This is a genomic window from Pseudomonas sp. DE0157 (assembly GCF_007678615.1).
GTDB classification, from domain to species: domain Bacteria; phylum Pseudomonadota; class Gammaproteobacteria; order Pseudomonadales; family Pseudomonadaceae; genus Aquipseudomonas; species Aquipseudomonas parafulva_B.
In genome coordinates this window covers 1-115,343 of the sequence record NZ_VEJN01000003.1, presented here as the reverse complement: position 1 = coordinate 115,343, position 115,343 = coordinate 1, and the positions used below count along the sequence as shown (strand labels likewise).

The window sequence follows — 115,343 nt, the reverse complement described above, 5'->3', positions numbered from 1 at the left end:
TCGGGGTGATGAACATCATGCTGGTATCGGTGACCGAACGTACCCGGGAAATCGGCATACGCATGGCCGTCGGGGCCCGTCAGGTCGACATCCGCCAGCAGTTCCTGGTCGAAGCGGTCATGGTCTGCCTGTTAGGCGGGTTAGTGGGCGTGGGCCTGTCCTACGCGGTGGGCTACCTGTTCGAACTGTTCGTCAAGCAATGGGAAATGGTGTTTTCTCCGGCCTCGATCGTGATGGCGTTCGCCTGCTCGACCTTGATCGGGGTGGTGTTCGGCTTCGTGCCGGCGCGCAATGCGGCTCGACTGGACCCCATCGAAGCGCTGGCACGGGACTGAGCCACCCGCACTACAGTTGGACCGGAGCTTGGCCTAGGCGTACATCCAGCGCATCAGCGAATGCCGCCCGCCGATGCCCAGCTTGATCACGGCCCGGCGCAGGTAGCTTTCGACGGTATTCACGCGCAGGCCAAGCCGCTCGGCCTGCTCGGGGGCCGTTTGACCGGCCAGCAGCCCAAGGCAGACCTGGCGCTCGCGTTCGGACAGCTTAAGGCCGGTCTGGGCCAGGCGCTCGATGAACCGCTGCTCCAGGCTCTCGTGGCTATTGCGCTGCGCGGTGGGTTGCAGGGCACGCAGGTGTTTCTCCAGCATCGGCAGCACCAAGGGTGTAATGGCCTCGAGCCTGTTGCGCTCCAGGGCGGAGAAGCCGTAGGTGGTGTCGGCGCGCAGTACGCGGATCTCGACCCGCGCGTCGCTGGTGCGGATACGGTGCAGGCGCGATGGGTCGCCCGAGGCGGTGGCAGTGGCTTGATCGCACGAGAACACGGTTTCGTCGAGCACGGTGGTTTCGCTCGGCGAGCGTGGCAGCTGGCGGATCTGCGTGGCGTCAATGCACAGGTGAGCCTGAATCAGGTCATGCAACAGGCGGGAGAACTGGCGGCTGCCGGTGCTGGCAATGATCTTGCCGATCTGCGGATAAATGGAATTGATGCTCATCGAATCGTCCTTGAGGCCAGGGCAGAAGCCCCGCTGTGGTGCAAGCCCTCATCCTGGGCCGGCATCGGTGCGTGACAGGTATGCTAGTACAACGAGCGAGTCCTGGCTAAATCAAGGCTCGATGATGCCATATTGATATTGTTTTGTGGGCGCCATGCCGATCAGCGGGTTTGCTATCATGCCGCCTCCCTGACTAGCACAAGGCCCCATTTCCATGCCCCTGAGCGCCGAACAGATTGCCGAGTTTCGTGAGTTTGCCGAGCAGTTGGCCGATGCTGCGAGCGCGGCCATCACGCCTTACTTTCGTGCAAGCCTGGAGGTCGAGGACAAAGGCGGTCGCTTGTACGACCCGGTCACCGTCGCCGACAAGGCGGCCGAGGACGCGATGCGCGAGCGGATCCAGGCGCGCTATCCAGACCATGGCATTCTCGGTGAAGAGGCGGGCGTGGCCGTGGGCAGCAGCCCGTTGACCTGGGTGCTCGACCCGATCGACGGCACCCGTGCCTTCATCACCGGCCTGCCGTTGTGGGGCACGCTGATCGCGCTCAACGACGGTACCCGGCCAGTCGTGGGGGTGATGAACCAGCCCTTTACCGGCGAACGGTTCATCGGCACGCCCGAAGGTGCCTGGTCGGGCACGCGAGCGCTCAAGACCCGCGCCTGCAAGGAACTGGCAGCGGCCACGCTGATGTGCACCACCCCTGACATGTTCGATACGCCTGCGCGCAAGGCTGCGTTCGAGCACGTGGCCAGCCAGGCGCGGCTGATGCGCTACGGTGGCGATTGCTATGCCTATTGCATGCTGGCGTCGGGCTTTGTGGATGTCATCGTCGAAGCCAGCTTGCAGCCCTATGACGTGCAGGCGCTCATGCCCATCATCAAGGGCGCAGGCGGGGTGATCACCGCCTGGGATGGCAGCAGCGCGCAGCAGGGCGGTTGCGTGGTGGCCTGTGGTGACCCGGCCCTGCATGCCCAGGTCGTGGAGCTGCTGCGCGGCGCGATGTAATTCAGGTCACTGCACGGACTGGCGCTTGCCGCACTTTTTTGGCTTTCGGGGCTCTATGCTAGGCCCAGGCCGCCGCGATCCCCGCGGTGGCCGCCGAAAATGAAGCGGTGCCGATGGTAGTGTGCAGTTGCTCCACGATAGTTCGCCTGCTGTTGGCAGGCTCCCTGGCCAGCCTGTGCGCCTGCACCCAGCAGCAGGGGCGCGACATCGTCAACCAGCTGGGCGAAGGCAAACCCAGCGAGCTGTTCCAGACCAGTGTGGACCGCCTGGCCACCTTGTCGATGCGCGACAACCTGCAAAGCCTCTACCTGCTGATGAACAAGCTGTACCTGCGCAATCCCAACCAGTTGCAACGTTCAGGCTACCTGGACGCGGCCACGGCCGAGCGCCAGATCCGCCTGGCCATCGAGCAGCGCCAACCCCTGGCGCAACTGGGCAATCGACGTGACCTGGCTGCCTTGAGTTATGCCTTGAGCCCGGAGTTTCGCGGTGATCGAGTGGGTGCGTTCATCTACGCCATCGGCAGTATGCTGATCACCGCCCACGGTGGGCGCACCGCGTTCTACATGACCGACACCCTCGACCCGTTGTTCATCAACAACGCCGCGCGCAACATCGAAAAAGCCACCTGGATGCTGAGCCAGCGGCAGGACGCCAACGGTGTGTTGTTGCTGTTCTCCAATGAAATTTCGGAGGAGGGCAGCAACCTGAGTTTTGCCGTGGAGTTCGGCAAGGTGGTTGCCCGCCTCGACCTGCTGGCCGAGCTGCTCGACGAGCGTTACCGCCGTATCGGCCTCAATTATGCGCAAAGCCTGCTGCTGATGAATTTCCTGCCGGTACAGTGACCTGCTGCGCCTGGAGCAGGGCCTGGATGGCCTTGCGGTAACGCTGCCCGGCCAGGCTCATGCTGTTGTTGTGCGTTGCACCCGGCACCAGCAACAGCGTCTTGGGCTCGCGCGCGGCCTCGAACAGCTGCTGGCTGAAACGCGAGGGCACGTAGCGGTCGTCCAGGCCATGGACCAGCAGCACCGGCAGGTCGATGTCGCCGATCTTGCCCAGCGAGTCGAATTTCTGCGACAGCAGCCAGCGCACCGGCAGCGATGTATTGGCGACCACGCCTGCCACATCGCCCAACGAGGTGAACGTGGACTCCAGGATCAGCCCTCGCGCCGGGGCGCTGGTGCGCGTGTCTCGGGCTTCACGGGTAAGCGTGCGCGCCAGGTCGACCGCCACGGCCCCACCCAGGGAGTGCCCATAGATCAGGCGTTTGCTGGCATCAGGTTGCAGTTGGGCGAAACGCTCCCAAGCCACGCGAGCGTCCTCGTACACGGTGGCTTCCGAAGGCAAATCCCCTCGGCTGCGACCAAAGCCGCGATAGTCCACCGCCAGCACCGAATAACCCATGGCGTGCAGCTGCTCGATGCGAAACAGCTGGCCCGTAAGGTTCCAGCGCACACCGTGCAGGTAAAGAATGGCCGGGGCATCGGCGCGTTTTGCGGGCCACCACCAGGCATGCAGGCTCTGGTTCTCGGCGAAGGTACGCGGGCGCAGGTCAAGCTCCTGAACACCGCCGGGCAGGCCATGGAACCAGCTGGCCTGGCCGGGCTCGATGCGAAACACCAGCTCGCGTTCCTTGTACTGTAAGACCGAGCACCCGGCGGGCAGGGCGAGCACCAAGGTGGCAGCGCACAGCCAGCTGAACCAACGGCGGCGTAGGGCGGAGAACAACCGGGTAGACATACGGAGTTTGGGGGTCTCGAAAGTGGTCAAGGCGCGGGAGCGTACAAGAAGCGTGGCGTAGTTCTATCAAATGCTGCAGGTCATATGTAAGAAATATTACCCGCCGGCGGGTCAGCTTCTTTACAAGCTGTTTCCAGCGCGAGCGTGCGCACGGTGCGCCGATTGCGCAAGCGCCCCGCAAGCAGGTAGCGTGGCCCGACACCCTCCTGACGAAGGCTTTGTTTTGGACTCGATAACCCAAGCCGTTCTCGGCGCTGCGTTGCAAGGCACATTGTTGGGGCGCATTCAGGGCCGTCGGGCCCTGGTCTACGGCGCTGCGCTGGCCACACTGCCGGACCTGGACGTGATCATCCGCTATGCCGACCCGGTCTCGCAGATGACCTACCACCGTGGCTTTTCCCACTCAGTGTTCGTGCTGACCGCGCTGGCAGCGCTTCTGGCATGGCTGGTGAACAGGGCCTGGCCGGACAAAGGCTATACGCTGTCCCGCTTATTCCTGACGTTCTGGCTGGTCTTGGTGACCCACCCAGTGCTCGACGCGTTCACCGTGTACGGCACCCAGCTGCTCTGGCCCTTGCACGTGACCCCGCAAAGCTGGGCGGCCGTGTTCATCATCGATCCTGTGTATACCGTACCGTTGCTGGTGGCGGTGGCCTACGCCGCCGTGCGTGGCACCCATGCCCGCGCACTACGGTTCATGGCCGTGGCGCTGGTTTTGAGCACCACGTACCTGGGCTTAGGCCTTGCCAGCCGTACCCTGGCAGAACACCGTTTCCAGGCCGCGCTCGATGCCAAGGGCGTGTCTGTGAGCGAGGTTCGAGCAGTGCCCATGGCGTTCAACAGCCTGGTCTGGCGGGTCTTGGCCAAAGCGCCGGACGGCGTCTATTACGAAGGGGTCAGTAGCCTGTTGGACCGCCAGTCGCCAGAGATGCTGCGCCTGAACCGCAACCTGTCATTGGCCCAGGTGCTGGCAAACGATCCGCTGCACCAGCGGCTGCGCTGGTTCACCGACGACTGGCTGCGCTACGACCAGGTCGGCGACCGGCTGGTGGTGACCGACCTGCGCATGGGTACGCCGGGCAACTACACATTCCGCTTCGACATGGCACGGAAGGGCGAGCAGGGCCGCTGGCAGACGCAGCAGCCGGCCGTGCACACCGTCAGCGGCCCGCGCGATCTGTTCGACGGGCAGGCACTGAGGTTGATCTGGCGCCGCATCGTCTTCCAGCAACCCCCGCTGCCCTTGGCCGCCTGGACCGCACGCATTGCAACGCCAGGGCAAGGCCAGGTGGAGTAGCCCCCCATGCGCTCAGGCGGGCTGGACCTGGTGAAGTGGGTCGCGATGCTGGCGATGGTCGCTGACCACCTGCGCTTTCTCTGGCCGCAGGCCCACGGCCTGTTCGTGGTTGGCCGACTGGCGTTTCCGCTCTTTTGCCTGGCCATGGCCATGAACGTGGTGCGGCGCGGGCCTGACACGTTGCTTGATCGCCACCACGGGCGGTACCTGGGGCTGATGCTGCTGTTCACGGTGCTGTCCGAGCCCGCTTACCGCTGGCTGGACAGCGGCTCGACCACGTTCAGCATCATGCCGACGCTGTTGTTGGGCCTGCTGCTGGCCTGGGGCGTGCAGCATACCCAGTTGGCAACGCGGCTGCTGGGGCTGGTCGCGCTGGGCGCAGGTTGGGCTGGCAGCCCGTACCTGATGTACGGCCTGCCAGGGGTGCTGCTACCCGCCGTTTGCGTGCTTGGCCACCGCTACGGGGGCCGAATGTGGCTTGTGCCGTGCCTGTCGGCGGTTGCCGGCAACTTGACCAACAGCTGGTTGATGACGCACCTGAGCGCCCCCTTCACCTGGGTCACGCTGACGGTTGCCGCCGTGGCCATCCCGGTCGGCAACGGCCTGTTGCACAGCCGATGGCGTCGCGTGCCGGCAGTGGGTCGCTGGGGCTATGGGTTCTACCCGCTGCACCTTTTGCTGATCAAAGCTGCGGGCATTCTTCAGCTGTGACACACCTGTTCCACCTTTGACCCAAGGTTGAAGCAACTGTGTCGAGCATTCGCCCGTATCCGGCCCCTGCTCACTGACGGCCAAAGGCTCTACCGCGGTATCTCCGGCCCTCAGCCGGCGGTTTGGCACAGCCGTTGCTCTTGCCTGGAATGACGCTCGTCGCAGCGTCGCCATAACAAGAACGGAGAACAGCGCATGAATCGATCAGGCCCCCAACGCCTTGCACTCGGCTGCCTGGCCATGGCCCTCAGTTGGACACCCCTGGCCTTTGCCGCCGGTGTCGATGGGCAACGCATCATCGATGCGGACAAAGAGCCCGGCAACTGGATGAGCCATGGCCGCACGTACGACGAGCAACGCTTCAGCCCCCTCAAGACCATCGACCAGAGCAACGTCAGCCAGCTAGGGCTGGCGTGGAGCTACAAGCTCGACCTGGACCGCGGTGTGGAGGCGACTCCCATCGTGGTCGATGGGGTGATGTACACCACGGGGCCGTTCTCGGTGGTGTACGCGCTGGATGCGCGCAACGGCCAGCTGCTGTGGAAGTACGACCCGCAGTCCGACCGCAACCGTGCGGGCGAGGCCTGCTGCGATGCGGTCAACCGGGGCGTGGCCGTGTGGCAGGGCAAGGTCTACGTCGGTGTGCTCGACGGTCGCCTGGAGGCCATCGACGCCAAGACCGGCAAGCGGGTGTGGTCGGTCGACACCCGCGCCGATACCACGCGCAGCTACACCATCACCGGTGCGCCGCGGGTGGTCAACGGCAAGGTGGTGATTGGCAATGGCGGCGCCGAATTCGGCGTGCGTGGCTATGTGACCGCCTACGACGCCGAGACCGGCCGCCAGGCATGGCGGTTCTACACCGTACCGGGCGACCCGAAGCTACCGCCTGAGGATAAGGCCATGCAGATCGCCAGCAAGACCTGGCACGGGGATGCCTACGTCGAGTGGGGGGGCGGCGGGACAGCCTGGGATTCCTTCGCCTATGACCCGCAGTTGAACCTGCTGTACATCGGCGTGGGCAACGGCGCGATGTGGGACCCCAAATGGCGCAGCCAGGCCAAGGGCGACAACCTGTTCCTGTCCTCGATCGTGGCGGTGAATGCCGATACCGGCGAGTACGCCTGGCACTACCAGACCACGCCCGGCGACGCCTGGGACTTCACGGCCACCCAACACATGATCCTGGCCGAGCTGCCCATCGACGGCAAGCCGCGCAAGGTGCTGATGCAGGCGCCCAAGAATGGCTTCTTCTACGTGCTGGACCGGGAAACCGGCGAGTTGCTGTCGGCCAAGAACATCGTGCCGGTGAACTGGGCCAAGGGCATCGACATGAAGACTGGCCGGCCCATCGTCGATGACGAGGCGGCGGCCTACTGGAAGGACGGCAAGCGCAAACTGGTGACCCCGGCGTTCTGGGGGGCGCACGACTGGCACCCGATGTCGTACAACCCGCAGACGGGGCTGGTGTACATCCCGGCCCACATCATGTCCGCCTACTACGAGCACGTGCCCGAAGCGCCCAAGCGCAACCCGTTCAAAAGCGTCTATCAGCTGGGGCTGCGTACCGGCATGATGCCCGAAGGCGCCGAAGGGCTGCTGGACATGGCCAAGACCTGGTCAGGCAAACTGATCGCCTGGGACCCGGTCAAGCAGGCGCCTGCCTGGGAAGTGCCGTACATCACCATCTTCAATGGCGGCACCTTGAGCACGGCCGGCAACCTGGTGTTCGAAGGCAGCGCCGACGGCCGGGTCATTGCCTATGCCGCCGAAACCGGCAAGAAGCTGTGGGAAGCGCCTGCAGCCAGCGGCGTGATGGCCGCACCGATCACCTATGCCGTCGACGGTGAACAATACGTCACCTTCATGGCGGGCTGGGGCGGCGCGTTTTCCACATTCGCTGGGGCACTCTCGTTGCGTGCAGGCGTGCAGCCCTACGCACAGGTGCTGACCTACAAGCTGGGCGGCACGGCCAAGCTGCGCGAGCCGGCCCCGCCTGCCGATGCGCCCAAGCCGCCGCCATTGACGGCCAACGCCGAGACGGTCGCCGCAGGCGCTGCGCTGTACGACGGCAACTGCTCCCAGTGCCACGGCATTCATGCGGTCAGCGGCGGGGTACTGCCGGACCTGCGCAAGCTGAGCGCCGACAAGCACCAGATGTTCCTCGGGATTCTCTACGGCGGCAGGGTGCCCGATGGCATGCCCTCGTTCGCCGACAACCTCAACCCCGAGCAGGTCGAGCAGGTCCATCAGTACCTGATCAAGCGTGCCCACGACTTGCAGGAGGAGGGCGAGGTCTGGAAGCGGTTCAGCGCCCGCCCGGCAAGCCCTTCATCGCTGGCTGACAATGCACCACAGGAGTGAAATGCCCATGAACGATTCGGTCTACCAGAACTTCATCGACAACCGGTTCGAACCCGGTGAAGCCTTGCTTGAGGTCCATAATCCGGCCAACGGCCAGTTGCTCGGTCGCGTGCCTGAGTCCTCGCAGGCTCAGGTCGACCAGGCCGTGAGCGCGGCACGCCGGGCTCAGAAGGCCTGGGCAGCCCGGCCTGCGCAGGAACGCGCGGGCTACCTGCGTGCTATCGCGAGCCGGATACGGGCCAATGCCGACCAGCTGGCCCGGACCATTACCCTGGAAGGCGGCAAGGTCCCGGCTCTGGCCCAGGTGGAAGTCGGCTTCACGGCCGATTATCTGGACTACATGGCCGAGTGGGCGCGGCGCCTGGAAGGTGAGGTGTTGACCAGCGACCGTCAGGCCGAGCATGTGTTTCTCATGCGCAAACCGGTGGGCGTGGTGGCAGGCATTCTGCCGTGGAACTTCCCGTTCTTCCTGATCGCCCGCAAGATGGCGCCGGCGCTCATCACCGGCAACACCATCGTGGTCAAGCCCAGTGAGGAAACCCCGATCAACTGCTACGCGTTCGCCCGGCTGGTGGCCGAAACCGGCCTGCCACCCGGGGTGTTCAACGTGGTCGGCGGCACAGGCGCCGCCGTGGGCCACGGCCTGTCCAGTCACCCCGGCGTGGATATGGTGAGTTTCACCGGCAGTGTGGCGACCGGTGCACGGATCATGGCAGCGGCGGCGCCGAACATCACCAAGCTGAACTTGGAACTGGGCGGCAAGGCGCCTGCCATCGTGTTGGCCGATGCCGACCTGAACCTGGCAGTGAACGCGATCGTCGCCTCGCGGGTGATCAACACCGGACAGGTGTGCAACTGCGCAGAGCGCGTGTACGTGGCGCGCCAGGTGGCTGATCGGTTCATCGATCAGGTGGCCCAGGCGATGGCCGCCACGCGCTATGGGGACCCATCGACGCAGGAGGACCTGCACATGGGGCCGCTGATCAACCAGGCCGGCCTGGACAAGGTGGCGCAGATGGTGCGCACCGCCCAGGCCCAGGGCGCGCAGGTGGTCACGGGCGGGCAGGTGGCCGACCTTGGCAGCGGTTTTCATTATCAGCCCACCGTGCTGGCAGGCTGCGCGGGCGACATGGAGATCATGCGCAAGGAAATCTTCGGGCCGGTATTACCGATCCAGGTGGTGGAGGACCTGGACGAAGCCATTGCCCTGGCCAACGACAGCGAGTACGGGCTGACCTCGTCGCTCTATACCCGCGATCTGAACGCCGCGCTCAAGGCATGCCGGGAAATCGACTTTGGCGAGACCTACATCAACCGCGAAAACTTCGAGGCCATGCAAGGCTTCCACGCCGGGGCCCGCAAGTCGGGCATAGGCGGGGCCGACGGTAAGCATGGGCTCTATGAGTACACGCGCACGCAGGTGGTCTACATCCAGGGTTGAAGCTCGGCAGTTGCCAGTGCCCCGCCGTCACGGCAGGGCACTGGGCTCAGTGGCCCTGGCGATTGGGTTGCACGATGCCGTGGCGCCTGATCTTGCGGTACAACGTGGAGCGCGAGATGCCAGCGGCCTGGGCGGCGGCGCTCATGTTCCACTGGGTACGGCGCAGCAGCGTTAGCAGATGGTCAGCTTCAGCCTCCTCGACCTGCTGCCCAAGCTGCGGCGTTGCGCAGATTGTCCTGCTCGGTTCGACCTGCCCAAGCTGCAACTCGGCGGGCAGGTCGGCCAGTTCGATGCACCCGCCTTCTGCCAGGGCCGCGCCCTGGCGCAGGGCATTGAGCAGTTGGCGAATGTTACCCGGCCAGGAGTAGGCCAGCAGGGCGGCGTGTGCAGGTGCTGACAGGTTCAGCCCTGGTGCCAGACGTGCCAGCAGACCCTCGATCACGTGCGCCCGGTCACTGCGCTCGCGCAGCGCCGGCAGCGTGATGCGCATGCCACAGAGCCGGTAGTAGAGGTCCTCGCGGAACTGGTGGGTGGCGATTCTGGCAGTCAGGTCCTGGTGCGTCGCCGATATCACCTGAATATCCAGCCTCACTGGGGTGGCCGCCCCCAGCGCCACCAGCTCCCGTTCCGCCAGCACCCTTAGCAGACGGGTTTGCAGATCAGCCGGCATGTCGCCTATTTCATCGAGAAACAGCGTGCCGCCGTTGGCCTGTTCCAGCTTGCCTTTCATGCCCTTGCGGTCCGCCCCGGTGAAGCTGCCGGGCCGGTAGCCGAACAATTCGCTTTCGATCAGTGCTTCGGGAATGGCAGCGCAATTGAGCGCCACGAAAGGCCGGGCGCTTCGGGCGCTTGCCTGGTGCAGGGCGCGAGCGAACGCTTCCTTGCCGGTGCCGGTTTCACCGCTGAGCAGCAGCGCGATGTCCTTGTCCAGCACCTTGCGCAGGCGCGCGACGGCGTGCTGCAGCTGCGGGTCGCCGCCGGCCAGCTGGTCGAGTGTCGGATGCGCGTTGGCAGAGGCCGCTGGTGCAGCCAGGGCCGAAGGGCGATAAGCGCGCGGCACGCGCAGCCCAACCTCAAGGCCCGTGACCTGGCTCGCATCGTACAGCTGCGTGCCCCTGGCACCGCCCTGGGTCAGGGCCAGCAACTGGTCGATGTCGGCACTCAACACCTGCTCGATACGCAGGCCGAGCAGGGCATGGGGGTTGCTGTTGAACGCGGCCCGGTTGGCCCCGACAATACGCCCACCCTCGTCGAGGGCCAGCAGTTGCTCGGCTGCCAGGTCCGCATCGCCGTCGCAGGGCTTGACCGCGAGGGTCAGGCAGTCGCGGTAACGCTGGCGAAAGTGCGCGTTTTCGATCAGCCGCGCGTACAGCGTCACCAATTGCAAGGTCAGGTGCTGGGCCTGCTTGGGCCCATCGTTGTACAAGCAGGTCGCGTTCAGGCAACCCAGCAGGTGGTTATGGCTGTCGAAAATCGGCGAGACCGAGCAACTGAGCCGGGCATTGCTGGCCAGGAAATGTTCCTGACGGTGAATGGTCAGCGCCTGTTGTGAGGCCAGCGCGGTGCCGATGCCGTTGGTGCCGGCGATGGACTCGTCCCAGCGCGCCCCCACCACCAGCCCGGACCCGGTGAAGTGCCCGGCGTCGGCAGGCAGGCGGGCATCGAGCGTGACCCCCGCCGCATCGCTGAGCAAAACGGCAAAACCTGCATCGGCCACCCGCCGGGCCAAGCCACTCACGCCCTGGCTGGCGAGGGTCAGGTAGGCCTGGTGCTGGGCTTGCAGCTGGCGGATTTCGGCGGCACTGAGCATATTGTCCGTCGGGTGCACACTTGGGTCCAGGCGGTGCTGGGTGACACTGCGGTACCAGGATTCGGCGATCACCGCTTCCGGGACCAGGCCGCGGTGGCCGAAGTGACTGTCGACGAAGGCCGCCAGTTCCGAGGCAGGGTTATGAGCGGGCATGGGCGCTCCACAGTTATTGTTATCAGGGGTGAAGATAACCCTAGCTGATGGCGCGCTGCCAGCCCAGACGCGCGGCCAGGGCGCTCAGTGGATCAGTTCGAGTGCCTCGGCGGTGGTCAGCGGCCGCTTCATGCGTTGCGACAGCTGCATCATGGCTGAGGCATAACCCTTGGCCACCACGGCCTGCACCTGATCCGCCAGGCATTGCAGCGCAATGAAATCCCCGCTTTCCGGGGCGCCGACGAAGGTGATGGCGTCCCACTGCCGAGCGTGGCCGAGCACTTCGAACCGCTGCCCATGGTGATAGGTCCAGAAAAACGGCACGTCGGCGTAGCGGCGCTGCTGGCCCAGCATGTTTGCCGCGGCGATGACGCCGTGTTGCTGCGCCAGCCGCCAGTGTTCGATGCGCACCGATTGGCCGGCGAGTGGGAAGCTGGCCATGTCACCCGCCGCCCACAGGCCTTCGGCCACCTGCATTTCACCGTTGACCGGCACGCCATGGTCGTCGGCCAGCGACACCCCATTGAGAAAAGCCGTGGCCGGGGCTACCCCCGTTCCCAGCAGCACCGCCTGGCAGTCCACGCGCTCGCCGCTGCCAAGCACGACCGCTTCGACCTGATCTACGCCTTCGATCGCCTTCACCTCGGCCGGGCCATGGAAAGTGACGCCCTTGCGCTCGTGCAAGGCACGAATCGCCCGGCCGATGCGCTCGCCCAGCTGCTTGGCCAGCGGGACATCGTGCCGTCCGATTACATGGACCTGGGCACCGTATTCGCTCAACGCCGAGGCCGCTTCCAGGCCGATGAAACTGTCGCCCACGATCACAACCGGTTTACCCGGTTCCACGGCATCGAGCAGTTGCGCCGCGTCCGCGCGCGCGCGCAGCGTGAAGACGCCAGGCAGGTCACGCCCCGGGATATCCGGGCGCTGGGCCTTGGCGCCCGTGGCGAGCAGACAGGCGTCGTAGTCAATGCGCTGGCCGTCGGCCAGCAGGAGCTGGCGTTTCTGGGCATTGAGCGAGCGGACCTTGGCGTGCCGACGCTCCAGTTGCCCCATCCGCAGGTCATCAGGCTCCAGCAGCATCGGCACCTCATCCGGGGCCATCTGGCCTGCGAGCACGAATTTGCTCAGGGCCGTGCGGTCGTAGGCCGGCTGGCGCTCCTGGTCGATCCACACCAGGCGGCCGTTGAAGCCATGGCGAAGCAACGTGACCACGGCGGCACTGCCTGCCGCACCGGCCCCCAGCACCACGAAACACCGCGCATCGCTGTGCCGGGGCGGGCGCGCCTTGGGCAAAGGGCGGTCGTCCACCCACACTTGGTCATCCTTGACCCAGGCCTTGTAGCGGCGCAGGTCGGTCAGGGCAGGGGGCTCGCACACGGCCCCCTCGTCCACGGCGAACGCGGCCTTGTGCCATGGGCAAATCAGCAAGCCGCCGCAGACGCGGCCCTCATCCAGCGGCGCGCCTGCATGAGGACAGTTGCCCTGAAAAGCACGCACCTGATCGCCCTGACGGACGATGATCAGCTCTTCGCTACCGGCTTCCACGCGCAGGGGGGTGTGTTCATCGAGGTCGGCCAGGCGGGCCACGGCGTGTTCGGTCATGGTGAATTCTCCAAAGGGGGGGCCTCTGGAAGGGTTCGACGCCGATTTGCCCGGTCGGGCTGCGTCGAGCTGACGACTGGAGCGCAGTACGGGCACAAGGGATGGTCAATCTTGCTCGCACGGGACCGTATGACCCGTACGAGCAAGCGCCGTTGGCGCGACCGTCAGTCGGCTGTGGCAGGTGCGGGCGTAAGGGTACGGGTGGCGCGCAGGGCCACCAGGCTACCCACCACGATCAGCGCCGCCAGGGCGTAGAGGGCAGCGTCGGTCGAACCGGTCTGGTCCTTGATGAACCCGACCAGATAAGGGCTGAGAAAGCCCGCCATTTGGCCGACCGAGTTGATCAGGGCCAGGCCCGCTACGGCCGCACCCGCGCTGAGCAAGGCCGTGGGCATCGGCCAGAACATCGGCAGGCCGGTGAGGGCGCCCATGGTGGCGATGGACAGGCCCAGGATGGCGATCGCCGGAGTAGCCGCGAAATTCACCGCCATCAGCAGGCCCACAGCGCCCATCAGCATCGGCACTACCAAGTGCCAGCGGCGCTCGTTGCGAAGGTCCGCCGAGCGCCCGCACAGGATCATGAAAACCCCGGCCAGCAAGTAGGGAATGGCGCTCAACCAGCCAATGAGCAGGGGGTTGTCGAAGCCCATGTTCTTGATGATCGAAGGCAGCCAGAAGTTGATCGCGTACACACCGCTCTGGATGCAGAAGTAGATGAAGCCGAAGGTCCAGATCAGCGGGTTGGCCAGCACGGCCAGAACGCTGTCGCCCGTGGTGGGCGGCTTGCTGTCGGCATCGGCCTGCAGGTCGGCGGCGATCAGCCGGCGTTCATCATCGCTCAGCCAGGCCGCTTTCTGGTAGCCATCGCTGAGCAGGAACACCGCCAGCACGCCGAGCGCAACGGTCGGCAGCCCTTGAATCAGGAACATCCATTGCCAGCCGGCAAGGCCATGTTGCCCGGCTGCAAAATGCTCGAGGATCCAGCCGGAGAACGGGCTGCCCAACAGGCCCGAGACCGGGATCGCGGACATGAACAAGGCCATGATGCGGCCACGGCGCGCACCGGGGAACCAGCGCGAGAGGTACAGCACCACGCCTGGGAAGAAGCCTGCCTCGGCGGCACCTGTGAGCAGGCGCAGGGCATAGAACTCGGTGGGGGTCGTCACGAACAGCAGACAGGTGGACAAGCTGCCCCAGGCAATCATCATCAAGGCGATCCAGCGCCGTGGGCCGAAGCGGTTGAGCGCCAGATTGCTCGGAAGGCCGCACAGGACGTAGCCGATGAAGAAGATACCGGCACCGAGGCCGTAGACGGTTTCGCTGAACTTGAGCGCGTCGAGCATCTGCAGCTTGGCGAAGCCGACGTTGACGCGGTCGAGGTAGTTGAACAGGTAGCAGATGAAAATGAACGGAATCAGCCGCAAGGTGATGCGCCGGTACAGCGCATTGCGGGTGGTGTCCGTGCCTTGGTCAGGGGCGGGGCTGTGTGCCATGATCGGGTTCTCTGTTGTTATGGTTGTCACCGCGTCGCCTGTTCCGGCGCTCGCCTGAACGAGTCTCGGGGACGGCGGCGTGGCTGTCTTTGTGCTTTTGCACAGGCCATGGGCCTTGCTGCTGTGCCCGAGCCCAACCGCACGCCCCCAAGGACCGTTGAATGTTCGAACTCGACCACGACCTGGCACAGGATATCGTAGACCGCGCCATGGCCATTCTGCCCTGCAACGTCAACGTCATGGACAGCCAGGGCCTGATCCTGGGCAGCGGCGAGCCGGAGCGTATCAACACACGGCACGAAGGCGCCCAGCTGGTGCTCGCCAATGGCCGCAACGTGGAGCTCGACCAGGAGGCGGCACGCTGCCTGAAGGGGGTGCAGCCGGGGGTGAACCTGCCGCTGATGCTCGACGACCGCCTGATGGGCGTCTTGGGGCTGACGGGTGATCCGCAGCAGGTTCGGGTGTATGCCGAGCTGGTGCGCATGACCGCCGAAATGCTGCTGGCCCAGCGTCACCTGCAGGCCGATCAGCAGTGGCGCAAGCAGCGCTGCGACGATTTGCTGGCCTTGCTGCTGGGCGGGACCGGCGACGCCTCACGGCTGCTGGACGAGGCACGCCAACTGGGCCTGAAACCGCAGCTACCACGCATTCCCTGCCTGTTCGAGTTGGCCAGCGGGCCCGATGCCGAAGCGCTGGCAGGCTGGCTGATGAGCCGCTACCCCGACAGTTGGTGCGTGAGCCCAGCGCGCCACTCGCTGCTGTGGTGTCGCCCGGCAGGCGTGGCGCTGGAGGTATCACGGCTGGTCGAGCGCATCGAGCGGCACGGTTGGGCGGTGGAGCGCTCGGCCATGGGTACCGCCGCGCAGGGTCTTGAGCAGCTGCGCCGCGGCTACCGGCGTGTGCGCGACCTGCTGGCCTATGGGCGTGAGGTGGTGCCCCAGGAACGGCTGCTGAGCTTGCAGCGCTATCGCCTGCCAGCCTTGCTCTGGCGCCATCGCAACGATGAGGCGCTGGACGAACTGCTCGAGCCGTTGCTGCGCATTCAGGCCCGCGACAGCAGTGGGCAATTGCTGGCTACGCTGCGCGCCTGGTGTGCCCATGATGGTCAGAGCCAGGCGTGTGCCGAGGCGCTGGGTATTCACCGCAACAGCCTACGTTACAGGCTTGAACGCATCGCCGAGCTGGGCGAGGTGGACCCCATGCGCCTGGAGGGCATGCTCAGTTTGTACCTGGGGCTGCAGTTGCTGCCCATCCGATAGCCATAGCCGGCTGGGCACTGTCGCCTGGCGCTGGCATCTGCCCAAACAATCCGTCGGGCGGTTTGTGCATTTGACCGACGCCGCTTCGCGGGCCAGCTGTCAGCATGCCGCTACCCGGACAGGAGAATCATCATGAAGATCGTCATCGCGCCTGACTCGTTCAAGGACAGCCTCGAGGCGGCAGACGTGGCGCGCGCCATCGCTGCTGGCCTGGCCGAAGCACTGCCCGACGCCCAGTTGATCGAGTGCCCCATGGCCGACGGTGGCGAAGGCACGATGCAGGCCATTCTTGCCGCCAGCGACGGCGAGCTGCGCCGGCTTACCGTACGCGGCCCCTTGGGCACAGCTGTGGCGGCGGGCTGGGGCTGGCTGCCCCAGAGCCGCACCGCAATCATCGAAATGGCGCAGGCCAGCGGCCTGCAACAGGTGCCCACCGGTCAGCGCGACGCCTGCCGCAGTTGCACCTGGGGCACCGGTGAGCTGGTCGCCGCGGCGCTCGACGCCGGCGCGCAGCGCGTCGTGCTGGCGATCGGCGGCAGTGCCACCAATGATGCGGGCAGTGGCATGCTGCGCGCCTTGGGCCTGCGACTGCTGGATGCAGACAATCAGCCACTGGCCGAGGGTGGCCTTGCCCTGGCCGGCCTGGCGCGGATCGATGCCAGCGGGCTGGACCCGCGCCTGGCGCACGTAAATTTCGAAGTGGCGGCTGATGTGGACAACCCGCTGTGCGGCCACCAGGGCGCATCGGCCATCTTCGGGCCGCAGAAGGGGGCCAGCCCGCAACAGGTTCAGGCCCTCGACCAGGCGCTCGGTCACTTCGCCGACCACTGCGCCCGCTTGCTGGGCCAGGATGTGCGTGATTACCCAGGCTGCGGCGCCGCCGGGGGCACGGGCTTTGCGGCCAGGGCCTTCATGGGTGCCCAGTTCCGGGCCGGCGTGGAAGTGGTGGCCGAACTGGCCGGCCTGCAAGCCCATGTCAGGGACGCGGACCTGGTGGTGACCGGGGAGGGCCGTTTTGATGCCCAGACCCTGCGCGGCAAGACGCCGATGGGCGTGGCCCGGGTCGCCAAGCGTCATGGCGTGCCGGTGGTCGTGCTGGCGGGCATGCTCGGCGAGGGCTATCAGCAGCTGTACGCCCATGGGGTAGATGCCGCCTTTGCGCTGGTGGACGGCCCCATGACGTTGGAACAGGCCTGCCGCGACACCTCCCGCCTGCTGCAAGCCCGCGCCTGTGACATCGGTCGGCTCTGGGCCTGGGTCAAGCGCGTCTGAGCAGATGAAGCGCGCAGCTCAGGGTGCCAGCACCGGCAGGGGTGTGCTGGGCAACACGGCCAGGTCGCCGAAACGCTGCGTCGAATCGATGTAGCGCAGCGCCGACTTGGCGTCCTTCCAGCCTACGTAGCTCATGAGCGACTTGAGCTCCCAGCCATTGGCGCTGGCCCAGGTGGCGAAGCCGCGACGCAGGGAGTGACCGGTATACAGCGCAGCTGGCACCTGGGCGCGGGCCAACATGCGCCGCAGCAGGCCCACCAGGCTGTTGCTGTTGAGCGGCTGGTCACCGAGATTGCCCCAGCGGTCGAGCTTGCGGAACACCGGACCGTGGGCGATGCCGGTCACCTGCAGCCATTGCAGGTAGGCCGTTACCGGGCATAGGGCCTTCAGGGCCGGGGTGCGGTGCTGCACGCCAAGTGCCTCGCGGTCGCCTTTGCTGCGCGGCACAAACAGCGTGATGCCCACGCCCGCTTCGGCCTGTATGTGCTCGACCCGCAAGCGCGCCAGTTCATCGCCGCGAAAGCCACGCCAGAACCCCAACAGCAGCAGCGCCGTGTCGCGCCGGGCGCGGCGCAGCCCGGCCATGTCGTGGTTCGCCTGGGCTTGGCGGGCTTCCTCCTCGAAGCAGGTCACGGCCGTTTGCACATGTTGCAGCAGCAATGGCGCTGCCTGCCTGGGCGGGGTGGGATGCAGCGTGCGGATGCCGCGCAGGACCTGGCGCACCACTGGTGCTTTGGTGGGGTCGGGGAAGCCTTGGCTGATGTGCCACTGGCTGAGGGCCGCCAGGCGCTGGCGCAGGGTACTGACCGCATGCTGCTGGGCGTGGTCGGCCAGGTACCGGGCGATGCTTTCGGCAGTGGCCGGCAGAAAACCGCCCCATTGCGTCTCGAAATGATCCACCGCCGCCTGGTAGCTGCGGCGGGTGTTGTCACGCGTGGCGGCGCGCAGGTAGCGCTCGATATCGGTCATGGTGCGGGCGTCGGCGGATGGATGCAGTGGTGCCACCTTAAACCTTGAGGCCTGTCGGTACCAAGGGTTTGCCAGGGTTTGCACGCTCTTCTTCGCTTCAGTGCAACGCGGCCAGGGGCTGCGCCTGATGCTTGAACGGCACGTAGTCACGCAGCTGCGCGGCGGACAGGGGCCGGCTGAAATGATAGCCCTGAGCAACGTCGCACCCCGCCAGGCGCAGGCACACGACCTGCTCGCGGGTTTCCACGCCTTCGGCCACCACCACCAGGCCCAGGCGTTTGGCCAGGATGATGGTGGAGGCCACGATGGGGCTGTCGTCCGGACTGTTGGACAGCGAGGCGATCAAGGATCGATCAATCTTCAGTTTGCTCAGAGGCAGTGCATGCAGATGGGCGAAGCCTGCGTAGCCTCGGCCAAAGTCGTCCAGGCTGATCCCGATGCCTGCCTGGCGCAGCCGGTGTAGATGCGCGATCGCCGGGCCCTCAGGGTCGAGGATGGTGGTTTCGGTGATCTCAAGCTCCAGATGCTCGGGGGCAATGCCGTGCTCGCTCAGTTGGTCGAGCAGGCGCACAGTGAAGTCAGGCTGACGCAACTGCAAGGCAGACACGTTGACGGCCAGGCGGACCTGGCGGCTTTCCCTGTGCCAGGCCGACAAGGCCTCGCAGGCCAGGCGAAGGACTTCCCAGCCCAACTCGACAATGAAGCCGCTGCGTTCGGCCAGAGCGATGAAACGGTCGGGGTAGAGCAGGCCGAACTCGGGATGCTGCCAACGTACAAGCGCTTCAAAGCCTGCGACCTTGTGGTCATCGAGGCCGATCTGCGGCTGGTAGTGCAAGACGAATTGCCTGCCTGCCAGTGCAGCGCCAAACGCCTGCTCCAAGGAAAATGCCTGGATGTCGGCCACGTTCAGGGAGGGGTCGAAATAGCGGTACTGCGCGCGGCCGGCCTGCTTGGCCGAATACATGGCCGCATCGGCGCTGCGCACCAGGCTGTCGATGTCCTGGCCATCGCGCGGGCAGATGCTGACCCCGATACTGGGACTGGTGTTGACCTCTTGTCCTTCCAGGGCATACGTGGCAGAAAGCCTGCGGGCCAGTTCGCGTACCCAAGCATCGATCTGCTCCTCGCTGCGCTCGCCTGCGAGCAGTACGACGAACTCATCGCCGCCAAAGCGCGAGGCTTCATCGCCCGGTTCGAGCAAGCGCTGGATACGGCCGGCCACAGCCTGCAGCAACAGGTCACCGACTTTATGGCCCAGCGAATCATTGATGGACTTGAAACGGTCCATGTCGATGAAGAGGATGGCCACCAGTTGCCGCCTGCCACGCTGATGGACGAGCGCGGCACCTGCCACTTCGACGAATTGACGGCGGTTGTGCAGGCCGCTGAGATGATCGGTAGCGGCGGCATGACTGCTGCGCCGGTGTGCATCTTCCAGGCGCCCAATCAGTTGCTGGTTGATCTGCTGGGCGTGTTCCAGCGCCGTGAAGGCTTCCTGGCGCTTGCGCAGCAGGCGCAGGGTCCAGGCCAGGCTGGCCAGGATCATCAGTGTCATGCCCAGTGTCAGCCAGAACTGCCGGGCACAGGCCGCGTCGATGGGCCCGGTGATCTCGTTCTCGCGCTGGCTGATGACAAGGGTAAAACCGTGCTCGGGCCGATGCCTGAAGACGCTCTGGTAAGGATCACCTTCCAAGTACTGGGTCAGCACGCCCGCAGGGGTGCCATCGGTTGGCAGTGCCGGCTGCAAGGCAGGTGTGATCGGCAACAAGCCGCGATTACCGAGGCGCAGGCGTTCCGTCCCGTCGGCCTTCAACACACTCACGCGGGTAGAATCGCCCAGATCCACCTGTTGCAGCAATTGCGCCAAGGGGTGGGCGGCAAGCTGCACTGCAACCAACGTATCGCATGCCTCGGGCTGCTCAGGCACGGGCATGAGGACCGGGGAGGAGGTCGCACACGCTGTGCCCTCGGCAGCGGCGTGCGCACGGTCGAGCCATTGGCTGACGTTTTCGGCGAGCACGTTGGCCAGCCGCTGATGTTCGTTGCCACGGTTGGTCAGAGCATCCTGGCGAGCGGTGGCTTTCTGAGCAACATGCACCCCCCACAGAAAGGTCAGCGTAGCAGCGCACAGCAGCAGGATCAGCAGCCTGAGCAGGGTCGCCGAGGAAAGTGAACGTCGTATCAATTGCAGTGTTTCCCGGCCTTGTGTGAGGCCCGGACATTACGGCAGCAACATGACAGCGCCATGACTGGTGGCAAATAGCCTGTAGTGATGGCTGAACCAAAGATGACAGCGGCGGGTCAAGTCGGGTATATCTTGCCGCTACCAAGGGGAGCCCGATAACGGGCTGAGAAACCGCTGAGCCAGGTGCAGCGCGGTGACCCTTCGAACCTGATCCGGATAATGCCGGCGAAGGGATGGGGTGCTATACCGCCTGCCTTCCCGCCGGTCTCAAGGCGAGACCCGATTCATGACCATTGCCCAGGTCTCGCTGTCACCCTCACCAAGGACAGCGCCATGACCGAAGGTTTCACCCAGACCCTGCGCCGCCAGAGCGAGACGACATGGGCCGCCGCCACCGGCCATCGTTTCGTGATCCAACTGTGTGACGGCAGCCTGCCTGATCCCATCATGGTCGACTACCTGGTCCAGGATCATCGCTTCCTGGACAGCTTCCTGATGTTGCTGGGCGCCGCCATCGCCACGGTCGACACCTTCGAGGCGCGCCTGCGCCTGGGGCGATTCGCGGGCATGATCAGCAGCGAGGAGAACACTTACTTCCTGCGGGCGTTCCAGGCGCTGGGTGTCAGCCCGGCGCAGCGTGATGAGCCGATGGACACGGTGCCCACGGCGGCGTTCAAAGCCATCATGCGCGAAGCGGCTGCCACCCGCTCGTACGCCGCCGCGCTGGCAGTGCTGAGCGTCGCCGAAGGCCTTTACCTGGACTGGGCGCTGCGCGCGCCCAAACCCCTGCCGTCGCGTTTCATCCACGCTGAATGGATCACCTTGCACGACAATCCGGATTTCCAGGCGTTCGTGGCGTTCCTGCACGCCGAACTGGACCGCGTCGGCCCTCTGCATGCCGCGGTGGCGCAGGACTTTCACCAGCGCACCGTCGCGTTGGAGTTGGCCTTCTTCGACGCCATCTACCCGCAGGCGCAATGAACATGGACATCTTTGATCGGCTCAAGCAGGCCGCTGCACCGCAGTGGCGCGGTTACGTCGACCATGCCTTCGTGCAGCAGATGGGCGATGGCACGTTGAGCGAAGCCGCTTTTCGGTCCTATCTGGTGCAGGACTATCTCTTCCTCATTCAGTTTGCCCGCGCCTGGGCGTTGGCGGCGTACAAGAGCAGGCGACCGGCCGATATCCGTGCCGCACAGGCGGGGCTGGCGGCGATCCTCGACGAAACCGACCTGCACGTGCGTCTATGCGCACGCTGGGGGCTGAGCCAGGCTGACATCGAGGCGGCCCCCGAGCACCCGGCCACCGTGGCGTACACCCGGTATGTACTGGACTGCGGTGCCGCTGGCGACTTGCTGGAGTTGCACGTGGCGCTGGCGCCCTGCGTGATCGGCTACGCCGAGATCGGGCAGTCCCTGGCCGCACGCATCGGCAATCTGGACGCGCATCCCTACCGCGAGTGGATCGGCGAATACGCCGGTGCCGGCTACCAGGCCGTCGCAGCAGCTGCACGCACGCACCTGGATTCGTTGGCGGCGCGCAGCCTGACGGATCAGCGATTTGCCGAACTGGCCGCGATCTTTGCCCAGGCCTCGGGGCTGGAGGCCGATTTCTGGCAGATGGGGCTGGACATGGCGTGACTGGGCAGCCGCATGCCTGGATCGCCACTATCCCCGTGTGCCGTTGGCTGGCAAGCTGTAGTGGAAAAGGGGGCACGCGGATGATCGCCGCAACTGGCCCGCAGCGCTCGAAGACGATCCAGGACGAGGAAGGACAGCATGAACATCATCAACGCACGGCTGCGTGGCAAGCCTGGCCTGTACCGCATCGAACTGGCCGGTCAGCGCATTGGCGCGATCACTGCGCAGAACGAGGGTGTGCTGCCCGTGGCCGGCGCCGATCTGGATGCCGCCCAGAACCTGGTGGTCCCCCCTTTCGTCGAGCCGCACATCCACCTCGACGCGACCCTGACGGCCGGGCAGCCTGAGTGGAACATGAGCGGCACGCTGTTCGAGGGGATCGAGCGCTGGGCCCAGCGCAAGCAGAGCACCACCCATGAGGACATCAAGACCCGGGCCAAGACCACCCTCGACATGCTGGTCGATCACGGCATCCAGCATGTGCGCACCCATGTGGATGTAACCGAGCCGGGACTGGTGGCACTCAAGGCCATGGTCGAGGTGCGCGATGAAGTGCGTGATCTGGTCGATCTGCAGATCGTTGCCTTTCCCCAGGAGGGTATCGAATCGTACCCCGATGGCCGCACATTGATGACCGAGGCGGTGGCCATCGGCGCCGATGTGGTGGGCGGTATTCCCCATTTCGAGAACACCCGTGAACAGGGTGTGGCGTCGATCCAGTTCCTGATGGATTTGGCAGAACGCACCGGCTGCCTGGTGGACGTGCACTGCGACGAGACGGACGATCCGCAGTCACGGTTCCTGGAAGTACTGGCCGAACACGCTCGGGTTCGGCAGATGGGGGCGAGGGTGACCGCCAGCCACACGGTGGCCATGGGTTCGTACGACAATGCCTACTGCTCGAAGCTGTTTCGGCTGTTGAAGCTGTCCGGCATCAACTTCGTGTCATGCCCTACCGAGAGCATTCATCTGCAAGGGCGCTTTGATACCTATCCGAAGCGCCGTGGGGTCACCCGTGTCGCCGAACTCGACCGTGCTGGCATGAACGTGTGCTTCGGCCAGGACTCGATCGTCGATCCGTGGTACCCCCTGGGCAACGGCAATATCCTGCGCGTGCTCGAGGCGGGCCTGCACATTTGCCACATGCTGGGCTATCAGGACCTGCAGCGCTGCCTGGACCTGATCACCGACAACAGTGCCCGCGCCTTGAACCTGGGTGAGCGCTATGGCATCGAGACCGGTCGCCCTGCGAACCTGCTGCTGCTCTCGGCCCCGGACGACTACGAGATGGTGCGCAGCCAGGGCCACGCGCTGGTGTCGGTGCGCAACGGAAAAGTACTGATGCGGCGCCGGCCTGCGCAGGTACAACGCGAGTTCTGAATCCGGCGCTTTCAGGCGCCGATGGCCGCCAGCACACAATCGGCGATCTGCGCATCCTGAACGGCAACGCCGGTCAGGTCAGCCAACGTGATCTGGTCGTCGGACTCCCGGCCATGGGCTCGGCTTGCCAGCAGCGCGCCAAGTTCGACCAGTTGGTTTGCGGTCACCAGGCCTTTGCCGATCGCATGGGACACTTCGCCATATTGGGCGCACTGGGTGATCGAGTCGACGACCAAGCGGTCGGCCCTGGCGACCAGCCCAGGGTCCAGCTCTTGCTTGCCAGGGCCATCCGCACCGACAGCGGTGATGTGAGTGCCCGGTTGTATCCAGTGCGCCTGCAACAGCGGCTCGCGCGAAGGTGTGGCGCTGACGATGAGGTTGGCAAGGCCCGCCAGTTCCGCGGCGTCGTGTGTACTGCGCACGGTAAAACCAAGATCCCGCGCCATCGTCACGTAAGCGCCTAGTCCTTCGGCGTGACGCCCCCAGACGATCACCTGGCGGCAGTAGGTGACGCTGCGCAACTGCTCCAATTGCATGCTGGCCTGCATGCCTGTGCCCAGGATGCCGATGGCCTTGACCTGTGAGGGCGCGAGCAGCCGGGCCGCGATCCGTCCCGCCAGTGCCGTGCGCATCGCCGTGAGCCAGCCTTGGTCCTGGAGCAGGGCCAGCGGCTGGCCGGTGTGGGCCGAGAACACCATCATCAGCCCGTCGTTGCTGGGCAAGCCGTTGGACGGGTTGTCATAGAAGCCGGTGGACACCTTGACGGTAAAGGTGGGGCTGCCCACTTTGTAGGCAGACTTGATGCAGCAATCCCCGTTGGTCTCGGCGAAGGTAAACGCCTGCACAGGCGGTACCTGAACGTTGCCCGCGGAATAGGCGATAAAGCCCTCTTCGATGGCGCTGAGCGCCCGCTCGGTGTCCAGGCTCGCGAGGATCTGAGGCTTGGTGATCAGCTTCATTTGACGGCCTCGAGGAAGGTATCCAGGGCGATGTTCCGCCCACACAGCACTACAGCTACGCGTTTGCCTTGGTACCGGTCCGCGCATTTTTTCATGGCGGCCACTGCGACAGCTGCCGCGCCTTCGATGATCCACCGCTCGCTGCTGGCGATGTCGCGCATGGCGGCGCGTATTTGCGCTTCGCTGACCAATACAGTATCGGTGAGCAAGGCCTGGCACAGGGGCAGGGTGATGGCGCCTGGCTCGACGCCGCCTGCCGTGCCGTCGGACAGCGTGGGACTGGCAGGTACGTCGATGATCCTGCCGGCCTTGAGCGACTGCTCAAGGGCCGGGTCGTTCTCGGGCCAGCAGCCGATGATGTCGACACCCGGTGCCAGGGTACGCAGGGCAGCGCCAATGCCGGCGATCATGCCGCCACCACCCACCGCGACGAATACGGCGTCCAGGTCTGGCGCCTGCTCGAACAGTTCCATGCCGATGGTGCCCTGGCCGGCGATCACCTGCAGATCGTTGTAGGGCGATACGAAGGGCACACCCTTGGCCTGGGCTTGCCTGGCCGCTTCCAGCTCCGCGCTCAAGGGATCGGTCGGCAGGCAGATCACTTCAGCGCCGAGGTTACGCATGGCTTCGACCTTATAGGTTGACGCCGTAGTGGTGGTGTAAAGGGTCACCGGAACCCCGGCGGTTTTGCCGGCCAGGGCCAGTGCCTGGCCATGGTTGCCAGACGAGGCGGCGATGACGCCATGCTCACGTGCACTCACAGGCAAAAGCCTGACTTTATTGCTGGCCCCGCGAAACTTGAATGAACCGGTAGGTTGCAGGTGTTCGCACTTGAGCCATACGTCCACGCCGGTGGTTGCTGACAGGTGCTGGCTGCGCGTCAGCGGGGTTGTGCGTACGGCTGGCCGCAAAGCGGCATGAGCGTGCTTGATCGCCTCGAACAGAGCGTTGAGGTCGGGTTCGCAGACGGTTGGCGGTGCAAGGTAGGACATGGCGCATAAGGCTCCGTATGGAATTAATGTCTACGGTAGACGTATTGTCCATGCTCGTGCAAACACTTCTTCAGCCTGGGTCAGTCCTGGCGCTCAAAATCGTCATCCCTTGAGCGCCTTGAGGTATTTGTAAACCGTCGCACGCCCCATGTTCAGCACATTGGCCACATAGTCCACGCCGCTTCGGCCTTCGAACGCACCCTCGGCATGCAACGCTTGCACCAGACTGCGCTTGTCGCCCATCTGCATTGTCTGCAGAGACAAATGGCGCGCCTTGAGCCAAGCATGCATGAAGGTATTGATGCGCTCCTGCCAGTCATCGCGAAACAGCGCCTGAGGCTGCTCGACCAGGCGACCCATTTGAAAGAACGCCTCCAGCGCATGACGGGCGTTTTCGAGCACCGACAGGTCCAGGTTGATGCACATCAGGTGCCGAGCATCACCCTGCTCATCGCGCAAGACCGTACTGATGGAGCGCACCTTCTGACCGTTCCAGTTCAACTTCTCATATGGGCCCAACTTGGCGCCGCCGAGCAGATCGTCCAGGTCCTCGGCAATGGCCGAGTCATCTCCCAGGCTGCGCTTGGAGATGTTGTTGGCGATATGCACCACCGTCTGGGTGCGCAGGTCATGGACGACGACTTCGGCATGGGGATACAGCAACAGGGCAATGCTTTCGGCGATTGCCTGGTAGTTCTCGAGCGACATGCGGGGCCACTGTGCATTCTAAGGAGGCGCTTATGTTGGCTCTCGAATGCCTCCTCGCACAAGGCGCCGTATGCCGATCAACCACCCTGTACACGCTGAGACGGGCTGGTGGCGACCAGAACCGGCTCAAAATCGGCCTAACATTCGATAAGCCGTGATTATTCCATGTGAGATTGCACTTGTTTTAGCAGTTCGGAACTAGCAGAATTGGTACGTAATTACATAGTACGTACAACATTACGAAATCGTAGGAGCATGCATGGCACGTGGCGGCATCAACAAGGTGGTTGTGCAACAGGCCAGGCAGGCCCTGATTGCAAGAGGGGAGAACCCCAGCATCGATGCCATCCGCATCGAGCTGGGCAATACAGGCTCGAAAACCACCATTCACCGCTACCTCAAGGAGCTCAACGGACAGCAGCCAATGCCCTCCGAAGGCGGCGCGCCGATCAGTGAGGTATTGAGTCGCCTGGTAGGTCAGTTGGCGACGCAACTGCAAGACGAAGCGGATTTGGTGATCGAGCGGGCAGAAAGCGTCTTCACCGAGCAGCGCGAGGCGCTCGAAGCGGCCTTGGCGGCAGCTGAGCAGGCGCTTGCAGCGGCTGACCAACAGCACGAAATCGATGCAGCGGCCTTGCGTGAGGAGTCAGAGAAACTCAACAGCACGCTAAGCACGCTACAGGCTGAGCAGCTGCGCAGCGCCAGCCTCAACCAGTCCCTGGGGGAACTGCAAGTACGCCTGGCGGATAAGGATGAGCAGGTCAAATCCCTGGAAGACAAGCACCGACACGCCCGCGATGCGCTTGAGCACTACCGCACGGCCAGTCGCGAGCAGCGCGAACACGAGCAGCGTCGTCACGAAGCTCAGTTGCAGCAGATGCAGGTCGAAGTACGGCAGTTACAGCAGGCCATGATCGTCAAGCAGGACGAGCTCACTCGCCTGCACCGTGATAACGAGCGTCTGCTTGGGGAGAATCGCCAGGCGAGCAGCGAACGGCGGGCTCAGGAACAGCTGCTAGAGCAGCGCGACGCCCAGATCCAGGGCTTGCGCACGATGCTGGCACAGGCCCAGGGGAGCAGCGACGAGCTGCGCCGCCAATTGGCTATGCAGGCCAAAGCGCTGGAGGACAGCAAGGTCTCGTGCCGGGATCAGGCGCTAAAGCTTGAGACGCTGGAGCGGGAGCTGACAGAGAACCAGGCGTCGTTGCGCCTGTGTCAGGATCAGCTAAGGGATGGAGAAGATAAATAAAACTTTCTGGCGCAACGGCTTTCTTCCCTAGACAGCCATTTGGAGAAGACCGCATGAGCGAACGAGGCACAACCCACGGCACGCAGCACGGACCTCACTCGACCGACGAAGCCGATAAACCGGATGATCTTGGCTTTGACCCTGATTCTCCCGACCTCGATGATCCTCAGGTAGACCCCCAAGGCCCCGCCAAACCACCAAGGGATGTAGAGAAAGACACCTGAAGGGCACGCACCAAGCAAAAGGCCCTGATCGATACGATCAGGGCCTTTTTTATCCAGCATCAAGGTCAGGGTGGACTTTGCCCGTGCTGACCAGCGGACGTCAGGCTTGTGCCTGTTTTTCCACTTCAGCCTGCTTGGCCGCCTCGACACCCTTGGCAGAGAGCTTGATCGGGTAGTTGAGCGTCATCTCATGTTCAGCATCCACACTTACGCTACCGTCGTGGATCAGGCCATCGTCCTGCAGCGATTTAAGCATGCCGGCCACAGCTTTTTCACCGCGGTAGTTGTCCAGCAGTTCCTTGCCCAGACCATGGGGGTGAGCATGGTTGAGTCGGGTCAGGATTTCGCTTTTCAGTGCGTCGTTACTCATGCGCGCCTCACTTGCCATGCTGGGTTTGCAGTGCCTTGGCTTCTTGCAGGTGTTTCTCAAGGGTTGGCAGGGTCTTGGCAGCGAATGCCTTGAGCTCAGCCTTGTCAGAAGAAGTGGCTTCTTTCTTGAACAGTTCGACGGTCTTCTCGTGAGCATCGACCTGATTGTTCACGTAAGACTTGTCGAAGGACTCGTCACGCCATTCCAGAATCACTTTTTTCACCTTGTCGGTGATGGCCGCATCATCGGGCACCGAGATGTCCAGCTTCTTGGCAATTTCTGCCAGCTCCTGGTTGGCCTTGGTGTGGTCGGTCACCATGTGCTGGGCAAAGGTCTTGATCTCGGCGTTCTGGCTTTTTTCCAAAGCAAGGTTGCCGGTCACGATCTCTGCGATGCCGGCTTCGGTAGCCGCGTCTACGAAGTCGTCCGAGCTGGCAGCAAAGGCGTGAACCGAGGCCATGCCCAGCACCATGGAAAGGCCGACGCGCTTGACGAAGAGATTGCTCATGTTTCACTCCTTAAACGATGGCGCGACATCAGTGTCGCGTACTGTTGAGGGCGCGCGCAGGCCAAAGGTTTCATCTTTTTTGCATCAACAGGGTGTGGCAGTGGTCAACAGCGTTGACCAAGCACGTGCAGGGGATGTGCATGCGAAGCGCCAGGCAGACCGATGAAGAAAGAGCCCTTGCGCTGGCGGGCCAGGGACGAGCGGTAGCCCTGTTTCGCCTGGTGCTGGCGTTCATGCTGGTGGTCATGACCACGTTCGCAGCCGTTGAGGGCTGGCGAATCTGGCGTGATTACCGGGACGCGTTCCACAATGCCGCGAACATGGTGACCAATCTGGCCCAGGCCACCGCCCAGCATGCCGAGGATGCCATTCGCCAGGTCGATTCCATCAGTGCGGCGCTGGTGGAGCGCGTGCAAGGCGATGGGTTCGAGCACTTGGATCGCAAACGCATGCATGGGTTGCTCAGCCAACAGGTGCGCATCATCCCTCAGCTCCACGGCCTGTTCATCTACGACAGCCATGGTCGCTGGCTCGTCACGGACCGCTCGGCAACGCCGCCGGCCGCTAACAATGGCGACCGTGATTACTTCATCTACCACCGCGACCATCCCGATAGCGCCATTCGCATCGGTGCAGTGGTACGCAGCCGCTCGACGGGCGATCTGATCGTACCTATTTCTCGGCGCCTGAATTATCCGGATGGGCGTTTTGCGGGCGTACTGCTTGGGACCATCAAGGTCGACTGGTTCGTGCGTTACTACGGCGAATTCAAGATCGACGAACGTGGTGCGCTGGTGCTGGCCAAGCGCGACGGTACGATCCTGGTGCGGCGCCCATTCGTGGAACCGCTGCTTGAGCGTAACCTGGCCAACAGCGATATTTTCAAGCACCACCTGCCCTATGCAGCCCAAGGGTTGGTCGAAGCGGTGGCCGTCGTCGATGGTACACCGCGCCTGTACGCTTACCGAGCCTTGGCCAGCTACCCGCTGGTGGTCGAAGCGGGCCTGTCACGCGAGTCAATCATCGCCCCCTGGCGCCAGGATGCAATCAAATCGCTGGTGGTGTTACTGGTGCTGGTCATGGTCCTTGCGTTGTTCGGTTGGGTGGTCCTTCGCCAGGTGCGCGAACGCATCGTGATCGAGCGCGCCTTGCACCAGGCCCACCAGACCCTCAAGACCCTTGCCTTGACCGACAGCCTGACCGGGTTGGGTAATCGTCGCAGGCTGGACGCGGTGTTCGAGCCCGAGCTGCGCAGGGCTCGGCGCCAGGCGTATCCGGTGTGCGTGGTGATGCTCGACCTGGATCATTTCAAGGCCTACAACGACCGTTACGGACATGCGGCAGGCGATCAGTGCTTGCAACGCTTCGGCGAACTGCTGCGCCAAGCCGCGCAGCGTCCGGCAGATCTGGCCGTACGCTACGGGGGCGAGGAGTTTACCTTGCTGTTACCCGACACGGATGTACGCGGAGCGAAGGCGTTTGTCGAGACGCTGCAGCAGGCTCTGCGCAAGGAGATGCTGGTGCATGCGGGCAGTCCACTGGGGATCGTCTCGTTCAGTGCGGGTATTGCGGTGGCAGAACCCACGCGCAGTGAACAGAGTCCACAGCAACTGCTCGAAGCCGCAGATGCGGCACTGTATGAAGCCAAGCGCCAGGGCCGGGACCGCTACGCGGTCGCTGACCCTTGAGAACCGCATGGGGATGCAGGCAGCCCGCCTAGCCCTGGCGGGCATCGACTTCATGCCTGAAGTTGCCAACGTACCGAACTGACGCCCTTCTCCAGGCTGACCCGGCTGACCAGCCGCTCCAACTGGGCGGGCGCCTGTGAGGTACCCAGCAACTGGGCACGCACTTCCAGGCGGGCCGGGTCTGGCAAGTCCTCGCTGTGCAAGGACTGCAGGCGCAGTTCAGGCTCGCCGAGGCTATGCAGCATCAAGCTGCGTACCTGAATCTCATCCTGGGCTCGACAGACAATACGCACCTCGAACTGCTGTTCTACCTCCGTGGCGGGCACCACCTCCTGGCGGTCCAGGCGTTGGGCGATATCCCTTAGCAAGATGTTGGCGCACAGCACGACCACCGCGCCCAGGGCTGCTTCGAGCAGCAGCCCCAGGCTGCACAGCACGCCGATGGCAGCGGTGCACCACAGCGTTGCCGCGGTGTTCAGCCCCCGCACATTGAAGCCGTCACGCATGATGACGCCGCCGCCCAGGAAACCGATACCCGACACCACATACGCCGCCACCCGGGAGGCGTCGGTAGGCGCCATGCCTGGAACCGCCTGGGTCATCAGTACAAACAGACAGGCACCCGTACTGACCAGGCCGTTGGTGCGCAGGCCAGTCAAGCGCTGACGCAATTGGCGTTCGGCGCCGATCAAAGCCCCCAGCAGCAGGGCGGTGCTGACACGCAGCAGAAATACTTTCCAATCCATTACGAACCTCTTCCACGGGCCCAGGCCCGCTCTAACGCCATCACTCAAGAAAGCGCGGTGGTAAAAACCAGAGATGCGAAAGGACCACAGGGGGGAAGGAGGGGGCGATGCTGTGCATCGGCTGCCTCGGCAACTCGGCCAGGCAGCGTGGGAGACTGCCGGGCTAGCGCGCCGCGTGGGCCTGTCGCAAGCGACTGGGGCTAGTGTCCAATGCAGGGCTCCTATTGGTGAATGCAAAAGTGCGGCGCGGACGATAAGCCCGACCCTCGATCAGGTCAAGGGTAAAAACATGACAATGGCGTCATCCGCAAATGCCTGACAAGCCTGCCGGTACGATGGAAAAATTCACGGCCAATGGTTAACCTTTTGCCTTTTCTGAACCGTTGCGGGCTGATCCATGCTGTTCAATATCCTCGTCCTGCTTGGCACACTGGTGGCCATGGAGGGTGTCGGCACCTTGGCGCACAAGTACATCATGCATGGCTGGGGCTGGTGGCTGCATCGCTCGCACCACGAACCCCAGCTGGGCATGCTCGAAACCAACGACGTGTACCTGCTGGCACTGGCGGTGATTTCGCTGGCACTGGTGGCGGTCGGCAAAGCCGGGCATGCGCCACTGCAGTGGGTCGGAGGCGGGGTGGCGGCTTACGGCGCGCTGTACGTGATTGCGCATGATGGCTTTTTTCACCGTCACTGGCCCCGCACGGTGCGCCCGGTGGGGCGCTACCTGACGCGCCTGCACCGCGCGCATCGGCTGCACCACGCCGTCAAAGGGCGCAAGGGTAGCGTGTCGTTCGGTTTTTTCTACGCGCCCCCGTTAAAGCGGCTGGTGCGCGAGCTGCGGCGCAACAGGGGCTCTGGTCTCTGAGGTCTCAAGCGCACAGACGCCTTTGCTGATCGGGTTGCCTCCACCACCCTGCCTGCCCGGCATACATTGCACTGTCTGGACCTGCGCAGTAGCATGCGCGCTTTTCAGCCCAGGACTCGCCCTTCATGCCGTATCAGCAAGGTCTGCTTGCCACGCCCGTGCCGGTGCACGCGCGTCACCTGTTCTTCTCCATCGAGTCAACCGAGGCCGTGCCTGCGGCCCTCGATGCCTTGCTGGGCCATGTCGACGGCCTGCGTGTGACACTGGGTGTGGGCGCCCCTTTGGCAAAAGCCCTGAACGCCCAGATCCAAGGCCTGACCCCGTTCCCGCTGCTGGACGCCGCGGTCGAGAACCCCAGTACCCAGCATGCGCTGTGGCTGTGGTTGCGGGGAGACGAACGCGGGGACCTGTATCTGCAGGCCCAGGCGCTGGAGCGTCTATTGAGCCCAGCCTTTGCGCTGGTTGATCACGTCGATGGCTTCCTCCACCAAGGCGGTCGGGATCTGACGGGCTACGAAGACGGCACGGAAAACCCCAGTGGCGACGACGCCATCGAAGCCGCCATCCTGAGTGAGGGCGCGCCTGGCTTGCAGGGGTCGAGCTTCGCCGCGTTCCAGCTGTGGAAGCACGACATGCACTACTTCAAATCGCTGCCACAGCAGGTGCAGGACAACATCATCGGCCGGCGCCTGAGCGATAACGAGGAACTGGAGGATGCGCCTGAGTCCGCCCATGTGAAGCGTACTGCCCAGGAAAGCTATGCACCGGAGGCTTTCATGGTGCGTCGCTCGGTTTCCTGGGCTGATACCCGCGGTGCAGGGCTGGCGTTCGTGGCGCTGGGTACGTCTTTCACCTCGTTTGAGGTTCAGCTGCGCCGCATGAGCGGGCTGGAGGACGGTGTGATCGATGCCCTGTATCAGTTCACACGCCCGCTGACCGGGGGCTACTACTGGTGCCCGCCGATTGCGCAGGGTTCGCTGGACTTGCGCCTGCTGTTGCAGCCCGAGGCTTAAACATCCAGATACACAAGATGATCGCAAGACAGCTTCCACGAACTAGCATTGGATATTTCCGCTCTGTTACGGAGATTTCCTATGTATGGACGTCGGGATGTCCTACGTGCGGGCGCTGCGATCGGTCTGCTGGCCACCAGCCCCTGGCTGAGCGCAGCTGCAGTGGCGAGCCTGCTCTCGCGGCCGATTCCGTCAACGGGTGAGCTACTGCCGGTGATCGGCGCCGGCACGTCAGGCAGCTTCGAAGTCGAGGCCGGCTCAGCGGACTACCGGCAGCTGTATCAGGTGCTTGAAGCCTTCTTCAAAGGTGGCGGTCGGGTCATCGACACCTCTCCCAACTACGGCGGCGCCGACAGCATCCTGGGTCAACTGCTCGCCGAAGGCGGGTGGCACCGCCAGTGCTTCATTGCCACCAAGATCGCCGCCAACAGCCGCGCAGATGCCCAGGCCCAATGGGACGGCACGCTGCGCAGCCTGCGCACGGACAAGGTGGACCTGCTACAAGTGCACAATTTGCGTGACTGGCAACAGCAGTTGCCCTATGCACGTGAACTCAAGCAACAGGGCAAGACACGCTATGTGGGCATCACCCACTATCTGGACTCGGGACACGACCAGGTGGCCGCGATCGTGCGCAGCCAGGCTCTGGACTTCATCCAGATCAATTACGCAGTCAATGCCCCTGGCGCTGCGCGTGAGCTTCTTCCCTTGTGCCGTGACAAGGGCGTGGCGGTGCTGATCAACCGCGCCTTCGATGACGGTCGTCTGTTCGCGGCGGTCAAGGATCGCGCCCTTCCAGAATGGGCACAGGAACAGGGCGTCGGTAGCTGGGCCCAGTTGTTCCTGAAGTTCGCACTCAGCCACCCGGCAGTCACCGCCGTGATACCGGCCACTGGCCGACTGGATCGTCAGTTGGACCAACTCAAGGCAGGGCAGGGTCCGATGCTTACCCAGGCGCAGCAGCAAGCGCTGATCGAACAGTTCGCCTGACACCATGGTGACGCGGCGGCAGCGCCTGCAGCAGATGCTGGACATGCGGTCTGGGGAAGCGCCAGCGGTTCTGGCAGGCAGCCTACTGTTCTTCATGCTGTTCACGGGGTATTTCATGCTCCGGCCCGTGCGCGAAACCATGGGCGTTGCCGGTGGCGTCGAAAACCTGCAATGGCTGTTCACCGGTACCTTCATCGCCACGTTGGTTTGCCTGCCTGTGTTTGGTTGGATGGCCTCCCGTGTACGGCGCCGGCACATATTGCCTTGGACCTATGGCTTCTTCATCTGCAACCTGCTCGCCTTTGCCGCGCTATTGGCACGCCATCCCGACGGGCCTTGGGTGGCCCGGGCGTTCTATATCTGGTTGTCGGTATTCAATCTACTGAGTATCTCGCTGGCCTGGAGCGTACTCGCCGACCTGTTCAGCACCGAGCAAGGCAAGCGCCTGTTCGGCGTACTGGCAGCAGGGGCGAGTGTGGGCGGATTGTGCGGGCCGCTGCTCGGCACGCTGCTGGTTGCGCCCCTTGGACACCCCGGTTTGTTGACGCTCGCGGCCGTGTTGCTGCTGGGCAGCGTACTGGCCGCCTGGGTGTTGCAGCGTTGGCGCACGAATAATCCACTCCCGACCCGCGATCCCGCTTGCGAGGGCCGCGCACTGGGCGGCAATCCGTTTTCCGGTGCAACGGCGGTAATACGCACGCCCTATCTGCTCGGTATTGCTCTGTTCGTCGTGCTGCTGGCCAGTGTGAGCACATTCCTCTATTTCGAACAGGCTCGCATTGTCAGTGAAACCTTCACCGACCGTACTCGCCAGACGCAGGTGTTCGGCGCAATAGATGCAGTCGTTCAGGCACTGGCCATTCTCACGCAGCTGTTTTTCACCGGTCGGCTCGCTCGACGCCTGGGGGTGCGGGTGTTGCTGGTGGCAGTGCCGCTGGCCATGGCTGCCGGGTTCATGTGCCTGGCCTTGTCGCCTGTCTTCGCCCTGTTCGTCATCGTGATGGTCGTAAGGCGGGCCGGCGAGTATGCCCTGGTTCGGCCTGGCCGCGAGATGCTCTTCACCGTGGTCAGCGCCGAAGACAAGTACAAGGCCAAGAACTTCATCGACACCGTGGTCTACCGAGGCGGGGATGCGGTCAGCGGCTGGATAAAGCGGGCCTTGGACCTGATGGGGGATCATCCACAGGTGGCCATGCTAATCGGAGCGCTACTTGCCGTCTGCTGGGCCGCAACCGGTCATTGGCTCGGTGGCCAGCAAGGTCGACGCGACGAAACCCGTCGCCGCTGACAGGTACACCAACTATTGGGCTGACCCTTCTTTAACGCCGTTTGTCAGAAGCCTTCTCGATAATGCGAATCCTCAAGCACGGGTGTACTCCCAAGTCATGTACGGCATTGGCGCCGTGCATTCCGAAGTCATAAGAGGTTTCAGATCATGGCCACTAAAGACAACAGCCGTAGCGGTAACCAGCAGGGCAGCCAGGGCGGTAGCAAAAATTCGGGCAACTTCGCCAATGACCGTGAGAAGGCTTCCGAAGCCGGCAAGAAGGGAGGGCAGGCAAGCGGCGGCCACTCCAGCGAGTCGGGCCGCAAAGGCGGCAAGTCGTAAGTGAAGCCTTGCAGTGCCAGGCTAGCCTGGCACTGCGATTCTTCGAACAAGGAGCCAGCCATGCGCACATTCCCACTGATCACTCTCATGGGCGCCTTGACTCTGGTCGGCGGTTGTTTTGACCGCGACAACAATCATCCCGGCAAGGACTCCGATGCCAGCAAGCCGTCCTTGCAGATGCAAAAACCTGACGAACAAACCGCACCCCGTTCTGCGCCAGCCCCTGAGCCGATGCCAGGGCAGAAAGCCAACCAATAATACGCGCACGAGGAATACGCCATGACGGTCATGACCCGCCAGACCGCCGCGATGGTCCAAGCCCCATCTGTCGCTCCCAGCCTGAAAGACCGCTATCACGTCCTGCTCGAGGGCCATGACACCAGTAGCCGGGCCTGGCTCGATAGCCAGTTGGCTCAGGCCCGGAGCATGCCTGATGACCTGCCGGATGACCCATCGCAACTCGACGCCTGGAGCTTGCAGCACGCTGCCGGTGTGGCCGAGGGATACAAGGCGTACCTGGAGCAGCGCAAGCAGGGCGCCCCGCGGCGCTATTTCGCCAACCGCGCCCAGGCGTTGTGGTTCCTGCAGCAAGTCGAACCCACCAAGGTTGTGGACGGCGCGTGGCTGTTCAGTGCCCTGCGTCAATGGCGAGATCCACGCTACCACGGCCTGATCCGTACCTACCTCGAGGAGCTGGGCAGCGGTGACCCTCGCTGCAATCACGTGCTGATCTACCAGCGCCTGATGAGCAGGCTCGGCTGCCTGGATCGCCCGGACCTGGACGATTCCCGTTACCTGCAGGCGTCCTTGCAATTGGCCCTTGGCGAGTATGGCCAGGACTATTTACCTGAAGTGATCGGCTACAACCTTGGCTACGAACAACCGCCTTTGCACTTGTTGATCACAACTTACGAATTGGCTGAGCTGGGCATCGACGGATTTTACTTCCAGCTGCACGTCACCATCGACAATGCAGCCAGCGGTCATGCCCATCTGTCGCTCCAGGCCCTGCACCAGTTGTGCCCGACTGATGATGTGGCGGGTTTTTATGAGCGGGTCCGTCGGGGCTACCGTCTCAATGATCTAGGGACCAGCACCCCTGCGCTCATCGCAAGTTTCGACTTGGAAGCTGAGCTGCTTCAGGCCCTGGAGCACAAGCGCAATTTTGGGCAGTTCATGCACTCGGACCACTGCCGTCTGCAAAAACGCACCATCAACCAATGGCTGGCCGAGCCAGGCGCCATGCCGGCCTTTCTTGACGCCATGCAAGCCCAGGGTTGGATTCGCCGCGGCGAAGCTCCTGAGCAAAGCCGCTGGTGGACGCTGATCGAGGGGCCAACCGCGCCCATGTATGGTGTATTTACCGCCTACGAGAAGCAGCTGTGGCACGATTGGATCGCCGCGGGTTCACAATCGCGCATTCGTCGTGTGTTACCCGGCAGCTGGGAGGCGGCACTGCAATTGCAAGACCAGACGCCGGGTACCCAGCGGCAGCGCCCTGCGCACCACGATATTGATACGTTGATTTGTGCCATGTCCGGCAATAAACATGCGACGCCCGAAGGACTGGCCGCGACCCAGGCTTACATACAGGCCACTGGCCTGCTCCAGGAAGGATCTCACTGATGCCCCTCGATTCACCACAGACAGCCGCTGACCAGGCTCTGCTACAGCTAGGAAAGCGCCTTCGCGCTGGTGGTTACCACTTTACCTGCGTGACCCCGGCGACCCATGCATTGGTCAATGCGCGACCAGGCGCTGAGAAGGCTTGCACCGTCCGGGATGTATTCGGTTGGAGCCGGCCATTCGCCGGCTCGATGCTTTCGGCCGATGAGCTGGACTTGATGAAAACCGCTGGCGTGGTGAAGTCTCATCGAGACTTATTGGCCAGCACCGTCCGTTGGTCGAGCCTCGACGGGCTGCTACTGGTGCACTCGGCCTACCCTACGCAGGCCAGCGATGCGGTGTTCTTCGGCCCCGACAGTTACCGGTTCGCTAATGTCATCCAGGATCACCTGCGATCGACGCCCAAGCGCATTGAGCGTGCAGTGGACATTGGCTGTGGCACAGGGGTGGGCGCATTGGTGATCGCTCGTGCTGCGCAGCACGCGCAGGTGACCGCCGTGGATATCAACCCCAAGGCGCTGCGTTTTACTGCGGTCAATACGGCACTTGCCGACATCGGTAATGTGTCTGTGCAGCAAAGCGATATCCTGCAGGACGTGACAGGTCAGTTCGACTTGATCGTGGCCAATCCGCCTTACATGCTTGACGATGGTGAACGCACGTATCGCCATGGCGGAGGATCGCTCGGAGCGGATCTTTCGCGACGCATCATCGAGCAGAGCCTTGAGCGACTGAGCGTGGGGGGATCATTGTTGCTGTATACCGGCGTTGCCATCGTCGAGGGGCAAGACGCTCTGCTAGAAGGCATTCGCGAGCAGCTGGCCGGCCCTGAATTTTCTTGGGTATATCGAGAGATCGACCCTGACGTGTTCGGCGAGCAATTATTGGAGCCTGGCTATGAGCGGGTGGAACGTATTGCTGCGGTAGCACTGACGGTTATGCGCAATCGTTGAGACCGGAGTGTTATCGACACGCCTGGCCCATCGTGGCGTTAAGCGGCTGCTGTAGCAGACCTGCCTGTGCAGACACATTCTTGACCTAACCACCGGTTCAAAGAGAATAGCGAGATCGACAACCGTTTCTCCAAGGACCGTAGCCATGATGCTGACCCCGCTGTTCCCCCGTGTAGCCCTGGAAGACACGCTGTTCGTCTTTGCCCTGGAGGCAGAGGCGGGCGGTCTGTTCGGGCATCTGAATACGGTCTTCACCGGTATTGGCAAGGTGAATGCGGCCATCGCGCTCACCCGCGCTGTGACTACGCGCAGGCCCAGGCTCATCGTCAATCTCGGCTCGGCAGGCAGCCGGCTGCATGGCAAGGGCAGCCTGGTGTGCTGCACACGGTTCGTCCAGCGCGACATGGACGTCACGCCTCTGGGGTTTGCGCGTTACGAAACGCCGCTTTCCGACATCCCTGTCGTACTTGAACATGGGCTGGCCATTGCGGGGCAGCCTATCGAAACCTGTGGCACAGGCGATAATTTCGAGATCAGCCACGGTGATGCGCCCTATGACGTGGTCGACATGGAGGCCTATGCGCTGGCGCTTGTCGCACGGTCCGAGGACATCCCGTTCGTATGCCTGAAATACATCTCCGACGATGCCGGGAGCGATGCGGCCACCGACTGGTCCGTGCAGGTGCACTTGGCGGCAGAAGCCTTCAAGCGGGTGCTCTTCAATCCTGCCTGAATATCTGCCTATGGCTGTGGGAGCCACCGGGCACTGCGGTTAAACCTTTCCTGATGTGGCGCAGTCACTTGAGGTATCAGCAGATCACTCAGGGAGCATGTCAATGGCCAGGGCAATCTGGAAAGGCGCCATCAGTTTCGGTTTGGTACACATCCCCGTGGCGCTCAACTCCGCCGTCAGCAGTGAACGCGTTGATTTTGACTGGCTGGACAAGCGCAGCATGGACCCAGTGGGCTACAAGCGCATCAACAAAGTCACCGGCAAGGACATCGACAAGGAGAACATCGTCAAGGGCGTAGAGTACGAGAAGGGCCGCTATGTGGTGATCAGTGAACAGGAGATCCGCAAGGCCCGCCCGGAGGCCACTCAGACGATCGACATCTTTTCATTCGTGGACGCAGGGGAAATTCCCCTTCAACACTTCGACACCCCTTATTACCTGAGCCCTGACCGGCGCGGCGGCAAGGTCTATGCGCTGTTGCGCGAAACGCTGGCCACCACCGGCAAAGTGGCTTTGGCGACAGTCGTGCTGCACACACGCCAGCACCTTGCGCTTATTCGACCCCTGGATGAAGCCCTGGTAATGATCACGTTGCGCTGGCCCGATGAGGTACGTGGGCTCGATACCCTTGAACTGGACACGACTGTGACCAAGGCTAAAGTGGACAAACGGGAACTGGACATGGCCAAGCGTCTGGTTCAAGACATGACCGGCACCTGGTCACCGGACGAGTATCACGACGCGTTTCGGGACACAATCATGGAGTTGGTCGCGGAAAAAGCCAGCAAAGGCAAGATCGAGACGGTGGAGAAGGGCGAGGACAGCAGCGGCGAGAAGAGCGCAGACATCATCGATCTCACCGAGCTGCTCAAACGCAGCCTCGGCGGCAAAAGCACCGCGTCTCCCAAGAAGAAACCGGCTGCGGCGAAGAAGCCCGCCAAACGTACGCGCAAGGCTTCTTGAGTACACTCACACCTGCTAGGCCTGCAGGTGCTCCTGCAGGCCGGCCAGGTAATCGCCAAACCCTTCGCGTGCTCGACACTCGCGCCGGCTGCTGGTGGCCACACTGTGCGCAGCCGACCAACTGATCGGCACCCCCAGCGCTTCCAGGTCCCGCACCAGTTGAACATCCTCGTGGGCAGCCAGTGGCTGGAAGCCGTCGACGCGCTGATACGCCTGGGCGCTTACGCCTAGATTGGCCCCATGGATATGACGGTGCCCGTCACGTGCCTCGTAGCGGCTCAGGTAGAGCTTGCGTAAGGCGGCTGTTTGCCAGGGCTGCCAGTGGCTCACATGGACCGTACCGCAGACGACTTCAGCGCCGCAGTCGAGCTGTGACGTCAGCCAGTGGGCAGGAACCTGGCTGTCGGCGTCTGTGCAGGCGAGCCATGTGGCACCGCGCGCGAGCATCCATTCTGCGCCCGCGCGCCGAGCCATGCCGACATTACCGGCATCGATGGCGAAGGTGTGTGCACCATGGCGCCGGGCGACGGCGGCGGTGCCGTCGGTACAGCGATCGAGCACCACCAGAATATCGACCTCATGACCGGCTACCGCAGCGTGTTGGGCGGCAGCCGAGGCAGCCTTCAGGCATCGACCCAGACGCCGGGCTTCGTTGTGGGCCGGAATGACGATGCCGATCATATGCACGTCTCGTCCAGGTCTACCACGCTGGGTTGATTCGACCAGTAAGCCATGATGAAGTCGGCTTCGTCGTGGCAGAACACCGGGTACAGCGGCAGGTGTTTGGACAGCATTCGGTGCACCTCGCGCCCGTCCTGGGGGCACCCGGCAATCGGGTGCTTCCAGTGACACGCCAGCAGGCCGCCGTCGTAGGACAAGCTGGCGACAGACTGTTCGATTACCTGCAACCAGTCGGTGGGATCAAGGTAGTAGCCCACTTCGCTGAGCACGATCAGATCGAAACGCCCGCCTGGCCAGTCGGCAGGCAGGCGCGCACGTTCGACCTGTGCGTGGCGGACATCGGCCAGGCGATCGGTGGCCAAGCCCACAGCCTTCGGGTCGAGGTCCTGGCACACCAACTCGGCACAGCGCTCGGCCAGCAGCACACTGAGTTCGCCATTGGCGCAGGCGGGCTCGAACACCCGTTCGTAACACTGCCGGGGCAGGCTTGCCATGACCAGGTCGCGTTTTCGTTTTTCATACCAGCGGGTACGAAAGGCCCAGGGGTCTTCGTTGGCGGCATACAGGTCGGCGAAATATTGGGCATCGATACTCATGGCGAATCCTTTTACAAGAAGACCAGTTCGAAGGGCTGTAGCACGCAGTCCAGCAGGTTAGGGCGTAGCACCGGCGGTGTACAACCGTCAGGCTCGAACTGGCTGGCGTGTGCAGCAATGGCTTTGCGCTTGCGTGCCACCTGGCCCTCATTGAGTTGCAAGCGGTGCGCGCGCTCCCAGGGCAGACGTGGATCGTCAGGTTGTCCCCAGTGCCATGCCCATACTGGGACTTCCACCAGCTGGGCTTTACGCGCTAGCGCTGCCTGTGCCCCGGCCCGGCCTACGGCCTCGTGATCGCAGTGGCCGTCACCTCGCCAGGTCGTCATCAGCACATCCTCAGGGCGCAGTAGCTGAGTCAGATGGCTGACCAGAAAGGCTTCCTCCCTGGCCAGTTGACTGTCCTTCAGGTGCAGGCGGCGCCAATCGATACGCTTGGGGTCCAGCCCGAGTTGCTCGATGGCCTTGCGGCTTTCTTGCGGCCGGTCGCGACGCAAACGATGCTCTGTCCAGCGGGTCGAGCTGGGATGGCTGCCTTCGCCGTCGGTCGCCGAGATCAGCACCAGGTCCTCTTCACGCCCGGCAAAATCGGTCAGCAGACCGCCTGCCATGAGAATCTCGTCATCCGGATGGGGTGCGATCAGCACCAGGCGCCGACCAGGCGGGCAGAGCTGGTGTGCATTGAGCCAGGTGGCCCGGGCCAGATGGGCCGAGTGCTGCCACGCTGACCAGGGCGTACCATCATTGGACTGGATCAGGTCTTCACTCATAGCTGCCATGCTCCGGAAGAAAGCTGTGCGGTCTGTTCGCCGAGGGCTGCAAGGTCTCGCTCGGCGTGACTTTGGCGAATGAACACCGGCAGGTCTGCGCTCAAGCGCGCAAAGTGGGCATTACGGCAAAACGGGGTTGCACCCAATGCTCGGCCTACGTGACGCATGACGTGTTCCACGGCATGTTCAACCTGAGCGCGCACGCGTTGCACGATCAGGCTGGCATCGGCGCCTGGGTTGAGATCGATCCAGGCAGCACATTCACGCAATGCCGCCCGAGCGCCGCACAGGGCGGCATCTACAGCGCCCAAGTGCGCGTCTGCGTGGGGGTCTGGTTTGGGTTTGCGGCAGTGCTCGCGCAGGTATTCGGCCAGCGCCTCGGCCGCCCCATACCAGCAGGCGGCGATGCCCGCGCCGCCGTGCCAGAAGCCCGGCCTGGACAAATATTGGCCCGCTGCACCGACGAGCACACCAGGTGTGTCGTTGAATTCGACCTCGACACTGGCAGTGCTGGCCATGCCCACAGCCTGCCAATGCTCGATATTGAGGCCCAAGGTTGGGTCGGCCAAGCGGATGGCAACCAGCTGTGGCTTACCGGACTCGTCCCAGGCGGTGATCAATGCCTGATCGATTTGCAAGGCGCCCGAACACCACGCTTTCTTTCCGCCGAGGCGGACACGGCCCCCGTCTTGGGAGGTGATGACGGCACGAGCATCCGGGGGCTCTGCGGCCCACACGCCCCAGATCCCCTCAGACGAAAGATGGCCAGCACCACACTCGGCCAGGATCGCCAAAGCGTCCGTATGCCCTTCATAGAGCTTGGCCAATACCAGGTCACAGCCGGCGACCCGCGACAAGGTCTGCCAACGCTCAAGCGTATTGCCGTGGCCCGGCCTGGGCAGAATATCCAGGCAATGGGCCTGCAAAGCTTTCATCAGTTCAAGTAACTGGGTGTCGACATTGAGCGGCTGCAGCCGCTCGTCATAAGTGCGCAACAAGCGGTCCAGCTGGGTGAGGTCATAGTTCTGAGGCATGCTCATGCGCGTAACTCCCTGTCGCGTTGGGCGTCGCCCATCACGTGAGCCCAAGTTGTTTGCGCATCCGCGCCGTGATGGATTGACGGGTCTTGCTCATGTCGGCCCAAGGGTCTTGGGTATCGGCCAGTCGCTCACCTATTGTGGCAATGGTCCACTGATTGGCGCCCTTGAGCTGTGCCAGTTCTTCACGCCAGACCGGCACCGACACCGGCAAGCCCTCGCGAGCGCGCAGCGAGTAAGCACACACCGTGGTAGCACCTTTGCCATTGCGCAAGTAGTCGATGAAGATGCGGCCTACACGGTTCTTGGGGCCGGACACTGCGGTGAGCCGATCAGGGAACAGTTTTGCCAGGTAGGTGACGATGGCGTGGCTGAAATCCTTGACGTCGTCCCAGCTCGCTTTTCTCGTTAGCGGGACAACCAGATGGATACCTTTGCCCCCGCTGGTCTTGATGAACACCTTCAGACCCAGTTCGTCCAGCAGGGTCAGGGTCAGCTGGGTGGCCTCCAGCATTGCCTTCCACGGCAGGGCCGGGTCAGGGTCCAGGTCGAGTACGAAACGGTCTGGCCGGTCGAACTGCGTGTCGGTGGCGTTCCAGGTGTGCAGTTCAAGCATGTTCATCTGTACGGCGCCGAGCAAAGTGTCAGGGCGGTTGATGACCATGGCGGCCTGGCCGGCTTCCTCTTTGCCGTACGTACGCACGTTTGGAATGTGCAGCTGGCCCGCGTTTTTCTGGAAAAACAGTTCCCCGGCGAGGCCGTCTGGCGCACGCACAAGCGCAACCGGCCGATTCTTGAGGTGGGGCAAGATCCATTCGCTGACCTGGGCGTAGTATTCGACGACGTCACGCTTGGTCATGCCAGAGGTAGGGTCGATCACGCGATCAGGGTGGGTCAGGCGCAGGTCACCCAGCGTCTCGGTGCTCTTGGCCGCCTTGCGCTGATGGACGGTCTTGCTCGGCATGGCACGCTCCAGGTCGATATCGGTCGCCGGTTTGTCGTCGCGCAAACCGTGGAATACCGCGTGGCGTACTACGCCGTCACGGGTCATCTGGGCAAAGGCGATCTCGGCCAGCAACGTGGGCTCTAGCCAATGTATCCCTCGGGCTTCGGCGCCAGTGGGGGGGTTGGCTACAGTAGGCTGGGCGGTTTGTAGGGGTTCGAGTTGTGCGTGCAATGTGTCAAGAGTGGTGGCACTGAACCCGGTGCCCACCTTGCCGGCGTAACGCAGCATGCCTGCGTCGTCGTGCAGGGCCAATAGCAAGGCGCCGAACCCACTGCGGCTGCCCTTGGGGTCGGTATAGCCCACCACTACAAACTCCTGCCGCCGCTTGCACTTGAGCTTGATCCAGTCGGCGCTGCGCGTGCCGGAATAGCTGCTGTCGGCACGCTTGCCGATCAAGCCTTCAAGGCCCAGCTTACAGGCACTCTCGAGCAACGCTTCAACCGGCTCGTCGAAGTCCGCAGAGTACTTGAGGTTGTCCGCAGTGTTGTGCTCAAGCAAGCGCTCCAACGCGTCGCGTCGCTGCTGCAAGGGTAGGGCGCGCAGATCTTGACCGCCCAGAAACGGCAGGTCGAAGACGTAATAGGTGATTTGTTCATCATGCGCGGTATCGAATGCGTTCTGTAAGGCCTGGAAGTCTGCAACCCCCTGGTCGTCATTGACGACCATCTCGCCATCGAGCCACGCAGAGTCCACACCCAACGCGCGTAGCGCAGCGATTTGGCCCGGCATCTTGGCGCTCCAGTCATGGCCATTGCGGGTATAGAGCCGCACATCATCGCCCTCGATGCGCGCGAGGATGCGGTAACCGTCGTACTTCACCTCATACCGCCAGTCCCCCGAGGGGGGTGAGTCGACCAACGTGGCCAACTGCGGCTGCATGTGTTCTGGCAGCATAGCGGGCTTGGACTTGGCGGCTTGCTTGGTCGGGGCGGGCTTGCCTTTGCCGGGTTTGGCCGTTTTGGCGGATTGCTTGGCAACCAAAGTGCGGTCGCTGATCACGCTGTCGGGCTGGTCCTCGACAATGCTGTACTGGGCCTCGCTGCGGGCCTGGCTGTCATTCGACTTGACCAGCATCCACTGCTCTTTCTTGCCAGCCAGCCGTGTGCGGAACAGGTTCCACATACCAGCGAGCTTCTCGCCTTGCAGGCGAAAGCGCAGTTTGCCTTTGTTGTAACCCTCACGCGGGTCCCCGTCGGGTTCCCAAACCCCACGGTCCCAGACGATGACATCGCCCCCACCGTAGTGACCTTCCGGAATGTGGCCTTCGAAGGTGGCGTAATCGAGCGGATGGTCTTCGACATGCACGGCCAGGCGTTTGACTTTCGGATCCAGGGAGGGACCCTTTGGAATCGCCCAACTTTTGAGCGTGCCGTCCAGTTCCAGTCGGAAATCGTAGTGCAAATGGCTGGCGTCATGTTTCTGGATGCAGAACTGTAACGCGTGAGCCCCTTTGCTGCGGCCGGATTTGCCGATTGGCTCGGGCGTGGCGTTGAAATCGCGCTTGCGCGCGTATTCCTCGAGTGGCGTGGCCATGAGGGGGGCTCCGGAACCTGGGCTGTCTTGATCTTGGGAGGCGGGGAGCGGCATTGGAGTTCAAAAAACCGCCACTGGCCGCGTAAAACTCTGAATCTTCCTGGGTACAGAGCAGTCGACTTTGGGTAAGCCAACTGATGGAGAGGCGTAATGTCCAGACCCGATGAACCCAAAGCCTATACCCCGACCGAGATCGATGACATCGAGGATCGTATGGGCAGTGTGCATGAGCTGAACTTCAGTGATCGCCTTGATGACCGTCAGGGGCGGGTAGGTGATGAACGACCAGAGCGTGAAGTGGAGCAGGAATTCCCGGAAGAGCGGGTGCGCCAGAGCGGCTTGACCGGCGGCGAGGCGCTGACCGACAGCCTGCATGAGGACGGTGTCACGGATGATGATCTGAGCCCGGACACGCTACTGGACGAAACCGGCGCTCGAGATTCCCATGAGCCTGGGTACGGCGGCCCTGCCGATCAGGCGCTGACCGAAAAAGACGCGATCGAGATCGGCGGCGGTCGAGGCCTTGACGAAGCAGAACTGGCCCGCACCAACCCGCTTGACGGGAAACCGTGGACTGACGATGCAATTGAAGAAGACGAAAGGAGTTGATCATGAGCGAATTACGCTGCGCTTGTACCGAGTGTTCCTGCACGGTGAGCACCTTGCCGCAGAATGGCAAGGCCTACTGCTGCGAAGCGTGTGCGACCGGGCACCGTAACGGCGAGCCATGCCGCATGCCTGACTGCACCTGTGGCAAGGTTGAGCAGAAAAAGGAAACCAGTGTGGACAATGCGCTGGATGAGACTTTCCCAGCGAGCGATCCTATTTCGCCGTGAGGGAGATTGAGCCGGGTCTGCCTAGGCAGACCCGGCCTGTTCAACCTGTCTCAAACCGTTTGAGAGCGTTGGCGAATTCCATAGAAGCGGCCTTACGAGGCGTGCCTACAAGGGGACTGTGCCGAGCTTGGAGCCGCACTAGCTGTGCGACACACACACCAAGCCCACCCCTTTCACGTTGATGCTGCCGTATCTTGCCGGCGCATGGTCTTAGCGCGCTTTTCCAGCACCAAGTAGGTGATGACCGCCAACACCAGCGGTATCAGGTAGTACAAGGTTCGATAGGCCAGTAAGGCTGCAACCAGGCTGCCTTGTGGAATCTGCCCCTGAAGCAGGCCCAGGAATACGGTTTCCAGCACCCCAAGCCCTGCCGGAATGTGAGCCACCACCCCGGCCACGCAACTGATCAGCAGAACCCCCAGGATGGAGGGATAGAACGCCTGCTCTGGCAACAGCCAGAAGATCAGCAGCGCCATCATTGCCCAGTTGCTGGCGCCTAAGGCCACCTGGCACAGCGCAAGCCGCAGCGAGGGCAGCGTCAGTTCATGCTCGCACCAGCGCCAGGTGCGTTTTTTGGCAAAACCGCAGGCCAGCAGATAGCCGATCGAAATGGCCAGCAGCGCGAAGCCAATGAGCTGCAGCCCAGTGGTGCCGACCGCCCAGTTTGCCGGCAATTCGACCAGGCGCATGGCAAACACGCTGCCTGCCAGCAGCATGTAGCCCATCCAGTTGGTCAGTAGCCCCAAGGTGAGAATGCGTGTGATGGTGGGCGTGTCCAACCCAAGCCTGCCGTATAACCGATAGCGCAACGCAACCCCGCCCACCCAGGTGGTGAAGTTGAGGTTGAAGGCGTAGCACACGAAGGCGATCGGCAGCACTTGCCGGACCGGCAACTTGTGACCGGTATAGGTTCGGGCCAATAAGTCGTAACTGGCAAAGATCAAGAAGCTCATCAGTGCCATGACCAACCCGACGGCCAATGTGCCGGGTTTGTAGGCCAACAGCGATTCACGCACCTCGTTCCAATCCAGGTTGCGCGCCAACGTGAACAGTAACGCCGGGATCAGGATAAGGAACAGGACGGTGAACAGACGCTTGGCCCACACTTGCCAACGCTTTCGTTCCATCAGGTGTTGCCCTCGTGCAGGTTGCCTTGGGTCTCTACGGCTTGCCCAGGCGTTTTCAGGCGCTTGCGATGCGCAGGTAGCCAACCGGCAATGCGCGGGAAGTGACGTATGACGTGGAAGCTCAAGAAGATCAGTGGCGCCCGCCACCAGTAGCCGCGAATCATTCGCTCCAGGGTGACCGTCTTGCACTGTTCGCTGGCCAGCGACTGCAGGTGGTCATGTAGCTGCTGATTGAAGGCACGGCTGCGGATGAACAGGTTGCCTTCAAGGTTGAACGACAGGCTCAGCGGGTCGAGGTTGCTCGAACCGACCGTGGACCATTCGTCATCCACCAGTGCGACCTTCCCGTGCAGGGGGCGCCGGCAATACTCATGGATCCGCACCCCGTCGCGAAGCAGGTAGTTATAGAGTAGGCGAGCCAGGGTACGCACCCACCACATATCAGGCTCACCCTGCATGATGAGGGTCACTTCAACCCCGCGACGCGCGGCGTTACGCAACTCGCGCAACAGGCGATAGCCTGGGAAAAAATAGGCATTGGCTACCACGATGCGCTTGCGCGCGCCACGCAGCGCTTCGAGGTAATAGGTTTCGATAGCCGTGCTGCGCTGGCCGTTGTCCCGCTCTACCATCACGGCAGTGATGTCGCCAGTGGGGTCGGTGACAGGGCGCACCTCGCTTGGGGGCTCTAGCACCGGCGACATCAATCGACGGCTGACGGCATGCACCTGCGCGACCACTGGCCCGGTTACCTCCACGGCGTAGTCCTGCTTGGCCATGGGGCCATAGTCGCCGAGATGATCGGCGCTGTAGTTGATGCCGCCAATGAATGCACGCTCCCCGTCGATCACGACGATCTTGCGATGCAGCCGGCGGAACAGGTTGGTGCGCAGGCCCGCCAGACGAGGCTGGGGGTCGAACAGGTGAAACCTTACTCCCGCCTCGGTCATCGCCGCGATGAACTCGGCTGACAGGTCAGCGGTGCCGTACCCGTCGGCAACCACTTCCACACGGACCCCACGTTGCGCTGCCTCGATCAGCGCACGCTGCAACTGGTGGCCTACCTTGTCTTCGTAGATGATGAATGTCTCGAGCAGGATTTCATTGCGCGCCTGGCCCATGGCCTCGAAGACCCGCGGGTAGAACGCCTCACCATTGATCAGCAGCTCGACGCTGTTGCCATCGACCCAAGGTCTTTTCACACGTTGATCTCCGCAGCCAGGGGGGCGTGGTCGGACAGGTGCGACCACGGATAATTGGATAAAACCTTTGCAGCATGGGGCATGGCATTGCGCACGTAGATCCGGTCAAGCCGAAGCAGCGGCAGGCGTGCCGGAAAACTGCGGGCTGGCGAGCCGAAACGCTCCCCGAATGCCTCTATCAAGCGCTGCGACAGCACGGCATCTGCTTTCAGACGCCAGTCGTTAAAGTCGCCGGCGATAATCACCGGCGCCTTGGCAGGCAGGCGGTCGAGCAACTCGAACAGCAGACTCACCTGCTTCTGCCGGTGTGCCTCCCGTAGGCCCAAGTGCACGCAGATTGCATGCACTTCGTCGTGGCCGGGTACTTCCAGTTGACAGTGCAGCAGGCCTCGCTGTTCATTTCCCGCCACTGAGACGTCGAGGTTTTCCGAACGCACGATCGGAAATTTGGAGAGCAAGGCGTTGCCGTGATCGCCATGGGGATAAACGGCGTTGCGACCATAGGCAAATTGCGGCCACATGCTGTCTGCCAGGAATTCGTACTGGGGCGCCTGCGGCCAGGCAGGGTGGCTGATCGCATGCTGTTGGTGGCTGCCATGCACCTCCTGGAGAAACACCAGGTCGGCGCCCGTGGCACGTACCGCATCGCGCAGCTCCGGCAGGATGAAGCGGCGGTTGAAGAAGGTGAAGCCTTTGTGCACGTTGAGCGTCAGTACGTTCAAACGGTGCACGGCGGTGACTTTGTCGATGATGCAGCTGGGCGCGGAGAGTGTAGGGTTCACAGTTCAACCTCCGGCTCGGCGCCCGGCTCTGTCATCAGCTCGTGGTCCAGGTGCATCTTTTCCAGCAATCGGCGCGCGTCGTAAGGGGCGTGGACTTTCTGGTCGTTATCGAAATAGCAGTACACATCCCGGGTTGAGCGCCGGGGGGGAGGGCCCTGTACGATCAGGTGTGCATCGTCGGACTGACTCCCCTCACGCCACTGTTCGATCCGTTTCTTCCAGCGGCGCAGTGCGCTGACGGTATAACCGCTGCTGTAGAGTTCGACGTCGCCATGCAGGCGCATGTACATGAAATCTGCGGTGACGTCCTCCACGTAAGGCCACTTGCCCGCGCTGTCGGCAACCACCAGGGCAACGTTGTGCTGGCGCAGCAGTTCCACGAAGCGCTCGCACAGGAAACTTTCGTGACGAATTTCCACCGCATGGCGTAGCGGCGCATTGCCGCTTATCTGCGTGCCGCCGTTACCTTGCAGGCGTTGCTCGCAGCCACTGGCGCTGCGTCGGGCAGCGGCGCGGTGACGCGGCAGCGATCGCAGAAATGCATCGAATCGCTCAGCGTCGAAACGCATGTTGGCAGGGAACTGCCATAAGAATGGGCCGAGCTTGTTACCGAGAAGGAGCGGCCCGGAGGCGAAGAAATTGGCCAATGGCGTATCGATGTCCTTAAGTCTGCGGATGTGGGTGATGTATCGCGGCGCCTTGACCGCGAACACGAAGTCATCGGGTGTGGCGTCATGCCAGGCTTGATAGCGTTCGGGCGTTTGCAGGCTGTAAAACGAGCCGTTGATCTCGATGGTATTGACTGCCCTCGACGCGAAGGCCAGCTCGTCGTCCTGGCGCAGCCCCTTGGGGTAGAAGTCCTTGCGCCAGGGACCGTATCGCCATCCTGAAATGCCAATGCGTACCTCGCTCACGCTGCCTCCTATCGCATCTCCATTCCATTCATCATTGCGACCAGTGCAGCGGCAGGAGGGTTCAGGCGCAGTTGATCAGTGGTGGCGAGCAGGGCTGGAATTGAACTTTGCGGGCAGGCTTGATGCCACTTTTAGACAGGCAGGGTGGTGACCAACGCTCTGTATCGACACTTCTTGGAGGTGCACATGGCCCGACACATCATCCATTTCACCGGCCCTATCAACTCGTCTACCTGCGGCAATCTGATCAACACCTGCACCAAGGCCGTGAACCAGGGGGCCGAAGTGGTGCAGTTGAATGTCGCCACCATGGGCGGCGAGTGCAGCTACGGGTTTACCCTGTACAACTACCTGCGGACCTTGCCGGTCAGTGTGCATACCCACAACCTGGGCACGGTCGAGTCAATGGGCAACATCCTGTTCCTGGCCGGCGAGCACCGCACCGCGTGCACTCACAGCAAGTTCCTCTTCCACCCCTTTCACTGGACGCTGCACGGCTCCATCGACCACTCACGCATGGCCGAATATGCCATGAGCCTGGATTATGACTTGCGCCTTTACGCGCAGATTGTGGCGCAGCGCACCGAGGGCGCGGCACAGGCACTTGACGTGCCGCGCTACTTGATGGCGGCCCCGCGAATCCTTGGCCCACAAGAAGCCCTGGACAGCGGGATGATTCATGCAATCGACGACTTGCCGATAGAGGCGGGCGACTGCCAATGGAGCGTGCACGCTTAGAGCGGCACGCCCGTTTTTGAATTAGCCGCCAGTAAAAGTGGGGGTTAGCGCACAGACGCTGCGGTAGCTGCGTCGCACTCGAGCAAAGAGCGAATCAATTTTTTGATGTCTTGCTTGAGCGTGCCGACGTGCTCGAAATGGGCGAACTGGTAGTCAGCGATCTCATGCAAGGCGCAGGGCTGCGGTGCTTCGTCGAATTCGGCCTCGAAGACATAATGCATGCGTTGTGGCGTTTCGTGGCGCATCAGCAGCGTGAAATTGTGGGCCTGCAGGCCTGTCTCTTCCAGCAGTTCGCGCTGGGCTGCCTCAAGCGGCGTCTCACCAGGTTCTACCTTGCCTCCTGGCAGCGTCCAAGGGGCATTTGGCTTGCGAACCCACAGCCATTTATGAGCGTGTTTGCCATGCCGACAGATGATGGTTGCGCGGGGCTTGGCGGATTTCATGGGTACTCCGGCGAATCACATTCCTATGAGGAGTTAGTCGCCGAGCACCGTGCAAAAGTCATAAAACTGTAACAATTGACCGACGAACGGTCAGTAGGGTACCGAACCGTGGAGGCTCTCGATGGCCTCTACCAACTCGTCGTAGCCGACAGGCTTGTTCAGATGACGATCAAAGCCAGACTGCTTCGACCGATGCTGATCAGCGCTTGCCCCATAGCCGGTAAGGGCAATGGCCGGGGTATGCTGCAGGTGCTTGATGTCTCGCAAAGCCTTTATCAGGGCATGGCCATCCATGACTGGCATGCCGATGTCCGACAGAATGACGTCATAGTCCGTTTGCCGTGCTGCTTCGAGCGCCTGGCGGGGGTCAGCGAACGCGCTCACCTGCGCACACTCCATTTCCAGGAGCTGTTGCATGACGTCGAGCACCTCGGGTGAGTCATCCACCAGCAGTACATGCAAGCCATCGAGCCGGCCCATGCGTTCAGTTTGCTGGCAGGCCAGTCGCTCGCCTTTACCGCTTTTGGACAAGGGCAGGGTGACGGTGAACGTACAGCCCTGACCAAGACCGGCGGAGTACGCGCATACGCTTCCTCCGTGGGCCTCCACCAACTGACGGACCAGCGATAGCCCAATGCCCAGGCCCTCTCGCGCCGCATGCCCGAGCGGCGAAGCCGCCTGGCTGAACAGGTCGAAAATATGTTCCAGGCTATCTGCCTCAAGGCCAATGCCTCGGTCGATCACGCTGAGCGAAACCTGCGTGTCGTCATGGCTCAGGGACAACCGGATAGTGCCGCCGGGTGGGCTGAACTTCAGGGCGTTGTTGAGCAGGTTCCAGATCACTTGCTCCAGGCGTGTGCTATCCCCGTCGATGAACAGTGGCAAGCCGTCTGCAGGCAGTTCCAGCACAACCGCCGAGTCAGGCTGCTCGCTGATGACCACCGCGTGGATACCCTCGATGATGGCAACCACGTCTACCGCTTCGGTCTTGAGCTTGAGCTTGCCGGTACGGATACGGGCCACGTCCAGCAGGTCATCGATGATGCGCGCCTGGCTGGTCACGGCTTCGCGAATGATGCCCACCGCCTTGCTCGCAGCGGCGACGTGGGCGATCGAGGGCAGACGACGCAGGATCTCGGCGTTGAGCTGGATCAGGTTGAGGGGGTGTTTGAGTTCGTGGGACATGATGGCGAAGAACTCATCCTTCATGTGGCTGCTGCTTTGCGACTCGGCCAGTTGCTTGCTCTGCTCATCGTGCAGGCGCTTGTGCCCGGTCAGGTCCCGAGCAATCTTGACGAAGCCACGCAATGAGTTGCCCTTCAAGCGCGAGATTTCACCACTGGCATAGAAGCGGCTCCCGTCCTTGCGCAGGTGCCAGCGCTCATCCTGGCTACGGCCGTTGGCGCGCGCTGTCTGTAATTCCTGCTCGGGGATGCCGTGCTGGCGGTCGTCCTGGGTGAAGATGAGCTGGTAATGCCGGCCCACGACATCGGCCTTTTCATGGCCGAAGATCAATGCAGCACCTGTATTCCAGTCAGTGATCAGGCCCTGCTCATCCAACAGGATGATGGCGAAGTCGTGGGTACTTTCAGCGACCACTCGCATGCGCTCTTCGCCAAGTCGCACCCGCTCCTCGGCCGCGCGACTCTTGCTGATGTCAATGAAGGTGAGCACGGCCCCGTCGATCTTCTGTTCGCTTGAACGGTAGGGCAGCAACCGGGCCAGGTACCAGTGGTAGGCCTGGCCCCCGATTTCCCGCTCGATGATGTGCTCGCCATTGACCACGGCGCGCGCATCATCGGCCAGGGCGGGGTAGTCCAGGCGATGAGTGATGTCGAGCAGGGAACGCCCTGTATCCACCGGCAGCATGTTGAACAGGTCGGTCGCACGTGGGGTGAACCAGCGAATGTGCAGGTTGCGGTCGACGAACACGGCGGCGATGTCGGTGCTGGCGATCAAGTTGCGCAGGTAGTCATTGACCTTGTCGGTCTCCTCAACCTTGCTCTTGAGCTCGTAATTGACAGTCAACAGTTCTTCGTTGATCGACTGCAGCTCTTCCTTGCTGGTTTCCAGTTCTTCGCTGGCCGAGCGAAGCTCTTCGTTGATTGTCTGCATCTCTTCGTTGGAGGCCGTGAGTTCTTCGCTGGATAGCTCCGACTGCTCAATGGTCTCCTGCAATTGCACGCGCATGCGCTGCAACTCTCGCTCCAGGTTGTTCAGCACCATGCTGTCGGTCTGGCGAATAGCATCGACTAACGGCAATGACAGATCGGGCGCACGCTCTTCGAACACCACCAGCAGGTATTCGCCGGCCGTTTGCTCATCCTTATGCGGTTGCACGGTAATTTCGATCTGGCAGCGCTGACCCTCCTCGCCCATGTCCACAGGGCGAGAGGTGACCGCATGGGTGCCCTGGCGCGCCTGGAACAAGGTGCTGCGAAGCGCCAGTCGCAAGCTGGGCAATACCAGGTTGAGCACGTTGCGGCTCAATTCACCGCTGCCCAATTGCATGTAGCGCCCGACACCTTCGCTCAGATGAAGGAGGGTACCCTCACCGTCGATGATCAGACTCGGCGGGGTTCGGCGGGCCAGTGCACGATGGTGCACCTCAGCGTAAGAGGGCTTGCGCTGGGCTCTGCTTTTGGCGGTGGCCGGTTGCTTCAGAGCGCCCAGATCAGTCCCTTGCAACTGACGCCCCGGACGCGTGTCGGCATGGGCGACCTCGCGTGCCCGGTAGATGCGATTACGCTTGTCCACCACCGCGAACAGATCGCCAGCCAGTTCAGCCGATTCGGAAGAGCCCAGAAACAGGTAGCCACCCGGGCGCAGGGCGAAATGGAACATGCGCAGGATATCCCGCTGGATTTCACGGTCCAGGTAGATCAGCAGATTGCGACAGACGATCAAGCCCAATTGCGAGAAAGGCGGATCGGACAGCAGGTTATGCCGTGCGAACAGCACTTTCTCTCGTATTTCCTTACGCACGCGATAGTGCTGGTCTTCTTTGGCGAAAAACTGGCGCAGACGCGAGGGTGGCACATCGGTGATGATGGACTCTGGATAAAGGCCGGTGCGGGCATGGCCAATGGCACGCTCGTCGAGGTCTGTGGCAAACACCTGCACCTTGTTGGCGCGCTGGTCCAAGGCCAACTGCTCGCACGTCAGCATGGCTAGGCTGTAAGACTCCTCTCCCGTCGAACAGCCCGCGGACCAGATGCGAATTTCGGCTGGGTTATCGCCTTGGTCCGGCTCATTTGCCAGCTGGGGCATGACGATACGCTCAAGCGCCTCGAACGCCTCGCGGTCGCGGAAAAAATTAGTAACCCCGATCAGCATGTCCGCCAGCAACGCTGCCGACTCTTCCTCATGGGTCTCAAGGTAGTGCAGGTAGGCTCGAAGATCGGCCTGTCCCGTGACATGCAGACGTCGCTCGATACGCCGCAGCACAGTGGCGCGCTTGTAATGGTGGAAATCATGACCAGTGGCGCTGCGCAATTGCAGCAAGATGTCTTCCAGCACAGGTTTGCACGCCTGAGGGTCGCCGGCTCGGGTACCCAGCGCCGGCGGTAGGCTATCGTCTTCGATACGTGGCAGATTGACCTGTCGCGCGTTGTGCCACAGCTCCATCAGCTTTTGGGCAAGCTCTGCCGCCGGGAGCACCACGTCGACCAGACCCGTCTCGATGGCCGCCCGAGGCATGCTGTCAAACTGAGCATCATCCGGGCTCTGTACCAGGGTGAGGCCGCCTTGTTCCTTGACACGTGCCAGGCCTACGGCGCCGTCCGCGCCCGTACCGGAAAGGACCACGCAAAAGGCATGATCCTTATGCACGTCGGCCAGGTCGCGGAAGAACAGGTCGATGGCCACATGGTCACCGCGCCGCCTGTTGGCCGGCGCTACCCGCAGGTAACCATCATTGGTCGATAGCCGATTGGCAGGAGAGATGACGTACACATGGTTGCGTTCGATCGGCACCGGTTCCGTTACCTGGCTCACCGGCATGCTGGTTGTCTCCTGAATGATCCGATCAGCGACACTCTGATGGTCTGGAGACAGGTGCAGCACAATGACAAACGCCATGCCTGAGTCGGCGGGCATCTGCCTGAACAGTGTACAGATGGCTTCGATGCCCCCCGCTGAGGCACCAATACCCACCACAGGGAAACTGAGATGGCTAGGGCTCAGGTTCGAGGGATGCGGCGCGGCGGGCTGGTTAACGGTCGACTTCATGGCGGTGCCCTGTACAGACCTTACAGACAGCCCATCGACACGTCGCGGGGCATGAGGAGCGCCATTATAGGCAACGCGCACGGATATTCGCGAGTGCGTTGATGCGACGCTAATGACTGGTCCGCAAGTGTTCGGACAGAGAATCTTTTCGCGCCACCGGTCTGCAACCCATGCCATGGGACTGAGTAGCCTGTTATCGCGCGGGTTCCGATGAAGGGCACGGCTTGATGTCTTGCACATTTCCAGAACCGCAAGGAGAAACGAAATGGCTCGTGATCAGAGATCGACCGGTCAACGTGGCGGCACCAAGGAAACCAATCCAGGCAACTTCGCCAACGACCGCGAAAAGGCTTCCCGCGCTGGGCAGAAAGGGGGCCAAGTTTCAGGTGGTAACTTCGCCAATGACCGTGAGCGCGCCTCGCAGGCTGGACGCAAGGGTGGTCAGAACAGCCACGGCGGCGGGCGCAATGTAACGAGCGAAGCACGCGGCTGACCTTGTCGTAGGTGCCCGCCGAGGCCGTGCTGGGCACCCGTCGGGGGGCAACGACGCATATCCGATTGAATCTTTAGCGCCGCGCTGCACTCCATCGCAGGGTCATCCACGCAAAAGAGGAGGGTGCAGCGATGCCTAGTCCCCAGTTGTACATCATCGATTACCGGCTCCATGGCGAGCCTCGCACCTTCATCATTCGTCTGGAGCGTCTGGATAATGCCGAGGCGTGGCATTGGGCGAGCTGTGATGCCGGCATCGGCATCATCCCCAAATTCGGGCGCGAGAAGATCCGCAAGGTCAGCCGGCCTATGGCTGAGCGCTACGGCGTCACGGATGTGACTTGGCGCCTATCAGGCAGTAAGCCCGGACAGTCTCTAGAAGACCCTGCCACCACCGCCTGATTGCGCAACCTCTTCCATTACCTGATTACACACCCGCCTCAGGGTCGCTGGCAGGTACGCCTGGACGATTTTGATCGTCATCGGTCAGGCCCGGGTCAGTGTCGGGGTCGTCGACTCTGTCATTGCGCTGCTCTTGTTCAAGCTCGGGCCAGTCGTCCTGGACATTGCCGCCACCCATCATAAGTTTCTGGATCACTGCATGCGCCTCCGTTGGTTTGGAAAAAAGGCCCGCCCCGAAGGCGGGCCAACACAGGAGTGAGAGGAACAGCCATTGCCAGACCCCTCACTTTTTCAGAGCGCCACTGCAGGGGTAGAAGTCCCTCTGCGCAGGCGCGGGTCTGACCAACGGTGCTATCCGGCCGAGTACTTGACGGCAGCAGCGGTCCGCGAGCTGACGTTGAGTGCCTTGAGCAGTGACGAGACGTGGATGCGCACCGTGAAGGGCGAGATGTCCAGGGCTTTGGCTATCTCCTTGTTGGTCTTGCCCTGTGCGATCAAACGCAACACATCCTGTTGGCGTTGAGTCAGGTGCTCGGTACCCGCGTCGGCATTGGCGATCGGCAGCAGGCCGGAAGGCAGGTAACGCACCAACACTTCCCCTGCTCGAACGGCAAGGATAGCGGCGCCCATTTGCTCGGCGCTCAGGCTTTTGCCGATGAAACCATCCACGCCGCAGGCCATGACCTGGTCGATGATGACCGGATCGTCCACCATCGAAACGACGATCAAGGTCGTACGCGACAGTTGGCGTTTCAGCTGGGCAAGGCGGCTGACGGAATCCAGGCCCGGAAAACGCAGGTCTAGGATCAGGGTATCGAGAGCCTCGCCAACGCTGGCAATCTGCAATACCTCATCCAGGCTACCGGCCTCGGCCACGCAGGCGCTTGGCAGCACACGGCAGACGGTACGTACCATGGCTTCCCTGAACAGCGGATGGTCGTCCGCCACGATTATTCGACTGGTCACACTTGGCAACTCCCTTTGGCCGCAGGTCGATCAGGCCATGTTAACGTAGCAGCCCTGGCACGTGCGCGCTGCCCCGTGATGGGAGCAAAGGCGCCTGATGATAAGGATTTCGGCCATGGTCATGGATAAAAATAACGAGCTCGATCAAGCGAACTTGCGTCTGATTGTTGGCAGTTGCGCGTTCGCCTATGTGGCGATGCTGGTATTTCTGCTGGACCGCTCTGCCGCGCTCTACGTGCCGGTGGTTGTCTACATCTTTGTCTTTCTCTTGGTATCGGTGCTTCTGCGCCAGGCTATCGCACGCTGGCCCGGGCATTATCCGTGGCGCCGGGTGCTGGGCATGGTGCACGACTACACAGGCACCTGTTTCGGCTTGGTGGTCGGCGGTGAAGCGGCGCTGCCGCTGTATGCCGTGATGGTGTGGGTCAACCTGGGCAACGGCATGCGTTTCGGCTCTCGATACCTGGCCATTGCGACCGGGCTGGCGCTGGTCGCGCTGGTAGTGGTGTACCGGCTGACGCCTTACTGGCAGGCCAACCCTTTTCTGGTGCTGATGTTGCTGACCACCAGTACCGTGATACCCGTCTATGCGCACTTGCTGCTCGAACGCACGCGCCGAGCTTCGGAGCAGGCCGCTGCAGCTAATCGCGAGAAGTCCCGCTTTCTGGCCCAGGCGAGCCACGACCTGCGCCAACCCATTCACTCTATCAGTCTGTTCACGGCGTGTTTGCGCGAGGCGCGGCTGGGCGAGGAGGAACGCAGGCTGGTCGACAGCATTGACCGATCGTTGCTGAACGTGTCCCAGCTGTTTCGGTCGATTCTGGACCTGTACACCCTGGATAACGGGCGCGTGCAGCCGCGCTATGAAACATTTGCTCTGGGCGATTTTCTCGAAGCCCTTGCACGTGAGCATGCCGAGGCTGCTCGCTGGGCGAGGGTGGAGATACGCGTGCGGCCTTGTCCCTACTGGACGCGTGCAGACCGCGGCATATTGACGACCATGGTCCAGAACGTCCTGTCCAATAGCCTTAAATACGCATCGGGACGGCCACTGTTGATAGGTGTACGGCGCTGCCGGGATGGTCTTGCCATCATGATCTGTGACCAGGGACGAGGCATCGAACCTGCACACCAGACGCTGGTGTTCGAAGAGTTCTACCGGGTCAGGCAAGTGCGCGACAAGGACGTCGAAGGCGTCGGGTTGGGCCTGTCGATTGTTCGTCGGCTTGCGCGGCTGATGAACGTGCAGGTGCACCTGCGATCTCGACCCGGTCACGGCACCACCGTGAGCCTGAAGGGGTTGCCGCAGATAACGCCTCACCCTACACGGGCAGCGCCTGAGCAAGAGCTGGCTGCTGCAGGTTTGCTCAACGGCCTGCGGGTTTGCCTGATTGAGGACGACCAGAACGTGCTCAGAGCAACGTCGGCCCTGTTGCAGCGCTGGGGATGCGAGGTAGATGGCCATAGTTCAGCTGCCGCTTCGAATGAGGACTGCGACGTCATCGTTGCCGATTATGACCTTGGCCAGGACGCCACCGGAGTCGATTGCATCGAGCGGCTGCGCAGCGAGCGTGGCTGGGCTGTACCAGCCTTGATCATGACGGGGCATGATCCGGACCGAATACAGGTCGCAGTACAGGGTCGCGGTATCGCGGTGCTTTCCAAGCCCGTGCGCCCTGTCGAATTGCGGGCCATGTTGCGCACGCTCTGTGATAACGCCACCTCGCCCCGTTATTGAAAGCGGCCATAGCGCCGGTCAAAAGCGTCCGGTCTGGCCTTCTTTCACGCAGCTGGGCGTGGGTTGATAGATGCCCATGCCGGCCGCAGCGACAAGCGCGCCACTGGGCATCTGGCATTCGAATCGCCCTTTGCCAGTTGTGGCGGTGTAGTACGTGATGGTGCTGTCGCTGCGCACATCTTCCACCTTGGAGACCTTGGTATTGAGTACAAACTCGGTACGCTTCTTCAGCGTGTCATCGGAAGGCTTGACGGTTTGGCAGCCGGCCACGGCGAACAGCGCACCGGCAATGCCGATTAGCTTGAAAGGACTCATGGGAGGTTTCCTTGGCGATGAAAGCCCTGGAATATAGCGTGCGTTGAAGGGAGGAGCGATTAGGACGGATGTGCTAAATGGCACCTGGCTACTAGAGCCTTGATCAATTTATACGAGATATGGAGTCAACAACTATTGATCTTATACTAGTTAGTGTTGATTATAGTCGCTTCTATGAGTCTGGTTTCTCATTTTAGAGGCAACCGACGTAAGTCTTAAGCCTCGTAAAATTGACGATGGTGAGCATTATGCAAGACTTCTTTCCCGTGGCTTGTGCCGACATGCTCGCGCGTGTAGGCATGCTGGTGAAGGCACAGCGTTTGGCGCTAGGTATTCGGCAGGCGGACATCAAGGCCGCTATTGGCATATCGCCGCACCTGTTGCGCAAGGTCGAACAGGGCTCGCCTCACGTAGACCTGCGCTCCTTCATGCTGGTGCTATGGCGGCTTGGCATCAACGATACGGTCTTCCGAACGCTCGAGGACGTTGAGCACAGCGCCCAGATGGCCCGTTTCGTTCAGCTGGAGGATGACCCTGAGCAACTTTCAGCCCGACGCGTGCGCCTCCCCAAACCCAAGCCTGAGGCGTTCTGATGCAAGGTGCCTACATCTACATGGAGCATCCCGAGAGCGGCCAAGTAGTCACCCTCAGCCGCCTGAGCCTAAGGGCAGACTGGGCGAATCCGTCTACGCACCCGAATACGTGGCGCAGGGCGGATGGGTACCAGACCCGATCCACTACCCGCTGCGTGCCTGCGCTTCGCGATCACTATGCCACCTTCCTCGCGGGTGCGGACCTGGACAGCGCATGCGCAGCGGCGAGCAGTGATCGGATGCTCAGTTGATTTTGCAGCGGGGTCTTTGCGGCAATCAGACCATAAGGGCCAACAGCGCGGCGGCCAAGGCTGGCGGCATGATCAGCAGACCCAGGCGCAGGAATTGCCAGGCGCTGACAGACTCGCCTTCACGTCGAATCGCCACCAGCCAGAGCAGGGTTGCAAGGGACCCGGTAATGGACAGGTTCGGGCCCAGGTCGACGCCGATCAGCAACGCGGCGGTGGTTTGCCGAGGCAGGTGGGCGATATCAACCATTGAGCCGGCAATCAGCCCAGTCGGTAGGTTGTTCATCAAGTTGCTTGCCACGGCCACACCGACCCCAGCGGTCCAGCTCGCAGCGGCCTGAGACCGCTGTTCCAGCGTCATGAGCATGTGCGCCAAGTGTTCGATCACGCCTGTCTGGGCCACAGCTTCGACCAATACGAACAAGCCCGCAACCAATGGCAGTACACTCCAGGCCACATGTCGCATAACGGGCATCGGGCCGCGCCGTTGGCGCAAATGAATCAGCGCGGTGGTCGCGACACCAGCGCTGAAGGTAGGCAGGCCCAAGGGTATGTCCAGTGCCGAAGCACCCAATAACACGCAAGCAGTCAGCGCAATACCCCATGCACACAGACGGGCACCGGCTGAAAGAGGCTGTGTTTGCACAGTCAGGGCAAGCGGTTGGCAGACCTGGCGGCGTTGGGTAATGCGCAACATGAGATAGGTCGCCATGATGGCTGCCAACGAAGGCAAAGTGAACTGCCTGAGCCAGTCCCACAAGGGCGGCATCTGGCTGCCGAAAACCACTAGGTTGGCAGGATTGGAAATGGGCAGGACAAAGCTTGCGGCATTGGCGATGAACGCACAGATGAACAGATAGGGCAGGGGCTCAGCCTTGGCGGCCTTGCAGGCTGCATACACTGCCGGGGTAAGCACCACAGCAGTGGCATCGTTCGAGAGAAAGACGGTCACCAGAGTGCCGACCAAGAAAACCAGATTGAACAGGCGCTGGCCAGAGCCCCGGGCATGTCCTACGGCGTAACGGGCCACCCAATCGAAAAGGCCTTCCTGACGGGCCACTTCGGCCAGAACCATCATGCCGATCAGAAACAGGTAGACGTCGCCGCCCTTGGCCACGGCGGCCAAAGCGTTCACCGGCGGGATCAGCCCAAACAGAACAAGTACGATGGCGCCACCCAGCGCCCAGATAAATTCCGGCACCTTGAAGGGTCGGAGTATGACGCCGGCGGTGGCCAAGGCCGAGACGATCCAGATGATCAATGAGGTTTGGCTCAGGTGCATGAAGGGTTCAGTTTCCGGCGGCTGACGGTATTGAGGAGGAGGGCGCATCGCCCTGACGCGGGTGGGTTTCGGGCAGGGCTACCAACACAAGCACGAAGGCGCAGGCTGCGATGCCGGCCAGCGTCAGGAACGCTGCATTATAGCCCGCCGCTTGGACGACGAACCCCGCCAGACCAGGGCTTAGCGCTGCACCTAGCCCGAACACGGCGGTAAGCGCCCCAAGGCTCACGTTGAACCGCCCGGTGCCCTCGGTGAGGTCCTTGACGATGATCGGGAACAAAGCCCCGAAAATGCCGGCGCCAATGCCGTCGAGTAACTGCACGCCTACAAGCCAGAAGGGATTGTCCGACAAGGTGTAGAGGGCGCCGCGCAGTGGGAGTATCAGGAACCCCACGAGCATGAACGGCTTGCGCCCCCATTGTTCGGCACGCGCCCCGACCAACAGCGCCATGGGTACCATGACCAGCTGCGCTGCCACGATGCAGGCCGAGGTCAGCGGCGTGGCCAGGCGCAGGTCGACCTGGGAGAGCTTCTGGCTTACCAATGGCAGCATGGCCGCATTGGCCAAGTGAAACAAAGCGCAGCAGATCGCGAAGAGCAGCAAGGTGCGGTTATGCAGCAACAGCGCAAAGCCAGCCGGGTTGTCCTGATCGTTCGGGCCATGGGCCAGGCCGCGAGCCACGTGGTGGTCGATGGCGGCGCCCGGCACGCATGCTACTGCGATGACGCTGGCCACGGTCAAGGCAGCCATCAAATAGAACACCACTACTGGGCCATAAAGGTAGGCGAGCCCACCGGCTAGTAGTGCAGAGAATGCATTGCCAGCATGGTTGAAGGTTTCATTGCGCCCTACGCGTCGCGTAAACGCCTTCGGTCCGGTCAGCCCCAGTGAGATGGCAGCGATCGCCGGCGCGAACACGGAGCCGGCCAGTGCGCTTACAGTCTGGGTTATAGCGACCCAGGTAAATGACGTGATAAAAGGCAACAGCACACAGCTCCCGGTTACCAGTACTGCCGCTATGACCACCACGGCACGCTTGGCAGGCGTACGGTCAATCAGGGCGCCGGCGGGCGTCTGGGCGAGCAGGGCAGTAACACCGGCAATCGTCATGACCAGCCCTATGCTTGCGGGCTGCCATTGATGAACGGCAAGTAGGTAGATGGCGAGGTACGGTCCAAGTCCGTCACGTACATCGGCGAGGAAGAAGTTCAACCAGTCAAGCGAGCGATACGGGGCGGATTGCCTAGGGTTTTCCAAGGACGTGCTCTCGAGAGGGCCACGCAGCCATCTCGCTGGCGTGGGCCGGGGGATGGACGGCAGGCGAGTACTGATGCTGGGGTGTCATTGGCAAAGACTGTGCTTTGCGATAATAGGTTCCAGAGGCGGATTTGAGTTGTCTGGGGTGAAGGCCAAGAATCAGTGAGGGATGAAATAACAGGCCTGGTCATCAGGGCATCATCAGATGAGAACTTGGCAAGGTAGGGCTGGATATACAACGATACGGAGTAATAAATTATAACTAAACTAAATGAATATTTAGTGTAGTTATCACCTGTAGTTATATTAGTTTAGGGCAGGAGGCGCCCTAACCATACGGTTAGTCCTCCAGATTCTGGATCTTCAACGACGTGATCGACTACCTCGAACCCGTTGATGCGCAACTGATCGGCGTATTCCTTGGCATTTAGACTCGCGTGATACAGCGTTTCGCCTTCGAATGTACCCAAGGCCTCACCGTAAGAAGGCCCACTCGTGAACATGAGCAACGCCCCTGGAGCCGCGTGACGACGGAAAACCGGGAACATCCCGCGCTGATCAGAGGGTTTGAGATGGAAGAAGCTGTTCCAAGCAATGATCGCGTCAAATTGGCGTCCCAATGCAAGCGCGCGCATGTCTGCGTGAATCCATTGCTGTTCAGGAAACTGTGCACTGCAAAGGGTCAGCATCTGGTTGGAGGAATCTACACCCACAATGCGAGCGCCGATTCCGACCAGATATCGCGCCACAGGTTGGCCAGAGCCGCAGCCCAGATCTAAAACAGTTGCTGACGGCCTCAACAAGGCCCCGAAACGCTCAATCCATTTGCGATCGGTGAAGTGATTGTGACGCTCAAGAGAAAATGACCGTACCCTCAACCCCGTCTAGTTCAAGGTTTTCAGCGTTCTCATCATCTGAAGGTGATCATTAACAGGGCTTCTATAGAGCATATGATCATCTTCAGGCGTGACATTGCTTGAGGCCAAGAAAAATAACACTTGCAGCGATATTGCGCGTGCGCTCAAAGATGATCATTTCGTAAACCCATGAAAATACTGAATGGTTTTCCGCGCTAACGAGGGTTTGCCGGTAGCAAACAATCACTTTCACTTGAGCTTAAATCAGTCTTTTTTAACCCTCATCAATATTCAAGGAGCTCCTCGGGCGTTGCGTGCGACCTAAAACTTCGGCTGGATTACTTGATTTTTTTTCATGCAATATCACCTGCGCATTAGTCGTGCTCGTGTTTATAGGTAATATAGTAAAAATTGTTTTATTTTGCATATATTGACAGATTGATTTTTTTTGTTATGAAAGAGCCACTTAGATAGTGGCCTGAAATTTGCTTGGCTTTTAATGGGGTGACTCGCTGTCAATATTCAATAATTATTTTAAGAAGAGTCGCTTTCCGTCGAGCTTTGACGTTGTTGATTCGGTGGTTTAACTTCAGCGTGCATTGAATTGCTGGAGTTGAAAATGAAAAGACCGGTAAGAGAAGGTTGCCTGGTAACACATGACGAGAAAACTTTCCGAGTGGTAGGGATCTCTCCAGACGGTTCTGTCGCACTTCAAAATCTGGAGCTGAACAATTCTTTTAGTGTTCCTTTCACTGAGGTCGCGTTGTTAGAGGTCGATAACGAACGCAAGAACTACATTGACGAGCGTCGACTGGCTTGGCTTGAGCAATCAAAAAGCAACCCTAAAGAGATGCAAGTTGCAATGAGGCGCGCAGAGGGCATTGAGAGATATCGCTCAGGCAAACTCGCGCGCGCTGCATTGCTGCTTGAAATCGAGGTTTCCGAAGCAACACTAACACGTCTGCTCAGAAGGTATGACCCAGAGTTGGGTGCGGTCTCGCTGATGAGAAATGTGCGAGGTAGGAAAGCGGCTACTCGGATGTTGAGCGATCTTCATGAACAGATCATCGACGACGGGATCGCGCGGTATCTCAAGCAAACAAAAAAACTCAGCACTTTTTCAGAGCTGTATGAGTATATTGAGTCGAAATGTGAGGTGTCCGGGCTTAAACCACCGAGCGCCAATACGCTCAAGAAGAGACTTGATGCATTTGGTGAGCGCGCTGCCTACTCGTTGCGTCATGGTCGAGAGCAGATGCTGCAGAAGTTTGTCATGAAGCCAGGCTCTGTTGATGTCGAAACCATTTTGTCGATGGTACAAATTGATCATACAAGAGTGGACGTAATAATTACAGATGCCAAGGGCCTTCCCCTAATGCGACCTTGGTTGACTGTGGTTATTGACCTTAAAAGCCGCATAGTTCTAGGGTATTACTTGGCGCTGCATGCGCCGAGCGCAGTGAGTGTTGCGATGGCACTGCTTTCTGCTTGTTATCCAAAGACAGAGCAACCATTAATGATGGGTGGTGGGCAAGGCACCATGCATCGCTATTGGGGCACGCCAGCAGCAGTAGGTGCTGATAACGCTGCAGAGTTTACTTCAGACGCTTTCGAAGCAACTTTGAATTACTACAGAATCGATTTGCTTCTTAGACCTATTGGCAAAAAGCATTACGGTGGGCATGTCGAGAGGTTAATCGGTACCTTGATGGGCAAAGCACACATGCTGCCGGGAACGACGTATTCAAATGTGCTGACTAAGGCGGAATATGACTCTGCCAAAGAGTCGGCTCTAACCTACAAGCAGCTATGTAGATGGTTTGCTGATCAAGTGGCTATCTATCATGGTCGAGCTCACGAGGGGCTGCGACGCAAGACTCCATCCGAGGTGTGGGATGAGGAGATGGCCAAGCTTGGCCAAAATTATGTACCTCCGGTGCCGGGTGATTTTCGAACTTTTTTGCTGGATTTTTTCCCGTCTATCTCAAGAACCGTCCAGACCAAGGGCGTAGAATTCAATGGCGAGTTCTATGTTTCATTAGTGGTTCGCAAACTGGTCGGACAGAGACTCGTTTTTAAGTATAACCCGCTTAATCTCGGCAAAATCTGGCTGCGATTGGATGGGAAATACTATGATATCCCATACGCCGATGTAACCAAAGAGCCTATCTCAATGAGCGAGTACGTGGCTCGCACTAAGTCTGGTAGGCGTCGGCGCGGTGAGCTTGCATCTCCTGACCTCCATAAGCTAAGGCTTCAGTCTCTTGACGATGTTGATAACGCCGTCAAGGAAACCAAAAGAATCCGGCAGAGTAATGCGAAGAAATCCCAGATTTCTCAATCAATGCAGTCGATTGAGAAAGATTTGCCCGCTGACACTGATTTGAAGCCGCTTGCCTCTGATCAAACTCGCAAAAAGCTCGACTGGAAAGGGTGATGTATCACCCCTGCCGTTGACTTGATTAACCACTAGGCGACGCCTTCCATGATGATGAATGGAGTCGCCTTGTTTTGTAATAATAAAAACGATTGAAAGGGGTGGGTAATGCCGTACGAGCACTTGGAGGAAAGTCGACGCTTTGCAATGGATCTATCTGACCGAGACCGCATGGACTTCATGCGAAAGGATGTTGTTATTTCTACTGAGCACCTGAGAAATGTTCAGACGATAGCTTATAACATGATTCACATCCCAAGGGGATGCATGGAAGCACCTTGTCTTATAGTGACTGCGAGCAGCAACTATGGAAAGTCCACGATCTGCAATGCAGTGAGAGGGTTGGATCAGGAATGGTGCCGTAAAATCCGCTATGTAAATTTTGTGCGCGACACAAAAAATACAAGGGTACGCCCCCGTCCCGGCGAGAAATTGATGGGCGCATTGGGCCTTGATCCTGGTAAAGCTGGCGTTGACATCAAAATCATCACGGATTATTGCTTGGCAAATGATGTCAGAGCTATTTTTATGGATGAGTTTCAGGATTCCGTACTGCAATTGTCCAACCAAGAACAATTGGCATTTTTGTCAATGCTTCGAGGCATGTGTGGCCCTCCGCTTTACATGAGCTTTTTTGTTTTTGGCGTGTCCGAGGCACTTAATGCTCTCAGCTTTGACCCTCAGTACGAGCGACGCTTTGAAAAGTACGAGGTGACCCGGTGGCAGCAGAGCGACTCGGAATATCTGAATTTTCTCGATACTTGGGAAAGCATCATGCCGTTGGCGTTTCCGTCGCGCTTATCTTCTGCTGAGCTGAGTACCGAGATTTATTTGAAAACGGAAGGTGTTATCGGTCGAATATGCGACCTACTGAAGGCTGCTGGAGCTTATGCTATCTCGTCCGGCACAGAGAAGATCACAATAGAAATTCTCCAGCAGGCGGGAAAATCGAAGTGGCTTCAAGAGCTGCCGGCTGAATGAGTTGAGATGAAAATCCTTCACTGTCAACTTCAGATGCAAGCGAAGAAACAGGTTTTCAGCGCTCTCCACCTGAATGATCTGGTTTTTTTGCAAGGTAAACCACTTTCCGGGAAAAGCACAGTGCTATCGTTCCTATTCTCGCGGATTGATAGCGCTCGAAAAATATGGCCGATAGTCATTCGCTCTTCCCACACGCATCTATGTGGCTCACTGCGGCAATCACTCGTTAGCGCGCTAGGACTACCAGATTGGATTGTCAAAGATTCATCTAGAACACTACTAAGCCTCCTGCGTGAAATTAACAGCAGTGGGATATCTGTGGTTTTAGTGATTGACGATGCTGATACTTTTGTGAGCGGGCCGAGATCAAAGTATCCAGAACTTTGTGAATTTATTCTGTTTTTAAGGCGTGAAATCAACTATCTTAAATTTGTAGTGACTGTAACAAATTTTAACAGTGTAGGGGCAATGGCTAGGGACTTCCAATTCAGTCGGCATTGCGTTTTAGAGTTACAGTGCTGGCCAATCGGAAGTGAATTTCGACAATTTGTGGTCTATGTGGCAAGAGCTTATAACATTGAGAGGCAGCAAGTGATCGAGGAAGATTTCTTGGCGTCTCTCCATTACTCCGCATGCGGCGCTACCGGGTCTGTAATACAGACAATAAAAGTTCTGGCAATGAGTGGCGTCTTGGCCAAAGGTCAAGTTGCTACTCCCAGGCATATTTCACACCTTTGGAGATTTTAAATGTTGAATATTCATAGCAACATTGAACACCCTAAAATAGTTACAGGTGAAACCATTCTATCATGGGTATGCCGGGGGCTTTCTTTAGATCAACTAAAAAATCCGCACCTATTTCGCATGGTCATTCAGAGGTGCTCTGCCCCAGATCCACTTGAAGTTGGTGTGATTTCTGAATGGCAGCAAACCTTTGGCTCTGACGTGGAGTTTGATGAGTCCAGTGAACTGATCTCTGTGTTTCATGCTACCTACTATGAGTGCACTACCTTTATTGATAGCTACTTTCGAAGTAGTGGGTTGCCATTAACAAAGTTGCGCTACAGGAACCTATCCTGCGAGGACTGCCTTGCTCACAGCTTTTTCTCGTTTCGTTTTCCTGTCTGGAAAAAAGACTGGTGTAATCTCACATCTGCATATTGCCCTGAACACCAGAGGTTACTTACATGTCCACCGACGCTCCCGCCAATCGAAAGCCGTATGTGGGATTGCTATCTGCACAATTTGTGGCGAGGGCGTAGTCCGGCGAAGCCTGAGGAAAGACGATTGGCGTTGTTGGCTGGAAAGGTTCAAGCTTGGATACAAAAACGTGTCGCAACTCATCCGTTGGAGTCTGATGTAATCCATAGTCTATATGGACTTCTACTAAGTAGGCGTACGCTCCATGCAGCAGAAGGAGTAGCAGCATCTGGATTTGGTCATCCACCAAGATCTCCATATCGCTGGCATCTGGATGTGCAAGAGCGACTGGATTTTGGAATGCACTCTGCCAACGGGGTTCAACGAGGAGGTGCAATGTTGTTGATGGGTTGGCTCTTAGGCCTCTATCCAGCCAAGGATATAAATAATGCCATTCGTGGGAATCGTATGGTGCGGCGTTCATTGCCCAAAAGCCCACGCATGCTAGGTTCTTTAGCTGCACGAGTTTGTACAAGTAGGGAAGAGGGTGAGGTGATATCCCACAAGCTGCAAGCCCTCAGGAAGTATGAGACCGAGAACATCGCCGACTTTATGGGTGGGCTCAATGCTGTGTTGTTGTCCTTAAGGTGAGCGCTTGGCGAGCATGAGGCTTTTCCGCCGACATCTGAACCACACCACTTACGTATGCTCAGATCGTGAACGCTATAAAGGTTGTACGCTTTTCCAGATCCTACCGACAGTAGACCGATGCACTCCCACTTCATCTGCAGTCTCTTTTTGGCTCAACCCTCGGTCGCGGCAATCCAGAATAGCCTCTACTGTGTCCGGGGGCGTCCTCCGACCGGGCTTGGTCTTTACAAGTGATCCATCCTGAAATTCTCCAGGCCATCTTGCTATCACACCTAATTCCCCCAGTCGCTGAGCGTCCAGTTGGAGGTGCATGAGCAACTCACTGTGAGATTGGTTTCGCTCAAGGCTCGCAGCGACAGTGAGGAGGGTGAGGGCATCAACCTGGAGTACCGAGGCCACTGTTTCGAGCGTGTCGAGGGTCACCCCGCTTCTGGCGGTTTCGAGGTTGTACACATGCTTGGGATCGACCAGCCCTTGGAAATCGTCCTTGCTGAGGCCGCGGGAAATCCTCACGAGCCGGAGGACTGCGGCTAATGACTCTCTCAGTGGCATGGTGGCTCCCAAAGCTGAGGATAGAGCCACATTGATTAAATTCAATCCATGGAATATATTCCCTATTCTGCACGGATCGCCTTGTTGGCCAAGCGCGACGGGGTCGGACGACTGATCCCCAGCTCAGCGCTCAGCCGCCAATTTATGGAAAATCTTTTGACAGGCGTACGGTCATGCATGTGCTGCAGCGCCTTGGGCTATGACCCACAAAGGCCATGTGACCACACCGTCTCTCCTCGTGCCCGCGAGCGTTCAGTGTGATAAGGGCTCGTCGGAGCCACCACGCATTCCCGCAGTAAGGCATTAACCCAAAATTTTCATTGCATCGCCTTGGCGATGGCTTCACCGAGGCGATTGATGTTCAGAACAGACGACAATGATTTGGCAGGCCTACCAGGTATGTTTGGCCATGGCCTCGCTCACTGGCATGCCGTTACCCGGATTCTCAGGAAGCACTGGTTCCACCTCTCGGTGGTGATGGTCGGCGAGGGCAAGGGCCATGAGTTTGAGCTCATGGTTAATGACGAGCTGAAATTGCAGCAAGTCCTCCAAGCTCAGGGCGATGAGGTCTACGTCAAGGACATTCAGGTCGTTACCCCCGCCAACATGAACGGTACTGGGGCATGGCAGATGGAGAAGGTTTCCAAACTGGCGATCGGCGATGACCAAGATCGTGATGCCGTGTGTGTAGTCACGGTCAACGGTGGAGCTGTCTATCACGACTCGTACCGTTCGAATCTAGATGTGGCGTCGCTCACCAACATGCGGGTTCTGTACGACGCTCTCAGTGCTAAGAGGAGCTTGCAATGAATGACGGTAAGCTGGGCAGCTCCTGGTTCCACCTCTCGGTGGTGATGGTTGGGGAGGGGAATGGCCATGAGTTTAAGCTCATGATCAATGACGAGCTGAACCTGCTGCAAGTCCTCCAAGCTCAGGACAATGAAGTCTACGTCAGGGGCATCCAGGTCGTTACCCCTGCGAACATGAACGGTAGCGGGACATGGCAGATGGAGAAGGTTGCCAAATTGGCGATCGGCGATGACCAGGATCGTGATGCCGTGTGTGTTATTTCGCTTGAAGATGGGGCGGTCTACCACGACTCCTACCGTTCGAATCTAGATGTGGCCTCGCTCACCAACATGCGGGTTTTGTACGACGCTCTCAGCGCTGAGAGGAGCTTGCAATGAGTGATGCCAAGGCGGGCAGCTCTGCCGAGAGTGATCTGCTCACAGAGGATCATGTACCAGCCGCGGGCCTAGAGATTTCTGCTGAAGCTGCTCGCGCCTTGGTTGCTGAGCGTTTCCCACGCAGGTCGTACTGTATCGTCGAAGGCTGGACGCTTTTTGAACCTGACTTAACCCAGGATGAGCAGGCCAGGGTGAAAGCCGCGGGCTTGGTGCCGCTGATTGTGTTTGCCCACTGTGTTGTTGATGACAGTGAGGGGCGCTTCCCACAAGGTGGTTGGGTGCGGTCGACGATGTGTACCTCTTTAGTGGATGATGTCTTCGCTTCCACTAGGAATACTGTCTACGTTTTGTTGGGGCCTGGCCGTCGTCAGAAAGCCAGTCTCAGCACCATCTTCTCTTTCTTTTAAGATCCGCGTCGCCGGCTTTCGAAGCTGATGCTCTCAGCGATCACTCTGCCGGCGCTTCATGTTGTAAGGACACTCAATGACCACCTCCATCAATCTCGACTTTCACAGCAAGCGTCATTCTGACTTCGACCTGCGGCGTATCGCCCGGGCGATGGAGCAGGGGTTCGCTGAACCTGTCACTGCCTACCTAACAGATGCCTTCATCATGTCTCGCGTCGGAGGAGGTGTGGTGTTTGGGTTTGAAGGTGACGATCCTGCAGGTCGTAATGCTGATGGTCGTGTCGTCCAGACTGCGAAGGTCGAACGAGTGGAGAAGGAGGGGCGGTTTTGGGTGCTGACCACGGTAGAGCGTAGTCGCTATGTGATGGCTACGTTTCGGCGAGAGGGTGGTAGGAATTCCCTCCGGGATCACCTGCAGCTGACTGAAGCTCAAGGCGTTTTAGTTTGATTGTTCACGCTGATACCAGTCCATGTTGTTACGTCCTGCAACGACATGACGTGCGAGTTGTAGCAAGGCTTGCTCATCATTTGTGGGCGTGCCGCATTCGCGGCCGGCTGTCGTGAACCGAGCCACGTTGTGTCTCGGCCCTGCGGGCTTCCATCCTCACGCTCTTCGGCCGTGCCGGCCTGCGCGCCCCGCTTGCATGGAGCCTTGCTACTCAGTGAATGCTTAGCGAAGGCCCAGGGTTTCTCTTCTGAACGCTCCCAAACTCGCCACCCAGTTGCGTGAGATCGTGTGAAGGCTATTAGCAAGGTCACGGCAACATTCTGGCGTAAAGAAAGTGCCCAAATCATCCTCGGTTCTCACATACTGAAGGATGTTGCCGTGGCAGAGAGTATGTCTGACCTTTACGATCTCAACATGGATTGATCGAGTAGGGAGATTGACTTCAAAATTTTGCTCTCCTGGGAATGCTAAGTCATCGATCACCATGCCACTGGCCCTCGCTTGACGCAGGAGAGAGTTACTAAGCGTCGAGATATCGTCGACATTTTCGACTGGAGCAGGGTTCTGAACCTGGGCCATTGTGTTACGAAGCGACGCCTCGATCCCGGTCAGAAAACCGGTACATGCTGGCAGATAAAGCTCCAGCTTCCAGGCGTCATACGCTTGTACGAAAAGCCAATGATTTTCTGCACCTAAAGCATGCTGCAGCCAGTAGTTTCGCTCCTCAAAGGCCTCGCGCTGTTGGCGCAGAAATTCCTTCATCTCATCATGAGCAGGTTCATGCTGGGCGTCCATGTCGTAATCTCGTTAACAGTCTTGGGAAAGCGGGGCGCAAGACCCCGCGGCGGAATCCGGCTTCTGATTTAGACGTCAGGATGGATAGTCATACTAGAGAGAAGAAGTCGAGGCAAACAAAGGCTGCAGAAGTCTGAGAAAAAGGCCGCCGTGAGGTGTAATGCTGTTCACTTAAGCATTTGAGTCCAAGCCGGGGTTTCTAGAGAATCCGATACCAGCCCTCTGGTATCGGATTTTTTATGCCCATTCAGCAGCAATTGCTCGACCTCGGCGATCTCTTCAACTTCTCCGACCTCAGCACCTTCACTCAGAACATTCCTGTCGAATGGGTCGCCAGTGCGCTCAATCTCTCTGCCCAAGCCACGATACGGCGGCGACGTCTGCCGAGTGAGCAGGTGCTTTGGTTGGTGCTGGGCATGGCCCTGTTTCGTGACGAGCCTGTCCACGAGGTGGCCAGGCGTCTGAACATCTGTGCCCAGGGCCTGGCTTCCGATCAACTGCTGGCACGCAGTGGTGTGACTGCAGCGCGCAAGCGACTGGGTGCTGACCCGGTCGAATCATTGTTTCGCCAGACCGGCAAACAATGGGGTTGCGAACGGTACGAAGGCGACGACTGGAACGGGTTGCAGGTGTTCGCTGTGGATGGTGCGTTGCTGCGAACCCCCGATTCACCTGAGTTGAGAGAACATTTTGGCTCTGGCAATACCGGTACCGAGCGCCAGACGCCTTTCCCAATGCTGCGTCTGGTTGCCTTGATGAATGTGCGCTCTCACGTAATTCTCGACGCCCAGCTCAGCCCTTATCGCGGTAGCGAGATGCGCTTGGCCGAAACCTTCCTCGGTCAGATTCCAGACAACTCAATCACGTTGTTCGACAAAGGTTTTTGGGGGGCTGATCTGCTGTTGAACGTGGCTGATGGAGGAAGCAATCGGCACTGGTTGACGCCAGCTCGCAAGAACCTGGTGATGGAGGAAGTCGAACGCTATGGCAAACATGATCGCCGTGTACGGATGAAGGTTTCGCCTCAGGCACGCAAGCGAAATCCGGATCTGCCCACGCATTGGGAAGTACGTGAGGTCAGCTATGAAAGCCAAGGCCAGATCAGGTCACTGCTTACTTCGCTGCCGGCAGAGAACTACAGTGCAGGGGCTGTCGCCGAGCTGTATCTGGAGCGATGGGAGATTGAGCTAGGTTTTCGAGACATCAAAAGCTCAATGCAGCAGAACGCGGTGACGTTGCGCAGCAAGAAGATTGACCTGATTTATCAAGAAGTCTGGGGGCTTCTGCTGGCTTACAACATCATCCGCCGAGAGGCCAGCCAGGCCGCAGTAGCCTTTGGCCGAACGCCTTCAGACATACGCTTTAAACCCGCCTGCCAGTACATTGCGGTGCAACTGATCGTTATGGCAGCTGCCAATCCGGTATCGGCAACGGGGAGAAGGTTGGCCGAGCTGCGAGGGAGCTTAGGAGGGCTGTTTCTGGATCACCGTCCAAGGCCAGGAAGGCCAAGGACGGTGAAGATTTCCAAAACCCGGTATCCGGTGGATCGTAAAGCTGCTCCGCTTAAGTGAACAGCATTACGCCGTGAGGTGGCCTTTCTCAGTTGTTTTGGAAGGCTAGAAGAGAGGCTTCGCTATCCTACCAGATTCTACAATCAATTCTTGATTGAGCGTATGAGAGCGTATGACCTTGGTCGAGGTTGCACTCAATAACGCTAAATATACCGCTAAGTTACGCAGTGGGGTCACTTTCAGTTTGGTGACCACACCACTCGTGCCTTAATCGAGAATCATGGACGGAGATGAGGCCTTATCTGTCTTTACCTGAGCAGGCTCGTCATCGAGGGCCTGGTCGCGGGTGAAGGTACCATCGTTCTCGCCTTTGAAGAAATTCTTCCCGTAGATCAGCAGGCAAAGCGCGACTCCTACGGCGAACGCGCAGCTGGCACCCTTGATGGCGAGCACGGCACCGATCACGCCTGCGATGCCAAGGTCACGCTGACTCTTCGCTTCCAGAACACCGAGACGAACGCTCACATAACCCTGGATCAGCAGAGTGAGGGCCAAGGCCACACCCAGGATGGGTTGAACAAGCGTAACGACTGGCAGCAACAACAAGCCTGTGTTCGTGCCCCAGCGGAAAGAGCCGACGCCACCGATGATGGACTGCATGGCACGTGGGCCACCTTTGAACCGCTCGATGATGACCACAAGCATTGCCGCCCATTTAGGCCCGCACATTGCCACATCTGGGCCGAAGATACTCATGAATGCATTCCGTCCACCGAAGATCAGGTGAGCGCGATCAGGGTTGTAGTCCACCTTTTCATCGGTACGCACCTGCTCAGCCTCATCCAGCAGAACCTTGGCGCTAAGCACGTCGCCGAAAACGACGATGTACACCGCAAGCACCATTGGAATGGCTGAGATGAACATCGAGAGAGGTGGCATGCCCAGGCCGAAGACTGTGTAGTTGTTCCAGAGCCCCATAAAGTCAGGCGTGCTGATACCCCACTTGATGGTTGGCCAGGATGCTTCGTTCACCAGCGGCGCAATCACGACGGCAAGCAGGATGATGGGCAGAATTCCAAGCTTGGCGAAATTCCACCAGAAACGATTCCGTTTTTTCAGCTGTGCGAAATGCTGGGAGAAAATCAGATAGAACGCCAGGCCTACGGTGATGCTGATAGTGATCGGCAGCACATCGAATTTACCGCCAATCTGGAACACAGAAATCACGGCACTGAAACCCGCGCCGACAATGATGCCCGCCTTGATGGCTGAGGGAACGTAGGTGAAGACCTTCTTGGCCATTCCCGTTGCGCCGAGCGTTATCGAGAACACTCCTAACAATAGCTGGAAGGCAATGAGTGCATGAACGCGCTCTGGCCCCTCAGGGAATGTCGCGCAGTAAGCCATCAGCAGTGGGACTGCTGGCGTGATCCATCCTGGAACGGTTGGATCTCCAAGGAGATGGTGAGTGAGGTAAAGCAGACCATTGAGCATGACGACAGCAAGGGCCACTTCGAATGGCATTCCGAGAAGCTCGGTCATCAGGGGGATCGCCGCGAGATCCACGGCGCACATCAAGAGGCCTTGGAGGAAGTCTGGTAGCTCAAGGCGATAGTGCAGAAATGGCAGTCGAACCTTGAACGGGCCAAGGGGAATGTATGGAGTTTCATGTGCTGAATTTGACATCAGTGCACCTGTATTATTGGTCTTGTAGGCATGGCACCCAGCCAGGGGTGCCAGATTCATCAGGCTGCTACCAGGCTGCTCGGTAGATCTCCTCAATGTCTGCCGGCGAAAGTTTGCGAGGGTTGTTGCGCATCAGGCGGTCGATCTTGCTGGCCTCTTCAGCCATTGATGCCAATGCGTCATGGGGGACACTGAATGCTCGAAGCCCGGTTGGAATACCGACTGCTGAACACAGCTCGGCCATCGCGGTAACTGCAGCATCAGCTGCTTGAAGGTCGCTCAGCCCGTCGACGCTGATACCCATTGCCTGGGCAACATCTTTGAGGCGCTCAGCACATGCGAGCTTGTTCCAGCGCATGACGTAAGGAAGCAAGAGTGCGTTGCTGACACCGTGAGCGATGTTGAAGCGTCCGCCAAGTGGATAGGCCAGGGCATGTACCGCACCGACACCAGCGTTGCCAAACGCCATGCCACCCATGAGGCTCGCCGTGGCCATTTCTTCGCGAGCAACCAGATCATCAGGGTTCGCATAGGCCTTTGGCAAGGCACGTGCGATAAGTCGGATTGCGCCCAGCGCGATGGCATCGGTGATAGGTGAGCGGTTTACAGAAATGTACGATTCGATGGCGTGTACAAGCGCATCTACCCCGCTTGCAGCAGTGACGCTATGTGGGCAGGTAAGGGTCATTACCGGACTTACCAAGGCGACGTCTGGCAAGAGGTAGTCGCTCACAATCCCTTTCTTCAACTGCGCCTTTTTGTCCGAAAAAATAGCCACGTTGGTGACCTCGGAACCGGTGCCGGCAGTGGTTGGGATTGCGATCAGTGGAGGGCCCTTGCGGGCTACCTGATTTACTCCGAAAAGATCGGCCAGAGCTCCCTCATGCCCAGCAAAGGCAGCAACACCTTTGGCGATATCAATCGCGCTGCCACCGCCCAGGCCGATTAGTCCGTCATGACCGCCTTCACGGTAAGCACGAGTGCAATCTTCAACCAAGCCGATTTCCGGCTCTGGTTGAACTCGGTCATAGAGGCCGTAGTTGCGGCCAGCCAGCTCGGCCAAGGCAAGCTCAACGGTGCCGGTTTTCACCAGGATCGCATCGGTCACGATGAGGGGATTATTGACCTTCAAACGTGTTAGTTCGGCATCGAGTTGGTTAATCGCGCCGGCGCCAGTAAGGAGTTTGTTAGCTATCTGAAAGGCAGAAACACTCACGGGCTCATCCTCTTTGTTTTCTTGTGATGAGCTGGTGGGTAACAAAAGCTATGCCAAAGCTTTGAAAAGCCCGCCGTTGCTGGCCTTCACAGCGTTCTGGTGAATGTCGGGAGGCGTTCAGCGAGCAAGAATTAAATCAAAAAGCTGGTCTCCGATTAGGAACCTAATCAGACCTTTCCCAACGTTTCATCTTTTGGACAATGGTGGCTTGGCTGACGCCCAGGGCTTTTGCCGCAAGGCGGGTGGTTTTGTGAATACGCATCGCGGACATGATGGCGCTGCGTTCTGCATTCTCAATGATTCTGCGCAAGGGGAGTCGGCTCAGGTTTTCGCCCTCTGCATGCAGGTTCAGCATCTCCTCCGGTAGGTCTAGCGCTTCAATCGTTTCAGACTCGCAGGTAACGACCAAGCGCTCGACCAGATTTATTAGTTCGCGGATATTTCCTGGCCAAGCATACTCACAGAGCAGATCGACCGCCTCGAGACTCCATTTCATGTTTTGCTCATATCTGCCGTTGAAATGAGCAAGGTAGTGTTCCAGGAGCGTGGGTATCTCATTGCCACGTTCCCTCAGGGCAGGGATTTTGATCGGAACGACATTGAGTCTGTAATACAGATCCGCGCGGAACAAGCCATCAGCAACCCGCTGTCGAAGATCATGGTGGGTCGCGCTGATGATGCGGACGTCGACCTCCTTTAGCTCTAGGCCTCCAACAGGGATGAAGCGATTTTCCTCGATGACCTTGAGAAGCTTGACCTGAAGGGATAGGGGGAGATCACCAATCTCATCGAGGAACAAGGTGCCATGGTTGGCGAGCTCCAATAGCCCTCTCTTCCCTTTTGCAGCGGCCCCTGTGAAAGCTCCTGGCGCATATCCGAACAATTCCGCTTCTATGAGGTTTTCCGGCATTGCTCCGCAATTGAGAGGTATGAAAGGCTCATTTGCCCGAGCGCTTGCATTGTGGATGTACTGGGCGACGAGGCTTTTGCCTACCCCGGTCTCTCCGAGAAGCAGAACCTTCACATCGCTACTGGCCACTCGTCGAGCTTGGGCAAAGAGCTGTCCAGTCTGTGCCTGGTCGTAAACCATTGGAGACTTTGCGAGCTTCATGTATTCGCCAGCGTGCAGTTGCGCGGTGCTGCTACGAAGCTTTTTGAGCCCAGCTAGTTCATCACGCTCGTGCTTCATACGCAGAAGCTCGGTCATGTCCCGAACTGCGCTGACGACGTAGCTGATGCGGCGATCTTCAAAAATCGGCGTAGCGCTTACCAAAAGCTTTTTGCCGTTGCTTAGGCTTTGCATCACTGATACTGGAGCGCCTTGCTGGAGCACGCGCAATGATGCTGACTGTGATAAGACACCATCGCGTACCAGGTCATGCATGCTACGCCCGATGATTTGCTCACCTTCAAGCCCTGTCAGTCGCTCGTATGCAGTGTTCACCTTCACGGTGATACCGGCGCCGTCGGTGATATAGACGCCGTCATGCAACGCATTCAAGAACGTGTCAAAGGTTTGGTCGTTGAAGTCCACGATCAGGATCTGCCACAGAAAAGGATAGTGTAAGTGGTTTGGCCACTAACAGGAGCAAGCCTGTGGAGTCACCAGCCTGGCTGTGCGATCTCAGCCCTGTGGTAGCGCTGACGAACCTCGACATTGATCGTCGAGCGAGGCATACCAGTCTGCGTAGGGCGTATTTACAACCATTTTTCGGTTGTAGTCCGGGCTACCGTCCTTCCACCATGGCGCCCCTCGTTCACCGAGCTTTACCTTGGCGTCATTGACAAGCTCCCTTGCGACACGAAGCTCAGTGGCGTCTCCGGAAGACTTGGATTTCTTAACTGCGCGCCGGGCGTTCATCAACTCCTTAACCAATCGACCTCGCTCATCCTCGGAAAGCGACGGATCGCTGCAGCCCCACAGTCGACAATACGACTAATACTTAGGTCATGCCGGATGAGGGATGATCATGCAGATACGCTTTGTTGTGGTTCCCGCTGTACCCATGGAAAAAGAAATTTTCCCTCGCCGCATCGGAGTTCCCTGCGCCACCGGGGCAGGCTTCGACCTATACGATAACCACAGCAAGACCCGGCTGACCTTAAACTTCCCTACGCGTGCCGAGGCGGATTACGAATGTGCCCGTCTAAACGGCCAGTACGGCGCTAACGGATTAACCGATACGGAAAGTAGCTCAGGGTTTACGGCATACGAGTCGTGCCCTGAAAGGGCAGGATCCAGGTGTGTAGGTCATGGCTGAGGCTGCGCACTAGCATCAAGCACTGCGATCCCTATCCACACACATGTCCACATTCGGACGGATGACCTGAACTCGTTTTTGAACGTGGATGTCGTCAGCGTAAGGAAGCCCGCCCCAGCGTTCAGGATGTCGCCCATTCTCTAGGTGCGATCCTTCATGAGCGTCACCACGCATCACCCGGTCAAAGCCAAGGCCACGGTCATCTGCTCACGTAATGACAGGGTTCTGCTTGTTCGCAGAAAGGGTGCTAGATGGAAGCTTCCAAGCGGCCTGATAGCGCCGGGTGAGGCGCCAATTGTTGCCGCTGCCCGTGAGCTTTGGAAGGCTTTGGCGCTTCATAGCACAGGATTGAAGGCTGTAGGCATCGTCGAGGTAGGCAACGTTCTCCACCACATTTTTACGACTGACCTACCTGACGGCTGTAGCATCGCGCTCGGCAGAGGCATCGTTGCCTGTAAATGGATTTGTTGGGAGGAGTTGAGGCCAACCATGCTGAAGCCCACAGCCGCAGCATTGCTGTCATGAGATCTGCAGGAGCTCATTCACCAAGATGGGCGCTCGGCGTCAGTATCGGCCCTCAACACAAACTGAACGGTGAGATCGGCGTGCGGGTCGGATCGTTAAATCCCATGAAAAGGTTGTTAGCGATGAAAGCGATGACTCGACTGTTCACTGGCCTTGCATTGGTTGGCGCTATGGGGGCTACTGCTGCTTGGGCTGATACACCCGGTGCTGACTGGAAGGTGAACAAGGATCAGGCTGAGGCCACCTTGAAAGGCGCAGGCTACACCCAGATCACCAAGATCGAAGCCGACGACGGTCATTGGGAAGGCGAAGGTATCAAGGCTGACGGCAAGCAGTACGAATTCCAGGTTGACCCGCACGATGGCAAGATCATCAAGGACGAACTGGATAATTGATGCCTGCCGAACATAGGCAAGCCCGCGCCTATGCGTGGGCTTGAATCACCTACTTGGTGATCGTTAAGCCGCTATGGTATTGCACGCTTTGAGACATTCCGCGCATGAGTCAGCACAGGCTTTGCATTCAGCGTGCTGTGCCTCGTACTTCCGGCATTGCTTCTCGCAACTGGCGCATACATCGGCAGTGACCTTGGCCATGGCCGGTGTGAACTTGGACTTTTGCGAGGCAAGCTTCATCAGCGCGTCGCAGCTCGCCAACAGCTCACTGACTGACTGAGCACAGGCCGCCATTTCCTTATCACCTTGGCCCAGCAAGGTTATGCAGTGAGCGAGGCAGGCTACACCCGTCTTGAGGCAGTCGGCGCTACTGTCGATCACTCCCGCGAACTGGTTGCTGCCTGAAACGCCATGTTTGTGGTGAAGCTCATGGTTTTCTGTGGCGGCCATCACAGAGGCGGTCATTGCCACCGCAACAGTACCCGCAACAGCTTTCAGCATTTGACGTCGTTGCATCGCTCGTTCCTTTCGATGGAGTTGGCAGGAGTGCCGACGGGGCTTCCGTATGCTGCCCCGAACGATCCAAACATAGTTTCTAATCGGTTAAACCGAAAGTTCCAAGTGCTGGTCAGGGCACTTCACGAAATCCACAGTGTCTTATTTGCCTGTCTGGGCACGTCTCCTACGACTGTCTCAAACTACCCTCACACATGAAAATGCCAGGGCTCCGTTCGTGTTCGAACCCTCCACCTCCCGGATCGCACGAAGCCGTGATTCGCAAGTACCGAAGAGGGGCGGAAACCTCTGAGCTTTAGACCTCCTGTTCAAAGGACTGACAATGTATCTGCGCACCGCCCTTGCCCTTGGCGCCACCCTCCTGAGCGGCTGCGGTTCTATAGAGCACAAATCAACAGAGGCCAGGCAGCTTATCAAGCAAGACCTCAAGCTGTCTGCGATCACCGACACCTCGGTTACCAGTTTTTGTTGGATGCCTATCGGAGGCCCGGCATCCTGCCGTGCGACACCGGGCATCAGCGTTCTCACCCCGGATAGCTTGCTCTTAGTGGACTACGAAAGTGGTGCCTACGTGCAGAAAGACATGATCAAAACGCAGAATGTGAGGTGCATCCACCACGGTGACGGCAAGATTTTCTACGTTTTCACTGACCGAGTGGCTGTGATGGTTATGCCGTTGACCGACGAGCCAGGCTCCCCGGTCGTGGACAATGCTGCGTATCGGGAAAAGGCGATCAAGATGCTGCTGAGTAACGGCCAGCCCTACGTGAAACGGGAGGTTGCGCCGATGATCGTGAAGTCGAACGACAAGTATTATCAGGTTGCAACCACAAACCTGCCTAGCGGGCCGATTACCACCACGGTGGGCATCAACGTCGACCAGATCGTCAGCCCTTGCCCAGTCAACTGATGCACGGCTGATTGCAGCCACTTTTATGCTGCACGTAGTCACATTAAAGCGAGTCGGTGAAGCACAAGGAAGAGCCCATTGGACACCCGTAACCCTGTCATCAGCGCGTTGATCTTTCCGCTCGCACCTATTGCAGTCATTTTTCTGACTCACATGCTGTGTCGAGAGATCTGGTTGGCGAGCTACTACGTGCCTGGTGAGGACGGCGGGGAGGCAGAACCAGCAATGGCCCTCATCGGTGTTCCGTTCCTGATGCTCGTTGGGTCATTGCTGCTGGGCAGCCTAACCTGGCTAAACAACCGGGGCTCACCACGCTGGCTGACCGCCATGGTGCGTGTGCCGCTTGCAGGTTTCGCACTGCTGCTATGGCTGACAGCGACCATTTTCTTAATGGGGCAGGCGGAAGCCGTGTTCAGCCATTGGCAGGTTGCCTCCGCTTGGCTGGCCTGGCTTGGGAGCGCGGGGATGTTTGCACTGCAGCAGTGGGATCGATTGCGTAGATGATCGTTTTGGGATGTACAGGATCGAGTAGGAGGCGGGTTCACACCCGCCGTCCTCTCACACCACCGTGCATTCGGTTCCGTACACGGCGGTTCAGGTTATGCGGTTAAGCCGGTTTATCGTATCCAGTATCGAGACCAGTCCGAGTTGATCCCATAGCTTCTTTGGCAGCGCCTGATTCATATGGGACGCGCCTGAGTTCCACCATGGGCCTCGGCCGTTGGTGGCTGATCTGCGGGCCCGTTACTCGCTAAGCCCCAGGCGCATCAAGTTGCGCGCCCTCGTGGAGCGCTGCTTCCATTGGCGCCAGATGACGCAGCGGAGTTTGTGCCTGAGCCAGCCATCCAACTCTTCGAGCGGCCGTTTGCTCTGGCGGAGCTTGAAGTAACCCGCCCAGCCTCGCAGCACTGGGTTTATCCGCACGATAGTGTTCGCCATCGTCTGACCACGTGCGCCGCGCAGTAGCTCCGTGAGCCGGTCACGCAGGCGACCTAAGCTCATCGTTTCCACGCGCAGCCTTGGCTGCTGGTACCCACTCATGCCATAGCCCAAGTAGTCACACTTCCAAGCCCTTGCGACTCGGCTCTTCTTCCGATTCACCGTCAGTTTCAGGCGCTGATTCAGGAAACGCTCAATGCTGTTCATCGTTCGTTCGCCAGCGCGAGGACTGCGCACATAGATGTTTGCGTCATCGGCATAACGGACGAAACGGTGACCTCGCCGCTCCAATTCGCGGTCGAGTTCGTCGAGCAGGATGTTCGACAGCAACGGCGAAAGCGGGCCGCCTTGCGGCGTCCCCTCCTGCCTTTGGCTGACGACACCGCCCGACATGACCCCGGCTTCGAGGTAGCGACGGATGAGTCGGAGCACGCTTTTGTCTTCGACCCGCCGCTCGACGCAGGCCATGAGGATGTCGTGGTTGACCCGATCGAAGAACTTCTCCAGATCGAGTTACACGCACCAGCGATGCCCCGAAGCCACATGGGCTCGGGCCATTTCTACATGCTGCGAGCCCCAGCTCATGGTTGAACCGGCCTCAATCGTTCCAATTGGTCACTCGTCAGTGAGATGTAACAAAAATACTGTCAGGCCGTAGATATTTGGTTGCTAGCATGGCATCATGCCATCATTTTTTGAGGTGCGAATGAGGCCATGGAGAAACCGCTCGTCTAGGTCAGAAGGGTAGGGGCTCAAGGGTGCTATTCGCCAATCGATAACATCTTATGGATCTGACAGATGTCGTTTCTCAGAAGGTTTTTAGCCAGCGTCAAGGCCCTTTTTTCGTACCGTCCGGATGAGATCAGTGAGGGTTATTTCCCTGTAATCGACCGTGAGAGAATTAAGGCGGAGCTAAAAATTGTAGAGAACGCACGCAGGGAGGGTGCTCACGGAATACCCGATGCCCGTGATACCCGAATGACAGGGACGGAATACTCAATCCTAGCCTCTGTTGATGGTCTTAGAAAAGCTACTATCAAGAGCGGTATGGGGTGGCTTAAATCTATTCAGCACCGGCTTGATTCACTCGATCTGACGGAAGAGCATAACCGCACCGTTCAGCTTAGCGATGAATTTGAGAGGAAAAGCGACTCTCTGCTCTCCAGGCATGATGGAGAACTGCAAGATTTACTCCGCAATGCGAAGGCGACTAAGGCTGAGTTGGATAAATTTCGAGTCGAGAACCAATTATCTGAAGCTGCTCCCAAGGTCGTAGACTGGGTAGGTTACGCCCTCAAAGTGGCTATCTTGGTGGCGTGTTGTGTGGCTGAAACGGCTATCAACGCCCACTTCTTCGCGAGCGGCATGGCGGGGGGGCTGGTGGCTGGTGCGGTAATGGCATTTGTATTGGCGTTTTTCAACGTTGTAGGTGCTTCCGTATTTGGCTGGGCGTCCACCAATATGAATCACGTCCGCTCCTCAAGGCGCATATTCGGGTATGGAACCCTTGCATTTGGAGCTATATGGACGTGTTCTATAGGCGGGTTGGTGGCGTACTGCCGTTATGTGATGCCAAAAATCGAGGAGAGTGCTGTCAATAACATCTCTTTGATTTGGGACAGCATGGCCAATTTTGTTAATCCATTTGATAGTTTGGAAAGTATCGCGCTTTTCATGTTTACGGTTTTCTTCGGTGTGATTGCTCTAGTCGATGGCTATAAGTGGTCTGATCGGTATCCAGGCTATTCAACGGTCTACAAAAATCATACCGCCAAGTTCAATGACCTATTAGAATTTGTCGAAGAGTTACAGGCAGAGCTTGAGAGTGTCAAGGGGGAGACGCTTGCAGAAATTGAAAGCAACGTTAAGAAGGCTAAAGAATCAATCAAGCGGTTTCGCTCCAATATGGGCGAAAAAAGTGTTGCCAAGAAAAAATTTATTCAGCATTTAGGTGTTGCAGAGAATACTATTCAGGCGCTTTTCCAGTGCTATCGTTATGAAAATCAAATGGCAAGGCCACAAGATAAGCCTCGCCCTGATTATTTTAGTGAAGAGGTTGTGCTCGAGCCTGAGCCACTTCCTGATTTTGGAATCGAAAAAGACGAGCTACGGCTAATCGAGCAGGAAGAGTTGTTAAGGCAAATGCTGTCTATCATAGAGCCAACACGCGCGAAGGTGCAGTCAGCATTCAATCAAAAATTTGATCAGCTCAAACCGTTGCACGGTCAAATCTGAAGGATTGTTATGTCACTTTATAAGCGTCGCAAAAAGTCTTCTCCTATTCTCGGCATTGTCGCGATATTAGTGACGATTATGTTGATCAGCCTGATGTCCTATGTTGTCTACCTTCAGGTCACGAAGGATACAATTGACAAGGTCACATTGTGTCCAGCAAGTGGCCCTAAAGGTGAATATGTAGTCCTTATCGACAATACTTCGCCGTTTCCATTTACCCAAAAAGCAGCATTAGCGCAGCGCTTACAGTCAATGGTATCGAACGAAGTACCTAAGGGAGCGATGCTGACTGTTTTTTTGCTAGGAGAGGATTTTGCTAGCAACAGTGAACCACTTTTCGAAAAGTGTAACCCTGGGCAGTGGTCGGATGCCAATAAATATGACTCAAACAAAAAGTTTATAGAGAAAAACTTTAACGAGAGTTTTGCTAAACCACTTGCTGATGTCGTCCGGAAAATTCCTTTGGATGTCCGTGCAAAAACCTCCCCAATTTTCGAAATGCTACAGCTCGCCAGTATGAGGGGATTCAACCATAGTCATGCTGATGGCGAAAAGCGTTTGATTGTCTTCTCAGATATGGCTGCAAACACACACGAATTCTCGATGTACAAGAATGCCCAATTGAATTACAGAGGATTCTTCAAAACTCTCTATGGTCAGAAAACCACTGCTCCCGGCTTGAGGGGCGCATTGGTTACTCTCAATGTAATGGCCACTGAGCCAGCAGTTACTCCATACTCGACGAGGATGGAGTTCTGGGCTCAGTATTTTTCAGAAAACAATGCATCGTTAGAGCATGTTAACCCCATGGAGGGGTTGTGATGAAGGAGCTGCGCTTAGTTTTCCAGGTCAGAAGCTGGTTCATGGTCGCATTCTTCGCCAAGGTCGTTTGTGCCTATGCAAGCTATAAGCTTGGAGATGCAGTTTGGACAGGTTTTTGGCTGCCTATATTCTTAATGGTTGCCTACGTCGTAATCGGTTACGGAGTTAGGCAGCGGTTTGATTTTCGGCTAACAATTTCTAAATTTGCAGATTCTGTATACTATCTCGGGTTCTTGTTTACAGTTGGTAGTATTATTGTTTGTCTTGCAGATATTCAGAGTGTTGGTGACAATCTTTCGGGTATGGCTGGTCGGTTCTCCGCAGCGATGGTCAGCACTGCGTTGGGGATGGTGGCACGGACATACCTAGTAGGGTTCAAAACTGATCCGAGTGATTCAATAGCCTCTGTCGAGGAGCGTGCAATCGACGCTTCAGAACGGCTCATACTTATGTTCGAGGATACCTATTCCAAACTTGATCAGTTTCGTGATGAAGTTGTTGGGACGACCAAGGAGACTATGTCTGCTGCTAAAGAGCAAATCCAAGAGCTATCTAAGCATAGTGTGAATGCAATGGATGCATATTTTGCTAATGCGACTCTTCGTAGCAATGAGGCATTTGATATCATGCTCAAGGATGCCAGAAATGCTTCTGACGATTTGCTTTCAACGATCAATGGTCTTTCGGAAAAAAGCGAACAAACGCTCGAAAGGATGGAAGCACACGCGCTAGATTTTGGAAATCTTGCTCAAAGACGCCTAGAGCAAACGCTGTTCCCGGATGATCTGTTCTCTACAAAGCTTCAACCTTCGATTGATACTTTAGCCAGAACAAGTGAGGGTGTGAACGATAGCATTTTTGCCCTTGCTGATGACGTAAAGGCGGCAGCGCGCTCCGTGGGTACTGCGATTCGTGCTATTAATACGAAATCGCAAATACTCGAGGATACCCTTAATTCAGTAGGCGCGATCGTAGAAAGCCAACAGCGTTTGATGGATGCTATGAATGGCCAGGGCAACACTATGCTGGAAGCAGTTGATCGTGTTCAGAAAGAGTTCATAAATTCGTTGGCTTCTTATCAGCAGGGTTTTTATAGTGAGGTTTCTGCTAATCGAGAGGTTGTCGAGAAAATTGTCTCTCGCCTTCAATCTCTAAGTGAAAAAATTGCTGAGGATGATACGGCTGAAGTTCTTGGCAAGGAAATAAAAGAAAATTTCCATGCTTTGGGGCGCATCACCGAGCGCGCCAATGAGGCTTTCTCTGATTCAATTAAATCAACGCTTTTGCCTTTGATTCAGGTGGTTGCTGATAGCAATGAAACCCATAAAGGGCTTGCTGCGCAGCTTGTTTCGGGGAATCGTAGTATTGAAATCGCGCATGCGCAGCTTGATGAACTGATCGAGAAAATTGAGCATGTCAACCAAATTGAGAGTCGTCGTATATCTGCTAGTTTAGACAATTCCAATTCGCACGACGATCTGACTGATGCGCTGGACGAACAACACAAAAGCTCAGAAATGAGACCTGCTTGATGAGTGATAAAAATGACCAGGTCTTCAACCTTTCTATCACTGAGATATGGATGGTTCTTGCTTTTCTCTTGCTGTTACTTACCGGCTGGCAGGTTTGGAGGCTTACCGCTGATAAAAAGTCGCTTGAACAGAAAGTTCATAGTTATCAGGCTCTGGACGAAAGAGAGCAGCAGGTTAAGCGTGCGTCCGAAGAGCTAAAGTCCCAGCTGATTAAAATGGGTCTGAAAAACCCAGATGATACCTTGAGTAAGCTGGTCGACGCTTCTAAGGCCCGAGAGGAGTCAGATCGCCTGCAAGTCTTATTGACGCAGAAAACTGATGAAATGGCTACGCTCGCAGCAATTGATAAGGCTCTCGAGCAAGCGGGTAGTAAAGATAAGGGAAATGACGCGAAGCGTATTATTCTTGAAACTCTTATGTCCTATGACCAGCTTAAAAAGTTAATCGCTGACCCTGAGAAGGACGTGCAGCCCTCTGAGGTGGTGAAACGTGTTGCCGAACTCAAAAATACGGAAGTGGTAATCAAAGATGCGCTCAAAGTCGATGGTGACCTAAGTGTAGATCAGATTCAAGGTTTTGCCAAAGATGTAAAAGCTTTTGCGGATGCTGAAAAATTGGGTTTGAATCCGGCATCCTTACAAAAAACTAATACCGATCTCAAAGGGCAAGTTCAATTTCTGCAGCGGAAGCTTAACAAAGGAAAGGGGGGCGACTTCCCTCCATGCTGGGTTGATAGCGCTGGTAAGCCAGAAATGTTCCTCCACGTCTACACCAAGGACGATGTGTTAACTTTCGAGCCAGCTTGGCCACCTTCGCGCTCAACTGATGCGCAAGAGCTTCCTGGCTTTACTGCTCTAATGGCTAATACGACTCGAACCTATGACGACTTCTTACGTGCAACACAGGCCATCAAATTATTGGCTGAAAAAAACGAATGCCGTTATTTCGTGCGCCTTACTGGGCAGATTCTAAATGCGCCGCTTTCGGATAAACGACGTATACAGGTTGAATCAAATTTTTACAAAGTCGAAACAAAACGCTGGTAAATTCATCGCGTCGGACTAAAAATCGAAAATGCCAAGCAGCATCAGAGTTGAGACCAAGCTGAGCAGTTTAGCCTTAGGTTGTCGCGGCGGCGAGGATCGTGGTTGAAGAGGAATCAGGTTCTTCTTCAGATCGGTTTTTTGCTCGGTGCATCCTGTAATGTGCAAAGAGTACTCTGAGTGCTCAGATGTTTTTTCGTATAACCGGTCTGGTGAAGCTGTGGGAATTCAGCAGGTAGCGTAAAGCTCAGATGAAGGAAGTGGTGGCGACCTATTGGCCGCCATCCAGGTGATTCCAATCGCTATACGCCGACTTCAAGACTTGGGGAAGGCGAGGAAGCTCACGCTTGATTTCGCTCAACGCTTCAGGGCTTCGAATCCACTCCGTCAACCACGCGATCAGCATCGGTCGAGTAGTGGGGCAGGGCGCTACTTGCTGTTCAAGCTCGTCGGCTACCTAGGTAAGAGTAAGCGTCCGGCGAACTCACCTTCCGAACTCCAGCTTTAAGGGCGATGGTGTCCGCGTATTTTTAAGCGGACGCGATCGCCCTTATCGCCAGGATTCCCATGCGCCAACGAAGCTCTTATCCGAAAACCGTTCAAAGCCCAGGTCGTTCAGGAATGCCTGCAACCTGGGGCTACCGTGTCGAGTGTTGCCATCAGCCACGGCATCAATGCCAATGTCATCCGCAAATGGATGCCGCTCTATCGAGACCAGCCCGCAGCGACTTCACTACCGGCATTCGTCCCGCTAAAAGCCACACCTAAACGGCCAGTCGAAGCCTCAGTGGTCATCGAGTTGCTCATGGCCGGCCAAGTGATCACAGTGAAATGGCCAACCTCAGATCCCGAGGGCTGCGCGCAATTTATCCGGGCTGTCGCTCAATGATCCGCATCGATGCCATCTGGCTGGCTTCCGAGCCGATGGACATGCGCGCCGGTACCGAAACCGCATTGGCCCAGGTGATCGCGGTGTTCGGTGCGGCGAAGCCGCACTGCGCTTACCTGTTCGCTAATCGCCGGGCCATGCCGATGCAGCAGGCCAGTGAGATCGCTCAACTGCTACCGCTTCAGTGGGTGCCGGCCTGAATTACGCTGAGTTGGTATGCGCTTACGACCCCCCCTTCTTATCGTGTCGGGTCATACGAGTTGAGTACCGCATCCCACTGCATTGCATGGCCTTCGACCGCAACATTCCATTCGCAACCAGATACCGCGATACGAATTTCCGATAAGCACTTACACCAATGTTGTATGCCAACCCATGATGCGTCTTCATGGTTATCAGGGAGCTTAGTGGCGCCCGAAAACACGAGGCCCTTCTTTAAAAAACGGTTCGGCTCCAGGTTGGTTGAGAAATCGAATGACTCCCAATTCAGGCCAGAGCCGAGGGAGAGGAATCGTTCTATTTGATCATCTACACAGTGGCGACGAACAATCTCCTCAATAACGGTTACCTCGTTCGAGCTGAGCGGGGCCTTTCGCCTCGCAGTGTAATAGATGGATATTGCCAAAATGAGCCCTCAGAGTCGGTAACCGTGATTGGGATGAAGGATACCGGGCTTGCGTCCGTTCGACTACGCAAGGTGTGTTAGCCGGACACTTACGGCGCATGTAAATCCTGGCGATAAGGGTGATCGCGTCCGCTTAAAAATACGCGGACACCATCGCCCTAAATGCTGGAGTTCGGAAGGTGACTTGGCCAGACGCTTACGTTGGCTCGTCACGTCCAAACAATGAATCGACTTTTTCTACCTCTTGGCCTAGTTGTATGTCCATGATCACTCTGAAGGGGTGGCAAGCACTGGAAGGGCAGGGATGTTCAGTTTGCACTGCAAGGCCATTTGATATGCAGTGTCCAGGTGCGTGGCAAGCGACCCGCCCATCTCAATGTGTTGTGACAATACTTCCTGGTGGTCAGCATCTGTCAGGGTGTTGCTGAAGATGAGCCAAGAATGCAGGTGCGGGGTAGTCTGTGTGATGGAATCTGCAACGCTTTCGGACAGCGCTCGGGCTTTGCGGTCATCAGTGATAAAGGCTTGTCGGATCTTGCTTGCGAAGGCGATTGAGGACAGTTCGCCTTTACCCAGCTTCCTGCGATTTTCGAGATCAGCGATAGCCTGTAGGTCGTCAATACTGCAGGAATGGGATGCAAATTTGCCTCTTTTCCTCTCGCGTTCCAGACGCTCCCTGAGCTCAAGGTCGGCATCCGTTGGGGATGACCGTGGCTTGACCAAGCATTCATAGAACACAAATCCGGTTATGCAAAATCCGCATTTGGCTTCTTGAGCCCCGGCATAAAGCCTACGTGATGACAAAATGTTCCAAACAGTGCAAGTGTCGGCGACGTTGATTTTGTGAAATTTGGATGGATCAATGGCCATGAATTTTCCTCCCATACAGCGACGCAAGTGCGTTCAACTCTCCATAGCCACAGAGCAGTGCTTCCGCTCACCTGCTGCGGAATACATCAGCTCTGGCAGCGGCAGCGCTCTACCTTTGAGTGACACGGGCGGTCAGGTCAACAGTAATGTCCGTCCTAGCAAGGTCAAATCCTATGACATCGGATTTACCGTTAGGCCTACGGATCGCTTCTCGAATACCACTGAGTTCTACTACATCGAGAATGACAGCGAGACTGTTCAGACCACGCCAGGTATTTATGAGCAGGTAGGTGACACCACCCGCAGGGGCGCAGAAACCAGCTTCAATTATCAGCTGACCTCAACCGTCAGTACCTACATGAGCTATGGACGAATCATTGATGCCGTGATCAACAACACTCCAGCAGGCACGGGGGCTAGACTGGTGGTACCAGAGCATACTTACAAGGCTGGGGCTCAGTATCGAAACGGATTCATGGGTGGTCAGCTCACGCTCAATGCGGACGTCTACCACCTGGATGGGATTCCGTACTACACCGGTACCGAAAAGCATGGAATGGCGCCCTACACGCGCTATGACCTCCGCGCTACCTATGACTACAGCGATTACAGCTTTAGCGTCTATGGCACATTCCAGCCGCACCGCTATGGCACTGAGGTCGCCTACGGTACCAATAGCGGCCTGGTGATCGTTCCACAGCCGTCCACCACATTAGGTGCCTCGGTCAGGTACTACTTCTGATCTTTATCGGGTGCAGAAAGAAGCCGGCATTAACGCCGGCTTCTTGGTTTTTTGACTCACTTAGCCCTTCTTACCTACTTTTGGGTGAACGCTGCGAACCTCTTGTTGAAGCCAGCTACACGGCCTTCGGATTTGGCTTTACGTTCCTGGCCGGTGTAGACCGGGTGAGATGCGCTGGACACATCCAGGGTAACGTATGGGTAGGTCTTGCCATCGCTGTGAGCGAAGGTCTTGTCTGTATCAATCGTCGATCCGATCAGCCAAAAAGCGTTTGCCGAGACGTCATGAAATAGGACGGGACGATATTCTGGATGGATGCCGGGTTTCACATGTAGCTCCAAATGAGATGATATAGAGTAACAAAATAGATGATATCGAATCTCATTTCAAGGCTCTGCAAAGCAGATGCTTGGCGAGCTTGGGACATCGAGCTATCGACTCAGGTGGGCTGTGAACATCGGCCCAATAGCGCCAAGGACAGAAGCGCTGCGGGCTATGGCCGCAGCCCCCCCGGCGTTCAGAGCCGGATACCGGGAGGGCGACTGATACATCAAGGAATGGTTTAGCCTGAGGGAGAGCCACGATGACGGGCGAGCTCATCTTGTAGCGATTGCAATACGCTCGACTGATGTCCGCTACGCCAGATCAGATGAGTTCGCACGCGGGCAAGTTTGGATGGCAGCGGCAACGCTTTCACCAAGCTCTCTACCTGGACGGCTTTGAGCACTGCCTGGGGCATGATCGCTACTCCGGTTCCAGCTGCCGCACACGCTGAGATCGCATGGTACGAGGCCAGTTCAAGCACGCGGCGCGGGACGATTTCACAGGTCTGCAGCCAAGACTCCAGAACTCGTCGGTATGAGCAACCTTTGGCGAAGGCGATCACCGTCTGGCCGGCGAGATCGCGGGCATGGGTCACGTGGCTATTCTTGGCAACGATTAGCGTGAGCTCTTCGATGAAGGCTTCTTGGTTATCAAGGCCAGCCTTCGTGTAAGGGTCAGAAACGAAGGCCGCCTCGATGACACCGCGATGCACCTGGGCAATCAGGGCGTCGGACGAGCCGGATACCAATTCGATCTGCACATCAGGAAAGCGCTCGTGGTAGCTCGACAGCAACGGTGGGAGTCTGGCTGCGGCGGTGCTTTCCAGCGTGCCGATTCGCAGTGTTCCTTGCAGTGAGCCTCGCTTGAGCGCTGTCTCGGCTTCAGTGAACAGACGCAGCAGCCTTTCGGCGTACTGGTGCAGCAGCTTGCCCTCGTCTGAGGGGATGAGCTTGCCACTCTGGCGATGAAACAGCGTTACGCCCAGGCGTTCTTCCAGATTCTTCACGCGGGTGGTGATGTTGGACTGCACGCGGTTGAGCTGGGCAGCGGCATTGGTGATGCCGCCATAGTCGACCACTGCTTTGAAAATCTGCAGGGAGTCTAGATCTAGGTTTCTCAATTCAAGAATCCTGTATGCCAATTATTCATCACTTGAGAATTAGACAACAGCATACACTCAGACGGATCGGGGATCTGCTTTGGGAGCCCCGCACGTCGGTAAGCCTGCTTGAGGCTGGAGAAAAATGCATGCGAAAGATCGGTCTGATAGGCGGCATGAGCTATGAAGGGTCGGCGGTGTACTACCGTGCTCTGAATCAGGGTATTAACAAGCGCCTAGGTGGCCTGCATTCCGCTCAGGTGCTGCTGCACTCAGTCGACTTCCAGACCATTGTCGACAAGCAGAAAGCAGGCGAGTGGGAGCAGGCTGGGCACCAACTGGCAGAGGTGGCAGAGAGCTTGGAGAAAGCCGGTGCGGACTGCGTGATGATCTGCGCTGTCACCATGCACCTGGTTGCAGATGCGGTCATTGCCGCAACTCCGTTGCCCTTCATTCACATTGTCGATGTGGTGGCCGAGCGTCTGAAGTCGGCAGGACATCGCAAGCCCTTGTTGGTAGCGACCCGCTACACCATGGAGAATGGGTTCTATCCGGCCCACATGGAGAAGCACGGCATCGAGGTGATGGTTCCTGACGTTGAAGGCCGAGGCCAAATCCACGACATCATTTTCAATGAGCTCAGCCTGGGTATCGTGCGCGATGAGTCGAGAGCCGTGCTGGTGTCGCTGATCGAGAAGGCGAAAGCAGACGGTGCCGACTCGATCATCTTCGGATGCACGGAGATCTGCCTGATCCTCGAGACTGACAAGCTTCCACTTCCAGGTTTCGACTCGACGGCGATCCATGTGGAAGCCGGCATCGAGTTCGCCCTAGGCAAGTAACCTGACCAGCATCCTGAAGGGCGGGAGATGGGGTGTGAGCTAATCAGCCTTCTTCCAGCGGCTGAGGACGACGAATTGCTCGGCGACTGGCCAGATGAGTTCGCGGCCCACCTCACTCATATGCAGACGATAGTCACCCTACCAGCAGGTGCGGTGCCATTGGCCAAGTCTGCTCATGCCCTCCATCAAATTTCGCCTTGCCAGCGGCGCTGGCAGTTGGCCACATTCTACCAATACGTACTGGGGTGTGTCGCATAGACAAGAATTTGATAGCCTCCTACTATTTTGGAGGATTCACATGACAACCAATGCCCAGTCGAAGCTAGCTGCACGGTATGGCGCACCGGAGGTTTCACCGCTTCAACAGTGGAATGAGACGATCGACCAACTGCTCGAGCACCGCAGCGTACGAGCGTTCACTGATCAACCTTTGCCCGACGGTACGATTGAGGCCCTGATTGCCGCAGCACAGTCAGCCTCTACGTCATCCAACCTCCAAGTCTGGAGTGTTGTCGCCGTTCAAGATTTTGACCGGAAAAGCCGTCTCTCGAAGCTCGCTGGAAACCAAACCTACATTCGTCAAGCGCCTCTATTCCTAGTCTGGCTTGCCGACTTGTCCAGGGTTTCGCGCGTTGCAGAGCAACACGGGGTAGAGCTGGAAGCGTTGCCTTACCTGGAAAGCTTGCTGCTGGGCACCATCGACGCAGCGCTGGCAGCGCAGAACGCTGTTGTAGCTCTGGAGTCGCTTGGCCTGGGGAGTGTTTACATCGGCGGCATCCGTAACGACATAGAAGGCGTTGCCAAAGAGCTGAGACTACCCCCACAGGTCTATCCCGTTTTCGGCCTGTGCGTTGGCTACCCATCCACTGAACGACCTGCCAAGGTGAAGCCGCGACTGCCTCAGGAGGCAGTGCTCTTCCATGAGGTCTACTCAGCGGTGGGCAAGCAGAATGTCATTGCTGAATATGATGAGCGCCTTGGTGCCTTCTATGATCGGGAGGGGATGAAGGCTGGTAGCTGGTCAGAACAGGTAGTCAGCAGACTAAGTAACGTTTCGAGCCTGCATGGGCGCGAGGAGCTTTTGGGTAAGCTGGCGCGAATGGGCTTTGGGCTGCGCTGAGAGTTGTAGCTTTTGAGAGTGACTTGATAGTCGTGGAGCCATCATCAAATCAAAGTGATGCGGCGCGATGAGCACGACAACACAGCCAGCCGCTTGGGATTGCAGACAAAAGAAAGCCCGCTGCTAGGCGGGCAAGGTCTATCACACGTAGGGATAGCTGGAGTTTCGGGCATCGCATGTGAAAAGAGCGTGAAGATAAGGTCAGCAAAGTGCTGGCGTTCGTAGTTGACGTTTTCAACGACCGAGTGCCCAGTTCCTGCCGTCCGTATGCCTGCTTAGCGAGAACCCCTGACAATTCGGGATATGGTTCGCTATCTCGTACTCACGCCAATCCAGCATTGCCTCACCGTCGATTACCTGGGGCCTTTTCTCTAGAAGCCAGCGCACGGTGTTCATGACCTGCCCATGTGAAAACACAACGATGTCAGAGGCCGACTGCTCTGCCAGTCGCTTAAGAAATGCACGAACCCTGGTCACTAGGTCGATGAAGGACTCAGCACCTTCACCATCAGAAAAGGCAGGATCTGATCTCTGCCAATAGGAATCGACCCAGCCCCGCCGCTGTGCGAGCGTCGTATCTACACAGCGTGCTGGCGCCAGGTAGGTGAATTCGTGAACCAGCCAAGTTTCAAAAGCAGCATCGGGATAGAGTGCCGTGGTGGCCAGCGCGGTTGCTTGGGCGCGAAGGAATGGTGAGGCCAGAATAAGGCCAGGGGCGCTGGTGATCGACTGAGCGACGATACGGGCTTGCTCCAGGCCTTTTGCCGGCAAAGGAATGCTTGCGTGATCCCTAGTTGGCTCGCCAGCGTTGGCGGCGCTCTCGCCGTGGCGTATCAGCCTAACGTTCTTCATTGACTATCCTTCCTTGGCTCACATTGCTTGGAATGCGCCATGCTGGCATGGCAACGTGTGGGATAGCCATTGCGAAAGTGAGAGATCGTGAAAAGACAGCTCTCTCTGGCAAAATGCCTAGCAGTCTCTTCGTTGTCTCTGGAGGAAACCTGTGCTGACAGTCTCGGCGTTAATCGTATTGGCCCAGGAAGCACCTCAAGATCTGATGCGCTGGTCGAGCTTCGTGGCGCAGACGGAATTTGTATGGCAAGACACCACCCTAGTATCAGACGCTGAAGGGTGGCAGTCACTCTGGTTTGAGATGGAGACCGTCAATGGCCTCGCATTGGCCGAATGGGAGGAGGACGGATCTCCTCAACACTGGTCGTACCGTTGGCGTGAAGGGTATCAACTAGATGCGAGAGGGCTGATTGCGGAGCTGCTTCAATTGCTTGTCGATGCTCCGAGAGTCTCCTGCCTCACCAGCCAAGCGCGGCCATAGGTAAAAGAAAGCCCGCGGTTAGGCGGGCAAGGTCTATCACACGTAGGGATGGCTTCAGTGCCTCCCATCCTCCGTGAAAACTGAGTGAAGGAAACCGAATCAGGTGACTGGCATTGTCAGGATGATCTTTCCTACATTGAGTGAGGCCTCCATTTTCCGGTGAGCATCCGCGGCTCGCGCCAATGGGAAGGTGCTATCGACCACAGGCTCGAGACTGCCTCCTCCCTCGAAACGATCGAGCCAATGTTCGCGGAAGCGTCTGACCATCGCATGCTTTTCAGACTGTGTACGGGACTTCATCACCGTTCCGATGATCTGCAAGTGGCGGTAAAGGACGTCTTCCAGCTTGAGACTTACCTTACCCCCTCCACCCAGAATGCCTACCTGTACCAGGCGACCACCTTTAGCGAGTGACTGAAGGTTACGGGTGAAATACGGTTCACCGACGAAGTCGATGATGACATCCACGCCTTGACTATCCGTGTGCTGCGCGACCACCTGGGCGAAGTCCTGCGCTTTGTGATCGATGGAGAAATCAGCACCCAGATTCTCCACCCGGGACAGTTTTCCAACCTCGGCGGTGGCGAAGACCTTGGCGCCTGTGGCGTAAGCAAGCTGCACAGCTGCTGAACCAACGCCACCAGCAGCGGCATGGATGAGTACCGACTCACCTGGTTTCAGCTTCGCCAGGTGGATCATTGCTTCGTGAGCCGTCACAAAGACTTCCGGGATCGCTGAAGCATGCACGTAGTCGAGATCGGCAGGAATCGGCATCGCCATGCGGTAGTCGATACGCGCGATTTCAGCATAGGCGCCGCCACCCACAACCCCCATCACTCGATCGCCGACCTGATAGCCTGACACCTCACTTCCGACCTCGATCACCTCACCCGAGATTTCCAGGCCGATGATCAGCGAGTCGCCGAAATTTGGACGCCCATAGCCACCGGTACGATGGGTTAAATCAGCTCGGTTGACGCCGGCGGCGTGCACGCGTACCAGCAGGTCGGCGGGGCGGACTTCCGGCACGGGTACATCACTCACCTGGAGCACTTCAGGGCCACCAAAGGTTTCAAAGGTGATCGCTTTCATGGTTTCAAAGGCTCCGAGTCAACGAGGGTGGATTGGGCGATGGCAGATGCAGTGATCGCTGCAGGAAATCCTGCATAGAAGGAGAGGTGGGTAATGGCTCCTGCAAGCTCCTCACGCGTAATGCCGTTGGCAACAGCGCGCCGCAAATGGGCCGGCAACTCATCTGAGTGACCACCAGCAATCAGTGCCGCGATGGTGATGAGGCTCCGGTCGCGTGGTGACAAAGAGGCGTCGCCCCAGATTTGCGGGTAAAGCGTCGACTCAATGAGTTCCGAGAGTTTCGGCGTGAAAGCCCTGGCCGCCTCACGAGGGCTTGTAAAATTGAGACCTGTCATGAGGGCTGTTCCTCAAACCTGGCTGATGAATTTGTTGGTGAGGTAGTGCTCGATACCTTCGATGCCGCCTTCCGAGCCGTGACCGCTTTCCTTGATGCCGCCAAAGGGCAGCTCTGTGGCGACGATGCGGTATTGATTGATCCCGATCATGCCGGCCTCCAAACCATCGGCAACATCGATGGCCGTCCGTGCATTGGTGGTGAAGGCATAGGCCGACAGGCCATAGGGCAAGCGATTCGCCTCGGCCAATCCATCCACCAGGCCATCGAATGGCATCACGATAGCGATGGGGCCGAACGGCTCTTCATGCATGATTCGAGCGTCCATCGGCACCTCCGCCAACACTGTTGGCGCGAAGAAGAAGCCCGGGCCAGGCAAGGCCTCACCGCCGGCCAACACCTGAGCCCCCTTGGCCACGGCATCAGCCACCAGTTCCTCCATCTTGTTCAGTTGTCGCAGGTTGGCGAGTGGCCCGACCTGCGTATGGGGGTGCATGCCGTTGCCGACCCGCAGTGCTTTAGTAGCAGCCACGAAGTGGTCGACGAATTGCTCGTAGACACCCCGTTGAACCAGGAAACGGGTTGAAGAAATGCAAACCTGGCCGGTACCGCGAAAGCGGTTGGCGACGCCCTCCACCGCAGCGCGTTCCACATCGGCATCGTCGAACACCAGCACTGGGCCATGGCCACCCAACTCGAGCGTGATCGGCTTCACGCCATCGGCTGCGCGACTCGACAAAAGACGGCCAATGGGCACAGAGCCCGTGAAGGTCACTTTGCGAATAATCGGCGAGGCGATCAGCTGGCTGGAGACCTCATCGGGCACACCAAACACGATCTGCAGCACACCTTTCGGCAGCCCGGCATCATCCAAGGCACGAGCAAGGGCGAGGGCAGTGGAGGGGCTTTCCTCACCAGGTTTGAGAATGACACTGCAACCGGCGGCAAGCGCGGCAGACAGTTTGCGCGCCGGCGTAATTGCTGGGAAATTCCAGGGTGTGAAAGCAGCCACGGGGCCTATTGGCTGGCGCTTCACCAGTTGCAGCACCCCGGGGCGGTTGGCTGGTACCACACGGCCATCGATGCATCGAGGTTCTGAAGGACAAAGTCGGAAGCCAGCTGGCGGTGATTGCCGAAGAACTCATTCATTAGCAGAGCGGAAGCAGTGTGAGGTTGAGAACATGGCGCGAAAAAAACGGCAACCAGCCCTCCCTGATTACCCTCTCTATCAGCAGGCCATAGAGGCCATGCGATACGATCTAGCGAAAGCGGATGGGAAGCCTGAGGCTGAGGTGGAGCGTCTTCGTATCGAGGCTCAGCACGCATTTCAGACAGTCACCGATTACCAACTCGAAGCGCTCGGGGGCCTGTCTCCGACTCGGCACTAGGACTGATCGACTAAGTACCGGGGCTCCATCACAGGGCATAGGTCTCGTGCTGCCATCCTTGCGTCAAACAAGCTGGCGCTTCAGGGTAAGTGGATTGCCTTAAGGGACATGACTCCGATGAAAGATGCGTTTCAGGTAGGATGGGAGAGCCTCTGCAGCCCAGCTCGGGACTGCATCTGACCTGCTTGAGATCCACCCATGAACGGACACTCGAACACCTTCATCGACCTTGATCGTACTTTCTCCAAAATCCCCTTCGACTCTGATGCGTCCGACGATGTTGATTTGAGTGGTCGCCATAGCAGCAGCGGAGACCTTCGCTGGCCAGACCTGCTTCAGCACCGCCGAGTCATACTGCTGTCCGAGGCGGGATCAGGCAAAACCGCTGAAATCCGGAATGTCACTCGTCAGCTCCGCAGCGAAGGGAAGGTGGCCTTCTTTCTACGGATCGAGAACGTCTCCACGGATTTGGAAGACGCAATCGAGGAAGGTGGGTTCGATGAGTTCGAAAGCTGGTTAGATTCGGGCACCGAAGGTTGGCTGTTCATGGATTCAGTGGACGAAGCTCGGTTGAAAGATCCGAGGGATTTCGAGCGCGCAATCCGTAAGATTGGCCGTTTGACTCAACGCTTAGGGGCCCTGGCGCACATACTCATCACAGGGCGGAGCACAGCGTGGCGTGCCAGGACGGATCTAGCGATCTGTGAGCAGAACTTTGCCATTGAGCCCATAGCCCAGCAAACACCTACTTCTGAGTCTGATGTGCTTGCCGACTCAGCGCACGCGGTATTAACTAAATCGAAGTCAGGTGTGTCGTTCCTCGTAGTGACTCTCGACGACATTCATGGGAAACAAGTCGAGCAGTTCTTAGCCGCCACTGGCGTCGAAGATGGGAAAGCATTTCACGCTGAACTTGAGCGTAGGGATGCATGGTCACTGACGACGCGCCCCTTGGACTTCTTGGAACTCGTCGATTATTGGCAGACACACCATCGTATAGGCTCGCGCCTGGAGCTGATGAAAAGCAGTATCGATCGTCGCCTGGAAGAGCGAGACCAAAATCGCGCCGAGATCAAGCCTATCGCACCAGAGAAGCTTCGCGAAGGCGTCCGTCTCATAGCTGCCGCGACTACATTTGGACAGATCTCTGCCGTCCGCGTCCCCGATGGCGACGCCAACAAAAAGGGTATTCCAGTTCGATCTGTCCTTAAGGACTGGAATGACGCAGACGCTGGTGCTCTGTTGACCCGCCCGATTTTCGAGCCGGGCATTTATGGAACGGTTCGCTTTCACCATCGCACTGTCCGTGAATACCTAACAGCGGAATGGCTTCACGAGCTAATTCGAGATGCAGCCTCTCGCGTCAAGATCGAGAATCTGTTCTTCCGCACCCAATACGGACTACAGGTAATCAACCCCTCGCTGCGTCCAGTCTTGCCTTGGCTGGCACTATTGGATAATCGCATTTGCGCACGGCTGGAGGAGGTTGCTCCAGAGGTATTCTTCGAGGGTGGTGATCCAGGCCAGCTCCCATTAACTACTCGCCGGAACGTACTGCGTAAAGCCTGCGAGCAATTGGCGCAGCCGGCGCATAGCTGGTCGATGACTGACTACTCAGCGGTGCAGCGATTCGCTCACCACGATCTCACTGAAGACATCAAGGACTTGCTGGCGCTCTACAGTTCCAACGACGATATCACCTGGTTCCTTCTGCGAATGGTTTGGCAAGGGGAGGTCATAGGAGCACTCGCAGAAGCCAAGCAATTTGCCCTCACCGCAATGCACAAACACACGCGCATAGCCGCCATCCGCGCCGTGATCGATTTGGGTACTCCCCAGGACGTCGCAGAAGTGCGCCAAGGGTTGTTGGCTGGTGACAAGGAAGTCAACCGGGAATGGTTGGCAGAGCTCGTAGATAAATTGCCGCCGAACCACGGCTCACTTTGTTGGCTGCTAGAAGCGATCGGACGTGCCGCTAAGAAGGAACGATACGGCGGTAGGGACAGCCTTGCGTTGAACCTGTCATCCTTCGTCGCAGACTTACCACTGGAGCTTCTCCCTACCTTCATCCGTGGGCTAGGAGAGCTCTTAGCCAAGCCGCCTACCAAAGATCACGGGTTCATCACCATCTCGAAAAGATACATCTGGCTTGCCGAAATTGCTGGTCAATGTGTGCTCCGACTGATCCATGAGCGAGATCCCTTTGCCCTCGATGCAGCCGCCCTAGCCATTTTGAGCAAGCTCGCGCTAGCCCATGTCTACGATGAGAGGGATATTCGAGAGCTAGGCGAGAACCTCAGAGCAACCGTGCCCACTTGGCCTGAACTGGATTACAAACTCTTCTGGTATGACGTTGAGGTTGCCCGGAAGGGGCGCGTGCATCGCAACGAAGCCGTAATCAACGTCTGGCAGCTGATCGGCTTCCGGCCATTTTGGACGTTGAACAGGGAGAATTTCTGTTTCACCTGCGACCAGATTGTTAGCCTCGCTGACTTTCAAGATCGCCACATGGCGATGAGTATGGCCGTTGAAATCTTCAAGCAGCATGGTAGGCCGGCTGAGTGGGAGATTCTGCTTCGGAAGGCCACTGAATGTGACGCCGAGTTAAGCAACAAGCTGGAGCTCATGTTGAATCCTCCGGCGCGACAGGTCGAGGCATGGGAGATACAGCAAGCCCAGTGGAAAGAAGAAGCGGCCCAGCGAGAGGATGAGGAAGCGAATCGACGTCGCGAGTGGCGTGAAGGGCTTGCTGCAGATGTAGAGTTGATTAACAGCCCCGAGCCGGGCGTGATGACTCGCCGTCAAGCTTATCTCCTGGAGCAGATGCGTGATGGTACGTCATCCTCAAGTACATGGAGCAACGGCAACTGGCAGTCACTCGCTCCAGAGTTCGGAATGCCGGTCGCTCAAGCGTTTCGCGAGGGTGTAATCAAATTCTGGAGGGGCTATTGCCCGCAGCTCCCATCCGAAGGTGCCCCGGCGAATACCACTCCTTACCAGGTGATTCTGGGGTTGACGGGGCTTGCTATCGAAGCCAGGGAGGAGTCGTCCAGTTTCCTCCAAATGTCTTGTAGGGATGCAGAGTATGCCGTTCGATATGCCCTGCTTGAACTGAATGGCTTCCCAGAGTGGCTACCTAAGCTTTTCGAGCACTGGCCGGAACCGCTTCTAGAAATCGTAGCACGTGAAATCTGTTACGAGCTGGGTCAGCCATACTCGGACTCTGGTGGCAATCATGTCCTACGTAGGCTGCGTTACGGTGGCGAATGGATGTATGAAGCGCTGTCAAATCCGCTCATGGCCCGTCTTTCCCAACCTGTGAAAACCCTGGAATCCCTTCAACTCGGATTAAGCGTCGTAGTGGAATCTTCGGTCAGTGATCAGGCACTCGCTGTGCTTGCCAGCGAGCGTGCTATGGCAGAGAGCGATCTAGATATAGCACCGTCTTGGTATGCTATGTGGATTGGATCAGAACCAGCTAAGGGCATCCCAGCACTGGCCACGCGTATCCAATCCCTGACGTCAGAGGATGCAATGGCGCAATTTGCCATGCTCTGCCTGATCGCTATCGTTGGTAGTCACAATGCGCGCCGCTGCAGGCAGAATTACAAGACGGTGGAGCATGCCAAGACGCTCTATCTACTGGTTAACGAGCACGTTCGTATCGCAGATGATATTCGTCGCGAAGGAACAGGCGTCTATTCGCCTGGCCTCAGGGACGATGCACAGTATGCTGGAGATGGACTTCTAGCCTTCATTCAAGAAACACCCGGGAAAGAAGCGTTCCTGGCCTTGGAAGAAATTGCCCACGCACATCCTACAGAGAGCCTTCGCCCCTGGAGTGCATTTTACGCTCAGCAGAAAGCCACGGCCGACTCGCAGACAGCGCCTTGGCCTCCGGAGAAGGTCATCGATTTCCATGACTCTCTGGAATGCACTCCTTCCACGCACCGAGAGCTTTGGAACCTAGCGATTGATCGCTTACTAGATTTGAAGCACTTGCTGGAAGAGGGTGACTCAAGCTGGGCAGAGCTTCTGCTGCCTTCAAGCCAAGAAACCTCGGTTCGCAAATACATCGGGGACTGGTGTAGGGAGCGCACTGCAGGCCGCTACAGCGTAGTCCAGGAGGAACAGCTTGCGGACGACAAGCGACCTGACTACAGGTTCCTGAACACCCAGTTCGATGCCCCCGTACCGGTCGAACTGAAGCTCTCGCAGAACTGGAAAGGGCCGCAGCATTTCGAGCGACTTGAGAATCAGCTATGTGGGGATTACCTTCGCGATGACAGGTCGAGCTGCGGAATCTTTTTGCTTGTCAGCCGAGATAGTCAAACCAGGTGGGAGACCCCAAAGGGTGATCGAGTCGGTTTTGACGGTTTGGTAGCAGCCTTGCAGGAACACTGGCTGAGTATCGCCTCTAAATATCCTAGCGTTGAGGACATAAAGGTCATCGGCATCGACCTTACCAAGCGGGGAGGACAGGCAGCAGCCAAAGCCATCAAAGCCAACCAGGCGAAAGGCAGCTTGAGCGAGGAGGAGTAAAACCATGGCCGATTCCATAGAGGGCGAGCGTCAACTGCGGCGGCTGCTTTGGGCTCTATCCGCTCTTCAGCCTGGCGATCCCACAGCGAAAGGTCTCCTCCAGGAGCTGCAAGCAGTTGAGCAAGATTTGGATGATGTAGCTCCTCCCTGCAAACATCTCCTCGACCAGGTCAGTACGTCGGCTCACACCTCAGGCCGCAGGATCGTCGATGAGCTGACCATTCCCGCGCCGTGGCGCGAGCGATTTGCCCAAGCGAGCGTCGGCTCAACGCGGTTAGCCGCAGGCCCGTACCTGCATGACCTGGAAAAGTTCGTAGATGAGTGGGAGCTAGAGATGAAGCACCTGAGGGCTCATCGGGAGGCGATGAGCAGTAACCAAAGCGAAGGTAGCTGCAGCCTTCCAGATGACCGATTCTCGATTTAGACATTCCACCATTTCTGAACCGTGCTTCTCGCTATACCTAGCTTTTCAGAAACAGACTTCTTGTCGAAGCCCTGCGCTTTCAGTGCCTGGATCGCATCAGCATTCTGCGGCTGTCTAGGCTTCCCCTGTGGCCGCTTAATGAGCTCGCCATTTGCAAACTGGCTTCTCACCAAATCCCAGCCACCTGCTGCCTCGAACTCCTGGATCTGGGAGGTCGCACGCTGCAGAACTGCAGAAGGCGATGCATCGGATTCTACGGCGACGACAAGACTGACGATTGTCAGCAAATCCAGCTGAAGGGTGGCAGCAATCTCATTGAGCTTCTCGAGCGTGGGATTCGCTCGAGCTTGCTCAAGCATCCCCACATAGGTTCTGTGGGTTGCATCTGCTAAGTCATCGTAGTCCATGCCCTGATGAGCCCTGGCTCCCCGCAACGCTCCAGCTATCGCCTCCTTGAAAAGCATGATCGCACCTGCAAAAGGCAGGATAGAGCCACGGCTTGCCTGTTTCGATAAACAGATCATGGTGATACTATCGTGACATTGCGAGCTCTACGGCCATACATGCCCGCCCACAGATCGAAGCCGCACAAGACAATCGCGGCCTCCTTGGTCACGGGTAACACACTGCATAGAGCGTCCGTGTTGAGCGCTTTGAGCAAGCTTGACCAGTGGGTTGGCCACCAGCTTCCAGAACCCAGTTTGTAACCAAGCACTAAGGCAGCGTTGTGATTAAATTTGACTGTACAAAAGTTTCCGGCAAAGTCGACTACGTCAGGGTGGTCAACCAAATGTCGAAGGGGCTCAAGGCCAACGTGAGCATAGACGGGCACGTGATACCCAATATGCAGATGGAAACTGATTTTTTCGAAGAGTTGGACGCAGGTGACCAGGTTACCCTGTACACGATCTTCAAAAATTCGAAGCAACGAGATAAAAATTTTGGAGTCTTGTATGGCTTCAAGAAAAACGACGGAAAGAAGGCGTTTGCAACGAAGTATCGGTGGCAGGTGCCACTAACCCTAGCGGTCTACGCTGTCATTGCCTTCTGCGCGGTCTTCGTAATCGGATGGCCAGTCACCATTGCTCTGCTGCGCTTCTCAGGCTTGTTCATGCCTTCAATAGCAGAGGTCACGACAATTGCCTTGGTTGAGGCCAGCTTGGCAGGAGGATTTTTCCTTTGGGGAGCGTGGAAAATGATCAACTGCACCGCTGATCCCGAAGCATGGAAGACTATGGATCCAGCATCGTTATCCGGACGCTTCAGCAAGCTTTACAAATAGCTAAATGGAGGAGGGCGGGTTTATCCGACGCGACCCTTCTCACAAGGCATGAACCGCAAGACGCCCCCCTTTGATCCCGCGGCGATCGTAGGTTAGCGTTAAAGCGTTCTAAGCGACCACAGGTGACGAGCATGCAAGCATATCGTGAGGAAGACTGGATCTAGGCAGGAAATGGTGCCCTGACACATCTGTCATGTAAGGGCATCCACAGCGGCAAGCGGAGCGCGCAGGCCAACGGCCGGAGGCGTGAGGATGGAAGCCCAGCGGGCCGCGACGCCGGCGTGCCGGTGGCGCGGTTTACGACAGCCGACCCCAGCGGGGCACGCCAATCAGTTCGTTAAGCAGATGCCCGCTGATCTTCGGTATGTGCCGTTCCACCGAAGGCACGAAGATCGTAGACCTTACGTAGCGCAGCCTCATCACTAGAATGCACCCTGGCTTGAGCGAAGGGCATCGCCAGGAAACGCTTACGTTCCTTGTCACCGACTTCCGCCCAATACCGCACACACCCATCCGCATCGGGCACGCCAAACCTGCCAAGCAGATAGCCTTCCAGGGCTGTGAGCCTCTGCTGGCCGTCTAGCAAAACCTCGCTGTTCAGCGCATAGGCGCCACCATCAGCAAACTCATACCAACCGTTCACCAAGTAAGACCCAAGATCTGAACCCATCCAGATTGAAGTGATAAACCGAACCTGCTGCTCCTCAGTCCAAACTGAAGGCCGTTGCCAGGGAGCCAGGGGATGCCCCATGGCAAACCGAGTCGCCCACGGATACTTGGCACGAGCCCTTGCGGGATCAACTGAGTAGGCCTCCAGGTTGGACGCGAGCATGTCGATCTGAAACATCTGCAGCGATGCATCCAGTTGCTTCTTGGGCATTTGAATACTGCCCGACTCATCGGCGCCGCTGAGTCGCTGAAATACTGCGTTTGATGTGAGCATTGACTGTCGTTAACTAAAAGAGGGATATCCAGACCACCTGGGCATTTCTAGTGAAATTTATCTGGGGTCTTCGACGATGTCGCAAAGATAACACATCAGATGCGATGAGCAATGCCAAGGAAGATCGGATTACCTTTTGAAATCCAGAGTTCACCAAATGCTAAATTCTGTCGATTAACAATTAGCTAAATATTGGTCAGCTCGCCAGATTTCCCACCCACGGTGCGATGGCAAGCGGAGCGCGCAGGCCTCCGGCCGGAGGCGTGAGGATGAAAGCCCAACGGGCAGGGACGCCGGCGCCAGCAGGTGGCGCTGTTTACGACAGCCGTCCCCAGCGGGGCACGCCAAGACCCACACAGTCAGTTTCTGTTTGGCTCCCCGGGAGCCTTTCTATGCGCTGGATCAACCAGGTGCTTTAAGGCTTCGCGACTCTCTAGTATCTGGTCTCGAATCTCCTCTGGATCGATCGACATAGTGCCGCGGTCAGTCACCCTTAGTGTCTTGAGGCTGTTGACCGCCTCGATGAATTGACGTTCACGCGCTATCTCTGCTTCTGACCTTCGATCCGGGAAGCAGAAATCCCAAAGGCGGAATAGAAATTTCATTGCGCACCCATGAAACCTGAATCGGTGAGGGAGCCGAATTCTAAATGATGCTGTTGATACTCGCCAGCTAATTAGCAAGTGGTGAATTTGCGGCATTAGCAACTTGATAAACTATCGCTAGCATGTCACCACCCGTCGAGTTAGTTGCTCCAGTTTCCGCGCCTGAGCTACAGTCATGTGAGGTAGCCTCACCTCAGCTCTGGTCGACTCAAAGAGGTTCTTCACCCATCACTTCCTTCCAGCATCTTGTGACTCAGCTGTCTTACGACAGATAAAGCGACCAGCAGCAAAGACAGCGCCAGAGAATCATGAGATGGCCAACATACTCACCCATGCTGCTCGACATGCTAAAGCGGAACTTGTTGCTGCAGGCATTGAAGTAGGGCACGCGAAAATCCAGGAAGTCATGGCTGCGCTCCTTGGTTACCACACCTACAGGGCACTCAAACTCGAAGAGGATGATCAAGAGCTTGAGCAGCATCTGTCCGATGCAGAGTTCATCGTTCTCAACCAGGAGCTTGGCGAATGCCGTGCTGCTGAACTGTTTGAGCTTCCAGGCGAGGTGCTGCTCAAGTGCATAGCGGCGTTGGAGGAATGCCTGCCAGCTCAGGTTCTCCCAAGCGTGGACGCCTACCTTGAGCGTCATGGAATGAACGCAGTAATCGCAGCTTTGACAAACAACACGCCACAGGGATTGCACCTTGGGCCAGATTGGAGCTCGAGGTGCAAGCTGAGCCCTGACCAACGTTTTTCATTTCATGAGCCAATCTGGGAAGTGCGTCGTTCATGGCAGGTGCATGCCGAAGTCTCATTGGAGGGCATCGCGCCGGACGATAAGGTTCGGAAAATCAATGTGCTGCTCGCTCATGCGAAAGCGGGCCGCTCTGGGTTGGTTTTAAGGGGAGCCAATCTGGTCGAGGATATCACCGCGGTTCTCGCAACCATTCCAATGGATCTGTTGGTTCAAAGGCATGACGGTTCAGTTGTTCGTCCTTGGGTAGCCGTAGTCCTCCATACCCCCCCTGGCGCTGTCCTTGGAAGCGCCTTTACGTTAGTCGATAATCCAGGCCTTCTAGAGGTCAACGCATTAGACGACGCCCTTCGTTCGACTACATTTGTGCGTATTACCGAGAGCAGTAAATGCCTACCTTACCACATAAGCAAGCTCGAGATCGATTATTCCATCAGGTCTAAGAAGTTGATCCAGATGGCTGAGATTGCTGGAATCAATGTCACATACAACCCTCGCCGGCTTATGGGAGGAGGATCGGCTGAGCGGATCCTTCAGATGACCACGAAATTAGGGAGGGGTGAGGGGCCGGTAGCGTATCGCAGGAATCCAAAATCGGACGTTATGACTCTCGCGGATTTCGCAGAGCGCTTTCAAAAATACTGTGAGATCTCTCTCCGGCAGTTGACGAACTATCATCATGTCGGCCACCACACTGGCAATGTCCTAGCGGAACCAAAGTAGACAGATACGAGCACAGGCTCAAAACCGAATGAAAGGCGGGGGGGAGGGTGGATGAACTCCTCACACATAGAAGTGATGGCACCGCGTAAAGGTGCACGAAAAAAATTCTCAATACAACTCAAGTTCTCAAAAAATCATCCGTTTATGGGTAAAGACACACTATCTCAACTGAGGATTTAATGAATTTTAACATCAGCACCGCACCAGGCACTCACAAATTTCAACGTCAAATTCGCCGCTGGCGCGAAAATGATTCTAATAAGCACTGGGACTGTGCGATCAGGGGCGTAGGCGAGGGCGGTGTAAGGCTTGAGTTTGACTCTCATGGCCTTGAATTCGGCTCAGCGGTCGCCTATGAACTGGCTTTCTACCTGGCCGAAGCGATCTCCATCGTGGGGCAGTCCAGCGCGGAGCTGACTACGGCAGTGGCCAGAGAAGATGAGCCGCTACTGAAACGGAAATACAGACTGTTTCTGGACTGGCATTTGAACGCAACCGGTGAGATCCCCTTCGGTAAAGCTAGCACCGCACTCATGCCGTTTCCCGAGGGCTATGCAGGAGTCTCTATCCAGACAGTCAGACCTGGTGGTGTTGAAATGGAGTTCGAATGCTCTAGCTATTCATTTTCGAAAGATGACGCAGCCTGGATTATGGAGAAACTGCTTGAGGCAAACGGGCAAACGCTTGAAAGTTATGAACGCCACTGTCTCTTTGAAACACTGAAGCGCCAGGGTCACAAAATCCGCAGCTGACATCCGAGGTACAATCATGAGCGCTGGACACCTTGTGAAGGCGCTCAGATACTCGATGGCAAGCGGAGCGCGCAGGCCTCCGGCCGGAGGCGTGAGGATGGAAGCCCAACGGGCAGGGACGCCGGCGCTAGTCGGTGACGCTGTTTACGACAGCCGTCCCCATCGGGGCACGCCATCTCTGATCAACGCAGGGCAGGGGATCTTGATCAAAAGTTAGTGACCAAGATCCGCCGAGTCAATCACCGGGCGGTACCTCTTTAACCTTTCTAATGGCTGGATCTACGAGATACTTCAAGGCCTCACGACTCTCTAAAACCTGGTCGCGAATCTCCTCGAGATCAATCGACATTCCGCCGCGGTCAGTCGTTCTGAGGGTCTTGAGGCTGTTAACAGCCTCGATGAATTGACGCTCACGTGTTATCTCGGCTTCTGACCTACGATCAGGAAAAAACAAAGTCCAGAGCTTGGAGAATACACCCATATCTCAGCGAGCTCGGTATTTGGGGTGCCACGCATAATACCGAGCGAATACGTTATCACTCGTGGATCCGCGAACCATCAGGCGAAAGTGATCAAATGGCAAAAATTCTGCCAAACGCATCAACGAAGTCTCACGCAGCCACAGCAGAGAAGCATTTCGAAAAGGAGAGTCATCCGGAACCTCAACGCCCAGATTTTCCAGATTCATCACTACCTGATTGCAAATGGATTTGAAAATGAGGTTCGCATGCCTACTGCTAATACCACCGCGGCCGCTCTGAGTAGAAATTAGTGGTGTCGGATCGAGGCTAAGGGGTGTCATATGCGTTCCCAGATAAGTTCGAAACCGCGCAACCCATCGCTCAACATATTCTGATGGTATCATAACATGCTTCAATGCAGGAAAATGCGGAACATCCAGCCTGTAGGTGCCATCATCTTTCCTGCACAAAGACTTCATAAGAATGACCTTGCCGAACAGTTCAATCTCGCTTGGCTGCAATTGCAGATAATAAACTGTAATAATCATGAATAGCTTTCGCTCAAAACCTGGATCCGCTTCAGCCATTGCCTCAGCCACTGCAACGAACTCCCGCCACTCAGATGCATTAAAGCACCTTTTCCCTTCATGTACGGCGTACAAAGGTGCATATTGTCTTGACCGGTGAAGCTCATGTGCTGGGTTTTTATCAAGAACGTCTTCTCCGGCTAGGTGCAAGTAGAATTGGTTGATCACTGTCATTACTCCAGCAAGTATCGACGAGCTCGTAATTTTTACTTGGTCGCCCTCAATCTGCGACGTGCTCAGGCTCGGCCTAAAGGGTCTCCAAGCCGGATTCACAACCATGGCCCTAGAGCTTCGTTTAGCCGAGGCGCGCATTAGACGCTTTTCGGGGCTTTGTGCAATCCAATGATCTGGTGGGCACAAACAAAAATCCATAAAGCAACGAATATCAATTTCATCAAGCTCCGTTACTGGTTTCTCTAGGACCAGCAAACACCACAACAACAACCTCTCAGCCGCTGCACGATAAACGGTATACCGGGTAGCTACCGCATTGGCCTGTAGGAAACTCTTAACCCAAGCATAGCTTTCTAAAGGCCGTGCTTCGGCTGCGCAGGCCTGAAGCTGAGAGAGAACATATGGAGACTCATATTCTAGGCTCTCGGCATCCAATTGCAGGATTTCTTCAATCCCGAAGAAACAAGGGAATGGAATGTTGTTCATTTTCTCTTCCTTGGAAAGTTATCACAGGAATCAGCCGCGATCCTTCATACCAAGCTTCTTTATGGAGTAAGCGCGCTGATCATCCTGACTGCTGTAATAGACATTCTGAGTAGTCGAAAGGCTGCTGTGTCGGAGATCGGCTTGCAAATCCTTGGGATCACGGAAAGGCGCATCGAATGTTGCTGCGGTATGGCGCAACCAATGCGTAGAAGCCACACGCAGATTTTGGATCTCACCTTCATGACGCCCCTCTGCGACCATACGGCTAATCGCAGTATCAAAGACTGCGCGCATGATGATACGAACCATCCTAGTCGACAGGCCGGCTTTTCCGTCAAGCGTCATCAACAGTGGAGTGGTTTCGTTAGGAAAGGGTAGGGGGTTTAACCCCAAAAACTGCCTGTACCGTTTAAGGTAGCATTCGACATAGTCCGTCCGGACTGCGATTTTTCCGATTTTATTACCCTTGCCAACCGCGTGAAACCACCAATTTCCGTCGTGATCTAAGCGAAAATCCCCCATGGAAGGCTCCCAATTATCTCTCCCGCAGACATCGGAAACCCGGAGGTACATAGAAAACAAGGTGGAAGCGATGAACAGAGTGCGCTCATGCCGCACTGGATCCGAATCCGCCATGACTTCAGCGGCCTCGAGCACGTATTCCCATTGCAAGGGAGTAAGCGCGCGTGTCGTCTTTACTTGAGCAGAGCGACCCTTGAATTTGGATTTCTGCTTGATTGCTCGAAATGGATTTACGACAGCACATATCCCTTCATCGATGGCGTATTCAAAGAAGCTGCTACAGACCGAGAACACTTGGGCGATGCTGCCGGCTGTCAGGTTGTAATAGCCACCCTTGGTGGTTGTAGCGAAGGGACGCCAGGCAGGGTTCGGGATCAAAGATCCGCCGTCGACCGCATGCCCGCGAAGGTAGCGATTTCTTACTACTTGACCAACCCAGACCTCCGGGGGATTCATACAGAACTCTAGGAAAGCCTCGGCGTCCGAACGTCGTAACTCAAGCAGCGGACGCTGACAAATCAGCAGCGACCATAACAAAAGCCGCTCCGCATGAGTACGATACGAGTTGAATGTTGCTTCATTGCTTGTGTAGGACTGCAGAAAGCCTCGTACTGCGCCATAGCCTGCCTGGGCATCTGCTTGGGCAGGGAATTCGCTCAGATACCGATGAACCGTGAGTGCGACCTCATCATCAGTCTCAGTGGAAGATTCGATAAACCACCGGTGGGTACTGAACAATGGCAACAGTGCACATGGAGCTGTCTTCATGTCACTGACCATTTCCGGTTCTGGCACTTATCGGAAATGGACGGCTTACGCTCCTCTTTAACGCTCCAGCCAACTGTCCACAGCGAACCATATAAAGCCTCATGAAAAAACAATACAGATGCTTAAGTAAACATAACTCAACGCAGTTCACAACCCCTTCACTCGAAACACGGGAGAATATTTGCACCGGAGTCGATAAATAATTATTGATATATTGACGGACAGCTCGCGATTTAGCGATGGAATTAGGGCCTCCCATCCCTGGCACCATCCGTCAGATCCGCTGGCAGGGCTCTTGAAATCAAGCCGAGCACATGCTCATATAATGAAGCTTCTTCGAAGCTTCACTCCCAAGCCACTTTCTCAAACATACCCCCCTCCGTCCTAGATCATTAAACGACAATTGAAATGATCACTTTTAAAACATAACCGCCTTCCCGGCTGCGAGCAGGGCCTACACGGATCAGCCGCAGCTTTCCGGAAGTGTTTAAAAATGATCATTTACTCGCCCCCCCTCAGCAACCTAATTTGCAGCACAACACTCGATAGTGTCGCGATCATTTTAATGTTAAAAATGATCAGCAACCGACGACTGAAGCCGCAACCCATCAGGGGATGGCACATGCGCGTGTGATAATTTAAAAATGATGATCACTTAGCGGAGTAGGTCGGAGTGCAACCACAAGCACTTTCATGTTTACTCAACTAAATGAATATTTAGTTGAGTAATTATTGGATTTGGCCTTGAAACCTCCGACAAAGGCGAGGGCTTCACTGCTCAGGAGGCACCTCCGAAACTGGAGAATAGCTGCGAGATTGCCCCGAGATGCACCTCCTGTAAAGCAATCCTGGCGCGCACCAACTCTATACCTTTCGGCTCATTCATCAGTGAGCGATAAACGAGGTCGTATTTGGTCTCCTGTAAGCAGTCTCGGAGACCTAGCAAGCAGGCGTAACACTGTATGCCGCGAATAAGTGTAAAAATGATGATCATTTTTTACTGATACGGACTGACTTCAATTAGACCTCATTCGGCTCCTCCTGCGCGAACGCCTGACCCGAATGGGCGTTGTCGCCCTGTACGCGCTATTTTCTGGACGGTATTGCGCTTAGGGTGGCGCTGGTAGGTGTGTTACCTCAGTGGCAAGCGGTGTGTGCACTTCTGGTCTGGGGCCTTGTTAGGGTGTCGATCATTTTTAAGATCCGATCATTTTCTGATGGAAGACCGGCACGCCCAGTGAAAATCCGCATGCTGTGTCTAGACTTGGCCACTTCTCATCATTTAGGCACACAATGATCAAAATACCTCCCGCAATTCTGAGCGATGGGCTTGCAAAGCATGAACTTAACCAATTGATAAATATGGAAAATCTGCTGGCGCACATCGTCAATCGACATGGTCAAAATTTCCTGAGCGTCACAGTGATTGGCACGTTTTTGGTGCCAGGTGAATGCATGGCGATCGTAGAGGTCGACGATGTGGTCAGCTGATAGATGGTGGGACATGGGAAGAGAGTTTCCGTGAGCGGTCTACAGAAGGACGCTGTATGCGGTTCGTGGGTTCGAATGTACCCCAGGGTGGTATCGAACTGGAAATACCTAGATGCGCATAATGTGTATTATGTTAAATAGTGGGTAAGCTTGTTGGACTGAGCGTGTCACCAGCCCCCGGAAACAGACTTCGCCTGATTAGACCATATACCCCTCGAATCAACCCGTTACGTTCCATACCTCCAGTACCTCCTCAGCTTCACCAGCCCACCATCCCTGATCGCCCGGTTTGAAAACCATAATCCAGCAGCTAGGGATCCCATCCGAAATTTAATCGTCTAGTTGAGCCAGCGCTCTCGGGCTACAGTTGAAACTGAAGTTTCACTGAACTGAACTGAACTGAACTGAACTGAACCGACGACTGCCCCATTTTAGTCTTCTCCTGTCATACCGGTGCTGTGCTCGACGATCGGCGCCATCGCGTAAGCCAGCGCTCAGGACAGCCCAAGCCTATTGACTATTGATCCCCGCGTCTCAAGCGGCCTGAATCTGATTCCGCATCCGTCAACATCCTTCGGCGTCTACAATTTACATCCATGCGCTGGCACTCCACGGCCGAGCTCTGGCATCTCGTCTATGCAGCCTGGGCCAGGCTGCCAGATTAGAACGCCTGCAGGCAGCCGCAGCCGGTGATCCGACCACGTTGCGTGCTTAGTGGCCTTAGCGTGTTTACGGTCACCGCCACGATCAACGACGTCCGCGCACGGCTCGGTACCCTAGAACCCGCACTGGAAGCATTCCAAGCCTGGCGCCTCGGCATCGACTTTCTGGCCAAGCAGTGCCAACGGCCGGAATTCACCCCAAGGCACTATAAAGTCGCATGCCCGATACTCGAGACGATGCGAGAGAAACAGAGACTCGTGAAGCGCTCTCAGGAGCAAGTGTTCTGAGGGAGATAAGGTACTTGTTTAGCCCGACTGATCAATAACCTGGAAAGCACTGTGAAAACAGAACCCTAAAGGCGCGATCTCACTTCAGTTCCAGCCCATAAAGAGCTTGATACCGTCCCATGTACCGCCCGTGAAGACGCCTTTTTTCCACCATCCTGACCTATTCAGCTCAACATGGTGAATGAGGGACACGATGTCAGGGGACAATTGTCGGCTAGCCATCGTGACTGTTCCTTTTCGCGAATACTGCGCGCAGCTGTTGTTCCTTCACACAAGCTCCCTTGAACTAAGCCTTCGATTATTGTTTTCGCATACATCGTTTTCACATTCGAGAGATGGTAAGCGGGGTCATCGGGCCGGGCAGTAACAGAAAATTGCCGCCTGTAAAACGTCAGACACCAGAATAAAGCTGTATATCCATACAGATAAGAGATTCACACCGTAAAAAGGCTCCCCTCCTTCAGCAGAAGCACTCCGTAGTCATAGCTCGAAGCCTTCGATGCCCTGAAGCCCAATGATTCCGGACGCTCCAGGCATTTATAAAGATTTTGTGCTGATACGAGCGCCCTCCTCCAAGGCGTCTTTGGAAGCCGTTCTGTACGCTGGCAAAACTAACGCTGTATGTGCGTACAGGGTATCCGTCATGTATTGCGAAGCCTAGATGACTGCGCCGGGAGCAGATTACTGATGAGGCCACCGCTCACCATACGCTCTCATTCCGGTGATTCAGGCATGATGGTAGATTGCCACTCTTGTAATCGGACTAGGCTCTGTCTGAAATCCCAAGAAACTGAAATGTGGCCGCGGAACAGCCTGGGTTCGGTACAGTCGCCGACCATCAACGGAAAGGAATTCTGTGATGGCAAAGCGTTATGAGCTCTCTGATGAAGCGTGGGAGGTGGTCGCCGACCTCTTTACGGCAGTCCACGTCAGGGGCAGGCCCCGCAGCAGTGATCGCTTGATGCTCGATGGTGTTCTCTGGGTGCTCTGCTCAGGAGCAGCCTGGCGAGATATGCCCGAGCGTTTCGGGTCTTGGGCGACTGTCTATCACCGCTTCCGAGTCTGGCGAAACCGCGGAACGTTCGATCAGATGCTCAGACGATTGCACCTCAGACTCAATGACAAAGGCTTGATCGATCTCCACACCTGGATGATCAATTCGACCGTTGTTAGAGCAACCCGTGCTTCATCTGGAGCGCGGAAAAAAGGGGGCCTGACGAGCCTGCCGATCACGCTCTAGGCCGAAGTCGTGGCGGCCTGACAACCAAAATCCACATGCTCTGCGACGCCAGCGGGATACCGTTGCGCTTTCTCCTCTCTGGCGGTCAAGCCAGTGACATCAGCTACGCCCAACCACTGCTGGACGAGGTCAGCATTCCATCGAGCCGACGTGGCCGTCCGCGCAAGCGCTGTAAGTGGCTACTTGCCGACAAGGGCTACGACGCCGAAGCGCTACGCCGCTACTGCGACCAATA

General features: G+C 58.2%; 103 protein-coding genes, 5 pseudogenes and 1 riboswitch (1 of these 109 running past the window's edge). Of the genes and pseudogenes, 60 read left to right on the top strand and 48 right to left on the bottom strand.

The genetic code is table 11. The features are described 5' to 3' along the window. A protein-coding gene (locus tag FS777_RS06130; protein WP_145254477.1) for a MacB family efflux pump subunit crosses the window boundary here: on the top strand, positions 1–335 show its 3' end. Its footprint begins 1,669 nt before the window's first position; 335 of the gene's 2,004 nt are visible here — the last part of the coding sequence; the start codon falls outside the window, past its left edge; it ends in the stop codon at positions 333–335. A 33-nt stretch (positions 336–368) separates the two neighbouring features. Here the strand turns inward: FS777_RS06130 and FS777_RS06125 are convergent, their stop codons facing one another. After that, positions 369–992 carry a LuxR C-terminal-related transcriptional regulator gene (locus tag FS777_RS06125; protein WP_372239210.1) on the bottom strand — a complete coding sequence of 208 codons (624 nt, stop codon included), beginning with the start codon at positions 990–992 and terminating at the stop codon, positions 369–371. A gap of 214 nt (positions 993–1,206) precedes the next feature. Between FS777_RS06125 and hisN the strand changes: the two genes are divergently transcribed. Next, entirely contained in the window at positions 1,207–1,998 is a 792-nt protein-coding gene (hisN, locus tag FS777_RS06120) for a histidinol-phosphatase (protein WP_058639247.1), read from the top strand. 113 nt (positions 1,999–2,111) lie between these two features. Beyond that, entirely contained in the window at positions 2,112–2,843 is a 732-nt protein-coding gene (locus tag FS777_RS06115) for a hypothetical protein (RefSeq protein ID WP_058639248.1), read from the top strand. Here the strand turns inward: FS777_RS06115 and FS777_RS06110 are convergent. Beyond that, on the bottom strand, positions 2,794–3,738 hold the full coding sequence (locus tag FS777_RS06110) for an alpha/beta hydrolase (protein WP_145254474.1): 945 nt from the start codon (positions 3,736–3,738) through the stop codon (positions 2,794–2,796). The genes FS777_RS06115 and FS777_RS06110 overlap by 50 nt on opposite strands. A gap of 223 nt (positions 3,739–3,961) precedes the next feature. Here FS777_RS06110 and FS777_RS06105 point away from each other — a divergent pair, with 223 nt between their 5' ends. From FS777_RS06105 to aldA, 4 genes are all read left to right on the top strand, one after another. Beyond that, complete coding sequence (locus tag FS777_RS06105) at positions 3,962–5,035, top strand: metal-dependent hydrolase (RefSeq protein ID WP_058639249.1); 1,074 nt, start codon at positions 3,962–3,964, stop codon at positions 5,033–5,035. Between the two features lie 6 nt (positions 5,036–5,041). Further along, positions 5,042–5,746, top strand: a complete 705-nt coding sequence (locus FS777_RS06100; protein ID WP_058639250.1) for a TraX family protein — start codon at positions 5,042–5,044, stop codon at positions 5,744–5,746. A 240-nt stretch (positions 5,747–5,986) separates the two neighbouring features. Continuing rightward, the gene (locus tag FS777_RS06095) at positions 5,987–8,110 is read left to right on the top strand and encodes a PQQ-dependent dehydrogenase, methanol/ethanol family (protein WP_230375255.1); all 2,124 of its coding nucleotides are present in this window, start codon (positions 5,987–5,989) and stop codon (positions 8,108–8,110) included. A gap of 7 nt (positions 8,111–8,117) precedes the next feature. Beyond that, positions 8,118–9,551, top strand: a complete 1,434-nt coding sequence (gene aldA / locus FS777_RS06090; RefSeq protein ID WP_058639297.1) for an aldehyde dehydrogenase — start codon at positions 8,118–8,120, stop codon at positions 9,549–9,551. Positions 9,552–9,597: 46 nt separating this feature from the next. Here the strand turns inward: aldA and FS777_RS06085 are convergent, their stop codons facing one another. The 3 genes from FS777_RS06085 to FS777_RS06075 form a co-directional block, all read right to left on the bottom strand. Beyond that, positions 9,598–11,514, bottom strand: coding sequence for a sigma-54-dependent Fis family transcriptional regulator (locus FS777_RS06085; RefSeq protein WP_058639251.1), 1,917 nt, complete (start codon positions 11,512–11,514; stop codon positions 9,598–9,600). An 84-nt stretch (positions 11,515–11,598) separates the two neighbouring features. Further along, positions 11,599–13,119, bottom strand: coding sequence for an FAD-dependent oxidoreductase (locus tag FS777_RS06080; protein WP_058639252.1), 1,521 nt, complete (start codon positions 13,117–13,119; stop codon positions 11,599–11,601). Positions 13,120–13,283: 164 nt separating this feature from the next. Beyond that, on the bottom strand, positions 13,284–14,612 hold the full coding sequence (locus FS777_RS06075; RefSeq protein ID WP_058604562.1) for an MFS transporter: 1,329 nt from the start codon (positions 14,610–14,612) through the stop codon (positions 13,284–13,286). Positions 14,613–14,773: 161 nt separating this feature from the next. Between FS777_RS06075 and FS777_RS06070 the strand changes: the two genes are divergently transcribed. After that, positions 14,774–15,871, top strand: coding sequence for a sugar diacid recognition domain-containing protein (locus FS777_RS06070; protein WP_078478641.1), 1,098 nt, complete (start codon positions 14,774–14,776; stop codon positions 15,869–15,871). A gap of 132 nt (positions 15,872–16,003) precedes the next feature. Beyond that, the gene (locus FS777_RS06065; RefSeq protein WP_145254471.1) at positions 16,004–17,143 is read left to right on the top strand and encodes a glycerate kinase; all 1,140 of its coding nucleotides are present in this window, start codon (positions 16,004–16,006) and stop codon (positions 17,141–17,143) included. Between the two features lie 18 nt (positions 17,144–17,161). Here FS777_RS06065 and FS777_RS06060 read toward each other — a convergent pair whose 3' ends face one another. Both FS777_RS06060 and FS777_RS06055 read right to left on the bottom strand, forming a co-directional pair. Continuing rightward, positions 17,162–18,148 carry a site-specific integrase gene (locus FS777_RS06060; protein ID WP_145254467.1) on the bottom strand — a complete coding sequence of 329 codons (987 nt, stop codon included), beginning with the start codon at positions 18,146–18,148 and terminating at the stop codon, positions 17,162–17,164. 61 nt (positions 18,149–18,209) lie between these two features. Next, complete coding sequence (locus FS777_RS06055) at positions 18,210–20,297, bottom strand: bifunctional diguanylate cyclase/phosphodiesterase (protein WP_145254465.1); 2,088 nt, start codon at positions 20,295–20,297, stop codon at positions 18,210–18,212. A 134-nt stretch (positions 20,298–20,431) separates the two neighbouring features. Next, a riboswitch (TPP riboswitch) is annotated at positions 20,432–20,548 on the top strand. 82 nt (positions 20,549–20,630) lie between these two features. Here FS777_RS06055 and FS777_RS06050 point away from each other — a divergent pair. The 3 genes from FS777_RS06050 (at position 20,631) to codA (ending at position 23,317) form a co-directional block, all read left to right on the top strand. Further along, positions 20,631–21,278, top strand: a complete 648-nt coding sequence (locus FS777_RS06050) for a TenA family protein (protein ID WP_145254462.1) — start codon at positions 20,631–20,633, stop codon at positions 21,276–21,278. Continuing rightward, a complete protein-coding gene (tenA, locus tag FS777_RS06045) occupies positions 21,275–21,937 on the top strand; it encodes a thiaminase II (protein ID WP_058639256.1) in 663 nt (220 codons plus the stop codon). The genes FS777_RS06050 and tenA overlap by 4 nt, the downstream gene beginning before the upstream one ends. Before the next feature lie 138 nt (positions 21,938–22,075). Then, positions 22,076–23,317 (top strand): cytosine deaminase, encoded by a 1,242-nt coding sequence (gene codA / locus FS777_RS06040; protein WP_145254459.1) that lies wholly within the window; start codon positions 22,076–22,078, stop codon positions 23,315–23,317. An 11-nt stretch (positions 23,318–23,328) separates the two neighbouring features. Here codA and FS777_RS06035 read toward each other — a convergent pair whose 3' ends face one another. The 3 genes from FS777_RS06035 to FS777_RS06025 form a co-directional block, all read right to left on the bottom strand. Next, positions 23,329–24,276 carry an ornithine cyclodeaminase family protein gene (locus tag FS777_RS06035; RefSeq protein WP_145254456.1) on the bottom strand — a complete coding sequence of 316 codons (948 nt, stop codon included), beginning with the start codon at positions 24,274–24,276 and terminating at the stop codon, positions 23,329–23,331. After that, positions 24,273–25,268, bottom strand: a complete 996-nt coding sequence (locus FS777_RS06030) for a threonine/serine dehydratase (protein WP_145254453.1) — start codon at positions 25,266–25,268, stop codon at positions 24,273–24,275. Before FS777_RS06030 ends, FS777_RS06035 begins: the two co-directional genes overlap by 4 nt. Positions 25,269–25,370: 102 nt before the next feature. Further along, complete coding sequence (locus FS777_RS06025; RefSeq protein ID WP_058639260.1) at positions 25,371–25,976, bottom strand: transcriptional regulator; 606 nt, start codon at positions 25,974–25,976, stop codon at positions 25,371–25,373. Between the two features lie 259 nt (positions 25,977–26,235). Between FS777_RS06025 and FS777_RS06020 the strand changes: the two genes are divergently transcribed. Both FS777_RS06020 and FS777_RS21635 read left to right on the top strand, forming a co-directional pair. Next, positions 26,236–27,225: a DNA-binding protein gene (locus FS777_RS06020; protein WP_078478634.1), complete on the top strand. Its 990-nt coding sequence runs from the start codon at positions 26,236–26,238 to the stop codon at positions 27,223–27,225. 53 nt (positions 27,226–27,278) lie between these two features. Next, entirely contained in the window at positions 27,279–27,449 is a 171-nt protein-coding gene (locus FS777_RS21635; RefSeq protein ID WP_196125528.1) for a DUF6021 family protein, read from the top strand. A 100-nt stretch (positions 27,450–27,549) separates the two neighbouring features. Here FS777_RS21635 and FS777_RS06015 read toward each other — a convergent pair whose 3' ends face one another. Both FS777_RS06015 and FS777_RS06010 read right to left on the bottom strand, forming a co-directional pair. Continuing rightward, the gene (locus FS777_RS06015; protein WP_058604664.1) at positions 27,550–27,819 is read right to left on the bottom strand and encodes a hypothetical protein; all 270 of its coding nucleotides are present in this window, start codon (positions 27,817–27,819) and stop codon (positions 27,550–27,552) included. Positions 27,820–27,826: 7 nt separating this feature from the next. Continuing rightward, a complete protein-coding gene (locus FS777_RS06010; RefSeq protein WP_078478633.1) occupies positions 27,827–28,327 on the bottom strand; it encodes a DUF4142 domain-containing protein in 501 nt (166 codons plus the stop codon). Between the two features lie 140 nt (positions 28,328–28,467). Between FS777_RS06010 and FS777_RS06005 the strand changes: the two genes are divergently transcribed. Further along, a complete protein-coding gene (locus tag FS777_RS06005; protein ID WP_078478632.1) occupies positions 28,468–30,015 on the top strand; it encodes a sensor domain-containing diguanylate cyclase in 1,548 nt (515 codons plus the stop codon). A 50-nt stretch (positions 30,016–30,065) separates the two neighbouring features. Here the strand turns inward: FS777_RS06005 and FS777_RS06000 are convergent, their stop codons facing one another. Beyond that, positions 30,066–30,761 (bottom strand): MgtC/SapB family protein, encoded by a 696-nt coding sequence (locus tag FS777_RS06000; protein ID WP_058604574.1) that lies wholly within the window; start codon positions 30,759–30,761, stop codon positions 30,066–30,068. 397 nt (positions 30,762–31,158) lie between these two features. Here FS777_RS06000 and FS777_RS05995 point away from each other — a divergent pair, with 397 nt between their 5' ends. From FS777_RS05995 to FS777_RS05950, 10 genes are all read left to right on the top strand, one after another. Continuing rightward, complete coding sequence (locus FS777_RS05995) at positions 31,159–31,629, top strand: sterol desaturase family protein (RefSeq protein WP_058639263.1); 471 nt, start codon at positions 31,159–31,161, stop codon at positions 31,627–31,629. Between the two features lie 125 nt (positions 31,630–31,754). Beyond that, positions 31,755–32,642 (top strand): Dyp-type peroxidase, encoded by an 888-nt coding sequence (locus tag FS777_RS05990; protein ID WP_145254450.1) that lies wholly within the window; start codon positions 31,755–31,757, stop codon positions 32,640–32,642. Between the two features lie 81 nt (positions 32,643–32,723). After that, entirely contained in the window at positions 32,724–33,632 is a 909-nt protein-coding gene (locus tag FS777_RS05985) for an aldo/keto reductase (RefSeq protein ID WP_078478630.1), read from the top strand. A 4-nt stretch (positions 33,633–33,636) separates the two neighbouring features. Next, positions 33,637–34,920, top strand: coding sequence for an NTP/NDP exchange transporter (locus FS777_RS05980; RefSeq protein WP_058639266.1), 1,284 nt, complete (start codon positions 33,637–33,639; stop codon positions 34,918–34,920). Positions 34,921–35,067: 147 nt separating this feature from the next. After that, positions 35,068–35,241, top strand: a complete 174-nt coding sequence (locus tag FS777_RS05975) for a general stress protein (protein ID WP_023535600.1) — start codon at positions 35,068–35,070, stop codon at positions 35,239–35,241. Positions 35,242–35,301: 60 nt separating this feature from the next. Beyond that, complete coding sequence (locus tag FS777_RS05970; RefSeq protein ID WP_058639267.1) at positions 35,302–35,499, top strand: hypothetical protein; 198 nt, start codon at positions 35,302–35,304, stop codon at positions 35,497–35,499. A 21-nt stretch (positions 35,500–35,520) separates the two neighbouring features. Then, positions 35,521–36,867, top strand: a complete 1,347-nt coding sequence (locus FS777_RS05965) for an iron-containing redox enzyme family protein (protein ID WP_058639268.1) — start codon at positions 35,521–35,523, stop codon at positions 36,865–36,867. Beyond that, positions 36,867–37,820 carry a class I SAM-dependent methyltransferase gene (locus FS777_RS05960; protein WP_145254447.1) on the top strand — a complete coding sequence of 318 codons (954 nt, stop codon included), beginning with the start codon at positions 36,867–36,869 and terminating at the stop codon, positions 37,818–37,820. Before FS777_RS05965 ends, FS777_RS05960 begins: the two co-directional genes overlap by 1 nt. Before the next feature lie 145 nt (positions 37,821–37,965). Further along, positions 37,966–38,553 (top strand): nucleosidase, encoded by a 588-nt coding sequence (locus FS777_RS05955; protein ID WP_145254444.1) that lies wholly within the window; start codon positions 37,966–37,968, stop codon positions 38,551–38,553. A 103-nt stretch (positions 38,554–38,656) separates the two neighbouring features. Next, positions 38,657–39,517 (top strand): Ku protein, encoded by an 861-nt coding sequence (locus FS777_RS05950; RefSeq protein ID WP_078478626.1) that lies wholly within the window; start codon positions 38,657–38,659, stop codon positions 39,515–39,517. Between the two features lie 15 nt (positions 39,518–39,532). On the opposite strand, the gene FS777_RS05945 is transcribed toward FS777_RS05950, so the two are convergent. From FS777_RS05945 to ligD, 5 genes are read right to left on the bottom strand one after another with little or no spacing between them, the layout of a single operon-like run. Continuing rightward, positions 39,533–40,198, bottom strand: a complete 666-nt coding sequence (locus tag FS777_RS05945; protein ID WP_078478625.1) for a glycosyltransferase — start codon at positions 40,196–40,198, stop codon at positions 39,533–39,535. Beyond that, positions 40,195–40,794 (bottom strand): bifunctional 2-polyprenyl-6-hydroxyphenol methylase/3-demethylubiquinol 3-O-methyltransferase UbiG, encoded by a 600-nt coding sequence (locus FS777_RS05940; protein WP_144965838.1) that lies wholly within the window; start codon positions 40,792–40,794, stop codon positions 40,195–40,197. Before FS777_RS05940 ends, FS777_RS05945 begins: the two co-directional genes overlap by 4 nt. Before the next feature lie 11 nt (positions 40,795–40,805). Next, positions 40,806–41,561, bottom strand: a complete 756-nt coding sequence (locus FS777_RS05935) for a PIG-L deacetylase family protein (RefSeq protein WP_145254441.1) — start codon at positions 41,559–41,561, stop codon at positions 40,806–40,808. Further along, positions 41,558–42,601: an acyl-CoA dehydrogenase family protein gene (locus FS777_RS05930; protein WP_058639274.1), complete on the bottom strand. Its 1,044-nt coding sequence runs from the start codon at positions 42,599–42,601 to the stop codon at positions 41,558–41,560. Before FS777_RS05930 ends, FS777_RS05935 begins: the two co-directional genes overlap by 4 nt. Positions 42,602–42,635: 34 nt before the next feature. Then, a complete protein-coding gene (gene ligD, locus FS777_RS05925; protein ID WP_145254438.1) occupies positions 42,636–45,137 on the bottom strand; it encodes a DNA ligase D in 2,502 nt (833 codons plus the stop codon). A gap of 150 nt (positions 45,138–45,287) precedes the next feature. On the opposite strand from ligD, the gene FS777_RS05920 reads away from it, so the two are divergent. Then, positions 45,288–45,746, top strand: a complete 459-nt coding sequence (locus FS777_RS05920) for a hypothetical protein (protein ID WP_058639276.1) — start codon at positions 45,288–45,290, stop codon at positions 45,744–45,746. A gap of 2 nt (positions 45,747–45,748) precedes the next feature. After that, positions 45,749–45,973 carry a metallothionein gene (locus FS777_RS05915; protein ID WP_027915593.1) on the top strand — a complete coding sequence of 75 codons (225 nt, stop codon included), beginning with the start codon at positions 45,749–45,751 and terminating at the stop codon, positions 45,971–45,973. Between the two features lie 173 nt (positions 45,974–46,146). On the opposite strand, the gene FS777_RS05910 is transcribed toward FS777_RS05915, so the two are convergent. The 4 genes from FS777_RS05910 to FS777_RS05895 are packed head-to-tail and all read right to left on the bottom strand — an operon-like array spanning position 46,147 to position 49,998. Then, positions 46,147–47,100, bottom strand: coding sequence for a lysylphosphatidylglycerol synthase domain-containing protein (locus FS777_RS05910; RefSeq protein ID WP_145254435.1), 954 nt, complete (start codon positions 47,098–47,100; stop codon positions 46,147–46,149). Continuing rightward, positions 47,100–48,302 carry a cardiolipin synthase ClsB gene (clsB, locus tag FS777_RS05905; RefSeq protein ID WP_145254432.1) on the bottom strand — a complete coding sequence of 401 codons (1,203 nt, stop codon included), beginning with the start codon at positions 48,300–48,302 and terminating at the stop codon, positions 47,100–47,102. Before clsB ends, FS777_RS05910 begins: the two co-directional genes overlap by 1 nt. Beyond that, entirely contained in the window at positions 48,299–49,084 is a 786-nt protein-coding gene (locus tag FS777_RS05900) for an endonuclease/exonuclease/phosphatase family protein (RefSeq protein ID WP_145254428.1), read from the bottom strand. The genes clsB and FS777_RS05900 overlap by 4 nt, the downstream gene beginning before the upstream one ends. Next, complete coding sequence (locus tag FS777_RS05895; RefSeq protein WP_145254426.1) at positions 49,081–49,998, bottom strand: DUF72 domain-containing protein; 918 nt, start codon at positions 49,996–49,998, stop codon at positions 49,081–49,083. Before FS777_RS05895 ends, FS777_RS05900 begins: the two co-directional genes overlap by 4 nt. Before the next feature lie 186 nt (positions 49,999–50,184). Between FS777_RS05895 and FS777_RS05890 the strand changes: the two genes are divergently transcribed. After that, positions 50,185–50,736: an ATP-dependent Clp protease proteolytic subunit gene (locus FS777_RS05890; RefSeq protein WP_058604595.1), complete on the top strand. Its 552-nt coding sequence runs from the start codon at positions 50,185–50,187 to the stop codon at positions 50,734–50,736. A gap of 44 nt (positions 50,737–50,780) precedes the next feature. On the opposite strand, the gene FS777_RS05885 is transcribed toward FS777_RS05890, so the two are convergent. Then, positions 50,781–51,179, bottom strand: a complete 399-nt coding sequence (locus FS777_RS05885) for an NUDIX hydrolase (RefSeq protein ID WP_078478620.1) — start codon at positions 51,177–51,179, stop codon at positions 50,781–50,783. A gap of 90 nt (positions 51,180–51,269) precedes the next feature. Then, a complete protein-coding gene (locus tag FS777_RS05880) occupies positions 51,270–55,409 on the bottom strand; it encodes a CheR family methyltransferase (RefSeq protein WP_145254423.1) in 4,140 nt (1,379 codons plus the stop codon). 319 nt (positions 55,410–55,728) lie between these two features. Here FS777_RS05880 and FS777_RS05875 point away from each other — a divergent pair. Both FS777_RS05875 and FS777_RS05870 read left to right on the top strand, forming a co-directional pair. Further along, positions 55,729–55,902: pseudogene (locus FS777_RS05875) on the top strand (general stress protein); the annotation flags it as partial. A gap of 131 nt (positions 55,903–56,033) precedes the next feature. Beyond that, positions 56,034–56,303, top strand: a complete 270-nt coding sequence (locus tag FS777_RS05870; RefSeq protein ID WP_027915584.1) for a DUF6555 family protein — start codon at positions 56,034–56,036, stop codon at positions 56,301–56,303. A gap of 25 nt (positions 56,304–56,328) precedes the next feature. On the opposite strand, the gene FS777_RS21375 is transcribed toward FS777_RS05870, so the two are convergent. Next, positions 56,329–56,499: a hypothetical protein gene (locus FS777_RS21375; protein WP_153302504.1), complete on the bottom strand. Its 171-nt coding sequence runs from the start codon at positions 56,497–56,499 to the stop codon at positions 56,329–56,331. Positions 56,500–56,654: 155 nt separating this feature from the next. After that, complete coding sequence (locus tag FS777_RS05865; RefSeq protein WP_058639286.1) at positions 56,655–57,269, bottom strand: response regulator transcription factor; 615 nt, start codon at positions 57,267–57,269, stop codon at positions 56,655–56,657. Positions 57,270–57,384: 115 nt separating this feature from the next. Between FS777_RS05865 and FS777_RS05860 the strand changes: the two genes are divergently transcribed. Next, a complete protein-coding gene (locus tag FS777_RS05860) occupies positions 57,385–59,007 on the top strand; it encodes a hybrid sensor histidine kinase/response regulator (protein ID WP_145254417.1) in 1,623 nt (540 codons plus the stop codon). Positions 59,008–59,025: 18 nt separating this feature from the next. On the opposite strand, the gene FS777_RS05855 is transcribed toward FS777_RS05860, so the two are convergent. Beyond that, positions 59,026–59,322 (bottom strand): hypothetical protein, encoded by a 297-nt coding sequence (locus tag FS777_RS05855; protein WP_058604601.1) that lies wholly within the window; start codon positions 59,320–59,322, stop codon positions 59,026–59,028. 248 nt (positions 59,323–59,570) lie between these two features. On the opposite strand from FS777_RS05855, the gene FS777_RS05850 reads away from it, so the two are divergent. Continuing rightward, a complete protein-coding gene (locus tag FS777_RS05850) occupies positions 59,571–59,915 on the top strand; it encodes a transcriptional regulator (RefSeq protein WP_078478616.1) in 345 nt (114 codons plus the stop codon). A 276-nt stretch (positions 59,916–60,191) separates the two neighbouring features. On the opposite strand, the gene FS777_RS05845 is transcribed toward FS777_RS05850, so the two are convergent. The 3 genes from FS777_RS05845 to FS777_RS05835 all read right to left on the bottom strand — a co-directional run bounded on the left by FS777_RS05845 (position 60,192) and on the right by FS777_RS05835 (position 63,581). After that, entirely contained in the window at positions 60,192–61,445 is a 1,254-nt protein-coding gene (locus tag FS777_RS05845) for an arsenic transporter (protein WP_145254414.1), read from the bottom strand. A 7-nt stretch (positions 61,446–61,452) separates the two neighbouring features. Next, on the bottom strand, positions 61,453–62,703 hold the full coding sequence (locus tag FS777_RS05840; protein WP_145254410.1) for an MFS transporter: 1,251 nt from the start codon (positions 62,701–62,703) through the stop codon (positions 61,453–61,455). 311 nt (positions 62,704–63,014) lie between these two features. Beyond that, positions 63,015–63,581 carry a trans-aconitate 2-methyltransferase gene (locus FS777_RS05835; RefSeq protein ID WP_145254407.1) on the bottom strand — a complete coding sequence of 189 codons (567 nt, stop codon included), beginning with the start codon at positions 63,579–63,581 and terminating at the stop codon, positions 63,015–63,017. A gap of 598 nt (positions 63,582–64,179) precedes the next feature. Here FS777_RS05835 and FS777_RS05830 point away from each other — a divergent pair. The 7 genes from FS777_RS05830 to FS777_RS05795 all read left to right on the top strand — a co-directional run bounded on the left by FS777_RS05830 (position 64,180) and on the right by FS777_RS05795 (position 71,363). After that, a complete protein-coding gene (locus tag FS777_RS05830; RefSeq protein ID WP_041505923.1) occupies positions 64,180–65,997 on the top strand; it encodes a Mu transposase C-terminal domain-containing protein in 1,818 nt (605 codons plus the stop codon). 108 nt (positions 65,998–66,105) lie between these two features. Further along, positions 66,106–66,978, top strand: a complete 873-nt coding sequence (locus tag FS777_RS05825; RefSeq protein ID WP_041505924.1) for a TniB family NTP-binding protein — start codon at positions 66,106–66,108, stop codon at positions 66,976–66,978. Positions 66,979–67,725: 747 nt separating this feature from the next. After that, positions 67,726–68,769, top strand: coding sequence for a hypothetical protein (locus FS777_RS05815; protein WP_145254402.1), 1,044 nt, complete (start codon positions 67,726–67,728; stop codon positions 68,767–68,769). Positions 68,770–69,678: 909 nt separating this feature from the next. Beyond that, positions 69,679–70,131: a hypothetical protein gene (locus FS777_RS05810; RefSeq protein ID WP_041505928.1), complete on the top strand. Its 453-nt coding sequence runs from the start codon at positions 69,679–69,681 to the stop codon at positions 70,129–70,131. Further along, the gene (locus FS777_RS05805) at positions 70,128–70,508 is read left to right on the top strand and encodes a hypothetical protein (protein ID WP_145254399.1); all 381 of its coding nucleotides are present in this window, start codon (positions 70,128–70,130) and stop codon (positions 70,506–70,508) included. The genes FS777_RS05810 and FS777_RS05805 overlap by 4 nt, the downstream gene beginning before the upstream one ends. Then, complete coding sequence (locus FS777_RS05800; RefSeq protein ID WP_041505929.1) at positions 70,505–70,915, top strand: hypothetical protein; 411 nt, start codon at positions 70,505–70,507, stop codon at positions 70,913–70,915. The genes FS777_RS05805 and FS777_RS05800 overlap by 4 nt, the downstream gene beginning before the upstream one ends. Positions 70,916–70,991: 76 nt before the next feature. Next, positions 70,992–71,363, top strand: coding sequence for a hypothetical protein (locus FS777_RS05795; protein ID WP_041505930.1), 372 nt, complete (start codon positions 70,992–70,994; stop codon positions 71,361–71,363). A gap of 222 nt (positions 71,364–71,585) precedes the next feature. On the opposite strand, the gene FS777_RS05790 is transcribed toward FS777_RS05795, so the two are convergent. Then, positions 71,586–72,158: a hypothetical protein gene (locus FS777_RS05790; protein ID WP_145254397.1), complete on the bottom strand. Its 573-nt coding sequence runs from the start codon at positions 72,156–72,158 to the stop codon at positions 71,586–71,588. 239 nt (positions 72,159–72,397) lie between these two features. Between FS777_RS05790 and FS777_RS05785 the strand changes: the two genes are divergently transcribed. After that, on the top strand, positions 72,398–73,729 hold the full coding sequence (locus tag FS777_RS05785; RefSeq protein WP_230384533.1) for an IS4 family transposase: 1,332 nt from the start codon (positions 72,398–72,400) through the stop codon (positions 73,727–73,729). 207 nt (positions 73,730–73,936) lie between these two features. Here FS777_RS05785 and FS777_RS05780 read toward each other — a convergent pair whose 3' ends face one another. From FS777_RS05780 to FS777_RS05770, 3 genes are all read right to left on the bottom strand, one after another. Continuing rightward, complete coding sequence (locus FS777_RS05780; RefSeq protein WP_145254621.1) at positions 73,937–75,355, bottom strand: hypothetical protein; 1,419 nt, start codon at positions 75,353–75,355, stop codon at positions 73,937–73,939. A gap of 67 nt (positions 75,356–75,422) precedes the next feature. Continuing rightward, entirely contained in the window at positions 75,423–76,571 is a 1,149-nt protein-coding gene (locus tag FS777_RS05775; protein ID WP_145254394.1) for an iron-containing alcohol dehydrogenase, read from the bottom strand. Between the two features lie 163 nt (positions 76,572–76,734). After that, the gene (locus FS777_RS05770) at positions 76,735–78,105 is read right to left on the bottom strand and encodes a sigma-54-dependent Fis family transcriptional regulator (protein ID WP_145254390.1); all 1,371 of its coding nucleotides are present in this window, start codon (positions 78,103–78,105) and stop codon (positions 76,735–76,737) included. A 430-nt stretch (positions 78,106–78,535) separates the two neighbouring features. Here FS777_RS05770 and FS777_RS21625 point away from each other — a divergent pair. From FS777_RS21625 to FS777_RS05750, 3 genes and pseudogenes are all read left to right on the top strand, one after another. Continuing rightward, a pseudogene (locus tag FS777_RS21625) lies at positions 78,536–78,745 on the top strand (hypothetical protein); the annotation flags it as partial. A gap of 243 nt (positions 78,746–78,988) precedes the next feature. Continuing rightward, complete coding sequence (locus FS777_RS05755; protein WP_145254387.1) at positions 78,989–79,357, top strand: NUDIX domain-containing protein; 369 nt, start codon at positions 78,989–78,991, stop codon at positions 79,355–79,357. A gap of 122 nt (positions 79,358–79,479) precedes the next feature. After that, complete coding sequence (locus FS777_RS05750; RefSeq protein WP_145254384.1) at positions 79,480–79,752, top strand: PepSY domain-containing protein; 273 nt, start codon at positions 79,480–79,482, stop codon at positions 79,750–79,752. A gap of 63 nt (positions 79,753–79,815) precedes the next feature. On the opposite strand, the gene FS777_RS05745 is transcribed toward FS777_RS05750, so the two are convergent. Continuing rightward, positions 79,816–80,268: a four-helix bundle copper-binding protein gene (locus tag FS777_RS05745; protein ID WP_145254382.1), complete on the bottom strand. Its 453-nt coding sequence runs from the start codon at positions 80,266–80,268 to the stop codon at positions 79,816–79,818. A 322-nt stretch (positions 80,269–80,590) separates the two neighbouring features. On the opposite strand from FS777_RS05745, the gene FS777_RS05740 reads away from it, so the two are divergent. Together FS777_RS05740 and FS777_RS05735 are read left to right on the top strand one after the other, a co-directional pair. Further along, the gene (locus FS777_RS05740) at positions 80,591–81,178 is read left to right on the top strand and encodes a hypothetical protein (protein ID WP_145254379.1); all 588 of its coding nucleotides are present in this window, start codon (positions 80,591–80,593) and stop codon (positions 81,176–81,178) included. Between the two features lie 78 nt (positions 81,179–81,256). Next, the gene (locus tag FS777_RS05735; RefSeq protein WP_145254376.1) at positions 81,257–81,682 is read left to right on the top strand and encodes a hypothetical protein; all 426 of its coding nucleotides are present in this window, start codon (positions 81,257–81,259) and stop codon (positions 81,680–81,682) included. 90 nt (positions 81,683–81,772) lie between these two features. Here FS777_RS05735 and FS777_RS21620 read toward each other — a convergent pair. After that, positions 81,773–82,687: pseudogene (locus tag FS777_RS21620) on the bottom strand (reverse transcriptase domain-containing protein); the annotation flags it as partial. 228 nt (positions 82,688–82,915) lie between these two features. Here FS777_RS21620 and FS777_RS05725 point away from each other — a divergent pair. The 6 genes from FS777_RS05725 (at position 82,916) to FS777_RS05695 (ending at position 88,838) form a co-directional block, all read left to right on the top strand. Then, a complete protein-coding gene (locus tag FS777_RS05725; protein ID WP_145254373.1) occupies positions 82,916–84,352 on the top strand; it encodes a hypothetical protein in 1,437 nt (478 codons plus the stop codon). 9 nt (positions 84,353–84,361) lie between these two features. Further along, a complete protein-coding gene (locus FS777_RS05720) occupies positions 84,362–85,174 on the top strand; it encodes a hypothetical protein (RefSeq protein WP_145254369.1) in 813 nt (270 codons plus the stop codon). Then, positions 85,174–86,706 carry a hypothetical protein gene (locus FS777_RS05715; RefSeq protein ID WP_145254366.1) on the top strand — a complete coding sequence of 511 codons (1,533 nt, stop codon included), beginning with the start codon at positions 85,174–85,176 and terminating at the stop codon, positions 86,704–86,706. Before FS777_RS05720 ends, FS777_RS05715 begins: the two co-directional genes overlap by 1 nt. After that, positions 86,706–87,752, top strand: a complete 1,047-nt coding sequence (locus tag FS777_RS05710) for a hypothetical protein (RefSeq protein WP_145254363.1) — start codon at positions 86,706–86,708, stop codon at positions 87,750–87,752. Before FS777_RS05715 ends, FS777_RS05710 begins: the two co-directional genes overlap by 1 nt. A 523-nt stretch (positions 87,753–88,275) precedes the next feature. Then, positions 88,276–88,638 carry a transposase gene (locus tag FS777_RS21840; RefSeq protein ID WP_145254616.1) on the top strand — a complete coding sequence of 121 codons (363 nt, stop codon included), beginning with the start codon at positions 88,276–88,278 and terminating at the stop codon, positions 88,636–88,638. Next, positions 88,635–88,838, top strand: a complete 204-nt coding sequence (locus FS777_RS05695) for an IS66 family insertion sequence element accessory protein TnpB (RefSeq protein WP_145254358.1) — start codon at positions 88,635–88,637, stop codon at positions 88,836–88,838. The genes FS777_RS21840 and FS777_RS05695 overlap by 4 nt, the downstream gene beginning before the upstream one ends. Before the next feature lie 692 nt (positions 88,839–89,530). Here the strand turns inward: FS777_RS05695 and FS777_RS05685 are convergent. Further along, positions 89,531–90,133, bottom strand: a complete 603-nt coding sequence (locus tag FS777_RS05685; protein ID WP_145254354.1) for a hypothetical protein — start codon at positions 90,131–90,133, stop codon at positions 89,531–89,533. Between FS777_RS05685 and FS777_RS05680 the strand changes: the two genes are divergently transcribed. After that, positions 90,132–90,875 (top strand): TonB-dependent receptor domain-containing protein, encoded by a 744-nt coding sequence (locus FS777_RS05680; RefSeq protein WP_145254351.1) that lies wholly within the window; start codon positions 90,132–90,134, stop codon positions 90,873–90,875. The genes FS777_RS05685 and FS777_RS05680 overlap by 2 nt on opposite strands. 74 nt (positions 90,876–90,949) lie before the next feature. Here the strand turns inward: FS777_RS05680 and FS777_RS05675 are convergent, their stop codons facing one another. Next, the gene (locus tag FS777_RS05675) at positions 90,950–91,204 is read right to left on the bottom strand and encodes a type B 50S ribosomal protein L31 (protein ID WP_145254348.1); all 255 of its coding nucleotides are present in this window, start codon (positions 91,202–91,204) and stop codon (positions 90,950–90,952) included. A 233-nt stretch (positions 91,205–91,437) separates the two neighbouring features. Continuing rightward, complete coding sequence (locus FS777_RS05670; RefSeq protein WP_145254345.1) at positions 91,438–92,319, bottom strand: LysR family transcriptional regulator; 882 nt, start codon at positions 92,317–92,319, stop codon at positions 91,438–91,440. A gap of 128 nt (positions 92,320–92,447) precedes the next feature. On the opposite strand from FS777_RS05670, the gene FS777_RS05665 reads away from it, so the two are divergent. Both FS777_RS05665 and nfsA read left to right on the top strand, forming a co-directional pair. Then, positions 92,448–93,140, top strand: coding sequence for an aspartate/glutamate racemase family protein (locus FS777_RS05665; protein ID WP_145254342.1), 693 nt, complete (start codon positions 92,448–92,450; stop codon positions 93,138–93,140). 298 nt (positions 93,141–93,438) lie between these two features. Further along, a complete protein-coding gene (gene nfsA / locus FS777_RS05660) occupies positions 93,439–94,260 on the top strand; it encodes an oxygen-insensitive NADPH nitroreductase (protein WP_145254338.1) in 822 nt (273 codons plus the stop codon). A gap of 234 nt (positions 94,261–94,494) precedes the next feature. Here nfsA and FS777_RS05655 read toward each other — a convergent pair whose 3' ends face one another. The 4 genes and pseudogenes from FS777_RS05655 to FS777_RS05635 all read right to left on the bottom strand — a co-directional run. Further along, complete coding sequence (locus tag FS777_RS05655; RefSeq protein ID WP_145254335.1) at positions 94,495–95,112, bottom strand: histidine phosphatase family protein; 618 nt, start codon at positions 95,110–95,112, stop codon at positions 94,495–94,497. Between the two features lie 580 nt (positions 95,113–95,692). Next, complete coding sequence (locus FS777_RS05645; RefSeq protein WP_145254329.1) at positions 95,693–96,685, bottom strand: NAD(P)H-quinone oxidoreductase; 993 nt, start codon at positions 96,683–96,685, stop codon at positions 95,693–95,695. Further along, positions 96,682–97,020 carry a carboxymuconolactone decarboxylase family protein gene (locus FS777_RS05640; RefSeq protein WP_145254325.1) on the bottom strand — a complete coding sequence of 113 codons (339 nt, stop codon included), beginning with the start codon at positions 97,018–97,020 and terminating at the stop codon, positions 96,682–96,684. The genes FS777_RS05645 and FS777_RS05640 overlap by 4 nt, the downstream gene beginning before the upstream one ends. Before the next feature lie 12 nt (positions 97,021–97,032). After that, positions 97,033–98,121 (bottom strand): annotated as a pseudogene (locus FS777_RS05635) (NAD-dependent succinate-semialdehyde dehydrogenase); the annotation flags it as partial. A gap of 484 nt (positions 98,122–98,605) precedes the next feature. Here FS777_RS05635 and FS777_RS05625 point away from each other — a divergent pair. Both FS777_RS05625 and FS777_RS05620 read left to right on the top strand, forming a co-directional pair. After that, complete coding sequence (locus FS777_RS05625) at positions 98,606–102,949, top strand: NACHT domain-containing NTPase (protein ID WP_145254319.1); 4,344 nt, start codon at positions 98,606–98,608, stop codon at positions 102,947–102,949. Between the two features lie 4 nt (positions 102,950–102,953). Beyond that, complete coding sequence (locus tag FS777_RS05620; protein WP_145254316.1) at positions 102,954–103,373, top strand: hypothetical protein; 420 nt, start codon at positions 102,954–102,956, stop codon at positions 103,371–103,373. On the opposite strand, the gene FS777_RS05615 is transcribed toward FS777_RS05620, so the two are convergent. After that, positions 103,370–103,837 carry a helix-turn-helix domain-containing protein gene (locus tag FS777_RS05615; RefSeq protein ID WP_145254610.1) on the bottom strand — a complete coding sequence of 156 codons (468 nt, stop codon included), beginning with the start codon at positions 103,835–103,837 and terminating at the stop codon, positions 103,370–103,372. The genes FS777_RS05620 and FS777_RS05615 overlap by 4 nt on opposite strands. A gap of 263 nt (positions 103,838–104,100) precedes the next feature. Between FS777_RS05615 and FS777_RS05610 the strand changes: the two genes are divergently transcribed. Beyond that, the gene (locus FS777_RS05610; RefSeq protein ID WP_145254313.1) at positions 104,101–104,655 is read left to right on the top strand and encodes a hypothetical protein; all 555 of its coding nucleotides are present in this window, start codon (positions 104,101–104,103) and stop codon (positions 104,653–104,655) included. A gap of 337 nt (positions 104,656–104,992) precedes the next feature. On the opposite strand, the gene FS777_RS05605 is transcribed toward FS777_RS05610, so the two are convergent. Beyond that, the gene (locus tag FS777_RS05605) at positions 104,993–105,598 is read right to left on the bottom strand and encodes a DUF262 domain-containing protein (RefSeq protein ID WP_256675156.1); all 606 of its coding nucleotides are present in this window, start codon (positions 105,596–105,598) and stop codon (positions 104,993–104,995) included. Positions 105,599–106,516: 918 nt separating this feature from the next. On the opposite strand from FS777_RS05605, the gene FS777_RS05590 reads away from it, so the two are divergent. Together FS777_RS05590 and FS777_RS05585 are read left to right on the top strand one after the other, a co-directional pair. After that, entirely contained in the window at positions 106,517–107,677 is a 1,161-nt protein-coding gene (locus tag FS777_RS05590) for a hypothetical protein (RefSeq protein ID WP_178091248.1), read from the top strand. Between the two features lie 179 nt (positions 107,678–107,856). Beyond that, positions 107,857–108,429, top strand: coding sequence for a hypothetical protein (locus FS777_RS05585; protein ID WP_145254301.1), 573 nt, complete (start codon positions 107,857–107,859; stop codon positions 108,427–108,429). 484 nt (positions 108,430–108,913) lie between these two features. Here the strand turns inward: FS777_RS05585 and FS777_RS05575 are convergent, their stop codons facing one another. The 3 genes from FS777_RS05575 to FS777_RS05565 all read right to left on the bottom strand — a co-directional run bounded on the left by FS777_RS05575 (position 108,914) and on the right by FS777_RS05565 (position 112,933). Beyond that, positions 108,914–110,137 (bottom strand): hypothetical protein, encoded by a 1,224-nt coding sequence (locus tag FS777_RS05575; RefSeq protein ID WP_145254295.1) that lies wholly within the window; start codon positions 110,135–110,137, stop codon positions 108,914–108,916. 30 nt (positions 110,138–110,167) lie between these two features. After that, complete coding sequence (locus tag FS777_RS05570) at positions 110,168–111,427, bottom strand: integrase (RefSeq protein ID WP_041506453.1); 1,260 nt, start codon at positions 111,425–111,427, stop codon at positions 110,168–110,170. A gap of 1,278 nt (positions 111,428–112,705) precedes the next feature. Then, positions 112,706–112,933 (bottom strand): hypothetical protein, encoded by a 228-nt coding sequence (locus FS777_RS05565; protein WP_145254292.1) that lies wholly within the window; start codon positions 112,931–112,933, stop codon positions 112,706–112,708. 1,794 nt (positions 112,934–114,727) lie between these two features. Here FS777_RS05565 and FS777_RS05560 point away from each other — a divergent pair. After that, a pseudogene (locus FS777_RS05560) lies at positions 114,728–115,343 on the top strand (IS5 family transposase); the annotation flags it as partial.

Excerpts from the sequence above, each read along its gene's own strand:
- FS777_RS06125 (WP_372239210.1), bottom strand. The coding sequence starts at position 992 with ATGAGCATCAATTCCATTTATCCGCAGATCGGCAAGATCATTGCCAGC.
- hisN (WP_058639247.1), top strand. The coding sequence starts at position 1,207 with ATGCCCCTGAGCGCCGAACAGATTGCCGAGTTTCGTGAGTTTGCCGAG.
- FS777_RS06115 (WP_058639248.1), top strand. The coding sequence starts at position 2,112 with ATGGTAGTGTGCAGTTGCTCCACGATAGTTCGCCTGCTGTTGGCAGGC.
- FS777_RS06110 (WP_145254474.1), bottom strand. The coding sequence starts at position 3,738 with ATGTCTACCCGGTTGTTCTCCGCCCTACGCCGCCGTTGGTTCAGCTGG.
- FS777_RS06100 (WP_058639250.1), top strand. The coding sequence starts at position 5,042 with ATGCGCTCAGGCGGGCTGGACCTGGTGAAGTGGGTCGCGATGCTGGCG.
- FS777_RS06095 (WP_230375255.1), top strand. The coding sequence starts at position 5,987 with ATGGCCCTCAGTTGGACACCCCTGGCCTTTGCCGCCGGTGTCGATGGG.
- aldA (WP_058639297.1), top strand. The coding sequence starts at position 8,118 with ATGAACGATTCGGTCTACCAGAACTTCATCGACAACCGGTTCGAACCC.
- FS777_RS06085 (WP_058639251.1), bottom strand. The coding sequence starts at position 11,514 with ATGCCCGCTCATAACCCTGCCTCGGAACTGGCGGCCTTCGTCGACAGT.
- FS777_RS06080 (WP_058639252.1), bottom strand. The coding sequence starts at position 13,119 with ATGACCGAACACGCCGTGGCCCGCCTGGCCGACCTCGATGAACACACC.
- FS777_RS06075 (WP_058604562.1), bottom strand. The coding sequence starts at position 14,612 with ATGGCACACAGCCCCGCCCCTGACCAAGGCACGGACACCACCCGCAAT.
- FS777_RS06070 (WP_078478641.1), top strand. The coding sequence starts at position 14,774 with ATGTTCGAACTCGACCACGACCTGGCACAGGATATCGTAGACCGCGCC.
- FS777_RS06065 (WP_145254471.1), top strand. The coding sequence starts at position 16,004 with ATGAAGATCGTCATCGCGCCTGACTCGTTCAAGGACAGCCTCGAGGCG.
- FS777_RS06050 (WP_145254462.1), top strand. The coding sequence starts at position 20,631 with ATGACCGAAGGTTTCACCCAGACCCTGCGCCGCCAGAGCGAGACGACA.
- tenA (WP_058639256.1), top strand. The coding sequence starts at position 21,275 with ATGAACATGGACATCTTTGATCGGCTCAAGCAGGCCGCTGCACCGCAG.
- codA (WP_145254459.1), top strand. The coding sequence starts at position 22,076 with ATGAACATCATCAACGCACGGCTGCGTGGCAAGCCTGGCCTGTACCGC.
- FS777_RS06035 (WP_145254456.1), bottom strand. The coding sequence starts at position 24,276 with ATGAAGCTGATCACCAAGCCTCAGATCCTCGCGAGCCTGGACACCGAG.
- FS777_RS06030 (WP_145254453.1), bottom strand. The coding sequence starts at position 25,268 with ATGTCCTACCTTGCACCGCCAACCGTCTGCGAACCCGACCTCAACGCT.
- FS777_RS06025 (WP_058639260.1), bottom strand. The coding sequence starts at position 25,976 with ATGTCGCTCGAGAACTACCAGGCAATCGCCGAAAGCATTGCCCTGTTG.
- FS777_RS06020 (WP_078478634.1), top strand. The coding sequence starts at position 26,236 with ATGGCACGTGGCGGCATCAACAAGGTGGTTGTGCAACAGGCCAGGCAG.
- FS777_RS21635 (WP_196125528.1), top strand. The coding sequence starts at position 27,279 with ATGAGCGAACGAGGCACAACCCACGGCACGCAGCACGGACCTCACTCG.
- FS777_RS06015 (WP_058604664.1), bottom strand. The coding sequence starts at position 27,819 with ATGAGTAACGACGCACTGAAAAGCGAAATCCTGACCCGACTCAACCAT.
- FS777_RS06010 (WP_078478633.1), bottom strand. The coding sequence starts at position 28,327 with ATGAGCAATCTCTTCGTCAAGCGCGTCGGCCTTTCCATGGTGCTGGGC.
- FS777_RS06005 (WP_078478632.1), top strand. The coding sequence starts at position 28,468 with ATGCGAAGCGCCAGGCAGACCGATGAAGAAAGAGCCCTTGCGCTGGCG.
- FS777_RS06000 (WP_058604574.1), bottom strand. The coding sequence starts at position 30,761 with ATGGATTGGAAAGTATTTCTGCTGCGTGTCAGCACCGCCCTGCTGCTG.
- FS777_RS05995 (WP_058639263.1), top strand. The coding sequence starts at position 31,159 with ATGCTGTTCAATATCCTCGTCCTGCTTGGCACACTGGTGGCCATGGAG.
- FS777_RS05990 (WP_145254450.1), top strand. The coding sequence starts at position 31,755 with ATGCCGTATCAGCAAGGTCTGCTTGCCACGCCCGTGCCGGTGCACGCG.
- FS777_RS05985 (WP_078478630.1), top strand. The coding sequence starts at position 32,724 with ATGTATGGACGTCGGGATGTCCTACGTGCGGGCGCTGCGATCGGTCTG.
- FS777_RS05980 (WP_058639266.1), top strand. The coding sequence starts at position 33,637 with ATGGTGACGCGGCGGCAGCGCCTGCAGCAGATGCTGGACATGCGGTCT.
- FS777_RS05975 (WP_023535600.1), top strand. The coding sequence starts at position 35,068 with ATGGCCACTAAAGACAACAGCCGTAGCGGTAACCAGCAGGGCAGCCAG.
- FS777_RS05970 (WP_058639267.1), top strand. The coding sequence starts at position 35,302 with ATGCGCACATTCCCACTGATCACTCTCATGGGCGCCTTGACTCTGGTC.
- FS777_RS05965 (WP_058639268.1), top strand. The coding sequence starts at position 35,521 with ATGACGGTCATGACCCGCCAGACCGCCGCGATGGTCCAAGCCCCATCT.
- FS777_RS05960 (WP_145254447.1), top strand. The coding sequence starts at position 36,867 with ATGCCCCTCGATTCACCACAGACAGCCGCTGACCAGGCTCTGCTACAG.
- FS777_RS05955 (WP_145254444.1), top strand. The coding sequence starts at position 37,966 with ATGATGCTGACCCCGCTGTTCCCCCGTGTAGCCCTGGAAGACACGCTG.
- FS777_RS05950 (WP_078478626.1), top strand. The coding sequence starts at position 38,657 with ATGGCCAGGGCAATCTGGAAAGGCGCCATCAGTTTCGGTTTGGTACAC.
- FS777_RS05945 (WP_078478625.1), bottom strand. The coding sequence starts at position 40,198 with ATGATCGGCATCGTCATTCCGGCCCACAACGAAGCCCGGCGTCTGGGT.
- FS777_RS05940 (WP_144965838.1), bottom strand. The coding sequence starts at position 40,794 with ATGAGTATCGATGCCCAATATTTCGCCGACCTGTATGCCGCCAACGAA.
- FS777_RS05935 (WP_145254441.1), bottom strand. The coding sequence starts at position 41,561 with ATGAGTGAAGACCTGATCCAGTCCAATGATGGTACGCCCTGGTCAGCG.
- FS777_RS05930 (WP_058639274.1), bottom strand. The coding sequence starts at position 42,601 with ATGAGCATGCCTCAGAACTATGACCTCACCCAGCTGGACCGCTTGTTG.
- ligD (WP_145254438.1), bottom strand. The coding sequence starts at position 45,137 with ATGGCCACGCCACTCGAGGAATACGCGCGCAAGCGCGATTTCAACGCC.
- FS777_RS05920 (WP_058639276.1), top strand. The coding sequence starts at position 45,288 with ATGTCCAGACCCGATGAACCCAAAGCCTATACCCCGACCGAGATCGAT.
- FS777_RS05915 (WP_027915593.1), top strand. The coding sequence starts at position 45,749 with ATGAGCGAATTACGCTGCGCTTGTACCGAGTGTTCCTGCACGGTGAGC.
- FS777_RS05910 (WP_145254435.1), bottom strand. The coding sequence starts at position 47,100 with ATGGAACGAAAGCGTTGGCAAGTGTGGGCCAAGCGTCTGTTCACCGTC.
- FS777_RS05890 (WP_058604595.1), top strand. The coding sequence starts at position 50,185 with ATGGCCCGACACATCATCCATTTCACCGGCCCTATCAACTCGTCTACC.
- FS777_RS05885 (WP_078478620.1), bottom strand. The coding sequence starts at position 51,179 with ATGAAATCCGCCAAGCCCCGCGCAACCATCATCTGTCGGCATGGCAAA.
- FS777_RS05880 (WP_145254423.1), bottom strand. The coding sequence starts at position 55,409 with ATGAAGTCGACCGTTAACCAGCCCGCCGCGCCGCATCCCTCGAACCTG.
- FS777_RS05870 (WP_027915584.1), top strand. The coding sequence starts at position 56,034 with ATGCCTAGTCCCCAGTTGTACATCATCGATTACCGGCTCCATGGCGAG.
- FS777_RS05860 (WP_145254417.1), top strand. The coding sequence starts at position 57,385 with ATGGTCATGGATAAAAATAACGAGCTCGATCAAGCGAACTTGCGTCTG.
- FS777_RS05855 (WP_058604601.1), bottom strand. The coding sequence starts at position 59,322 with ATGAGTCCTTTCAAGCTAATCGGCATTGCCGGTGCGCTGTTCGCCGTG.
- FS777_RS05850 (WP_078478616.1), top strand. The coding sequence starts at position 59,571 with ATGCAAGACTTCTTTCCCGTGGCTTGTGCCGACATGCTCGCGCGTGTA.
- FS777_RS05845 (WP_145254414.1), bottom strand. The coding sequence starts at position 61,445 with ATGCACCTGAGCCAAACCTCATTGATCATCTGGATCGTCTCGGCCTTG.
- FS777_RS05830 (WP_041505923.1), top strand. The coding sequence starts at position 64,180 with ATGAAAAGACCGGTAAGAGAAGGTTGCCTGGTAACACATGACGAGAAA.
- FS777_RS05825 (WP_041505924.1), top strand. The coding sequence starts at position 66,106 with ATGCCGTACGAGCACTTGGAGGAAAGTCGACGCTTTGCAATGGATCTA.
- FS777_RS05815 (WP_145254402.1), top strand. The coding sequence starts at position 67,726 with ATGTTGAATATTCATAGCAACATTGAACACCCTAAAATAGTTACAGGT.
- FS777_RS05810 (WP_041505928.1), top strand. The coding sequence starts at position 69,679 with ATGTTCAGAACAGACGACAATGATTTGGCAGGCCTACCAGGTATGTTT.
- FS777_RS05805 (WP_145254399.1), top strand. The coding sequence starts at position 70,128 with ATGAATGACGGTAAGCTGGGCAGCTCCTGGTTCCACCTCTCGGTGGTG.
- FS777_RS05800 (WP_041505929.1), top strand. The coding sequence starts at position 70,505 with ATGAGTGATGCCAAGGCGGGCAGCTCTGCCGAGAGTGATCTGCTCACA.
- FS777_RS05795 (WP_041505930.1), top strand. The coding sequence starts at position 70,992 with ATGACCACCTCCATCAATCTCGACTTTCACAGCAAGCGTCATTCTGAC.
- FS777_RS05790 (WP_145254397.1), bottom strand. The coding sequence starts at position 72,158 with ATGGACGCCCAGCATGAACCTGCTCATGATGAGATGAAGGAATTTCTG.
- FS777_RS05785 (WP_230384533.1), top strand. The coding sequence starts at position 72,398 with ATGCCCATTCAGCAGCAATTGCTCGACCTCGGCGATCTCTTCAACTTC.
- FS777_RS05780 (WP_145254621.1), bottom strand. The coding sequence starts at position 75,355 with ATGTCAAATTCAGCACATGAAACTCCATACATTCCCCTTGGCCCGTTC.
- FS777_RS05755 (WP_145254387.1), top strand. The coding sequence starts at position 78,989 with ATGAGCGTCACCACGCATCACCCGGTCAAAGCCAAGGCCACGGTCATC.
- FS777_RS05750 (WP_145254384.1), top strand. The coding sequence starts at position 79,480 with ATGAAAGCGATGACTCGACTGTTCACTGGCCTTGCATTGGTTGGCGCT.
- FS777_RS05745 (WP_145254382.1), bottom strand. The coding sequence starts at position 80,268 with ATGCAACGACGTCAAATGCTGAAAGCTGTTGCGGGTACTGTTGCGGTG.
- FS777_RS05740 (WP_145254379.1), top strand. The coding sequence starts at position 80,591 with ATGTATCTGCGCACCGCCCTTGCCCTTGGCGCCACCCTCCTGAGCGGC.
- FS777_RS05725 (WP_145254373.1), top strand. The coding sequence starts at position 82,916 with ATGTCGTTTCTCAGAAGGTTTTTAGCCAGCGTCAAGGCCCTTTTTTCG.
- FS777_RS05720 (WP_145254369.1), top strand. The coding sequence starts at position 84,362 with ATGTCACTTTATAAGCGTCGCAAAAAGTCTTCTCCTATTCTCGGCATT.
- FS777_RS05715 (WP_145254366.1), top strand. The coding sequence starts at position 85,174 with ATGAAGGAGCTGCGCTTAGTTTTCCAGGTCAGAAGCTGGTTCATGGTC.
- FS777_RS05710 (WP_145254363.1), top strand. The coding sequence starts at position 86,706 with ATGAGTGATAAAAATGACCAGGTCTTCAACCTTTCTATCACTGAGATA.
- FS777_RS05695 (WP_145254358.1), top strand. The coding sequence starts at position 88,635 with ATGATCCGCATCGATGCCATCTGGCTGGCTTCCGAGCCGATGGACATG.
- FS777_RS05680 (WP_145254351.1), top strand. The coding sequence starts at position 90,132 with ATGAATTTTCCTCCCATACAGCGACGCAAGTGCGTTCAACTCTCCATA.
- FS777_RS05685 (WP_145254354.1), bottom strand. The coding sequence starts at position 90,133 with ATGGCCATTGATCCATCCAAATTTCACAAAATCAACGTCGCCGACACT.
- FS777_RS05665 (WP_145254342.1), top strand. The coding sequence starts at position 92,448 with ATGCGAAAGATCGGTCTGATAGGCGGCATGAGCTATGAAGGGTCGGCG.
- nfsA (WP_145254338.1), top strand. The coding sequence starts at position 93,439 with ATGACAACCAATGCCCAGTCGAAGCTAGCTGCACGGTATGGCGCACCG.
- FS777_RS05655 (WP_145254335.1), bottom strand. The coding sequence starts at position 95,112 with ATGAAGAACGTTAGGCTGATACGCCACGGCGAGAGCGCCGCCAACGCT.
- FS777_RS05645 (WP_145254329.1), bottom strand. The coding sequence starts at position 96,685 with ATGAAAGCGATCACCTTTGAAACCTTTGGTGGCCCTGAAGTGCTCCAG.
- FS777_RS05640 (WP_145254325.1), bottom strand. The coding sequence starts at position 97,020 with ATGACAGGTCTCAATTTTACAAGCCCTCGTGAGGCGGCCAGGGCTTTC.
- FS777_RS05625 (WP_145254319.1), top strand. The coding sequence starts at position 98,606 with ATGAACGGACACTCGAACACCTTCATCGACCTTGATCGTACTTTCTCC.
- FS777_RS05620 (WP_145254316.1), top strand. The coding sequence starts at position 102,954 with ATGGCCGATTCCATAGAGGGCGAGCGTCAACTGCGGCGGCTGCTTTGG.
- FS777_RS05615 (WP_145254610.1), bottom strand. The coding sequence starts at position 103,837 with ATGCTTTTCAAGGAGGCGATAGCTGGAGCGTTGCGGGGAGCCAGGGCT.
- FS777_RS05605 (WP_256675156.1), bottom strand. The coding sequence starts at position 105,598 with ATGCTCACATCAAACGCAGTATTTCAGCGACTCAGCGGCGCCGATGAG.
- FS777_RS05590 (WP_178091248.1), top strand. The coding sequence starts at position 106,517 with ATGGCCAACATACTCACCCATGCTGCTCGACATGCTAAAGCGGAACTT.
- FS777_RS05585 (WP_145254301.1), top strand. The coding sequence starts at position 107,857 with ATGAATTTTAACATCAGCACCGCACCAGGCACTCACAAATTTCAACGT.
- FS777_RS05575 (WP_145254295.1), bottom strand. The coding sequence starts at position 110,137 with ATGAACAACATTCCATTCCCTTGTTTCTTCGGGATTGAAGAAATCCTG.
- FS777_RS05570 (WP_041506453.1), bottom strand. The coding sequence starts at position 111,427 with ATGAAGACAGCTCCATGTGCACTGTTGCCATTGTTCAGTACCCACCGG.
- FS777_RS05565 (WP_145254292.1), bottom strand. The coding sequence starts at position 112,933 with ATGTCCCACCATCTATCAGCTGACCACATCGTCGACCTCTACGATCGC.